85 protein-coding genes and 4 tRNA genes (1 of these 89 running past the window's edge) are annotated in these 115,343 nt (G+C 50.3%); 42 read left to right on the top strand and 47 right to left on the bottom strand.

All coding sequences use genetic code 11. The annotated features are described in order from the left end of the window. The 5 genes from LRP57_RS00445 to LRP57_RS00425 form a co-directional block, all read left to right on the top strand. Nucleotides 1–2,345 carry the 3' portion of a VaFE repeat-containing surface-anchored protein gene (locus LRP57_RS00445; RefSeq protein ID WP_231203984.1) on the top strand. It extends 37 nt beyond the left edge of the window, so only the last 2,345 of its 2,382 coding nucleotides appear in the window; its start codon lies off the left edge, out of view; the stop codon is at nucleotides 2,343–2,345. A 104-nt stretch (nucleotides 2,346–2,449) separates the two neighbouring features. Then, nucleotides 2,450–2,522, top strand: a tRNA-Thr gene (locus LRP57_RS00440). A gap of 525 nt (nucleotides 2,523–3,047) precedes the next feature. Further along, the gene (locus tag LRP57_RS00435) at nucleotides 3,048–3,317 is read left to right on the top strand and encodes an ACT domain-containing protein (protein WP_231203982.1); all 270 of its coding nucleotides are present in this window, start codon (nucleotides 3,048–3,050) and stop codon (nucleotides 3,315–3,317) included. A 9-nt stretch (nucleotides 3,318–3,326) separates the two neighbouring features. Then, complete coding sequence (locus LRP57_RS00430) at nucleotides 3,327–4,685, top strand: PFL family protein (protein ID WP_231203980.1); 1,359 nt, start codon at nucleotides 3,327–3,329, stop codon at nucleotides 4,683–4,685. Nucleotides 4,686–4,992: 307 nt separating this feature from the next. After that, on the top strand, nucleotides 4,993–6,369 hold the full coding sequence (locus tag LRP57_RS00425; RefSeq protein ID WP_231203978.1) for a UTP--glucose-1-phosphate uridylyltransferase: 1,377 nt from the start codon (nucleotides 4,993–4,995) through the stop codon (nucleotides 6,367–6,369). Between the two features lie 78 nt (nucleotides 6,370–6,447). On the opposite strand, the gene LRP57_RS00420 is transcribed toward LRP57_RS00425, so the two are convergent. The 5 genes from LRP57_RS00420 to LRP57_RS00400 form a co-directional block, all read right to left on the bottom strand. After that, nucleotides 6,448–8,100: an alpha/beta hydrolase gene (locus tag LRP57_RS00420; protein WP_231203976.1), complete on the bottom strand. Its 1,653-nt coding sequence runs from the start codon at nucleotides 8,098–8,100 to the stop codon at nucleotides 6,448–6,450. 89 nt (nucleotides 8,101–8,189) lie between these two features. After that, nucleotides 8,190–9,407, bottom strand: coding sequence for a DNA polymerase III subunit delta' (locus LRP57_RS00415; protein ID WP_231203974.1), 1,218 nt, complete (start codon nucleotides 9,405–9,407; stop codon nucleotides 8,190–8,192). Next, complete coding sequence (gene tmk, locus LRP57_RS00410; RefSeq protein ID WP_331274725.1) at nucleotides 9,377–10,150, bottom strand: dTMP kinase; 774 nt, start codon at nucleotides 10,148–10,150, stop codon at nucleotides 9,377–9,379. Before tmk ends, LRP57_RS00415 begins: the two co-directional genes overlap by 31 nt. 69 nt (nucleotides 10,151–10,219) lie before the next feature. Continuing rightward, on the bottom strand, nucleotides 10,220–12,955 hold the full coding sequence (gene topA / locus LRP57_RS00405) for a type I DNA topoisomerase (RefSeq protein ID WP_231203970.1): 2,736 nt from the start codon (nucleotides 12,953–12,955) through the stop codon (nucleotides 10,220–10,222). A gap of 347 nt (nucleotides 12,956–13,302) precedes the next feature. After that, a complete protein-coding gene (locus LRP57_RS00400; protein WP_231203968.1) occupies nucleotides 13,303–15,057 on the bottom strand; it encodes a DUF7059 domain-containing protein in 1,755 nt (584 codons plus the stop codon). Nucleotides 15,058–15,210: 153 nt separating this feature from the next. On the opposite strand from LRP57_RS00400, the gene LRP57_RS00395 reads away from it, so the two are divergent. Continuing rightward, complete coding sequence (locus tag LRP57_RS00395; protein WP_231204566.1) at nucleotides 15,211–16,140, top strand: DUF808 domain-containing protein; 930 nt, start codon at nucleotides 15,211–15,213, stop codon at nucleotides 16,138–16,140. Between the two features lie 113 nt (nucleotides 16,141–16,253). Next, a complete protein-coding gene (locus LRP57_RS00390) occupies nucleotides 16,254–16,874 on the top strand; it encodes a superoxide dismutase (RefSeq protein ID WP_231203966.1) in 621 nt (206 codons plus the stop codon). 85 nt (nucleotides 16,875–16,959) lie between these two features. On the opposite strand, the gene LRP57_RS00385 is transcribed toward LRP57_RS00390, so the two are convergent. Both LRP57_RS00385 and LRP57_RS00380 read right to left on the bottom strand, forming a co-directional pair. Next, on the bottom strand, nucleotides 16,960–17,799 hold the full coding sequence (locus LRP57_RS00385; protein ID WP_231203964.1) for a TPM domain-containing protein: 840 nt from the start codon (nucleotides 17,797–17,799) through the stop codon (nucleotides 16,960–16,962). Nucleotides 17,800–17,884: 85 nt separating this feature from the next. Then, nucleotides 17,885–19,033, bottom strand: a complete 1,149-nt coding sequence (locus tag LRP57_RS00380) for a hypothetical protein (protein ID WP_231203962.1) — start codon at nucleotides 19,031–19,033, stop codon at nucleotides 17,885–17,887. A gap of 382 nt (nucleotides 19,034–19,415) precedes the next feature. Between LRP57_RS00380 and LRP57_RS00375 the strand changes: the two genes are divergently transcribed. The 5 genes from LRP57_RS00375 to LRP57_RS00355 all read left to right on the top strand — a co-directional run bounded on the left by LRP57_RS00375 (nucleotide 19,416) and on the right by LRP57_RS00355 (nucleotide 23,254). Next, nucleotides 19,416–20,579 (top strand): SPFH domain-containing protein, encoded by a 1,164-nt coding sequence (locus LRP57_RS00375; protein WP_231203960.1) that lies wholly within the window; start codon nucleotides 19,416–19,418, stop codon nucleotides 20,577–20,579. 104 nt (nucleotides 20,580–20,683) lie between these two features. After that, nucleotides 20,684–21,961 carry a hypothetical protein gene (locus LRP57_RS00370; protein WP_231203958.1) on the top strand — a complete coding sequence of 426 codons (1,278 nt, stop codon included), beginning with the start codon at nucleotides 20,684–20,686 and terminating at the stop codon, nucleotides 21,959–21,961. A gap of 105 nt (nucleotides 21,962–22,066) precedes the next feature. Further along, entirely contained in the window at nucleotides 22,067–22,525 is a 459-nt protein-coding gene (locus tag LRP57_RS00365; protein WP_231203956.1) for a phage holin family protein, read from the top strand. Next, a complete protein-coding gene (locus LRP57_RS00360) occupies nucleotides 22,522–22,854 on the top strand; it encodes a DUF3618 domain-containing protein (protein ID WP_231203954.1) in 333 nt (110 codons plus the stop codon). The genes LRP57_RS00365 and LRP57_RS00360 overlap by 4 nt, the downstream gene beginning before the upstream one ends. Nucleotides 22,855–23,011: 157 nt before the next feature. Then, nucleotides 23,012–23,254, top strand: coding sequence for a DUF3073 domain-containing protein (locus LRP57_RS00355; RefSeq protein ID WP_231204564.1), 243 nt, complete (start codon nucleotides 23,012–23,014; stop codon nucleotides 23,252–23,254). Between the two features lie 212 nt (nucleotides 23,255–23,466). Here LRP57_RS00355 and LRP57_RS00350 read toward each other — a convergent pair whose 3' ends face one another. The 11 genes from LRP57_RS00350 to LRP57_RS00300 form a co-directional block, all read right to left on the bottom strand. Further along, on the bottom strand, nucleotides 23,467–24,444 hold the full coding sequence (locus tag LRP57_RS00350) for a nucleoside hydrolase (RefSeq protein WP_231203952.1): 978 nt from the start codon (nucleotides 24,442–24,444) through the stop codon (nucleotides 23,467–23,469). Continuing rightward, nucleotides 24,428–25,519 (bottom strand): LacI family DNA-binding transcriptional regulator, encoded by a 1,092-nt coding sequence (locus tag LRP57_RS00345; protein ID WP_231203950.1) that lies wholly within the window; start codon nucleotides 25,517–25,519, stop codon nucleotides 24,428–24,430. Before LRP57_RS00345 ends, LRP57_RS00350 begins: the two co-directional genes overlap by 17 nt. 64 nt (nucleotides 25,520–25,583) lie before the next feature. Beyond that, on the bottom strand, nucleotides 25,584–26,972 hold the full coding sequence (locus LRP57_RS00340; RefSeq protein WP_231203947.1) for an MFS transporter: 1,389 nt from the start codon (nucleotides 26,970–26,972) through the stop codon (nucleotides 25,584–25,586). A 245-nt stretch (nucleotides 26,973–27,217) separates the two neighbouring features. Further along, nucleotides 27,218–28,348 (bottom strand): phosphoribosylformylglycinamidine cyclo-ligase, encoded by a 1,131-nt coding sequence (gene purM, locus LRP57_RS00335; RefSeq protein WP_231203945.1) that lies wholly within the window; start codon nucleotides 28,346–28,348, stop codon nucleotides 27,218–27,220. A gap of 156 nt (nucleotides 28,349–28,504) precedes the next feature. Beyond that, nucleotides 28,505–30,109 carry an amidophosphoribosyltransferase gene (gene purF / locus LRP57_RS00330; protein WP_231204563.1) on the bottom strand — a complete coding sequence of 535 codons (1,605 nt, stop codon included), beginning with the start codon at nucleotides 30,107–30,109 and terminating at the stop codon, nucleotides 28,505–28,507. A gap of 269 nt (nucleotides 30,110–30,378) precedes the next feature. Next, nucleotides 30,379–30,867 carry a cation:proton antiporter gene (locus LRP57_RS00325; RefSeq protein ID WP_231203943.1) on the bottom strand — a complete coding sequence of 163 codons (489 nt, stop codon included), beginning with the start codon at nucleotides 30,865–30,867 and terminating at the stop codon, nucleotides 30,379–30,381. After that, nucleotides 30,864–31,328: a monovalent cation/H+ antiporter complex subunit F gene (locus LRP57_RS00320; protein ID WP_231203942.1), complete on the bottom strand. Its 465-nt coding sequence runs from the start codon at nucleotides 31,326–31,328 to the stop codon at nucleotides 30,864–30,866. Before LRP57_RS00320 ends, LRP57_RS00325 begins: the two co-directional genes overlap by 4 nt. After that, nucleotides 31,325–31,864 (bottom strand): Na+/H+ antiporter subunit E, encoded by a 540-nt coding sequence (locus LRP57_RS00315; protein ID WP_231203939.1) that lies wholly within the window; start codon nucleotides 31,862–31,864, stop codon nucleotides 31,325–31,327. Before LRP57_RS00315 ends, LRP57_RS00320 begins: the two co-directional genes overlap by 4 nt. Then, on the bottom strand, nucleotides 31,861–33,765 hold the full coding sequence (locus LRP57_RS00310) for a Na+/H+ antiporter subunit D (protein ID WP_231203937.1): 1,905 nt from the start codon (nucleotides 33,763–33,765) through the stop codon (nucleotides 31,861–31,863). Before LRP57_RS00310 ends, LRP57_RS00315 begins: the two co-directional genes overlap by 4 nt. Then, nucleotides 33,762–34,214 carry a Na(+)/H(+) antiporter subunit C gene (locus LRP57_RS00305; RefSeq protein ID WP_231203935.1) on the bottom strand — a complete coding sequence of 151 codons (453 nt, stop codon included), beginning with the start codon at nucleotides 34,212–34,214 and terminating at the stop codon, nucleotides 33,762–33,764. The genes LRP57_RS00310 and LRP57_RS00305 overlap by 4 nt, the downstream gene beginning before the upstream one ends. After that, nucleotides 34,211–37,201 carry a Na+/H+ antiporter subunit A gene (locus tag LRP57_RS00300; protein WP_231203934.1) on the bottom strand — a complete coding sequence of 997 codons (2,991 nt, stop codon included), beginning with the start codon at nucleotides 37,199–37,201 and terminating at the stop codon, nucleotides 34,211–34,213. Before LRP57_RS00300 ends, LRP57_RS00305 begins: the two co-directional genes overlap by 4 nt. Nucleotides 37,202–37,586: 385 nt before the next feature. Between LRP57_RS00300 and LRP57_RS00295 the strand changes: the two genes are divergently transcribed. Beyond that, the gene (locus tag LRP57_RS00295; protein ID WP_231203932.1) at nucleotides 37,587–40,064 is read left to right on the top strand and encodes a (Fe-S)-binding protein; all 2,478 of its coding nucleotides are present in this window, start codon (nucleotides 37,587–37,589) and stop codon (nucleotides 40,062–40,064) included. Between the two features lie 24 nt (nucleotides 40,065–40,088). On the opposite strand, the gene LRP57_RS00290 is transcribed toward LRP57_RS00295, so the two are convergent. The 3 genes from LRP57_RS00290 to LRP57_RS00280 all read right to left on the bottom strand — a co-directional run bounded on the left by LRP57_RS00290 (nucleotide 40,089) and on the right by LRP57_RS00280 (nucleotide 42,422). Continuing rightward, the gene (locus tag LRP57_RS00290) at nucleotides 40,089–41,381 is read right to left on the bottom strand and encodes a hypothetical protein (protein ID WP_231203930.1); all 1,293 of its coding nucleotides are present in this window, start codon (nucleotides 41,379–41,381) and stop codon (nucleotides 40,089–40,091) included. Next, on the bottom strand, nucleotides 41,378–41,959 hold the full coding sequence (dcd, locus tag LRP57_RS00285; RefSeq protein WP_231203928.1) for a dCTP deaminase: 582 nt from the start codon (nucleotides 41,957–41,959) through the stop codon (nucleotides 41,378–41,380). Before dcd ends, LRP57_RS00290 begins: the two co-directional genes overlap by 4 nt. 181 nt (nucleotides 41,960–42,140) lie before the next feature. Continuing rightward, nucleotides 42,141–42,422, bottom strand: a complete 282-nt coding sequence (locus tag LRP57_RS00280) for a TM2 domain-containing protein (RefSeq protein WP_231203926.1) — start codon at nucleotides 42,420–42,422, stop codon at nucleotides 42,141–42,143. 194 nt (nucleotides 42,423–42,616) lie between these two features. On the opposite strand from LRP57_RS00280, the gene LRP57_RS00275 reads away from it, so the two are divergent. Further along, complete coding sequence (locus tag LRP57_RS00275; RefSeq protein ID WP_331274724.1) at nucleotides 42,617–43,564, top strand: A/G-specific adenine glycosylase; 948 nt, start codon at nucleotides 42,617–42,619, stop codon at nucleotides 43,562–43,564. Nucleotides 43,565–43,654: 90 nt separating this feature from the next. After that, nucleotides 43,655–45,001 (top strand): M18 family aminopeptidase, encoded by a 1,347-nt coding sequence (locus LRP57_RS00270; protein WP_231203924.1) that lies wholly within the window; start codon nucleotides 43,655–43,657, stop codon nucleotides 44,999–45,001. Between the two features lie 31 nt (nucleotides 45,002–45,032). Here LRP57_RS00270 and LRP57_RS08220 read toward each other — a convergent pair whose 3' ends face one another. Continuing rightward, nucleotides 45,033–45,662: an NUDIX hydrolase gene (locus LRP57_RS08220; RefSeq protein WP_269213783.1), complete on the bottom strand. Its 630-nt coding sequence runs from the start codon at nucleotides 45,660–45,662 to the stop codon at nucleotides 45,033–45,035. 17 nt (nucleotides 45,663–45,679) lie between these two features. Further along, on the bottom strand, nucleotides 45,680–47,251 hold the full coding sequence (locus tag LRP57_RS00260) for an aspartate:alanine exchanger family transporter (RefSeq protein WP_231203922.1): 1,572 nt from the start codon (nucleotides 47,249–47,251) through the stop codon (nucleotides 45,680–45,682). A gap of 181 nt (nucleotides 47,252–47,432) precedes the next feature. Between LRP57_RS00260 and LRP57_RS00255 the strand changes: the two genes are divergently transcribed. The 5 genes from LRP57_RS00255 to LRP57_RS00235 all read left to right on the top strand — a co-directional run bounded on the left by LRP57_RS00255 (nucleotide 47,433) and on the right by LRP57_RS00235 (nucleotide 54,829). Next, entirely contained in the window at nucleotides 47,433–47,951 is a 519-nt protein-coding gene (locus LRP57_RS00255) for a DUF2510 domain-containing protein (RefSeq protein ID WP_231203920.1), read from the top strand. Continuing rightward, on the top strand, nucleotides 47,948–48,802 hold the full coding sequence (locus LRP57_RS00250) for a hypothetical protein (protein WP_231203918.1): 855 nt from the start codon (nucleotides 47,948–47,950) through the stop codon (nucleotides 48,800–48,802). Before LRP57_RS00255 ends, LRP57_RS00250 begins: the two co-directional genes overlap by 4 nt. Before the next feature lie 176 nt (nucleotides 48,803–48,978). After that, nucleotides 48,979–51,942, top strand: a complete 2,964-nt coding sequence (locus tag LRP57_RS00245) for an MMPL family transporter (RefSeq protein WP_231203916.1) — start codon at nucleotides 48,979–48,981, stop codon at nucleotides 51,940–51,942. Further along, nucleotides 51,939–54,173, top strand: coding sequence for a YhgE/Pip domain-containing protein (locus tag LRP57_RS00240; protein ID WP_231203914.1), 2,235 nt, complete (start codon nucleotides 51,939–51,941; stop codon nucleotides 54,171–54,173). The genes LRP57_RS00245 and LRP57_RS00240 overlap by 4 nt, the downstream gene beginning before the upstream one ends. Nucleotides 54,174–54,412: 239 nt before the next feature. Further along, a complete protein-coding gene (locus tag LRP57_RS00235) occupies nucleotides 54,413–54,829 on the top strand; it encodes an RNA-binding S4 domain-containing protein (protein ID WP_231204558.1) in 417 nt (138 codons plus the stop codon). A 17-nt stretch (nucleotides 54,830–54,846) separates the two neighbouring features. Here the strand turns inward: LRP57_RS00235 and LRP57_RS00230 are convergent, their stop codons facing one another. Continuing rightward, nucleotides 54,847–55,515, bottom strand: a complete 669-nt coding sequence (locus LRP57_RS00230; RefSeq protein WP_231203912.1) for a hypothetical protein — start codon at nucleotides 55,513–55,515, stop codon at nucleotides 54,847–54,849. A 210-nt stretch (nucleotides 55,516–55,725) separates the two neighbouring features. On the opposite strand from LRP57_RS00230, the gene LRP57_RS08310 reads away from it, so the two are divergent. The 4 genes from LRP57_RS08310 (at nucleotide 55,726) to LRP57_RS00210 (ending at nucleotide 61,822) form a co-directional block, all read left to right on the top strand. Beyond that, on the top strand, nucleotides 55,726–57,531 hold the full coding sequence (locus LRP57_RS08310; RefSeq protein WP_231203910.1) for an ABC transporter ATP-binding protein: 1,806 nt from the start codon (nucleotides 55,726–55,728) through the stop codon (nucleotides 57,529–57,531). Next, complete coding sequence (locus LRP57_RS00220) at nucleotides 57,531–59,357, top strand: ABC transporter ATP-binding protein (protein WP_231203908.1); 1,827 nt, start codon at nucleotides 57,531–57,533, stop codon at nucleotides 59,355–59,357. The genes LRP57_RS08310 and LRP57_RS00220 overlap by 1 nt, the downstream gene beginning before the upstream one ends. Before the next feature lie 115 nt (nucleotides 59,358–59,472). Beyond that, complete coding sequence (locus tag LRP57_RS00215; RefSeq protein WP_231203906.1) at nucleotides 59,473–60,321, top strand: aldo/keto reductase; 849 nt, start codon at nucleotides 59,473–59,475, stop codon at nucleotides 60,319–60,321. Nucleotides 60,322–60,502: 181 nt separating this feature from the next. Then, nucleotides 60,503–61,822 carry a DUF4921 family protein gene (locus LRP57_RS00210; RefSeq protein WP_231203904.1) on the top strand — a complete coding sequence of 440 codons (1,320 nt, stop codon included), beginning with the start codon at nucleotides 60,503–60,505 and terminating at the stop codon, nucleotides 61,820–61,822. Nucleotides 61,823–61,970: 148 nt separating this feature from the next. Here LRP57_RS00210 and LRP57_RS00205 read toward each other — a convergent pair whose 3' ends face one another. Further along, nucleotides 61,971–63,164, bottom strand: a complete 1,194-nt coding sequence (locus LRP57_RS00205; RefSeq protein WP_231203902.1) for a substrate-binding domain-containing protein — start codon at nucleotides 63,162–63,164, stop codon at nucleotides 61,971–61,973. 298 nt (nucleotides 63,165–63,462) lie between these two features. On the opposite strand from LRP57_RS00205, the gene LRP57_RS00200 reads away from it, so the two are divergent. After that, nucleotides 63,463–63,729, top strand: coding sequence for a DUF4235 domain-containing protein (locus LRP57_RS00200; protein WP_231203900.1), 267 nt, complete (start codon nucleotides 63,463–63,465; stop codon nucleotides 63,727–63,729). 192 nt (nucleotides 63,730–63,921) lie between these two features. Here LRP57_RS00200 and LRP57_RS00195 read toward each other — a convergent pair whose 3' ends face one another. Then, nucleotides 63,922–64,281 (bottom strand): sterol carrier family protein, encoded by a 360-nt coding sequence (locus LRP57_RS00195; protein WP_231203898.1) that lies wholly within the window; start codon nucleotides 64,279–64,281, stop codon nucleotides 63,922–63,924. Nucleotides 64,282–64,453: 172 nt separating this feature from the next. On the opposite strand from LRP57_RS00195, the gene LRP57_RS00190 reads away from it, so the two are divergent. The 3 genes from LRP57_RS00190 to LRP57_RS00180 all read left to right on the top strand — a co-directional run bounded on the left by LRP57_RS00190 (nucleotide 64,454) and on the right by LRP57_RS00180 (nucleotide 67,274). Beyond that, nucleotides 64,454–64,543 (top strand) — tRNA-Ser (locus tag LRP57_RS00190). Nucleotides 64,544–64,761: 218 nt separating this feature from the next. Further along, nucleotides 64,762–66,654: a BCCT family transporter gene (locus tag LRP57_RS00185; protein WP_231203896.1), complete on the top strand. Its 1,893-nt coding sequence runs from the start codon at nucleotides 64,762–64,764 to the stop codon at nucleotides 66,652–66,654. Continuing rightward, nucleotides 66,651–67,274, top strand: coding sequence for a 3'-5' exonuclease (locus LRP57_RS00180; protein ID WP_231203894.1), 624 nt, complete (start codon nucleotides 66,651–66,653; stop codon nucleotides 67,272–67,274). The genes LRP57_RS00185 and LRP57_RS00180 overlap by 4 nt, the downstream gene beginning before the upstream one ends. A gap of 42 nt (nucleotides 67,275–67,316) precedes the next feature. On the opposite strand, the gene LRP57_RS00175 is transcribed toward LRP57_RS00180, so the two are convergent. The 3 genes from LRP57_RS00175 to LRP57_RS00165 all read right to left on the bottom strand — a co-directional run bounded on the left by LRP57_RS00175 (nucleotide 67,317) and on the right by LRP57_RS00165 (nucleotide 81,672). After that, on the bottom strand, nucleotides 67,317–73,382 hold the full coding sequence (locus tag LRP57_RS00175) for an RCC1 domain-containing protein (protein ID WP_231203892.1): 6,066 nt from the start codon (nucleotides 73,380–73,382) through the stop codon (nucleotides 67,317–67,319). A gap of 432 nt (nucleotides 73,383–73,814) precedes the next feature. After that, nucleotides 73,815–79,898 (bottom strand): RCC1 domain-containing protein, encoded by a 6,084-nt coding sequence (locus LRP57_RS00170; protein WP_231203890.1) that lies wholly within the window; start codon nucleotides 79,896–79,898, stop codon nucleotides 73,815–73,817. 412 nt (nucleotides 79,899–80,310) lie between these two features. Beyond that, entirely contained in the window at nucleotides 80,311–81,672 is a 1,362-nt protein-coding gene (locus LRP57_RS00165) for a uracil-xanthine permease family protein (RefSeq protein WP_231203889.1), read from the bottom strand. 376 nt (nucleotides 81,673–82,048) lie between these two features. Between LRP57_RS00165 and LRP57_RS00160 the strand changes: the two genes are divergently transcribed. The 3 genes from LRP57_RS00160 (at nucleotide 82,049) to LRP57_RS00150 (ending at nucleotide 83,800) form a co-directional block, all read left to right on the top strand. Then, nucleotides 82,049–82,537, top strand: a complete 489-nt coding sequence (locus tag LRP57_RS00160; RefSeq protein WP_231203887.1) for a hypothetical protein — start codon at nucleotides 82,049–82,051, stop codon at nucleotides 82,535–82,537. A gap of 63 nt (nucleotides 82,538–82,600) precedes the next feature. Continuing rightward, nucleotides 82,601–83,338, top strand: a complete 738-nt coding sequence (locus LRP57_RS00155) for a glutamine amidotransferase-related protein (RefSeq protein ID WP_231203885.1) — start codon at nucleotides 82,601–82,603, stop codon at nucleotides 83,336–83,338. Nucleotides 83,339–83,715: 377 nt separating this feature from the next. After that, nucleotides 83,716–83,800, top strand: a tRNA-Ser gene (locus LRP57_RS00150). Between the two features lie 207 nt (nucleotides 83,801–84,007). Here LRP57_RS00150 and LRP57_RS00145 read toward each other — a convergent pair. Continuing rightward, a complete protein-coding gene (locus LRP57_RS00145; RefSeq protein ID WP_231203883.1) occupies nucleotides 84,008–84,754 on the bottom strand; it encodes a LytR C-terminal domain-containing protein in 747 nt (248 codons plus the stop codon). 167 nt (nucleotides 84,755–84,921) lie between these two features. Here LRP57_RS00145 and LRP57_RS00140 point away from each other — a divergent pair, with 167 nt between their 5' ends. Beyond that, nucleotides 84,922–86,064, top strand: a complete 1,143-nt coding sequence (locus tag LRP57_RS00140; RefSeq protein ID WP_231203881.1) for an acyl-CoA dehydrogenase family protein — start codon at nucleotides 84,922–84,924, stop codon at nucleotides 86,062–86,064. Nucleotides 86,065–86,275: 211 nt separating this feature from the next. On the opposite strand, the gene LRP57_RS00135 is transcribed toward LRP57_RS00140, so the two are convergent. After that, entirely contained in the window at nucleotides 86,276–87,142 is an 867-nt protein-coding gene (locus LRP57_RS00135) for an anaerobic ribonucleoside-triphosphate reductase activating protein (protein WP_269213781.1), read from the bottom strand. Beyond that, nucleotides 87,132–89,054: a ribonucleoside triphosphate reductase gene (locus tag LRP57_RS00130; RefSeq protein WP_231204554.1), complete on the bottom strand. Its 1,923-nt coding sequence runs from the start codon at nucleotides 89,052–89,054 to the stop codon at nucleotides 87,132–87,134. Before LRP57_RS00130 ends, LRP57_RS00135 begins: the two co-directional genes overlap by 11 nt. A gap of 159 nt (nucleotides 89,055–89,213) precedes the next feature. Here LRP57_RS00130 and LRP57_RS00125 point away from each other — a divergent pair, with 159 nt between their 5' ends. Then, on the top strand, nucleotides 89,214–89,387 hold the full coding sequence (locus LRP57_RS00125) for a hypothetical protein (protein ID WP_231203880.1): 174 nt from the start codon (nucleotides 89,214–89,216) through the stop codon (nucleotides 89,385–89,387). Here LRP57_RS00125 and LRP57_RS08305 read toward each other — a convergent pair. Continuing rightward, on the bottom strand, nucleotides 89,361–90,329 hold the full coding sequence (locus LRP57_RS08305; protein ID WP_231203878.1) for a phosphatase PAP2 family protein: 969 nt from the start codon (nucleotides 90,327–90,329) through the stop codon (nucleotides 89,361–89,363). The two genes, LRP57_RS00125 and LRP57_RS08305, sit on opposite strands and share 27 nt — an antisense overlap. A 342-nt stretch (nucleotides 90,330–90,671) precedes the next feature. Between LRP57_RS08305 and LRP57_RS00115 the strand changes: the two genes are divergently transcribed. Genes LRP57_RS00115 through LRP57_RS00105 form a run of 3 tightly spaced genes read left to right on the top strand, consistent with a single transcriptional unit; the run spans nucleotide 90,672 to nucleotide 94,184 of the window. Beyond that, the gene (locus LRP57_RS00115; RefSeq protein WP_231203876.1) at nucleotides 90,672–91,121 is read left to right on the top strand and encodes a YbjN domain-containing protein; all 450 of its coding nucleotides are present in this window, start codon (nucleotides 90,672–90,674) and stop codon (nucleotides 91,119–91,121) included. After that, nucleotides 91,118–91,621, top strand: coding sequence for a YbjN domain-containing protein (locus LRP57_RS00110; RefSeq protein ID WP_231203874.1), 504 nt, complete (start codon nucleotides 91,118–91,120; stop codon nucleotides 91,619–91,621). The genes LRP57_RS00115 and LRP57_RS00110 overlap by 4 nt, the downstream gene beginning before the upstream one ends. Then, nucleotides 91,614–94,184: a DEAD/DEAH box helicase gene (locus LRP57_RS00105; RefSeq protein ID WP_231203872.1), complete on the top strand. Its 2,571-nt coding sequence runs from the start codon at nucleotides 91,614–91,616 to the stop codon at nucleotides 94,182–94,184. Before LRP57_RS00110 ends, LRP57_RS00105 begins: the two co-directional genes overlap by 8 nt. A gap of 105 nt (nucleotides 94,185–94,289) precedes the next feature. Here LRP57_RS00105 and LRP57_RS00100 read toward each other — a convergent pair whose 3' ends face one another. The 7 genes from LRP57_RS00100 to LRP57_RS00070 form a co-directional block, all read right to left on the bottom strand. Further along, nucleotides 94,290–94,721, bottom strand: coding sequence for an Rv3654c family TadE-like protein (locus LRP57_RS00100; RefSeq protein WP_231203870.1), 432 nt, complete (start codon nucleotides 94,719–94,721; stop codon nucleotides 94,290–94,292). After that, entirely contained in the window at nucleotides 94,718–95,089 is a 372-nt protein-coding gene (locus LRP57_RS00095) for a hypothetical protein (protein ID WP_231203868.1), read from the bottom strand. The genes LRP57_RS00100 and LRP57_RS00095 overlap by 4 nt, the downstream gene beginning before the upstream one ends. Nucleotides 95,090–95,134: 45 nt before the next feature. Then, nucleotides 95,135–95,329, bottom strand: coding sequence for a DUF4244 domain-containing protein (locus tag LRP57_RS00090; protein WP_231203866.1), 195 nt, complete (start codon nucleotides 95,327–95,329; stop codon nucleotides 95,135–95,137). A gap of 179 nt (nucleotides 95,330–95,508) precedes the next feature. Beyond that, a complete protein-coding gene (locus LRP57_RS00085; RefSeq protein WP_231203864.1) occupies nucleotides 95,509–96,876 on the bottom strand; it encodes a hypothetical protein in 1,368 nt (455 codons plus the stop codon). A gap of 78 nt (nucleotides 96,877–96,954) precedes the next feature. Further along, nucleotides 96,955–98,274, bottom strand: a complete 1,320-nt coding sequence (locus LRP57_RS00080; RefSeq protein ID WP_231203862.1) for a TadA family conjugal transfer-associated ATPase — start codon at nucleotides 98,272–98,274, stop codon at nucleotides 96,955–96,957. Continuing rightward, nucleotides 98,271–99,443, bottom strand: coding sequence for a hypothetical protein (locus tag LRP57_RS00075; protein WP_231203860.1), 1,173 nt, complete (start codon nucleotides 99,441–99,443; stop codon nucleotides 98,271–98,273). The genes LRP57_RS00080 and LRP57_RS00075 overlap by 4 nt, the downstream gene beginning before the upstream one ends. A gap of 182 nt (nucleotides 99,444–99,625) precedes the next feature. Then, nucleotides 99,626–100,462, bottom strand: a complete 837-nt coding sequence (locus LRP57_RS00070) for a hypothetical protein (RefSeq protein WP_231203858.1) — start codon at nucleotides 100,460–100,462, stop codon at nucleotides 99,626–99,628. A gap of 413 nt (nucleotides 100,463–100,875) precedes the next feature. On the opposite strand from LRP57_RS00070, the gene LRP57_RS00065 reads away from it, so the two are divergent. From LRP57_RS00065 to LRP57_RS00055, 3 genes are all read left to right on the top strand, one after another. Then, nucleotides 100,876–101,856 carry a hypothetical protein gene (locus LRP57_RS00065; protein ID WP_231203856.1) on the top strand — a complete coding sequence of 327 codons (981 nt, stop codon included), beginning with the start codon at nucleotides 100,876–100,878 and terminating at the stop codon, nucleotides 101,854–101,856. A 98-nt stretch (nucleotides 101,857–101,954) separates the two neighbouring features. Further along, nucleotides 101,955–103,400 carry a Yip1 family protein gene (locus LRP57_RS00060; RefSeq protein WP_231203853.1) on the top strand — a complete coding sequence of 482 codons (1,446 nt, stop codon included), beginning with the start codon at nucleotides 101,955–101,957 and terminating at the stop codon, nucleotides 103,398–103,400. A gap of 153 nt (nucleotides 103,401–103,553) precedes the next feature. Next, entirely contained in the window at nucleotides 103,554–104,237 is a 684-nt protein-coding gene (locus LRP57_RS00055) for a Crp/Fnr family transcriptional regulator (protein WP_231203851.1), read from the top strand. A gap of 116 nt (nucleotides 104,238–104,353) precedes the next feature. On the opposite strand, the gene LRP57_RS00050 is transcribed toward LRP57_RS00055, so the two are convergent. Next, entirely contained in the window at nucleotides 104,354–104,518 is a 165-nt protein-coding gene (locus LRP57_RS00050) for a DUF4177 domain-containing protein (protein WP_231203849.1), read from the bottom strand. A gap of 49 nt (nucleotides 104,519–104,567) precedes the next feature. Then, a complete protein-coding gene (locus LRP57_RS00045) occupies nucleotides 104,568–104,903 on the bottom strand; it encodes a WhiB family transcriptional regulator (RefSeq protein WP_231203848.1) in 336 nt (111 codons plus the stop codon). A gap of 153 nt (nucleotides 104,904–105,056) precedes the next feature. On the opposite strand from LRP57_RS00045, the gene LRP57_RS00040 reads away from it, so the two are divergent. From LRP57_RS00040 to LRP57_RS00030, 3 genes are all read left to right on the top strand, one after another. Further along, nucleotides 105,057–107,189 carry a transglycosylase domain-containing protein gene (locus tag LRP57_RS00040; protein WP_231203846.1) on the top strand — a complete coding sequence of 711 codons (2,133 nt, stop codon included), beginning with the start codon at nucleotides 105,057–105,059 and terminating at the stop codon, nucleotides 107,187–107,189. Nucleotides 107,190–107,193: 4 nt separating this feature from the next. After that, complete coding sequence (locus tag LRP57_RS00035) at nucleotides 107,194–108,333, top strand: metallophosphoesterase (protein ID WP_231203844.1); 1,140 nt, start codon at nucleotides 107,194–107,196, stop codon at nucleotides 108,331–108,333. 98 nt (nucleotides 108,334–108,431) lie between these two features. Continuing rightward, nucleotides 108,432–108,505: transfer RNA gene (locus LRP57_RS00030), tRNA-Pro, on the top strand. Nucleotides 108,506–108,886: 381 nt separating this feature from the next. On the opposite strand, the gene LRP57_RS00025 is transcribed toward LRP57_RS00030, so the two are convergent. The 5 genes from LRP57_RS00025 to LRP57_RS00005 all read right to left on the bottom strand — a co-directional run. Continuing rightward, nucleotides 108,887–109,369 carry a hypothetical protein gene (locus LRP57_RS00025; RefSeq protein ID WP_231203842.1) on the bottom strand — a complete coding sequence of 161 codons (483 nt, stop codon included), beginning with the start codon at nucleotides 109,367–109,369 and terminating at the stop codon, nucleotides 108,887–108,889. Nucleotides 109,370–109,607: 238 nt separating this feature from the next. Continuing rightward, the gene (locus LRP57_RS00020) at nucleotides 109,608–110,288 is read right to left on the bottom strand and encodes an ATP-binding cassette domain-containing protein (protein ID WP_231203840.1); all 681 of its coding nucleotides are present in this window, start codon (nucleotides 110,286–110,288) and stop codon (nucleotides 109,608–109,610) included. A 587-nt stretch (nucleotides 110,289–110,875) separates the two neighbouring features. After that, nucleotides 110,876–112,039 (bottom strand): hypothetical protein, encoded by a 1,164-nt coding sequence (locus LRP57_RS00015; protein WP_231203837.1) that lies wholly within the window; start codon nucleotides 112,037–112,039, stop codon nucleotides 110,876–110,878. 48 nt (nucleotides 112,040–112,087) lie between these two features. Continuing rightward, entirely contained in the window at nucleotides 112,088–113,095 is a 1,008-nt protein-coding gene (locus LRP57_RS00010; protein WP_231203835.1) for a DNA-methyltransferase, read from the bottom strand. Nucleotides 113,096–113,492: 397 nt separating this feature from the next. Then, the coding region (locus LRP57_RS00005) for an MSCRAMM family protein (protein ID WP_269213780.1) at nucleotides 113,493–115,343 on the bottom strand (1,851 nt) is incomplete at its 5' end.

Here is a 115,343-nt window from a genome sequence, read left to right as displayed (position 1 = left end):
GACTGCGTTCTATTATAGCGGCTCTGGTGGCCTCTGTGGTGGTGGGCGGTGCGCTTTTTGCTACTTCTACATTAGCCCCGCCTGCTTCTCAGGCGGCTGAGATGGGTCCTGGCTATGAGATTAAAGGGGCGGGCGGGCTTACTGTTGGTTGGCTTGCTGCTATTACACCGCCTGCTGGTACGGATCAAAAGTATCCGGCGTGGTGTATTCAGCTTGGTGTTCCTGCTCCTGATTCTTCTACTCCTGTCACAACTATTGCCACGCTTGCGGATTCTCACATGGGTGGGCCTGACCAGTTTGATGTGACAACTGCTCAAATGGCTTATCTTTTAGACAAGTATCAGATGATTGAAGAAGCTGATACTCGCGCGGCTCTTGCTTTTCTTATTCATATGAATTTTGAGGTCAACGCGGTCAACACTGTGCTTGTCGCCCTCAAACTCTTATACGAGCGCACACAAGAGCAGCAGCCCCAAGTCTTGACTTTAGCTGAGAAATTCGCGCGCGAAGCCCGCGCCTCTGCTGCCGTCTCCTACCAAAACGGCGAAGTAGAAGGCGATGGGCACCGCGAAGGCACAATCAAAAACATCGGCATCAAAAACGATGACGGCACATATGTAGCAGGTAAGCCTGTGACACTCACTTTATCTGGTCCTGCTGTATTTAAGGATACTGGCACAGACACGTGGAGCGGCACCCTGCAATCCACACCATTTGATTTAGAGTGGGTAGCCACCGGAAACGGTTCTGTAAATTACGTATTGAAATATAAGGTTCCTTACCGTCGTACGTTGACGAAGTATGGGATTGATGGCAAGGTTCAGGACACTCTTTCGTATGGTAACCGACCGGTAGACAGCGATCCTGAGGATGAGACGGTTTCTGGTGGTTCGTGGCGTGTGATTTTTGATTTTCAGCCGCGGGCGGTTTCGGATGTGGCGGGTAGTAAGGTTGTGGATGGGGTAAGTGTCAGTGATACTGTGACGGTTTCGGCTGATACTGCTTATGGTTCGGGTGAGTGGATGGTGTTGGATGGTGAGCCTGTTCCTGTGGTCTTTGAGGGCAGCGCATACCTTGTGGGCCAGACTTTACCGGAGCGGGGCGCGAGTGTCCCTGAGGGTGCGCGTCCGGTTGCTACGGCGAGTTTTACAGCTACGGGACCGGGCACGTATTCTGCTCGCGCGAGCGTGTCTGAGGATGTTTTTGGCGGGTTTGTTACCTGGGTGTGGCGCGTGGTGAAAAACAATCAGACTCACACTGTGACTGCGGGCGGTAAAACGTATCCTGTTTCACTGCTGGTTCATGCGGATTGGGCAGATGATTACGGTATTGACACAGAAACTACTTCGGTGCGTTATCCGTTGAGTGTGGATACCGCGATCAGTCAGAAGATCACAAAAAGCGGCACGTATTTGGTTGATGACGTGTTCGTGAGTGGCTTGCCGGATAATCACCCTGATTTTGCCGGTGGCGCAGGGTTTCAGGCAGATACCAAACAGCTCGATCAGGAATTGTTGTTTTTCCCCAAGGGTCTTGATGTTGTTGAAGCTAATCGTTCCAAAGCCGAGCTTATTGGGAAGGTGAGTATCCCCGCTAAAAACGGGTATTACCCTAGTGTTGGTTCCACTGTTTTTAAGACCAAGAACGGTAATCCTCAAGGCACATACGTGTTTGTTACCTCGTTTGCAGGAGATGACCGAGTAAAAGCGTTAAGCACAAGCGTGGAGGATACAAGCGAGCAGTACACGGTCCAAGCTCCTGACGTTCCTGTGCTGCACACCAGTGCGACGGACGGGGCCGATGGGGACAAAGAGCTTTCTCCTACGGGGCCGGTGATAATTAATGACCAGGTGTGCTACGAGAACCTCACTACCGGTAAAGAGTACGTGCTCACTGGCACGCTCATGGACAAAAGCACCGAGCAAGCAATCACGAACGAGGACGGCCAGATCCTGAGCGCGACACGCGCATTCACACCCCACGAGCCCTCCGGGTGCGAAACTGTGACCTTCACGGTGGACGGGGGCCTCCTTGCCGGGCGCACTACCGTGGTCTTTGAGCGGGCCACACACCAAGGACGCACCATAGCTGTTCACACCGACATCAACGACCAAGACCAAACCATCACAACCCCCAACCCGCCAACACCACCAGCAGAACCAACACCACCAGTAGAACCAACACCACCAACACCACCTACAGAACCTCCGCCACGATCACTCATGCCTCAACCATTAGCGCGAACAGGTAGCGATACCATTGGTTTTCTCAGGATGTCCACTTTGCTCTTGTGTGCAGGTTGCTGCTTCATCCTTTTACATGCACGCAAGGATTTACAGGCATGAGGTGACAAACACCATTTGTTCAAACTAGCGTCAGGTTTGCCCCAAAAGACTAATCCCGCTAGAGTAAACCCTGCTTACTCGTATACATGAGGAGCATAGCCGGCGCCACCTTAGCTCAGTCGGCAGAGCGATTCACTCGTAATGAATAGGTCGTGGGTTCGATTCCCACAGGTGGCTCGAATCGTTGATTTTCTGCGGAAAATCAACGGTCCGCACGGTCCTGCGGGGCCTTGTGCAACACAAGGATAGTCACATAATTAAAACCACTGCACCGCTATATGTTTCTTCCAGCTTATCGCGACTACACGGCGATAGGCAACTAGCAAAATCACTGGTATTCCGGGCTTCAATTTCCCCTAATGAACTAACCTTCTATATTGTTCCCCACCTTTCACGAGCCTACAGGCCAAAACACTCATCCCTCCCCCAACCTAAGGAACGGTGTCATGAGTGGCCGCCCTCACAAATGCACATTTGCCTCCCTCCCCCCTAAGGAACGGTGGCTTTCTTCGCCCGTTTGATCGTGTGAGTGGGTACTCCCCCTAAGGAACGGTGCGATTGTGCGTAGTGTGATGAGGTGTTGGCACCCCACTTCCCCATAAGGAACCAAACAAAACCAACGCCCTTTCGGATACCCACAAACGAATACCACCATGCCATACTGCCCAGCATCGGATCGCTCGCTCATGCCACACTAGAAGAATGCGAGCAATTATGACTGTTACAGGACTTGACCACACGGGAATTATCGCGGCCGTCGCCACGGGGCTGGCCCGTCAAGAAGCGAATATTCTCAACGTGTCCCAAACTTTAATGGGAAACTACTTCACAATGATTCTTCAGATCGAGTTCAATGAGGACAGTATTTCCTTGCCTGATTTGAATACTGCAATGGGTGAAATCGGACGTAATGAAGGACTGGAAATCCGTATCCAGTCGGAAGCAATTTTTGACGCAATGCATAGGCTTTAAGATCCGATCATGACTATGAATACCGCACAAAATATTCTTGAAACCATCCATATGATCGCGGAAGACCGTTTAGACATCCGCACAGTCACGATGGGTATTTCTTTACTTGACTGCGCTGATAGTGACAGCGAACGCGCACGACAACGTTGCTATGACCGCATTACTTCACGCGCAGCCCGCCTTGTTGAAGTTGCCTCAGAAATTGAAGCAGAGCTTGGCATACCGATCATTAATAAACGAATTTCAGTAACACCGATAGCACTGGTCGCTGCCGCATGCGGTGAAACAGATCTGACCTCATGGGCACAGATGCTTGATTCAGCCGGCAAAGCTGTAGGCGTAGACTTTATCGGAGGCTTTTCGGCTCTGGTCGATAAGGGGATGACTCCCGCCGACCGCGCCCTCATCAATTCGATTCCTCAGGCGCTTGCTGGAACTGACATTGTGTGCTCATCAGTCAACATTGGTTCATCTCGCGCTGGCATCAACATGGAAGCCGTTGCACGGATGGGTGAAATCATCGTTGAAACCGCTCAAACCAGTAAGGGTGGGCTTGGCGCAGCAAAACTTGTTGTTTTCGCCAATTCGGTTGGTGATAATCCTTTCATGGCGGGCGCTTTCCATGGTGTTGAGATGCCTGATTGCGTGGTTTCTGTGGGAGTTTCTGGCCCCGGTGTTATTAAACGTGCAATTGATGATGTCGCAGGCCGCCCTTTTGATGATGTCGCTGAAGCTGTGAAGAAGGCGGCTTTTAAGGTGACTCGAATGGGCGAGCTGGTGGGTCGCTTAGCTGCTCAACGTTTGGATGTGGAATTCGGAATCGTTGATCTTTCACTTGCACCTACAGCTGAGGTAGGCGATTCTGTGGCTCGTGCTTTAGAGGCAATGGGCCTTGAACGCGTAGGTGCTCACGGCACTACTGCCGCTCTTGCTTTACTGAATGATGCAGTCAAGAAGGGTGGATTAATGGCTTGTTCACGCGTAGGCGGGCTTTCTGGTTCTTTTATCCCCGTCTCAGAAGATGAAGGGATGATTGAGGCCGCTGCACTTGGCGCAATTTCTTTAGAAAAACTTGAAGCAATGACAGCTATTTGCTCGGTAGGTCTAGATATGGTTGCCGTACCTGGCGATACACCTGCTTCTTCTATTGCCGGAATGATTGCTGACGAAGCTGCAATTGGCGTGATGAATCACAAGACAACTGCTGTACGCATTATTCCTGCACCCGGCACTCACGAGGGCGACATGGTGGAGTTCGGCGGCTTGTTAGGTAAAGCACCGGTTATGGCCGTGAGTCCATATTCGAGCGAAGCTTTTATGAGGCGAGGTGGGATCATTCCTTCACCTGTACACGGTTTCCGAAATTGATACATTGAAGTGGCTGCGGGAGGATACATACTCATCTTCCTCCCGCAGGCAAGAAAAAGCAGTGGGGCCATTGTTGGGGATCACGCGTCAGTCTTCCCCTTCCCGCAAGCAGGAAAAGAGGCAGGCATTTTATACGGGCGCAGTGACAACCAACCCTTCCCCATATAACCAGATAACGGCAAGCCGATGACTAAGGTGACAGATCCAGTCAGAGCACTTCCCAGCATAACCAGACAAAGGACTCTGGGGCGCACTTAGAAAACCCGATAAGCTAGGAGGAAGGCTCGATTCAAACGAAGGAGTAGCCATGTCCCAGGCAGGTTTGCTGGCTGCACAGCAGAAAATGCATGATGCTGGTGTTCCGCAGGCAGCAATTGACGTTTTCACCCACTATTACGGGCAGTTGGAATCAGGTGTGACCGGTATGATTCCTGAAGACTCAATTGATCCCTACGTGAACCCGCCGATGCTAGATGAGCTGGACGTACCAGAGCACATTCAGCAGGAAGCAATCGCAAAAACCGCCATTATTAAACTCAATGGCGGCTTGGGAACTTCCATGGGACTGGACCGCGCAAAAACTCTGCTTGAAGTACGTGACGGGCTGAACTTCCTCGATCTAATCGCCAAACAAGTCCTGTCTATGCGGCAACGCTACAAGGCGGGCCTGCCTCTGCTATTCATGACTTCCTTCCGCACAGATACGGACACTGTGCAGTATTTGCAACGCTACCCGCAACTGGCTGTGGAAGGGCTTCCGCTCACTTTCCAGCAGAACCAAGAACCAAAGCTACGCGCCGATGACCTCACCCCTGTGCAATGGCCGCAGGATCCTTCGCTGGAGTGGTGTCCTCCTGGCCACGGGGACCTGTACACTGCACTTTTAGCTTCAGGTGTTCTGGATGCGCTCTTAACTGGCGGTTACCGTTATGCGTGTATCTCTAATGGGGACAATCTAGGAGCCGTACCAAATGCGCGTATTGCCGGCTGGTTCGCAAGTACGGGGGCTCCTTACGCTGCGGAAGTGTGTCGTCGCACCGTAAACGATAAGAAGGGCGGCCATTTAGCTGTGCGTAAGTCGGATGGTCAATTGATTTTGCGTGATACGGCGCAAACCCCGGACCAGGATATGCACTATTTCACTGACGAGTTCCGTCACCCGTTTTTCCATACGAATAATCTGTGGTTTGACTTGCAAGCGTTACGTGAACGCCTCGCTCAAGGCAATTCAGTGCTGGGGCTTCCTCTGATTCGCAACCAAAAAACCGTTGATCCGACGCGCTCAGATTCGCCAGCGGTTCTTCAAATTGAAACAGCTATGGGTGCGGCTATTGAGGTTTTCCCCGGTGCAACTGCTATTTGCGTGGATCGTTCCCGTTTCCTACCTGTGAAAACCACCAATGAATTACTTCTGTTGCGCTCTGATGTGTACGATTTGGATGAGCAAGGTCAGCTGGTAGCATGCGTTGAAACTACTCCGGAAGTCTCACTGAGCAGCGCATATAAGACCATTTCAGAATTTGATCGTCGTATTCCGCAGGCTCCTTCTTTACGTGAAGCGTCCTCATTCATTGTGAAGGGTGATTGGGAGTTCGGCGCTGAAGTTTCCATCCGAGGTAATGTCACTTTAGGTGAACAAGGTGGCATCGTCGAGCAGGGGCATGTTCTGCAAGGTGAGGGATAACGGATGCGAGTTGGGGACGGTAATCGTTACCGCCCCCCAATGCATTACTTACTGTCTGGATTCCTTAAAGATTCCCCTTTAGTCTGTGCACATCACACCATTTTCAGGGACTGTGCCGTTAGTAAAATACGATTCAACGGCTTGAGCAACGCAACGTGATCCTTTCGCGGAATACGCCGTATGATTCCACCCTTCCCAGCTCACGAGAACACCTGATTCTAGTTGCTGCGCTAATGATTGGGACATGACATACGGTGTCGCCGGATCATGCGTGGTTCCCACGACCACAATTGGAGCAGCCCCCGCTGCACGTACTTCATGGCGTTGCGCATGGGTTGTGGGCCATGCTTCCAAGCCTGCTGAAGCCCATCCAGCAAAAGGCCCCATGACTACAAGTTCTGATTTTAATTTTTCAGCCTCGGCAGCCCATTCTTCAATTGTTCCCACGGGCGTATAGTCCAAATTATTCACCGCATTTAAAGCATCCGATGAGGAGCCATCATATGAGCCATCTGTATGACGGTCGTTCAGTAGATCTGCAACAAACAGTAACGTTGTTCCGTCATTTTCCTGTAAAACTTGGGTCATTCCTTGTGTCAAAATGTCATAAGTATCCGTTGAGTACATCAACCCGATGATTGAAGTTAATGCAAGGTTCTGCGTTAAAGGACGGGCCGGATTTTGGGTGCTTACAGGGCTTTTTTCGAGGCGTTGCAGGAAGCGGGCCATCTGTTGCATGGCCTCATCTATATTTCCTTTCAAAGGGCATGCGGCGCTTGTCAAACAATCTTGCGCCCAGTGACGAATTGATTCCTCAAATCCTCGCATTTGCAGCGAGGATACAGTGTTGACATCAGCTGCAGGATCAACTGCTCCATCGAGGACGAAACGACCTACTTTATCGGCGAAATTATCAGCATATGTTGCTCCAAGGAATGTGCCGTAGGAGTAGCCAAGGTAGTTCAGTTTGTCTTGTTGTAGGAGGGCTCGAACCATGTCGAAATCTTTTGCAACAGAGACTGTATCAACGTATTTGTAAAGATTGCCTGAGTGTGTTTCGCAGCCTTTCGCATAATCGATTGCCTCTTGACGAGCCTTGCTTACGATTTGTTCAGGAGTTTTATCTGCGGAAGTATCTGCTGACGTGTCACCGGCGTTCTTTTTATCCCGTTCTTCATCTGTCAGACATTTCAGTGGTGTTGAATCTCCCACGCCGCGCGGGTCAAGGGCAACAATGTCGTATTTTTCTGTGAGTGCTTTGCCGAGGTTTTCTTCCACTTGGTTCGCAATGGAGCTAACTGCTGCACCGCCTGGTCCACCAAGGTTAAAAAATAAAGCTTCACCAGTTGAGTCTTTTGCTCTGTGAATAGCTAAGGCCAACTGCAGAGTTTCCCCTTCGGGTTCTTCCCAGTTCACAGGGGCTTGTACGCGCGCACATTCGTATTCTGATGGATTTTTAGGCTGCGGCAAGGTTTCTTTTGTAATTTTCTGTGGGTCACATACAGACCATTGCACAGGCTGTGAGTAGAAACTTTCAATACTCCCATCAAGTTTCGGTAGGTCGTGCGACGGGGTAGGCGTTGGGTGCACCGATGCAGAGTTCTCGTCATTCTGTGGCATATAAACAAGCAGAGTGTATGCGATTCCTGTGATGGCGCAGAACTGTATGGCGGCTATGCAGATCGCAATAATTGAGATGACTGCAGGCCATTTGGGAGCTTGATGATTCATACGTCTACCCTACCGGTTGATAAAAAAACGGGTGCTGTGATTTATTTCAGTCAGATAACGCGGGCACATACGGATATGGCTTGTATTTGTCAGTTTTCACTGGCTGGACGCAAAGCCATCATCATATCTTCCAAAAGTAACTGAGGTTGCACATTCGCAGTTAAGCGACGGCGAGCTACTTCAATTGCTGTAATAGCGTTCAGAGTATGACATGGTGTTGTGTGCTGAGCGTTCTGATGAACAAGATCCTCTAAATCCACGTTAATGAGGTCTTGTCCTGTCTTAAGCTGGATCATGAGCACGTCACGATATATGGCAAGTAAATCTACGAGGGCACGGTCTAAAGTGTCGTGTATTGCTCGGGTTGCGCGGCGTTTTTGTTCTTCTTCGAGTTCACGTAGTCGCGCACGGGTTTGCCTGTTGCGAGTATCTGATTCGTCAGCGCCTAGCTGACGTAGTAGTTCAGCCCGTTCAGCACTATTTCTTTCCTCCATGCGCGCACGGGTTTCTTCTTTTGCTACTGTTATTAGTTGTTCCGCAGCTAAAACAGCTTCACCCACTGAACGCACGTGTACAGGGGCTGTCACAATGTCGCGGCGGCGTTGGCGGGCTTGCGGATCACGCGCTAAAGCTCTGGCGAGTCCTATATGTGATTGTGCTGCGCGGGCGGCAGCTAAAGCAATTTCTGGTTCAATCTGATCTCGGCGGACAAGTAGGGAGGCAACCGCTGCAGCTGGGGGGATACGTAAACCAAGATGACGGCAGCGTGAACGAATGGTTGGCAGCATATCTTCCACACTGGGTGCGCAAAGAATCCACACTGTTCGTTCCGGTGGTTCTTCAATAGCTTTCAGGAGGACATTTGAGGTGTGTTCGCTCATGCGATCCGCGTCTTCAATGATGATGACACGCCAACGTCCTTGTGCGGGAGCCAGTTGCGCACGGCCAATCAGGTCGCGTATTTCAGCGACACGTAACTGGGTTCCTTCTGTTGAAACAAATTGCACATCCGCGTGGGAACGTCCCAGTGTTGTCTTACAGCCCGCACATTGGGCGCATCCTGCGTATTGACCGGCACATTGTAAAGCGGCAGCGAAAGCACGTGCAGCTACTGAGCGTCCTGATCCTGGGGGGCCGGTTATCAGCCATGAATGTGTCATTGATCGGGTATCCCCGGCAGGCGTAAGGTCATTTTCAAGAACACGTCGAGCCGCAACAGCAGCTTCCTGTAAGACAGTTACCGCGGCCTCTTGACCAACGAGCTCATCCCACACAGTCACAGTAACGCACCGCTCAGACCGCCCCATAAGGTCGCTTGGGCTTCACATGGTTGCTCGCTATGGTCAGGTGACAGGTCCGTGTCTCTTTCCTGGTGTTGAGTGGTCTTGTCACATTCAGGTGAAGAAAAACCTAATGACTGCGAGCGTTCATGCAGTACGCCACGAATTTCGCGGAATACCTCATCAGGTGTTCCCACTGCGTCTATAACAACGAAACGTTCAGCATTTTCGTCTGCGAGACGCAGGTATTGGTGGCGTACTCTTTCATGAAAATCCATTGATTCACGTTCAAGACGGTCCGGTGCTCCTGTACGACGACGAGCACCTACTTCTGGCGGTAAGTCAAGGAGGAAAGTGAGGTGAGGGACTAAACCGCATGTGGCCCACGTAGAAAGTGTGCGTATTTCATCGACTCCGAGGCTGCGGGCAGCACCTTGATATGCAATAGATGAATCAATATATCGGTCACCGAGGACAACGTCGCCTCGTTCTAAAGCAGGACGAATAACTGTAGCCACATGATAGGCGCGGTCTGCCGCGTACAGTAAAGCCTCAGTACGTGAATCGACATCTTCTGGACCGTTTTGCAATAGGTGGCGCAACTGCACCCCCAGTTCGGTTCCTCCGGGTTCACGGGTAACGATGACACGACGACCGTGTTCTTGACACCATTGTTGTACACGCGCAATCTGGGTGGTTTTACCTGCCCCGTCGCCACCTTCAAAGGTAATAAACAAGCCCTTATGTACCGAGCTGCCCGTCGTACTCACCATATTATTGTTCCGCTGAACCACCACAGCTACGGCACTCCTTTCTGATCTTGGCCTGTTGAATGAAAACTATGCGCTTGGGGAACGCCGCCGACTGGTTGTTTTTGTTGTCTTTTTGGCTGCCGTTTTCTTGGTCCCTGTTTTTGTTTGGCGGGCGCTACGTCGAGGAGCTGGACCTTTGGCACGTTTATCCGCCAAAAGCTCAAAAGCACGAGCCTGAGTAAGGTCCTCAACGGTTTCAGAACGCGGCACAGTCACATTGGTTACACCATCGGTCACATATGGACCGAAACGCCCATCTTTCACAACGACTTTCTTACCAGATACAGGGTCTTCACCAAATTCACGTAACGGAGGTTTAGCTGTCCCTCGTCCGCGCGTCTTTGGTTGCGCATAAATTTGTGAAGCTTCCTGCACAGTGATCGTAAGTAACAGATCTTCAGCGCTGAGTGTGCGTGAATCTTTTCCTTTTTTCAGGTATGGACCATAGGGACCATTATGTGCAGTAATCATTTCACCGTCTGCGGGGTCAACACCCACTTCACGTGGTAAAGACAATAATTTCAGCGCATCATCTAACGTCACAGTAGATAAAGACATGCTAGAGAAAAGCGAAGCTGTTCGCGGTTTCTCTGTGCTCTTTTTCTTTTTCGGTGTCCCCTCTGTATCTGATACTTGCGCCGGTTCAGGCAAAATTTCCGTCACATACGGTCCAAAACGACCATTTTTTGCTACGAGGACATGTCCCGTGCGCGGATCAACACCTAATTCACGGCCATCATCAGCAGCAAGACGGAATAGTTCGCTAATTTTCTCCTCATCGACTTCATCAGGGGCTAAAGTTTCAGGAACATTTGCTCGTGTCCCATCAGCTTTTTCCAAGTAGGGACCGTAACGCCCCACACGTAGGACCACACCTTCAGCTACCTCAATAGAATTCACTGCGCGGGCATCCACATCATCCCCCAGTGATTCCACTTGGAAACGCAAACCATCCGCGTCACCTTTTCCATCTGCGCCCAGATAGAACTGGCTCAGGAATACGCGACCGTCCTCTTGTCCCGCAGCAATACGGTCAAGATCTGCTTCCATACTTGCGGTGAAATCGTAATCTACAAGATTTGCGAGGTTTTCTTCTAAAAGTCGTGTCACTGAGAATGCAAGCCATGTGGGGATCAAATATTGCCCACGGTGAATAACATAGCCGCGGTCACCAATGGTTTGAATGGTGGCAGCATATGTTGACGGACGACCAATACCGAGTTCTTCCATCATTTTTACTAGGGTGGCTTCGGTATAGCGTCCAGGTGGCTGTGTCCGGTGTTCTTCCGCATTCGCCTGCGCGACATCCACACGATCGCCTTCAGATACATCTGGCAGGACTTTTTCAGCTTCTAAAGCCTGTTTCTCAGCATCATAACGTCCCTGATCGTGGCCCTCTTGATATGCCAAACGGAAACCAGGTGACGTAATCACCGTGCCCGAAGCCGAAGAAATCACATCATGACGGCCCTGCGCATCAGACACACCCGTTAGCACACGGATCTTGGCTGTGTAGCCCACAGCATCAGCCATCTGTGATGCCAATGTACGTTTCCAAATGAGGTCATATAACGCTAACTGCTGATTGGAAAGCTGTCCTGCCACCTGTTCAGGGGTACGAAAGTAATCACCAGCAGGACGTATTGCCTCATGCGCTTCTTGTGCGCCTTTTGCAACCTTCCCATATACCCGCGGTTCAGCAGCCACAGCACTTACACCATATAGTTCCTGCGCTTGCTGACGTGCCGCTGTAATCGCTTGGGCGGATAGGGCCGTTGAATCAGTACGCATGTACGTGATGTAACCCGATTCGTACAAAGACTGTGCTGTACGCATCGTAGAAGAAGCATTCCAATGCAGCTTACGTGAAGCTTCCTGCTGCAACGTAGATGTTGTAAAAGGAGCTGCCGGACGGCGACGGTACGGTTTCTGCGTCACGCTTTCCACAGCAGAAGAAGCAGAAGCTGACAGTAAATCAGCAAGACGCTGCGCATCTTCACGTGTGAGATGCACAGTTCCAGCTCGACCCGCTTTATCAGTAAGCTCACCGCGTTCAGTAAAATCTGAACCTGTAGCAACCGAATGAGAATCAATATGAGTGACTCGTGCGGCAAAAGATTCCCCACGCGAAACAATTACGGTGTCAATACCCCAGTATTCAGCCTCAATATGTGCAATACGGTCACGTTCACGATCAACCACTAGACGTGTAGCCACTGATTGAACACGTCCCGCCGACAAAGAAGGACGAATTTTACGCCACAGTAAAGGTGAAACCTCATAACCGTAGAGTCGATCAAGGATACGTCGCGTTTCTTGTGCGTCCACTAAGGAAGTATCAACATCACGAGTCGCATGTAAAGCACGTTCAATAGCTTCACGTGTGATTTCGTGGAAAACCATCCGTTTAACGGGAACTTTCGGCTTAAGCACCTCCAGTAAGTGCCATGCGATCGCTTCCCCTTCACGGTCCTCATCAGTAGCCAGATACAGTTCATCAGCTTCTTTAAGTAAGCGCTTCAGCTCAGTCACTTTTTTCTTTTTATCAGCGGTAACCGTGTAATAGGGCTTAAACCCGCCATCCACATCAACAGCGAAACGACCAAAAGGCCCTTTTTTCATCTCTGTCGGTAAATCTTTTGGCTGCGGTAAATCACGTATATGACCAATAGAGGCCGTGACATGGAAATCAGGACCCAGATATCCCTCAATCGTGGATGCCTTTGCTGGGGATTCCACGATAACCAGTTTTGAGGCGCCCATAGCCGTCCCACCACTTCCGATTCTCTGAACCTTTTCCTGAATTCCACCCTCTGACGCTGCGCATAAGAAAGTGTCACTATTGACGATACATTGTTATACCCACATCTGCGTACTGCCTCATTACGGTGTGTGATGTGATTAATTCACATATTTCCTCTTTCGCTCACCCACCAGCATGAGGATTCCCCACAAAAAAGCACATACACGCAGTTCAGCACCACAAACAGCACATTTCATTTTCATTCTGCTTCATTTTGTGACATACACACACCTGCAATCACCTTCACACAAATTCCCGCATACCCCACTACCTCAACTTTTTGCCACACGTGATACACATGAGACTTTCACAACTGCACACCTTCAGCTATATCCACTATTCCCGCACGTATCAGAGACGGCAACATCGGCATCACATACTCACGTACCTGCGCCACATCCTCATCCAGTAACACAGATAAAGCCACAAGGATTTGCCCTACACTCATTTCCCCTTCACTGGCCCCCACCAGCGCACTTAAAGCTGTGCTCACAGGGAAAGCCCTGCCCATTCCACCGCTTTGCCGAAGTACCAATGCTTGAGGTTCAGCCTGACCAGGCACAAAATGCCGTTCCTCTGTCACATCCGCACGGCGTACCAAGGTAAGATCTTCCAGATTTCCCAGATTCTCCGCAAAACGCAGAGCAGCCAACGCGCATTCCACATCATGGCCCGCAGGAATACGCCCCTCATTGACAGTGTCATATATGTGAACTGATTCCATGCCCACAGGGGTCGGCACACACGCGACAAAACCCATCCCAATAGCCTGAACGTGCGCCGAATGGAAATCTGCAAGCCACGCCGCGTAGGTTTTTTCATATTCACAGTGCTCACGTCTGGCTGCACTATCACGCATCCACAATTCAACATATTGCGCAGGATCCAACACATCACGTTGCACCACCCACGCATCTAAAGGCACTCCTTGACACCAACTGGCTAGGCGCGCAGGCCAGCCGTGATACGGGTCATTAGATTCCACGTCGTCACCGTCATTGATTTCCCAATTCGCGAGTATTTGCAAAACACCCTGCGGCCTCAAATAATCAGGAGCTTCACGTAGGACACATCCGATAATGTCATCCCGCTGCATTCCACCATCTCGGTATTCGAGTGTCCCCTGCGAACGCAACGTGTGCGGCGTGATAACAAATGGTGGGTTAGAAACAATAAGGTCAAATTTTTCACCCTGCACTGGCTCATACAAGGACCCGCACCGCACATCCAATTCAACATTATTTAATGCGGCATTAAAACGTGTTATTGCACAGGCGCGTTCAGACAGATCCGTTGCGACGACATGGCGAGTATGCGTTGTCAGGTAGAGCGCTTGAATACCGCAGCCGCAGCCTAAATCGAGGGCTTTTTCTTGAGGATTCCGTATCGTCATTGTCAGTAATGAGGTTGTGGCACCGCCTATTCCCATCACATGATCGGGGTGAACACTACGGCCTGTGACAGCTTGAGGAAGGTCAGATATCACCCACCAGTTATATGCGCGCACAGTATCTGGCTCTGACCCAGCGGGCATACCCTGTGCGCCCTGCGTTTCGTGCGCACTGCGTGTCCCATACTCATCGTGCTCACTATGCGCTAATTCCCCGTCCGTCGCACTATCGTTTTGAGCGTTTTCTTGCTGCACAGACGTATCTTCTTGACCTGCAGACATATCCCCTACAACTGCGTAGTGGGGACGCATATCGAAACATGCACGATATGTTCCTGCATGGTCGCTGGTAATCAAACCAAGTTTTAACGCGCCAAGGTATCCGAGCCTTGGCAGTGCGCACTCAATATTTTCAGCACTTTCGCTGCTACCCAGCATAAAAAGACGAGTTAACACCGCGGCAGCATCATGTTGATCGGCAAGGCGCATAAGTCCGGGTACTCGTTGTTCACGCGCTAAAGCAGCACTCGCTTGCGGGCCAAGGAGCGTTTCAACGCTCTGTGCTGTCCATACGGCTGAGCGTAAATCTGTTCGCAAGTCCTTCAACGCTACAGCCGAAGCCGATGGAACAGGATATGAAGGCGATGTCTCTGCTGTACTTGTACTCGTCATAGTCCAAGCCTATGCGCATTTTCGTAGCTGCGTAGGCACGGATAACATATGCTGCGAGGATGAGCCGCACATGTCAGTATTTCCCCTCATCATGGATAATTCGACTGTGCATTCTACGCTCACTTATGACGTATATACAGATCGGAGGGCATGATGGCCGGTGGCTTTATGGCACTGATGGATGATATTGCCTCCCTTGCAAAATTAGCAGCCGCAAGTGTGGATGATATTGCTTTAGGCGCAGCGAAAGCATCAGCAAAAACGGCCGGTGTTGTCATTGATGACACCGCTGTCACACCTCAGTATGTTCGTGGTTTAGCTCCCTCACGTGAGCTACCTATTATTGGTCGTATTGCGCGCGGCTCGTTGATAAATAAGCTCCTTATTATTTTGCCTGTGGCGCTGCTCCTGACGTGGCTAGCTCCTTGGTCATTGCCTATTTTCTTGCTGTGTGGCGGGTCTTATCTGTGTTACGAGGGTGCTGAAAAGATTCTCCACATGACTCATCTGTTATCTGCTCATGAGGACGCGTCTTCTGAACGGGACACAGTGGAGTCGGTCGGTCGTGAAAAGAAAATTATTTCCTCTGCTGTTCGCACGGATCTGATTTTGTCAGCAGAAATCATGCTGATTGCCCTTGCTGATTTAAGCGCACATTCTGGCGCTATGCGGGTGGCTATTTTGGTGACTGTGGCTTTCACAATGACATTTTTTGTGTATGGTTTGGTTGCTTTGCTGGTGAAAATGGATGATTTTGGCGCATTGCTTGTACGCCGTGGCAAAAGTTTAGCCACAGTAGGCCGAAGCATCGTCCGTATCATGCCAACAATATTTGATGCGATCAGCGTCATCGGGACACTTGCAATGTTGTGGGTAGGTGGACACCTTGTGTTGTCTTCGGCAGCCGATCTTGGTTTTGCTATCCCACATCATGCGGTAGAAATGTTTGTTCATATGATAGAAGCTGCTGGTTCTTTCGTGATGTGGTGTGTTGAAACACTGCTTTTTGCGCTGTGTGGCTGTGTTGTGGGGAGTATTTTTGTGGGCGCACATCTCTTAACATCGCAGGTGTTGAAGCGTTGAAGATACATCACATACCTATAGCGCGCATTCGTTGAGCTGTAGCGATAAATTGATATGTGTAGAGGACTTTTATCCTATATTGATTGTGTTTCATCGGGACTATGGAGGATCTCATGGCAATCTATTCTTTACCGGAATTACCTTACGACTACGCGGCTTTGGAGCCTCATATTTCCGCTCGTATCATGCAGTTGCACCACAATAAGCATCATGCAGCCTATGTTGCGGGCGCAAATGCTGCTCTTGAGGCTTTAGCCGCAGCCCGTGAAACAGGTGATTTTGCGGCGATCAACCTGCATGAGAAGAACTTGGCTTTCCATTTAGGTGGACACACTAATCATTCAATTTTCTGGCAGAACATGACCCCTGATGGTCAAGAACGTCCCGATGGTGATTTAGCTGCTGCTATTGATGAATTTTTTGGGTCTTTTGAGGCTTTCCAAGGCCAGTTTGCGGCTACTGCTCTTGGTTTGCAAGGCTCTGGCTGGGCAGTTCTTGCCTGGGATGCTCTGAGCCGTCGCCTCGTCACATTCCAGCTCACCGATCAGCAAGGAAATATTCCTGTAGCAACAGTGCCTTTACTGATGCTGGACATGTGGGAACATGCTTTCTACCTTGATTACCTTAATGTCAAGGGCGATTATGTTAAAGCCTGGTGGAATGTAGTGAACTGGGAAGATGTGGCTGCTCGTTTTATGCGTGCGCAAAACTTCCACGGACTAGTTACCGCCTGATAACCAATGATTATGGCGCGCCGCTAATACCGACACGGCACAGTTTTTCGCCTCACGGGGTAGGTATCATAAGGTGCCTGCCCCGTTAAAATTTACCTCCGCCGCCGCCATGAGAAGCTCCAGAGGATGATATATGTGTGGAGCTTCCGCTTTCTGAGCGAATTTTGACCCGTTGCACGTGACTTGACACGAGGCGTTCACTTTCACGGGTGAGGGTGAAAGAACCTGGAACAATATGCGAAAAAGCACGTGGCTCTACACCAATATTGCGCATCTTCCTAACGAAAAGGAAATGCACACTGAGCAGACCAATAATGCCAGCCACAATCACGAAAACACATACACTTCCGATTTTTATGAGGATATCTGTGGAAGTTGAGGACGTGTTTTCACTTTTTTCACCGTTATTCCATGCGCGCATGTAGTTGCGGCTTTGTTCCACAAATACCTGTGCCCCCGCAGCCCATTGTTCCCGCCGCAGTTCTTTTTTCATGAGGTCACCGATATGTTGAATATCTTTATCTGTGAAAGTTGAGATGGAATCACCGCGCGTAGAAATCCACCAGTCACGGCTATCTGGCGCAATCAGCAACAGAACTCCTGAGCGTTTCTGTCCTACGCCGTACCCGTGGTCATCAAAATAGTCATCGGCGTATTCCTTGGGGCTTTTCTGGTTGAGGGAGGCAAAAAGGACCACAATATCTTGGTGGTATTCGCTGATAATTGGCGTAATCAGGGATTCTAAGTCACTTTTTTCTGACGCGGAAAGCGCCTCCACTTCGTCAATGACATGCGTGTTTTCTGCCTGTGCGCCGCGTACCTGCCCAGCGAAAAGCATGACTACCAGCAGGAAAAAGCTCAGGATAACAGCGCTGTGGCGTACACGAACACTGCGAGCACGCTGAGGTGTTTTTGATTTTCCCATGCCTATCCTGCTTCCTTTAAATAGTGTGTGTTCGTTGTCTTTGCTTCCGTTCGCGCAGAATTTTTGTGTTGAAATTCAGTTTCACCTAAATAAAAATCCACGCCATAACACCGGCTAAAAGCATGAGGGGGAGGCACCATAGGGCGCGTAATGCCCACAAGCGACGTGTGCTGATAGGAAATTCTCCAACAACCTCACCTGTCACCCCGTTAATGGCGAAAGGATAATTGACACCCCCATAAGCCACGACAATCAGCCAGATCGGTAACAAAGCGAACCATGTATTCGCGTGCTCCACATGTGTATGCGCTTCAACGACTTGGACTAATTGGTGTCCGTGCACGCTTTCACGAACAAGGTCCTCAAAAGTGCGTGTCACGCGTTCATTGGCCCGCTTTTGTGTTGCTATCGCTTCGATGTCGTATGTGGAGGCTGCGTAGCCTGAAAGGTAGGCGGTCGAAAATTCCCGCGAATCTGCCATATCGTATGGTTCCACGCCTTCTGAACGTTCGCTTTCAAGTTTACTGGTCGCACAGACCGGTATGGCGCGAAAGTCTGCGCTTCCTTCACGTAATACGTCAAATATGAAGGTCTGAGTACACTGATAGTCACCTTCAGTCCATGTCGTAACATCTTGAGCACGTAGATGCAGTGTTCCACTCACACTACCGTCGTGGAACCAGTAGGGCACATATGCGCCTGTTGCTTCTTGCAGAATATGTGAGCGACGAAATGTGGGAGGTAAAAGGTATTTCCCTTCGGTTGCTCGCACGAATGCGTCCTGCATGGCTTTTTTATCTAGCGCAAAGGGGATAATAAAATCCGGTACGCGAGTTTCGCTCAAACGTTCTGTCGCTATGAAAGTGTTATTACAAAAACCGCAGCGAGTGGATACAGTCGTGGGGTCAGCAATGATTTCAGCGCCGCATGAGTCACATATGTATGTGCGCATCCCTTCCAGTGAGTTCAGGTGAACATGTTCTGTTTTCGTGTCTGTAACGTCAGCAGGGTCTGTTCCCATCTCAGTTTCAAAGGACGGACTTCCACCTGTAGCTGCATCTTTTGAAGCATCGTGCCTATTGAGGTCTGTCGCATCATTCAGAACATGGTCAGCGGATTCTTGTATGCGAGGATCAGCGTGTTCTTGCCTTGAATGGGTGGATGCTGTACTCGCGGCTGTTATTTTTTCATGATCGCGGGGCAACGCATCGTCACGGCGGTGAAAGTTTTCCACATATTCAACTGTGAAATGCGAATCGCACCATGCGCAGGACATCATTCCTGTGGAGGCATTAAACTCAATAGGCGCTGCACACGCGGGACATTTGTATTGAATTTCGCTCATACAAATCCGATCACAGACATTTCATTTTTCGCCGTCATATATAACCCTCAGGCCACCTGTACGGCATAGGTATAGGAATGAGTATATGTCCTTTTTTGCGCTACAGGACCACAATGCAGGTATCCCGTTAAAAATACGTATAGTGCGTGTAATTGTTACCACGCACGAGTTTTTGACGTACAGCAAGGAAAATCTATGACAGGATGAGACAAGAAAACGGCTGCACTATCAAGGTGCCGCGTACACGAATTTTGACTCATAGGAGGGCATCATGGGCCTTATTAAAGCAGCAACAGGTGCTATTGGGGGCGCTCTTGCTGACCAGTGGCTTGATGCTATTGAGCCGCAAAATATGGGTGAAGGTGTCGTATTTTGTAAAGGTGACAGGCTGCGTCCTGATGATCCTCGTGCGACTAAGCAGCGTGGTTCCACGGATATTATTTCTGAGGGGTCAGCAATTCACGTGTATGACAGGCAAGCTATGCTGCTTGTCGATAGTGGCCGTATCACTGACTTTACGGCGGAACCTGGTATTTTCACGGTGACGCAGGGTACGCCTTCATTTTTTGCAGGAAGCCTCACTGAATCTGTGAAGGACACATGGAAGCGTTTCACCTATGGTGGTGGCTCTGCGTTAAGGCAACAAGCTTTTTACATTAACTTGCAGGAAATTAAAGGGATTCGTTTCGGCACCCCTAATTCATTGAATTATTTTGATTCTTTCTATAACGCAGAGCTTTTCTTGCGTTGCCACGGGACTTTCTCCATTAAAATCACTGATCCCATTTTGTTTTACCAAGAAGTGATTCCACGCGACGCCACCCACATTCATATTGACCAGATTAAAGAGCAGTACCTGTCAGAATTCCTTGAAGCCTTGCAATCATCCATTAATCAGATGAGCGCCGACGGGATACGTATTTCACAGGTTCCTTCTCGGATACGTGAACTGTCGCATTACATGCGTGACACTCTTGATGAGGATTGGTTGCGTATGCGTGGCATGGAAGTGCTCTCTGTGGGTATTGCCTCGATTTCTTACGATGAGCAATCACGTAAGCTTCTTGATATGCGCAATGAGGGCGCTATGCTTTCTGATCCTCTTGTACGTGAAGGATACGTTCAAGGCGCTGTGGCGCGAGGGATGGAAGCTGCTGGTTCCAATGAGGCTGGGGCGGGCCTTGCCTTTATGGGTATGGGTATGGGCATGAATGCTGGTGGGCAATTCACGCAAGCCGCTTCCCAAGCAAATCATGCGTACTGGGAAGCAGGCCAGACTGCTTCTGCCTCTCAGGTGCCTGCGCAGCCCCCCACGGCTACACCTTCACAGCCTCCTGCATCTGCGGGAACTGCGGCTTTTTGCACAAACTGCGGCACTGCTTTCAGCACGCCAGAACAGAAATTCTGCGGGAAGTGCGGGACCCCTCGCGCCTGAATGCATACTTTTAGACAAAAAGAACGCACCGTACTTTGTGATGTGCAGTATCATCCCGTTTTGATGACACTGCACATGCGTCACTGATGTGAAGGAATGACACTATGCGTAATGCACAGCAGGTACTTACGTATCCTCAACCAAAACCATGGTGGCGCTCTGCTCGAAACTTTTATGCACCCGGACCAGGTCAGCGAGCGCTGCTATGGACACGAGAACTCACCATTGCTTCCGTCCATGCAGATGCTCCACTCATTGACCATCTCAACTTGTCAATACGCGGTGGCTGCCTGACTGCCCTTGTGGACCGTAATAGTAGCCGTTCACGCGCCCTTTTTATGGCGCTTGCAGGGCTATCTGATATTGATGATCGTGCAGTGAGGTATTCTCGCCGTTCACGTGCCCTTTATGGGGGCAGTGCTGGGGTGGCTCTTATTACCGGTCACGTGAGCTATGATTCCACGTTGACTGTGCGTGAAAATGTTATGTTTCCTTTAGCGCAATGCGGAATAAGTATTGACCGTGCGGAACTGGATCGCATCATGTCATTGTGCCAATTAGCTGGTCATGAACTGGCGATGCCCACGCAGCTTGGCCCTGATGGTTCGCTCCGTATCGCAGTTGCTCAGGCACTCCTATGCGGGGCACAGATACTTTTATTGGAAGATCCTACGCGAGGACTTGTTCACGGTATTTCTGAAGCTATCTATGATTTTCTTCGCAAGGTCGCGCACAGTGGTTGTGCGCTCGTATTTTCAACGGCTGATCTGCGTTGGGCAGCTTTAGCTGACCGTGCTGTGCTGATTGCCAACGGCAGTGTCGCATGCGATATGGCTTACCCTGATATGGGTGCTTTATCGCAGGCGTATGCGGCTGATACGGATACGGCGGGTTTACTTGGTCCTGTGCCGCAGGCTTCCTATGACAGCGAGCGTGAAAGCGTTAAGGAAGCGTCCCCCTCATGGTTCCCTGTTTCCTCGGTGGTTCAGGCCGACTCGTTGCTGGCTCCAGCTGATATGGCCTACGACGTGACGGTCCCTCAAGAAGAAGATGCGGATTCTTCGGTCGGTGTGCTAGGAAGCGAACTTCCTGAATTTGATTTCCGTGGAGCAGAGCCTTCTTTCTTTCAGCCATCTCAAAGTCAGAATATTTCTGAGGTTGATAATCAAAGTTCATCTGAAGTAGCGGTTCTCTCCCTTGTGGAGCCAAAATCTGAAGTACCTGCGCCCCAAAAAAAGCGCGCCGATCATCATGTGCTTCACGTAGCTTCGCCGGATTCAGCGATTTCATCTGCAAGTTCGCAGGATGTTGTCGAGCGTGCTCAAAAGATTTTGCAGGAGCTTCCTGGTCCTATTTTTCATGATGAGGCCCTTGAACCGTAAGGTTACCGTGGTTTTGTTCCGTTTTTTACTCATCATCTGGCTCTTTGTGGCTGGGCATGAGAAACTAAAAGTATCCATCTTCCTTATACGAAACGAGCGTAAATCATGTCTACCGGCGTTTTTGATGAGGCACAGCAGCCATCGCCTGCTTTAACAAGTGACGCACCTGAGCAGCCTGAAAGTGTGGGGACTCTTTTTACCTCATTGATTACTCATTTTCGGACTCTTATTGAGGACGAGATACGCCTCGCAAAAATGAAAATCTTTGGCAGCATCCGTAGTTTCGCTGTTGCTGTTGGCCTGCTCGTTGTTGCAGCAGTTTGTGCTCTTTATTTACTGGGCTGGATGCTTCACAGTATTGAATTGGCTTTCGCCTTGCTACTTCCCGCGTGGGCGGCTTCGTTGGTTGTATGCGGTGTGCTCCTTCTGCTTGTTGTGATTTTGTTGTGGGTGGCCGTGGCCTTATTTAAGAAAGGGCATGCCTCTAGCAGTCAGGCGTCGCAGGATATTCAAGGAAATATTGCCGCTGATATTGATGTTTTGAAGAAAGGAATGGGTAAGTGAGTATTCAAAGCAGTGCTCGTTCAGTTGAACAGATTGAAGCAGATTTAGCTGCTACACGGGCCCAGATGGGTCGCACAATCGACGCTTTAGCTGCGCAACTCAGTCCAGCATATCAAGTGGAACAGCTCACACAAAAAGTTTCTGAGAAGGCTCAAAGCTTCCAAGAAAAGATCCGTGAGCGCTGCGATTGCGTTCGTGAGTCTGTGTGTGAAACGGTGGATGCGGCCCGCGCTGGGGATGAAGAAGCCTTGAAAAAAGTAGGTATTGCCATTGCGGGGACCGTCGTTGTGGTTGCCCTTATTGGTTTACGTATTTCCCACCGGCGCTAACCGTGTATGTGGGATGTGCTTATGAGCACTGTTCCACAGCTCAACACCTACGAATGTGTCTTTGAGTAACAGACCGCTATGATAGGTGCTACGACAGATTTTGATAATTCAGGGAACCGCTGTAGCGGACCCGCACGACATGGAGGGGGTCGACCCCATGGGGCGCGGCCGTCAAAAGGCAAAGCAGACAAAAGTTGCACGCAAACTGAAGTATTTCAGTCCTGATACCGACCTTGAAGCTCTCCAAAGGGAATTGTCTTCTCATGGAGCTTCCACGAAAGAGGATCCGTACGCGCAGTACGCACAGGATGAGGATGACGAGTACGTTGATCCTTATGCTCCTGTGGATGATGAGGATGAAGTAGACGTTTACGACGAACGCTTCTGGACTCAGCCTTAGGTTCCTCTGACTGTATCTTTGCGCAATATCTGGCTGCGGTACATGTAATTTTGATATGCGCCCGTAGATCTTTGGTCGCGGGGCATATTGTTGTACGCTCCGGCCAGTACTTATGCGGATGGTACGTGTCCACTCGATCGGTGTTGCGTCTAGGTAGCGCGTCGTATCATGCGCTAATTACCACGGTCCTTTTGGGACGGTAGCCTATGTGTTCAACCGAGTACAGTACTTACCCATAGGTCGATGAGGCGTTCGTTGTCTACCGCAGTAATCAGGTCAACCTCTGTAGCGGAATCATTACGCACAAGTTTCCCATCCTCGCGCACTGCCACATATGCGTGTTCACGTTGGACAAGGCTCGGATCAGCAAGCTGTGCCAACACGACAAGATCATGAATCCACATACCGTCCACCGGCCGTGTAGCTTGTGAGTATGCAAGCCATGGTTTAAGCCACCGTGAGATTAGTTCACAGTCGCGGGCGCGATCTTTTGTAACCTCAGTGCAAATTTGCTCCCAGCGGCGCAGCGATAATTCGGTGGTGCGTGTAACATCCAGTGGCACAATTGTCAGCGGCATACCCGATTCCAATACCACACGCGCAGAAATCGGATCGACAGCAAAATTAGTATCAACAAGCTGTCCCATCCCTAAACATCCACCCATAAGCGCTATACGTTCGATGCCGTCACACACATGTGGATATTCCGTGATGAGGCGGGCAATATTTGTGAGTGGCCCTAAACATGCAAGAGTTACTCCCGTAGGAAACGTCATGAGGTTATCGGCTAGCTGGGCAACAGCATCACCTGTGGACGTATTTTTCGTATCAGGTAAGGACGACAGGTGTTGTTCTCCCCATCCGTCACGATGAGGGGCCATTGTCGCGCCCCAGAGGGAGTAGACCTCGTAAGCCATGCTGGGTGCGTCAAGTTTTTCACGCCACGCGGCCCCGCCAGGGCTCAGTGGCTGAGGGGATCCTGTGATGATACGGGTATGTGGGGCATCAAGATCATTCAGGAGCTGCTGCGCTGCACGTGAGCCTTCGGCTGCTGAGGTATTACCGAAAACTGTCCAAATCGCTTTCAGGTGGAAAGCCTGCGAACGTAAAGCAAAAGCAAGGGCGAGGGCATCATCCACATTTGCGCCGGGGATTCCGTTGCCTGGATCGCAGTCAATCACGATATTCATTGGTGTCCTCATATTTTTCGTTACATCCACAGCTTGCGCGGCCAATCAGATGAGCATGAGCTACAACAGGTGCAACGGTACGTGATTCCTCATTTTCGTTGTTTTTTTGCCCGGTGTTCTCTGTGTTGTTTCCTCCAAGAAGCGCCTCAACAACATCATGAGCTAAATCCTGCGCTGAAAGGTGGATTGCGCTGAGGGAGGGCACAGTAAATTCTGCCCCATCGGTACCATTGAGGGCGATAATCGCAATATCATCAGGAATGGATATTCCGGCGCCTGCTAGTGCGGCGAGTAAGCCGATTGCTTGCATTTCATTACCGACAACTACGCCATCTGGGTTAAATTCACTCAAGGTGGAAGCCGCAGCAAAACCACCTTCACGGCTAAAAGGCGCAGTGCAATGTCCTGCTGGTTCGAGTCCAGCTTGCCTGAGGGCATCACGCCATCCGCGTGAGCGTTCACGTGAATTGAGGCGAGTGTGTGGGCCACCTAAGTGTGCGATACGTGTACACCCATGAGAAATGAGGTGTTCGGTTGCCATCTGCGCGTGGGCGCGTTCATCGGTCGCAACACAGATGAGGCGCCCTGCTTCAGCATTTTTTTGCTGTATCCGCTGGCTTTCTGTGGCGTTAAGAATGACTGCCGGCACATTCGAGGTAGCGATCACGTCGAGAGGTGGGGGCTGGTCCACTGAATACCAGACGAGTCCATCGACTTGCTGACGCAGCATGGTTTCAACAACAGCGATCTCATGTTCAAGATCATCTTGCGAATCACCGACAAGCAGGCAGTATCCGCGTTCAAAAAATTCTCGTTCAAAGCATTGAGCGAGCTGAGCAAGAAAAGGGTTAGCAAGGTCTGGCACAATCAAACCGAGCGCAGCGCTCTTGCCTGAGACAAGAGCGCGCGCAAGGTTATTGGGTCGATAACCTGTGTGCGCAATCGCAGCGAGGACTCGGTTACGTGTTTCTTCAGAAACTGGCCGTGGCCCGTTGTTGAGTACATAGCTCACCACGGCTGTCGATGTGCCAGCTAGTCGCGCAACTTCCGATTGCGTAGGACGACGGTGAGCCATGTTTTCCTCCTTTCGATTGCGCACTTCAAGGTGTCAGCTATTCACAGAGTGCCTACCGTGTTGTTCAGATAGCGTCTCGAAGCGCAGAAAGATCACGTCCACGAGTCTCCGGAGCGAAGAACGTGGTGATAAGACCAATCCCTGCGGTTACAACAAAGTAGACAGCGAGTGGGATCCATGAGCCTGTTGCTGCTAGCAGAGCAGATGCCACCATCGGTGCTGTTCCACCAGAAAGTATAGAGCCAACTTCTTTAGCTACAGCCATTTTTGAGTAGCGGTGCTGCACACCAAAGAGTTCAACACCGTAGGCCGCTTGAACACCGAAAATACCGAGCGAGGCTAAACACATGCCCACAATGATGACTGATGCCACCACAATTGGATCACGTGATTCGAGGAGCATGAAAGCAGGGAAACCGTAAAGCACAAGGAGCAGGCAGTATGCCCTGTAAAGTGGGCGGCGTCCAAAACGGTCAGAGAGCCAACCTGACAGTGGGATGACAGCGAATCCGAGGATCGACGCAATAAGAACGGCCGTTGTCGGTACAGATTTTTCCATATTGAGGGCTTTTGCTACGTACCCGATAAGGAAGCCTTGGGCCATATATGAGGGACCGTTTTCGCCAATGCGCAGGCCAAGCATGATGAAGAAGGCTTTCCACCCTGACCGCGGGGTTGATGCGGATGAGTTATCCTCGGGCATGTGGGAAGCAGCTTTTGTCGCTTGAGCAATTTTTTCAGCTTTTGCACGCTGAAAGGCTTCAAATACCGGGCTTTCTTTCATTGTGCGGCGCAGGATGAGGGCCAGAACTGCGACAAGGATTGAGCAAAGGAACGGAATTCGCCATCCCCATGCGATCACGTCATCTTTTGGCATGAGGAGGACAAGGAGCCACACGGTTGAGGCCAGTAAAGTCCCCGAGTTTGATCCCACGCCTATAAGGGAGGCCACAAGACCACGATGTTTTGTTGGCGCGCATTCAGCCAGCATGACAGCTCCGCCGGATAGTTCAGCACCTGCACCAAATCCTTGACAAATACGTAAGAATACGAGGAGCAGTGGTGCCCAAAATCCAATCGCTGAGTAGCTGGGGATGAGTCCGATGCCTGTGGTAGCTAATCCCATCAATGAAACGGTGATGATGAGGACAAATTTACGGCCGTAAACGTCACCAACTTTACCTAAGATGATGGCGCCAATAGGTCGAGCAATGAATCCTACGGCCCATGTAGCAAAGGAGGACAGTAAGGCAAGGATGGGTGTTTGCTCGGGGAAGAATACGTCACCAAAGACCAGGCCAGCGGCCAAGCCGTAGAGGGCAAAGTCCACATATTCCATTGTTGTGCCGAGCCAAATTGAGATAATCGTGGACCAGAAGTTTTTCCGGCCCTCATGGGTTTCAAAATGGAGGTCCGCTTCCTGAGGGCGAGCGGAATTATCAGTGTTGTTCATCGTTGAAACACTTCCTATGAAGGGGCATAACAGTATGAATCTATACGCTTAGACTATTGAATGCAAGCACTTTTTTACACAGATCTTCCACCAAGAAGCCCGAAAAATACGCACACAGGCAAGCTGGGACAATCGACCCACACTTCACTTCATACGCCTCAGCACGCTACATGTACACGTCAGTATTGCGCAGCAGCGATTCGAGCAAAAATTACGAAAATATCCCTCACATACGATAGGGAAAATCAGCCCACACGGTACTGACCACGCATAGCGACCGCGCCCGCCGTCACACCTTTCGCTCCGCGCACCACACGCGCAGAACTCAACCCTTCATACCCCGACTCAGCATAAACGGAACCCAAAACCCACGTGTGAATACCATGCGCCGCACATATCCGCGCCACATCATCAACGGCCACAGGCGACACAACAGCAACCATACCGACACCCAGATTCAACGAATCCTCCAAAGCATCCCATGTCACCGCGCCACCGCGCCGCACCCAATCAAAAACAGGAGGAACCAGCCAAGTATGACGATTCACCTCACCAATCATCCCTGCTGGTAAAACACGCGACACATTCGCTGCAAGGCCCCCACCTGTCACATGCGAAAGAGCATGAAGGCCACTTTCACTCACTCCAACAGCCTCTATCGCTTCCAAGCAGGGAACAGCATACAAACGTGTCGGCTCAAGCAGTTCCTCACCTAAAGTACGACCAAAATCAGGCACATCCGACTCCAAAGACATACCCACACGCTGCAGCACGGCGCGAACCAAAGAATAGCCATTGGAATGTAAGCCAGACGAAGCCATCCCCAGCAGCACATCACCAGGACGCACCCTATGCGCGCCTAAAACGTTTTCAGCATCCACAACACCTGTGGCCGCACCCGCAATATCGTAATCATCCTCAGCCATCACGCCCGGATGCTCAGCAGTTTCCCCACCAACCAAAGGACATTTCACAACCTCGCAAGCCTGAGCAATACCTCGCACAATATCTGCAATTCGTTCAGGAATAACTTTGCCGCAGGCAATATAGTCCGTCATCAATACGGGACGCGCGCCCACCACCGTAATGTCATCAACAACCATACCAACGAGGTCTTGGCCAATAGTATCGTGAATATCTAAAGCACGAGCCAACGCAATCTTCGTACCCACTCCATCGGTTGAAGTCGCTAAAAGTGGTTTCGACATCCCTAAAAACGCAGAAGCGTCCACCATGCCAGCAAACCCGCCCGTGGCGCCCACAACCGTTGCATCATGAGTACGAGCCACCGCTGCTTTCATGAGATCAACCGCACGATCACCGGCAGCGGTATCAACACCTGCGCAAGCGTAGTCAAGAGGAGCAGAATCAGTCATAAGTTCTCCCGTTATACGTTAAGTGGCATTGATGCCGACACCGTGTGTTTATTGTGGACAGTATTTATTGTGGACACAAATATTCGATTATTCGCTGCGCATATTGCGCACATACAGCCATGACGCAACATGCACGCCGCAGGCTCTCCACCCCAGTTACGTGTGCGCACCTGGTGTTCCTGGAATAGGTGTTCCCTCAGGGACTTCTTCAGGATAATCACCCGTAAAGCAACCCAAGCACAATGATGTCCCCTGAGCGGTCGCCTCAACCATTCCTTCCATTGACAAATACGCCAAAGAATCCGCACCAATAGAACGCCGCACGCCTTCAACATCCAACGAAGACGCAATGAGCTCTGCACGTGTCGGGAAGTCAATCCCGAAAAAACACGGCCATTTCACCGGTGGAGACGAAATACGCACATGCACTTCAGCAGCCCCCGCCTCACGAAGCATACTCACCAAAGCACGCTGAGTATTCCCACGCACAATAGAATCATCAATAACGACCAGACGTTTACCTTCAATTACTTCACGTAAAGGATTCAATTTCAAACGGATACCCAATTGCCGCAAAGACTGTGTCGGCTGAATGAAAGTACGTCCCACGTACGCATTTTTCACCAAACCTTGAGCGAAAGGAATACCGGCTTCTTGCGCGTAACCAATTGCAGCGGGAGTCCCTGATTCAGGGGTAGGAATCACCAAATCCGCTTCCACTGGGTTTTCTTGCGCAAGCAAAGCCCCCATACGGCGACGCGCCGCAACAATTTGCCGATCCCCAATCAACGTATCAGGCCGAGCTAAATACACGTACTCGAATACGCATGTACGTGGCTGAGAAGCGGCAAAACGACGTGAATGCACACCCGAATCATTAATGAAAATTAATTCCCCCGGCTCAATTTCTCGCACAAAAGTGGCACCGCATAAATCCAAAGCAGCCGTTTCAGAGGCCAGCACCCAGCCCATACTTAAACGCCCTAAAACAAGGGGCCGGTACCCATGCGGATCGCGCGCCGCATACAAGGTATTTTCGTCCATAAATACCAGTGAGAAAGCGCCTTTCAGGAGGGGCAGCACTTTCAAAGCAGCAGGAACAAGCTGAGGTTCACCCTGAGAGCGGCCATCCGTTTCAGCGCAGCAGAGCATCTGAGAATCAGTCACAGAAGAATCACACATAGTGTGAGCTTTTGTGCTCATATGAGGGGAAAGCCCCTCAGTCGCGCAGGCTGTACTGTCAGCAGCAGAAGCAGCCCACGGAAGGCGATCAGCCACCCCTAAAAGAGCAGTCACCACAGACGTATCTGTGGTGGCTCCTCGTTCAATATCTTCCCCGTCCTCCGTAACAGAATATGCAAGGTCACGCAGCTGCCTCGTATTTGTGAGGTTTCCGTTATGGCACAGTGCAAGAGTACCTGTGGGAGTGGGACCTAAAGTAGGTTGCGCGTTACGCCATGTATCGGCCCCTGTTGTTGCGTAACGAACATGACCAAGAGCAATATGGCCTTTCAGTCCTTGGAGGGTTTCCTCAGAAAAAACTTGATGCACAAGCCCTTGGTCTTTGTACACAAGGATCGACTGCGAATCGCTGGTTGCAATACCTGCTGATTGTTGCCCTCGGTGTTGCAGTGCGTATAACGCGAAGTAAGCCAAACGAGAAACATCTTCATTTGGCGCCCATACGCCGAAAACACCGCAGTGATCGTGAGGGCGATCATCCTCAAAAGGGTCACACTGTGGTGATATGTGGTCCGTCATATCCGGAAAGGAAGCACGCACAAGTGTCACCCTTTCACACTCGGAACCCTTTGCGCTACTGAGTCCATTCACCGATTGAACTATGAGACACCTATACTCATCAGTCTGCGCAAACACCATGACAGTGCTGGCCGCTGTTCCCTCACAACAATCCCAATAAATACAGGCTAATGCGCCCCTATGCGGGGTGCTCGCATATACATAAGCTCCGTGTTATGCGGAGGCTTTTTACAGGAAATTGTTCAAAATACGGACAATGAGGAGTTCGCTTATCCGCGTACAGTTTCATTCCCATCAGCGGCTTCGTGTAAACGATGTGTCCGATCAAAAGCACGTGCCACCAAATGGGACCCCACAGGAACAGTAATCGCCTGCATAAAAATCACCACCGTACACATCGCTAACCAGTACAGTGACCACGTTTCCACCACTATTCCCGTACACAGGAACAACAAGCCTAAAAACTGGGGTTTAGCAGCCACATGCATACGCTCATATGAATCTTTCCTGATCGCCACACCAATAGCTGCAATCAAAGTGAGCAGGGCACCGCATAAAACAAAGATTGCGCCCGCCCATTGGCTTATCAAAGACCACGGGATGTGATTTAGTGCGGATAGTACCTGCACGTGAAGCACAGGTGGAGCCGCAGTGACCGCTATGCCTAAGACACTCTGGCCGTCATGCGGGAAAAATAGTCCATTCATTGAAAAAGCCGTAGCCACCTCGTCAGCAGTGAAAAGTATCCGTAGGCTCATACGTGAGGCTCCTGCTCTGCCGCGTGAAAATCTTGCCTGCCAGCACTCAACGTGTCCTCATTATCGGCCTCAGCATCGGCTTCAAAGTCATCATCAATATCGTCGTATTCTTCTAACTCGTCTGCCAGCGCTTCTTCATCACGTTGCCGCATTTGTTCTCGTGCTTCTTCTCTGGTCAAAATACGACGCTCCCCCACTACTTCACGTGTAACAAATCGTGCCGCAATGACTGCGCTAATAAAACCTGTCACCGCTAAAAGGAGGAGCAGCAAAGAAATATCGTTACGTGACCACGACAGGGCAAGTATTGCTGAAAAAGCCAGAGCCGTAGCCGTAAGCATGTCGGTGGCAACAATCCTGTCAAGAAGCGTTGGCCCTGATTTCATTCGCGTCAGCGTTAAAAGGAAAGCAAGACCCACACAGAGCAAAGACAGGGTGTGTATAACATCAATCCCACTCATGCTGCTCCTTCCCCCCGTGAGGATTTTCCTGAGCCGCGCCCAGAACCTACAGCTTTCATCAATCGGTACTCAAGGGCGCGTACTTCGCACCGAATATGTTCAGCACCACCTTGCCCTGCGATATCAAGGATGTGCAGATCTAAAGCCGGTTCTTCACTATCAACTTTCACAACCAATGAACCCGGGATTAATGAAGTAAAGGCACCTACAAGGGTTAAATGAACAGGATCACCTGATCGCATAGGAACATGTACGACTCCGTTTTCTACACGCCTCCCACTCAGAACAATCAACGAGACTTGCCAACTGGCCGCCACCAAGTCCACCAGAAAATGCCACCCAAGCGAAACACATGCAAGGGGACGAAAACGCCAGCGAATACCTGAATGAGGTAAGGGCAATACCACCTGCACAGAGAGCGCCACGATGATGCCTGACACAACAATGACAGGAGTCAATGTCCGGAATACTAAAAGCCACACACAAAGCAGCCATAATGTCATTGGCAGTGAGGCGCGTTGATAGTACTTTTTCATGGCTTTTCCTCACCTGATTGAACGGGTGAGCGCTCACTGTCAGAAACACCATTACCCGTATCTGATTGAGGGTATGTCATTTCGGACTGTGACCCACTATCACCGGATTGGAGTGTGTGAGGTGTTTTTTTCTGTGTGTGCTCTGCGCCAGAGTGCGTGGAATCTTCATGCAGAGGAGGCGCTTTCGGGTTCGGTGTTATCAGAACTGGTACACGAGGTGAAGATTCATCGACAGATGCACCCTGACCTCGCCCGTCGATGTCAAGAACTGCCTGCGTGTATGCGCGGCCGCCGATTTGGTCGCGCGCCGCTGATGCCATGTATTCCCACAGTGGCCCTGAAAAGCCTGCCATGAAGATTTGTATGCACACCAGAGCGAAAACAACCACGTACATGGTGCGCGTTGCTTTCTTTTTCCCTGTTTCTTTATGGGTCCTAGATTGGTCTGCTGCTGTTTCTGCTTTTTGGAATGCGGGAACAAGGATCTGACGGGCACGTTCAAATTGGCGTTCGACACGATTATGGAAAGATTTTCGCGCACCTGCCCGAAGGAGCGGTGGCCCCATGAACATACGTTGTTCGTCCGCTGCCTGCCAGAATGCAAGCGCCCACCATTTAATAAAGACATACAGGGTCAGGAAGGAGGTCACTAAACCACCAGCTAAAAGTATCCATGCTGATGTTGTTCCAAGTTCCGCTGAAGCACGTGCCAGCCCGAGTTTCCCAATAAAACCTGTGAAAGGTGGGATACCTACTAAATTGATACCCGAAATAAAGAACATCACCGCAAGTAGTGGTGCTCTGCGGGCCAGCGAATGCATACGCGACAAAGAAGTCGTGCCGTATCGTCTTTCAATGAGTGCTGCGATGAGGAATAGAGTCGTTTGCACCAAAATATGATGTGCCGCATAGTAAATCGTTGCGGCAATACCTATCGGTGAAGCAACCGCAAGGCCCCACAGCATGTACCCGATATGCGATACCAGCACAAATGACAGTAAACGTTTCACATCATCTTGTGCGACTGCGCCGAAAATGCCGACAATCATCGTGGCGATACCGATAAACGTCAGTAGTGGCGAAAGGCTATCGTCAGGAAATAGGAGGATTTCTAAACGAATGAGGGCGTACACACCAATTTTCGTCATTAAACCGGCGAAGATTGCAGTGACTGGACCTGGTGCTGTCGGATATGAGTCTGGAAGCCACGCGTGGAGCGGGAAAATTGCGGCTTTAATACCGAAAGCCACAAAAAGAACAAGGTGGATTATTAAGGCCACGTTCGGGTCAATTTGTGACAGTCGGTAGGCTAATTGCGCGATATTTACTGTTCCTGTCGCAGCGTAGGTGAGGGCGATTCCTCCAAGGAATAGTGCTGACGATAGCAGGGACACTACAACATAGACGGTTCCCGCGCGTACTCTGCCACGAGTTGCCCCAAGTGTGATGAGAACAAATGAAGATGCCAGGAGGATTTCAAAGCCGACAAAAAGGTTGAAAAGATCTCCTGTGATAAAAGCATTCGCAACACCGGCAGACAAAATCAAAAAAGTAGGGAAATAGATTGCGACAGGCGATTGAGGGTCATCGTCAACAATAGATTGTGATGTGGAATAGATAAGAACTGCTATTGTCACGATTTGGCTGACCAGCAGCATAGTTCCTGAAAGCCGATCAACTATCAGAGTAATTCCAATAGGAGCTGCCCACGAGCCGACGTCTAATACTTGTGGACCAATATGGGCGGCGACAGCCAGAATCGCTGACACGCCTGTGGTGATACTTAAAGCACTGACTGCGAGGGTGCGTTGCACTCGTGGTTTACGGTAAAAAACGAGGGTGAGTCCAGCAAAAAGTAAAGGTAAAAGAACAGGGACAGGAAGAAGCCACGTCAATGTCATGAGCCGTCCCTTTCTTTTTCTTCATCGTAGTTCACATCCGCGTCTTCATTTCCTGTGGCTGCTTCCTCACTGATACGTCCGCGTTCTATTTCGAGTCGGCGTGCGACCAAGCGATCTTCCACGTCATCAACGACTTCGTCATGTCCTGTGAGTCGCCATGAACGGTATGCCAAAGCAAGACCGAAAGCAGTTGTCCCTAATGACAGAACAATCGATGTCAGCATCATGGCTTGAGGAAGCGGATCTGACATTGATGCTACGTCCTCTTGTCCGATGAGGGGTGGCCGGCCTGCTGCCCCTCCAGAAGCCAACAAAAGCACGTTGATACCATGAGTCATCAGGCCAAGCCCAATAAAGATACGAGAAAGTGAGCGTTCAAGTATCAGGTACACGCCGCTTCCAACGAGCACTCCGGCTAGCACGAGAAGCGCAACTGAAGGCACGTTCATTGTGTGGCCTCCATTTCAGCGTGACGGTCAATTTCGCTGCCTAGCGTTGAAACGAGGTCAAGAACCACACCAAGAACAAGGACATACACGCCAATATCAAGAAGCATTGCTGTGGTGAAATGGATACTCCCAAGGACACCAAGATCCCAGTCAATTGCCGTGGATTGGAGGACAGAGTTTCCTGTTATAAGTGGCAGTAAGGCACCTAATCCTGCCAGGAAAAGGCCCATTCCGAGTATTCGACCAGGGCTAATAGGCATAGCAGCAGCTAACTCGTAGCGCCCTGCGGCCAGATAGCGCAGGAGGAAAGCGATACCGGCAACTACACCTCCAACGAAACCGCCACCTGGATTGTTGTGTCCAATGAGAAGTAACCATATGGACAAAACAAGGAGGGTCGGGAAAAGAATATGCGTGACAACTTCCATAACTGTGGACCGTTCACGGGCAGTAGTCAAAGTAACGGCCGGTAAGAAACGATTATTGTACGGCAGGCTCAGATCCGTAATGCTTTGAGGCGTACGGCCTCGTGAACGCACGTGAATCAGTGAAGCAACGCCTGTGGCGATAACGAGAAGCACAGAAAGCTCCCCCACCGTATCCCATGCGCGTATATCCACCAAGATCACATTGACAATATTTTTCCCATAACCAAAGTCAAGGGCTTCTGTTGGCATGAGGGTGGATACTGTTTCATGTATCCGCGCCGACGACGCATAAAGACCGGCAAAAACCACTCCTGCACCTGACAGGAAAGCTAAAAGGAGGCGCCACCATCGTGTGCTGTGCGGTCGATCGGAAAAATACGTTGGGAGCCTGCGAAGCACAAGGATAAAAACAACGATTCCGACAGCTTCCACCACAATTTGTGTGACAGCTAAATCCGGTGCCCCTTGACTGGCCCACAGGACAGCAATTCCTAGCCCTACTGCTCCCAGAAGGAGTGCGGCACGCATACGGCCACGTGAACGGACCGTGAGGATTGCAGCCGCAGAAATACACAGCACAAGGATGACTTGAGCAGATGAATCAGCCCAGTTCACAAGGAGTCGTCGCGGAGGATGAGCAATCATTGCCGATCCGACGCACACAATCAAGGTGGTGACGATGGTGGATAATTCCCACGGTAATGAGCCTCGCTGTAGCAGTCGCGTAATACGGGCTGCAATGATTTCGAGTTCGTGGATGCTCCACGCATACATGTCAACGATAGCTATTGGGAAGGCCCAGCGTGATTGAAAGTTTTCCACATGAGTTGCTGCGTAGGCCATGAGAATACTTATGCTCAAAATACCTGCTGTGACAAGGGCTGGGACCCATCCTGACCACCATGCGAGGTGCGCGTGTCCTGGTAGATATCCGGCGGCGTAGCTCGAAAAAATATTTTCCAGCGTGTGCGGAAAGAATCCCAGTAAAGCACCCAAAGAAAGGAAAACGATAACTAGGGTCATCATCCACGGGGTCTGCGCGCATTTGTGGGCGTGTATGTCAGTGTGTGTCTGTGATGTATCAGAAGCATTTTCTTGCACATGTGACGCGGGGGTGGGTGCAGTGGTTTGTGCAGGTACTGGCCCGTTGGATTGCGGAAGTGTCACAGCAGGTGCCGTCTGTTCTTTTTCTAAAGCCTCAGGGATCACGGCTTGTCGCGTCCCAAAAGCCCCCCACCATGCGCGCCATGCATAAGCGCCGGTCAGAATTGATCCGAGTGCGATACATACAAGTAAAAGAGCATCCGCTGTATGCGAGGAGGATTGCCCAAGCCACGTTGAATCGGAACCATGCCATAGCGTTGAAATTATTGCTTCTTTTCCGAGGTATCCGGTCGTAATCGGAACACCAGACATTGAAGCAAGGGCCAGTGCGGATGCTGCTGCAAGGAAGGGTTTGCGTCGGCCAAGTCCGCTCAGCCGCCGCCAATCGCGCCGACCGGTGGCTTGTTCCACAGCTCCCACGGTAAGGAATAGTGAGGACTTAAAAAAGGCATGTGATACCAGCATTGTCAGCCCTGCCACCATTGCGCCGGCACTTCCTTGAGCAATCGTCGCCATCATGAGGCCAAGCTGTGACACGGTTCCGTAGGCAAGGAGCAGTTTCAGATCGTACTGGCGGAGGGCACGTAAAGCACCTACACACATCGTGAGCACGCCAAGTATCACCAGTGTCAATGAAAAACCTGGGATATGAACGAAACCTGGGGTGAGTCTGGCCACCAGGTACACACCGGCTTTCACCATTGCGGCTGCGTGAAGATACGCAGAAACCGGTGTCGGCGCAGTCATAGCGCCAGGCAACCAGAAATGGAATGGGATCTGAGCTGATTTTGATAAAGCTCCAGCAAGTACAAGGAATACCGCCACAATAACTACGGGCGAGGAGGTATCTAGTGTTCCTTGCGCTGCGTTGGTGACAAGTTCACTGATGATATAAGAGCCACCATCAACAGACCCCAAAATAACAAGGCCAGCAAACATCGCTAAAGCGCCTGATGAGGTCACAAGTAAAGCCTGACGAGCAGCCATTCGTGCCAAACGACGATCATAATAGTGGCCGATCAGCAGGAAAGATAAAAGGGAAGTTGCTTCCCACAATGTGTACAACACGATGGTGTGATCCGCTAAAACAAGTCCATACATCACACCAGCAAAAGCGACAAATACTGCACCAAAACGTCGTAAACCAACAGATTTATCTGTGAAATATGCGGATGCGTACAGTAAAACGAGTGCGCCAACGCCTCCGATAATGAATGTCATTACCCACGCTAAGACATCCATACGTAAGTCAAAACTTAACCCCAAAGCAGGAACCCAAGGAATACTCTGTCGTACCACTGTCCCGCTCAGTATCGTCGGCGCGTACCACACGGATAAAGCAACTGACAGCCCCGGAACCACTGCAAGGAAGGCAAGGCCTTTGCGACCCCACAAACGAATACACGGAAAAGCGCAAATCGCGGCACACATATGCGCGACGATCACGGCAAACATTCAAGCTCCACGTCTGTTTATAGGGGATCTACGGGATTTTTTAGAATAATGGAAAGCCTGAAGGCGTGCCGCGCGAATCTTAGTATTTTCCGCATAATGACAATGAAGTGAGCAATCCCTCGTCACAGTATTATCTGCACATTTTCTTGAGAGAAATTTTTTCTTCACTCAAAAGAACGCGGCACTGTGCCTTATGCGGAGCCTAGTACGTCATATGGTTAGCATTCATTTTCATTTTGCACGTCGCATCACGGCTTTTCATATCCCCATGTACGCACCTTAACCCTGTGCGAAGTAAGCTGATCGTGCAACAATAAAGGGCTTTAGGTGAAAACCTGGATCCCTTTCACTTGTCCCACCGCTTAACTCATCAAGGAGCCTCCGCATGGCGACACCGATTTTGTCCGTCGTGAGCTGGGTATTTGCACTATTTGCCTCCCTTTTCGCACTCATGGCGTTCAGTCGTGGGCTTATGCATCTGTGGCGGCAGTTTTCCAGCGGTGGCCCAGAACCTGAACGCACAACACCGGTTTTTCAGCGCCTCGGCACTTTAATGTGGACCATCCTCAGTCACCGTGAATTCCGCGGCCGACCGTGGGTAAAAGTTGCTCACTGGCTTGTGATGTTCTCGTTTCCTTTGCTTTTCCTCACGTTAATTTCCGCCTATGTTCACCTACGTGACCAACTGTGGGCTTTGCCTTTTATCGGCCATTTTGCGCCTTGGGAATGGGTTGTGGAATTTTTCGCGTGGGCTGGCCTCATTGGAATTATTGTGCTCATGCGGAGGCGGCGGCAAGAAGGCTCAGGCTCAATTGCAGAAGCCGCTATGTCAGGGCCACACCCATCACATGAGGACTCATCTGACCTCCTTCTTCGCCGCAGAGGACACAGTGCGTATTTGGCTTCACGTTTTCTTGGCTCAACGCGCTGGCAAGCACTTTTTGTGGAATGGGTTATCCTGATCGTCTGCGCGTGCATTGTGCTTTTACGCATAATGGAATACGCGCTACTGGTAACAGTGGATACTGGTATTTCCGCTGCTATTTGGTGGCATTATCCACTCACTTCGTGGGCAGGGATGATTCTGGGACCCAGTGGTTTTGGCCTGTCCGTCACCGTTTTAGCAAATTGCATCGTCCTAGTCGCTTTGCTCAAAATCTTGACCTCAATGCTGTGGATGATGGTTGTTGGTGTGCAGACTTCTATGGGCGTGGCATGGCACCGTTTCCTTGCTATAGCGAATATTTACGCTCGTCGTAATCCGGATGGGTCACAATCTTTAGGGCCTGCCGCCCCTATGCTTATCAATGGCTCACCTGTCACCAGTCCTGATGATTGTGATGACCTGCCTGATGATGCTGTTTTAGGTACGGGCACGGTTGAGGACCTGTCATGGAAAGATCGTTTAGATTTTTACACCTGTACTGAGTGCGGACGCTGCCAAGAGTTATGCCCCGCTTGGAATACTGCGAAACCTTTATCGCCTAAACTTTTTGTCTTATCTATGCGCGATCATATTCATTCGGTGTCGCGTATGGAATTATCTGAGCAGGAAATCCCTGAGACGGATACTGACATTCAGGCTTTACGTAATGGCGATCAGTCCTATGAGCACTCCGTCAGGCTTTTAGAAAAGGGGCTGGAACCTACTCCTCATTCTTTAGATCTTTTAGATGTGTTGGCAGCTTCAGGCGCTACTGGACCGCTTGGAGTAGCAGATGTACAGGCTCCTTTAGTTCCCAATGTCATCTCTGAGGAAGCCCTGTGGGATTGCACAATGTGTGGGGCTTGCGTGGAGCAATGCCCTGTCGATATTGAGCATATTGACCACATTATCGACCTGCGTCGCCATCAGGTCCTCATGGAAGCTGCTTTCCCTAAGGAACTGGGACGTGCTTTCCGTGGGATGGAATCAAAAGCGAATCCTTACAATCAGCCTGCCCGTAAACGTATGGAATGGGCAAAAAATCTTGATTTTGAGGTTCCTGTCATCGGTATTGATGTGGAGAGCGCTGAAGATGTGGATTGGGTTTTCTGGGTGGGCTGTGCCGGTGCTTTTGATGATCGAGGGCGCGCAACTTCCGCAGCAATTGCGGAGCTTTTACATGTCGCAGGCGTATCTTTTGCCGTATTAGGACAGGCAGAATCCTGTACAGGCGATCCTGCGCGACGAGCAGGAAATGAGCCATTGTTCCAGATGCTTGCTGCGGCTGCTATTGAAACTCTTCACGATGCTCATGTGACAAAAATTGTCGTGTCCTGCGCGCATTGTTTTAACACGATTGCTGGTGAATTTCCGCAGCTTGGTGGACGTTTTGAGGTTGTACACCATACGCAGTTATTGAATCGTTTGGTTCGTGAAGGGCTTTTAGTGCCTGTGGCTCCTACGTCAGATGAAGATGCTTCTTCTGAGCCTGTGCGGGTCACTTATCATGATCCGTGTTTCTTGGGTCGTCATAATCAGATATATGAGGCTCCTCGTGAGCTGGTTTCTTCCTTGCCTGGCGTTGATATGGTTGAAATGCCACGTAATCGTGACCGTGCCATGTGTTGTGGAGCTGGTGGCGCTCATGCGTGGTTTGAGGAAAGTCGTGGAACGCGTATCGCTGACGCACGTATTGTTGAGGCGCAGGAAACAGGCGCAGACATTGTGGCAACGGCTTGTCCGTTCTGTTCACAAATGTTGGGATCTGCGACAGGGGCTTCTGTTGCCGACATTATTCCGCCTGCTATTCGTGCCGATATGGATGGCTCCGCAATGGAGAACACCCGTGTTGGAGGGCAAGAACGTGGGAAAACACCAGAGGTGCGTGATGTTGCGATTATGCTACGTGACGCGGTTCGACGCGGTTTTACGCAATAGGTGGCAGAGCAGTTACCAGCTTATTTATTGGGTAGGTCCACCTGCCGTGTCATCATCAGGAGCATTTTCAATCGCCACAATAAAACCATCCTCATCGAGGATCGTTCCACCGACCATGAGGTTCAGCAGTGCTGCTGCCTTTTCAATATCTGCCGCTGAACGTTTCCGCTCAAAACGCGCTGTTCTGCTTAAAGTTTGCTCCCCTGCAGCAGTAGCGTACATGCTGCGTGTTTTTTCATCGGGAATCCAGCGGATACGGTATTCGACGACAGGCCCATCTGCCCACCTTTCCCAACGCAACGCCTGAGGAACCGTATGAGTGGGACGTACTTCAATCATTGCATGCGACATATTGCCAACAGGAATCATCACCGCATACGCATCCAATGTGGGAGGGCCGGCTGCAGCTTGACGTATATCTGCTTCTATTTTTGCTCGTATTTCAGGTTTCAACGGGTACGCCGTGGTCATCATATTTTTCAGGCGTTGACTTTCTGAAGAAAGTGACGGCGCTGGCTGAGCAATATTCACTGTGCGCGCATCATGCGCCTGCGGAAATTGAGAGCGCAATGCCTCAATACTTTCTTGCGGGTTCAACCATCGTGGCGCATACAAGGCTAGTGTGACAGCACTATCAGGGTCAGGAGTAAAAAGCGCCCCAGAACCAGCGATACGCACAGTTCCTGCAAGTCGTCTGGCTACATTCATCAGTGTACGTAAAACCTTTGCTTCCACACCTTGAGGAAGCCCGTTCGGGAATGCCTGAGCCCACATATCAGGCGTATTATCAATATTTTTTAGAGCCGGTCCTCGCGTAGGAGGACAAACTAATAACCATATTTTTGTCTGCTCATCAGGAATACAGAATTTTTCACGCAGATCTTCAGGTAAATTCCACGGCCCTTCCATACGCACCCCTGCGGTGATATGCAGTATTCCAGGGGAGGCCCATCCTGCACCTTCCCACAGTGACACGATAAGGGCTTCAATTTCGTTATCGTCAATGTCGTCATTCACCGCTAAAAAATGATGACCTGTTGCCGTGTAATGGTCGATATCGCGTATAGGTCGGGTGCGTGTGGCGTACTGGGGAATAGGAATAATGTGTGACTGGGTGAAGGTCCCTGTTTCATCTACACGGAAAGCATGGTTGTTTTCGCTAGCTTTCCCAAGGAAGGCAACACTGGTGTCTGTCAGATGCGTGTGCGTATTTTCTGTTGGCGCGAGTGAAGTAACGGGAAGCTGAGCTAATCCTTCAAATACGGATCGCCTGCGAGGTGCAGGGCCTAAAGATTGCGGCTTTTCATCCTCAGTCATCGGTCAATATGTGTCCGCATGAATCGTTCATGTGAGCGCGACGGGGTAGGTCCTCGTTGGCCTTGATAGTGTGATCCTGCTTCGGTTGAACCGTAAGGATGCTGTGCTGGCGAGGAAAGATCAAAGAAACACAGTTGCCCTATTTTCATGCCCGGATACAGCAAAATAGGCATGGTTGCGGTATTCGACAGTTCAAGGGTGACATGTCCAGAAAAACCTGGGTCAATAAAACCGGCTGTTGAGTGTGTCAGTAAGCCAAGGCGACCTAAGGAAGATTTTCCTTCCAATCGTGCAGCTATGTTATCGGCAAGTGTGACACGTTCGTATGTTGCGCCGAGGACAAATTCACCGGGGTGAAGTACGAAAGGTTCTTCTGGCCCTACTTCCACGCGGTGTGTAAGGTCGGGTTGTTCAGCTGCGGGGTCAATGACCGAGTATTTATGATTATCAAAGAGGCAAAAGAAACGGTCCAAACGCACGTCAATGCTGGCTGGTTGCACTAAGGACCGGTCGAGCGGATCCAATATGATTCGCCCAGCATCAAGGCTCGCATGTATGTCACGATCACTAAGCAGCATGGGCTGATTCTCTCATAAAGACAACGTGTGCGCCTAAAATTCACGCTCTCGCAAAACTCTGTGTGTTTTCTTTTGACACTGTGTCCATGCAGATAAACCGCCGACATGAGTCTTTACCTCTGCCGACGGTTTAACACACAGGTTTTCGCTCTGCTCTTGCAAACAGGAAGCTCTTATACGCTCAGTTAGCTAAAGGAATTCCACGAGCGTCATGCGCATAGGAGCCTGAGCGCAAGAGAATAAGGATAAATTCAACGAAAGCCCAAATTCCTGTAATGACGGCTCCTAATCCGAGTGTCAGGACAGTAATCAAAAGTTGGGCGATGCCTTTACCTGTGTACCCAAGGTAGAAATTATGGATACCAAAAGTTCCAAGAAAGAACGCCAACAACGCGGCGGCGATCATCGACTTAGGTTGCACATATGGCTGTTGGCCGTAAAAAGTTTGAGGTGGCATACTCATCTGCTTTTCCTTTCTTTGAAGTGGTATTAGACCCGTGACACAAAGCCACGTGCATAATTTTGTCCACTATCGGCAGTTTTTCTGCATGTGAGTAATTTTTTATCACACCACACCAAGTGCTTCCACTTGCCTCACATTTATATCCTCGACACAATCGTGACAGCGCATACCATCCGCTCCAAAGGAAAGGCCCTATGACTCGCACATCATCAGCCCTTGCCTTTCCTCACCCGCATCCGCCTACCTTACGTCAGCTCCGCACCGCATTGTATGCGTGGTTTGATGAGGCAGGCCGTGACTTACCTATGCGACGTGACGATGTTACCCCTTGGGGCACCCTAGTTTTTGAGGTGATGAGCCAACAAACACCTATCCCCCGTGTTCAACCGATCTGGCTCAGATGGATGGAGCTATGGCCTACTCCTGCTGACCTTGCTGAAGCTCCACGGGCTTCTGTCCTTGTGGAATGGGATTGTTTAGGCTACCCGTCCCGCGCTTTACGCTTACAGGATTGCGCTCAAGCGATAGCTAGTCGACCAGGTGGGGAAGTTCCCGCCCGCTACGATGATTTACTGGCTTTGCCAGGCATCGGACCTTACACGGCGAGCGCACTGGCTTCATTCCAGTTCTATCAGCGTCTGCCCGTTCTTGATACGAATATTCGACGAGTCCTTACTCGTATTTTCGGTGGGCGAGCGTACGCTCCTTCGGGTGCGCCCACACGTAAAGAAGTAACTTTTGCTCATGCTTTACTGCCGCGCACTGGGAAAGATTGTGCCCGCTGGAACCTCACATTGATGGAATTTGGTGCTTTGGCATGTACTCAACGTTCACCCGCATGTGAGGCATGTCCAGTGCGCAGCCTGTGCGCGTGGGCTGAGAATGGTTTTCCTGCATCCGATGCTCCTGTGCGAACTCAAGCCTGGGTGGGAACAGACAGGCAAGCACGTGGCCGCGTTATCGGGCTGCTTCGTCAGCTTCATCGGCAAGGGAAAACGCCCTTTATTTCCTATGCGCAGGCTTTAGAGGCCGCATCTTTACCGGGTGCTCCAGCCGATCAAGCAGCGCGTGTCATGAAGGATTTACTGCGTGATGGTTTAATTTCTGTTGATTCATCAGGCAAGGTGAGTTTGCCTCAGTAGGAGCTGACTACATGCTGCGGCCCATTGGGAAAGCGAGGATTTCCTGTCGGCCTGTTTCCTTCATGCTCTACACCGTTCTACGATGGGTACATGTCACCTACTGATTCATCAGCTCCTCATGCGCGAGCGTCTGCCGCTCATTTTCTTTCTGTCACTGACCAAGACGTACATACTCGTGACTATATTTCGTTCCTTAATGATTCACCTACTTCATTTCATGCCGCGCAGCTCAGCGCACAACGACTGATTGACGCAGGTTTTAGTCAGCATAATGAAACCGATCCGTGGGATGCTTCCCCAGGTGGGCACCTCATCATTCGTGATGGTGCTGTCGTTGCTTGGTTTGTCCCTCACCGTGTCAGTGATGATACGCATTTCCGTATTGTTGGTGCGCACACAGATTCACCGTGCCTCACCGTGAAACCTTCTCCGACTTCACGCACAGTTGATGGCTGGGAACACATTAATGTGGAAATATATGGCGGTATGCTGTGGAACTCGTGGCTTGACCGTGAGCTGTGTGTCGCAGGACGAGTGATAACCACTGATGGCCGTTGCCTCATTATGCGCACTGGGCCATTGGCGCGTATCCCGCAGCTTGCTATCCATTTAGACCGTGCAGTGAATAATGACGGTTTGAAACTCAATCCGCAAAAACACATGCACCCCGTGTGGAATGTGGGTTCACCAGCGCAACTCATGGACATTGTGGCGCGTGATGCGGGACTTGAAGGCGCCCATATGATTGCCGCATATGATCTGCGATTGCTTCCCTCACAGGCTGCCGCCACTTTTGGCGCAGATAATGTTTTCGTTGCTGCTGGCCGTCAAGATAACCTGTCGTCAGTTCATGCTGGCTTACGCGCATTAGAACGCATAAGCGCAAGTGGTATACCTGATTCTGGTGACATCCTAGTTTTTGCGTGTTTTGACCATGAGGAAATAGGTTCTGCGACACGTTCAGGTGCTGCCGGACCAATTTTGCGTGATGTCCTCTCACGTACTGCATTGGCTGTGGGTCATGATTTTGATGGTGCTGCACGCATGTACGCTGCCTCAACCTGTATCAGCGCTGATGCTGGCCATTCAGTTCACCCCAATTATCCTGAGCATCATGACCCTGCTCATCACCCCATATTAGGTGGTGGCCCTATGTTGAAAGTCAATGCGCAGCAACGGTATGCGACAGATGGCGTGGGAACAGCTTTATGGAATCGTGCTTGTGCTCAAGCTGGAATCAGTTCCCAAGTTTTCGTGTCAAATAACGCTATGCCATGCGGTTCAACGATTGGTTCAATTACTGCCACACAGTTAGGAATCACCACTGTCGATGTGGGTGTTCCTTTGCTTTCAATGCATTCTGCGCGGGAAATGAGCCATGTGGCGGATCTTTATGCGCTTTCACTTGCACTTGAAGCATATTGGGCAGGCGCGTAAAACTTTCGGAGTTGTAAGGGCTGTAAAACTATCAGGTGAGTGAGTAGGTAAATTCTGCCGCAATCTCACCTGATAAAGCTCGTCGCACTGTTTTCGTAAATCGGTTATTCATCGCGGGAAGGCGATCTGCTCGTATGAATTGTGCGCTCGTGTTTTCTGCGTCTGCGGGCCAAGGTTCTCCTGCGTCCCAGCGCAGGAGGAAAGCAAGGTCAAGGTACAGTGCCTGATCTGCATTGTCGTAGGTTACCGGTCCAACTACTTGAGTACTGAGCAGCCGCAGAGGACGCGCACTCACCCCTGTTTCTTCGAGGACTTCACGTACAGCAGCATCTGCAGCTTCTTCACCTGGATCGACGATACCTGTCACGGGGGTTGCCCATCCATTATCGGCACGTTCAACAATCAGGATTTCTACATGTTCAGGTGCAAGAGGAGTCATGAAAAAATCTTCGTCAGCCTTCATGCGTGCGCAGTGCGGATGCGTTGCCTCAAAAGGAGCAGACGTGTTCTGACATACTTTCCCTCTCATTCCGGCCGCGGGGCTTTGGTGAACGGGGTGGGAACAGTAAGGGCGCGCAACTATCGCTGTGCATCCGGGAATCCAGAGCATATCGTGACCAATTTTTTCACGTAATGCGAGGATAAAATCTGGGGTCGCCATATGCTGCTTCTTTACGTTTACAGGGTCCAGATAAGCGGGACGAGGAATATTTTCACGACTATAGCGAAAGCAAAAAGCGTGGCATAAGCGGCTTCTACACGCTCGTCAGCGATCTTGCTGGCGGCAGCTTGGAGAACTGCTGGTTGCCCTAGGAAACCAGCGACCCCTCCGGCTGTGCGGGCTGGGGATAGGCCAATAAAACGTCCCACGCACACTAAAACAATGCAGCATATTGTTACAACGCCCATTGATAAGAGGGTTGCTTTCCACCCTTCTGTTGATACAAGAACACTGACTAAATCAGGTCCCGCTGACAGGCCAAGAGCAGCCAAGAACAGTAATAGTCCGACCTGACGAATCGTGAAATTCGCTGAAACAGGTAAGGTCCACACCAACGGGCCTGTACGACGTAAGGCCCCTAGAATCATGCCGACGATCAGAGGGCCAGCTGCTGAGCCTAATTGGAATGTGGCTCCACCTGGCATGGGGAAAGGAATTGCTCCCAGTAACATTCCAAGGACCATGCCGATACCAAAAGCCATAGCATCGACCTCACTGACGCGACGTTCAGAGTCGCCAAGGAAAGTCTGTACCGCATCTAATTCCTCAATCGGTACAACGACCGCCGCATGGTCACCAAGTTGCAGAGCAAGGTCGTCGCGTGCCAGTAAATCTAAGTCGCCTCGGCGCACACGAGTGATGGCCCCGCCAAAACGTTGCGGCATCGCTAATGAGGCAACTGTGCGTCCGGCAATTTCAGGGTTCGATACGACGATGCGTTCAAAAGCTACGTCACTGCGATCATTGACGAGGTGATAGTCCACAATTGGTTCACCGATTTGTTCGCAGGCTTCTTGTAACGCCACCGTGTCACCGACCACGAGCACATGGTCGTCTTTGCGCAATTCTTCACCGGGAACGATAACGCGGGTACGTCCTTCACGACGTAAATATGACATGCGGATTCTTTGCTGCGCCCAGGCGCTCACTTCACGCATATTCATCGTTTGATTGACGCGAACCGTTAGAGATTCCAAAGCTTTTCCCGCAAGGGAAGGTGTGTCACCTTTTTCATCCCAGACCCGTCCCACCACCACTGACACGACAATAATGCCAACAATCACCCCAATGGGGTAGCCGAATGCGTAGCCTACTGCCGCTATCGGATCACCGGTGACACGTGAGGCTGCATCTAAAGCGGGGGCTGCTGTTAGCGCGCCTGTGAAAAGCCCTGTGACGATTCCTTTGTTGAGTCCGAATATTTCACCAAGCCCCCATGCGACGAAAGCACCAAGGATGCAGGTCAGTGCGCAAGCAAAAAGCAGTGCGCGTTGTTTCATGAGGTCTGCAAAGAAATGAGCGCCAGATGCTACACCCACGGTGTACACAAAGAAAGCAAGGCCGATCTGCTGGACTACGGTCATGCCTTCACCTAGTCCTGGGTAGGCGGCAGAAAGGGCGAGCCCTACAAATAATGCGCCGGCTGCTCCTAGGCGGATGGGACCAAAACGTATTGCACCAAGGACAGCACCGGCACCGACAACAAGAAAGAGAGTAAGTAAATGGTTGGCGCTCAGCAGTGTGGACATGTATTCAAGGGTACTCACCTCACAGGTATGGTCCAGTTTTTGTGAGCAGAAGCTAATACTGAGTGGAGTTCCACATGAGGGCGCATCGGTTCGATCGGCACGAGTAGTTCACAGTGCGTATCCTCGTTCTGTAGCACGATAGGTGCCCGACGTTGAGTAGCACAGTAGAAAGGATAGGCCCGTGAATCTCCCACGCGAGGGTTGGTATCCTGACCCTTCAGGTGATTATGACCTGCGCTGGTGGAACGGCACCACATGGACATCTGACACGCGGACCTTCCACGCAGAAAAACACGCTTTCATATCCGAAGTCTCATCCGAAGTCTCATCCCATTCCAATGAGGGCAGCGCAGAAAGCATCTACTCCACCGATCCTGTTCATACGGGAACAGATGAGTCCTCCAAAACGGACATACCTGTACAGACGGATACTTTCACTGCGCTTCAGGCAGATTCTTCACGTATGCGCACACGGCACGCATATTCACCACGTATGCGCACACTCACAATCATTGCGATAATCTGCGCAATCACCACTCTTGTTTGGGCATGTGGGACTGGAATACTTGCGGCGCACACATCACAGCTTCTTCGTGAAGTCAAACAAAAATCCGAACAACTCCAACGCTCACATCATGCGTTAGATGAACTCACCTCGGAAATTGAAGCATTGCGTGAACAGCTAGGACAAACCCCATGACATACGATCCTTTCAGCACGTGGACGCGCAACGCATCTGACAATTCCCCTGAAGAATCTTCCACGCTCACCTCGCAGACATTCACCTACGGCAGGCACAGCCACGGTGCTGATGCGCACCTGCGCCCACCGCATATGGCAGCGTCCACACCTGGCCACACTCGCGGGCGCTTCACTGTCACCGCCCTGTTCCTCATATGTACGGTGATAACGCTCTGTGCATGTATTGCATACGGAACCCACATTTTTATCGCATGGTCACATGCACAACGTGACCTCATGCGCATTGAAAGTGACATCGCGCATATTTCTGCGCAGATCGAACAAGCTGACCATGAGCGCCGCGATTTACTGTCCCAACTCGCATTACATGAGGCCACAGTGAATGCTCAAAACTGGTGCAGTCGCATAAGCCGCGACAGCGCGCATCAAGCCGATACTTTCCTCAGCGAACTTCAATCAATGAATGATGCAACTTTACGTGTTGCGCAAACGCAGTGCCCCACTGAAATTGCACTGGTGAAAGCCTCTGTACACGCCAGTGCATCTGCACGCTCAGCAAGCACTATCACCTCATGTGTACAACACGTGGGAAGTAACACTGTCACCGTTGAAGGAACTCTTGCGTACACAATGCCACCGGGCCTCGACGATATCATCCCTTACGGAGCTGATATATGGGTGAGCGTCAGCCTTTTGTCAGGCAGAGAAACAGAAAATACGCAAACAGTGCTTGTCTCTCACGTTCCTACTCAGCAAAAAACACCGTGGTCTGCCACGTTACCCAGCAGTAGTTCGGCCACACAATGCCGAATAGATTCAATAGTATGGTGGCCTTCACAAGAATCCTAAGGGCCGGACACCATAAAACACACCATAAAAACACTCGCAAAGTACACATATGCACAATTTCAGGTAAAACGTGCCCATACTGTGCCCTTCTCCAAAGGGCCGCACCTCGCACAATGAAGTATTTTTAGAAGTAAGGGCTGCGCTGCTGCAATCCTTATCGGGAAAGAATACGAATATTGTCTACTTACCTTCATCAACTTGGACGCTGGTGCGCAACACATGCATGGCTCGTTCTATGCCTGTGGCTGATTGTGTCCATTGCATGCGCAGGGAGCCTGAAATTTTTAGGACTGAATCTTAGTAGTTCTTTCCACATTAATGACGCAGAATCTTTACAAGGCATTTCGATCCTGCGTGAACGATTACCTCAAGTGTCCGGAACTGATGAGCCCGTACTTTTTACCGCCCATGACGGGGATATCACCGCCCACGCGGATGCTATTCATGAGTTCATTACACAAGCAGAACACATAAATGGCGTTGCTGCTGTTACTGACCCTTTTGCTGAATTAACACGCAGCATTTCTGCCGACGGCTCACATGCACTTATTCATGTCATGGGCGACGCCTCTGTTGGTTCACACATGACAGGCCCCACCCCTCAAGCTGGGCTCACAGCCAACGCACTGCAAGAACTCACAACCCGCATAATGCAAGCGCACAGTAATTTAACAATCGCGCTGGGTGGAAATATCGGTCATTTTATTTCCGTTCACCTATCCATTGTTGAAATCATCGGCGTTATTTTGGCTGGCATTGTCCTGCTTTTTACTTTCCGTTCACTTGTTACCGCAGGGGCGCCACTGTTGAGTGCCGCTATCGGTGTTGCCATTGGGATATCGTCCATCTTTATCGCAGCCAAATGGCTTGACATTAACTCCACCACCCCTGTTTTAGCGATTATGATTGGCCTGGCCGTTGGGATTGATTACGCTTTATTTATCATCGCTCGGGCACGTGAATACGTCCACACTGGTATTGCCCCTCATGAGGCCGCTGGGCGGGCCGTTGCTACCGCTGGGTCCGCCGTTATTTTTGCCGGCGGAACCGTTATCGTCGCATTATGTGGACTGTCAGTAACCCGCATACCTTTCCTGAGCATTATGGGTTTTGCTTCAGCTTTCGTTGTGGCAATCGCTGTGCTTGTTGCTTTGACAGTGGTGCCAGCGCTGCTGGGCATTATCGGAACACGTGTCTGTGGCCGTAAAAAACACGTGCATCATCGCCTCAAGGCGGAACACCTTGCAGCTACGACAAGTCCCGCTTCCCCTTCTGTTTCTCTCGTACCTGCTGAGGCACAAGCGGCTGCGTCACGTAGTTTCTCATATCGGTGGGTTCGTGCGTTCACACGTTTTCCTGCGCTGACGAGTGTCTTTATTATCGCGCTACTGGGCTGTGCTTCTATCCCAGCGGCCTCACTAAGCACAGGTTTAACAGATAACGGCTCTGAAGCACCAGGAACGCCTCTACGTCAAACCTACGATGCAATTAGTGAAGCTTTTGGTGAAGGATACAATTCGCCAATCATTGTTATTGGAAATATTGTTCACTCATCTGAGCCTGTTGAATTAGTGGATCGCCTCGCTCAAAAAATACGTTCCCTCGCCGGTGTTCACGCTATTGGGACAGCCACTCCAAATCAGGATGCTTCCCTTGCTTTCTTGCAGATAATCCCCACAACAGGGCAATCAGATCCTGCGACGCACACACTGGTTTCCACCATTCGACATTTGGCGCCTCAATGGGAAAAAGAACTCGGTATCACATCAATTATGGTGACAGGTCAAACCGCTGTCGCAATCGATGTCGCTGAGCAACTGCAAGGCGCACTCGTACCTTTTGGTTGTGTCGTTGTCGGTTTTTCATTGGTTCTTTTGCTCATTGTTTTCCGTTCTTTCGCTGTTCCGTTGAGTGCGACTATCGGGTACTTGCTGTCACTGGGAGTGGCATTTGGAACCGTTGGAATGGTGTACGGATACGGTTGGGGATCTGACCTATTACATGTCACAAAAACTGGACCTGTTATTTCTTTCATGCCAGTTATTGTTATGGGTATTCTTTTTGGTTTAGCAATGGATTACCACGTTTTCTTGGTATCACGTATGCGTGAAGAATGGATTCATCACAGGGATGCTACCCGTGCGGTGCAGCGTGGTTTTGTTTCTTCTGCGCCTGTGGTTCTTGCCGCGGCAGTCATTATGACAACAATTTTTGCTGCTTTTGTCCCGGAGGGAAGCGTCCATGTGAAACCTATCGCGTTAGCTTTAAGCGCAGGGATAGCAGCTGATGCTTTCCTGGTTCGTATGACTCTGATTCCCGCTGTCATGGTGTGGCTTGGTCATCGCGCGTGGGCTTTACCTGAATGGTTGGATCGTTTACTTCCGGTCGTTGATATTGAGGGTGAGGGACTGATCCGTTCTCTTGAACATGAAGAATGGGTGCAGCGTCATGGGCCTTCAATGATTCGTATATGTGATATGACAATGCAGCACCGAAATATCACTCTTATTAATTCATTGAATTTTGTCCTTAGGCCAGGTGAGCTTGGGGTTATACGCAGTGATAATCGTGCTGCGCGGAACATATTGACGGCTTTACTTACTGGACGGCTGCGTCATCGTTACGGAAAAGTCATTGTTGGTCATTTCGCTTTGCCGTCACATATGTCTGCTGTACAAGGAATGACAGCGATACTCACGCAACGTGAGGACGTGCTTCCTCCACAGGCTGTATTGGTTATCACCGATGACCCTGGTAGTCACCGGTGGGAACGTATCACAGAACTGCTGGATGCAGGCACAACAGTTCTTGTCACAGGACCGCGCTCATTGACCATTCCACCGGATGTACACGTCAGCGCAGATACGTTACTCTGTGACGATTTTTATCCGCCATTTGAGGATTCCGTGCCAGCTCACCTGATACTAGATACTGCATTGCCGGATGCTTTACCTCATAAAAATCCAGCGGAAACAGATGAGGCCCCTATGGTTCCTCCGGACACTGACACTGACACTGACACTGACACTGACACTGACACTGACACTGACACTGACACTGACACTGACACTGACACTGACACTGACACTGACAGCACACATGCCACGCAGCCCTCCACAATTCAAGAGGACACACCATGAGACACCCCTGGCGACTCATCTTCATTGCACTGCTTTTTCCGTCACTTCTTGCACTCACCGTTATTTTCGGCGCTACCAACACTCAGAGCAACAAAGCAGCAATACCTGCCGCAATCGTCAATGAGGACGAAATCGCCACCTTACCTACAGGCCAAAAACTGCCCGGAGGACGACAAATCATTGCCGCGCTCACCTCTGATACACAAGACGTGAAAGGGTGGGATTGGTCCGTTGTCACCGCCGCTACAGCGGCTAGCGGCCTAGAAGATGGAACCTACGCTGTTGTCGTCACCATACCATCAGATTTTTCACGCACACTTGCAGACCTCGCGCAAGGGAAAACATTAACACGACCCGCACTCACCATCCACACTTCACGCGCCACCAACGAAGCAACCGGTCGTATTGCCACAGCAATCACACGTGCCGGTGCCACACACTTTGGCCAAACCCTCACGCTGTCTTTTATTGACCAGTCTCTGCAAGGCTTAGGGACCCTTTCGCAGGGCCTTAACCAAAGCGCATCTGGAGCACAAAAAATCACCGACGCTCAGATACGCGCGGCACATGGTGCAACACAACTTTCTGAAGGCCTCACACAAGCACAAAAAGGCGGACACACAGTAGCAGATGGAGCTTCTGAGTTATCCAGTGGCATACGCGCACTCCACTCTGGCATTGTTGAGGCTCAGCCTGGGCAGGCGCTCTCCCTTGTCCAAGGCGCTGAAGCATTGGCACAAGGCATTGAGCAATACACCAAAGGTGTGGAACGTGTACATTCTGCGCTCACTGAGACACAACCCGGACAGTCTGTGAGCCTACAAGAAGGCGCGCATCAGCTTGCTGCGGGAAGCAGTGAATTGAAAGCCCTCATCGATAGCTTAAATATCGCGCAGTTACGTTCCACCGTTGAGAAAATCAAAAACCAACGAAGCGAATTTGAAACCCTGATCGCGCCTATTCGCACAGATCTGACCTCCGCATATCAGGCCTGCCAACAAGGAAACCTAGATTCATGCGCGCATGTGCAAGAACTCATCATCACTATAGGTGACGATGTTTCTCACCGAATAGGCACTTTCAGCGAAGATATTGACCACATTATCCGCATCAGCAAAGTCCTTCCTTCGCTTGTGGACAATATTGGTAAAGTCGACCAATTGGCCTCCGCAACCGTGCAACTCTCTGAAGGAATCGACACTCTCAGCGAGAACATACATACTCATCTGCTGGGTGATAATGCTGATCGCCTAAGCGCAGGAGCACGTCAACTATCAGAAGGAATACACGCCCTTTCTAATGGTAGTGACCAGCTTGTTCACGGAGGCTCCGCTTTAGCTTCAGGTGCGCTGAAACTAGCTGATGGTTTGGATCGTTTGAACGACGGCGGACATGATCTGAGCGTTGGGCTGCATGATTTGGCCTCAGGTACGCAGACTTTAACGGATGGTTTGCAATCAGCTGCGGAACGCATCCCCCACTACACTGATGCTCAAGCGCATGATTTGGCCTCAGCTTTAGCGGCTCCTATCAATATCAGGGCAGATACTCACCAGGAAAATCCGCATGAGCGCGCCTATTGGTCCGCCACAGCGATTGCCGTGGCCCTGTGGCTTTCTGCGGCCGTGTGGATTATGGTTTTCGGCGCTGCAACCACTCGAAGAATCCATCAGGCACGTACACCTTTCCAGCTTGTATGGCGCACTGCTTTGCCGCCCATCGCTATTGCTTTGACAGGGACAGCTATCCTCATGGGTAGTATCACCTTGGCTGGTGTCAGCATCACTCATCCTGCTACTTTATTTATCCTTGTAACCGTAGTGACCTTAGCGTGCCTTGCCTTCCATTACGCAAGCATATGCGCACTCGGTGTGCGTCGGGCTTTAGGTTTATCCGTTTTTTTCACTGTCATGCATATTGTCCTTTTGGGCGGAGCATTGCCTTCTCATGCGCATACAGGATTTTTTGGCGCGATCCGTTCTTTCTTGCTTTTACCGGAAGCAAGTGATGTTTTCAGGCGCCTGATCTTAGGCAGTGGGTCAGGTTCCATGCAGTCTGTTCTCTTTATTGCCGTGATATGGATATGCGGGTCATCTTTCGTGGCGATCAGGGCTATCGGGCGCAGGCGGCAAAGATCCGTGCGGCAAATCTTGCGTGACGTGAAAGAAAGAAAGACTCGGGTACGTCAAAACTTTCGTCGCGCCCGCAGCGCACGTCGCAGCACACAGTAATTATCGTGAATCTATCGCTGTATTCCGCCAATTATTCGGCGCATGCCATAGGATAGGTGCCATTATTTACCGCTGCACACAGCGCAGAATCATTTCTGTCAGTGCTGCAGATATCGCAGTGATCGATAGGGTTCGTTACCATCGTGAGCATGTCTGCTTTTCATGATAAGGATTCAGCGACACAGTCAACCCGACCGGCATATGCGCCTGAAAACCTATCGCCCCAACAGGGTGGTCCTATCCCTGTTGGCGTACCCGATCAGGTGTTCGCGCGTACACCACATGTACGTGTCGATACGTGGTTGTGGGCGATTCGGCAGGCAAAATCACGTTCACAAGCAACTGCGGCAGCGCGGGCGGGGCATGTGAAAGTCAATGGCAGCACTGTGAAAGCTGCTGCTCCTGTCCGCGTAGGCGACGAAGTTCGATTACGTGTTGAAGGCTTTGACAAAGTTTTTCGTGTGAAGCAGCTCTTAGTTAAACGTGTCGGCGCTCCGCAGGCACGACTCTGCTACGAGGATTTATCGGTGGAACGTCCGCGTATGGGAATGTACGCGGTCCCTACCCGCGCTCGCGGTACTGGCCGCCCTTCAAAGAAGGAACGTCGTGAACTTGACCGTCTGCGCGGATGGGACTCGCATATTCATAATTCTTAAGCGAGGTAATCCTGCTTTTAGTGGGATAGCCCTGCAGCTTCGAGGGCATGAGGCCAGCGAACGAAACGCTGACGCAGGGTAGCTGATGATGGAACAAGATGCCCAAGTTCACGCTGTTTTTGCGCCCATTCATTGTATTTCATGAATGTGAGGGAAACACCTGGTCCTTGAGCTTGAGCAAATTCTTGAAGCGCGGCTTTGAAATCCGCATCCGTGAATCGGAGGCCACCGCGTTCGCGTCCACGTGAGGACACGGTGAAACCAAGTTTACGCATTGCGTCATTCCAGGCACCATCACCTAAACGCACAGCGATTGTACGAGCTGTTGGGGGCCATAAAATAGCGCCTTTTGTGCTGTGCAAACGCCAATTTCCTAGGACACGGGAACGCACTCGATCAATTTTTGCGCCAGAGGGGGCTACCGGAGGAATTTCACGTGCTGCATGCTGATATTGCATACGTGCAATTATTTCGGCGATCTCTTGACGTTGTTGCGGCTGAACTTTTTGCTCATTAAATGCCGGAGTAAGGTCTTCAAGGTTTTGCTGTACCTGCGCAATAAATTCCGGGGATTCCTCAGAAATTTCAGGAGCTTCTTCCTTAGCGGCAAGGAATGAATACAAGTACCAAAAACCCATTTCAACAAGGGTGTTACCAAAAGCTGCACGACGGGATACAAATGTCATGCTCTGACTTTACTGATACCTCGGCTTCAATGGAAACTTAGTACAAAGAATGGTCATTGTGACTTGCTACTCATGCGCTCTTTTCATCAGGAAATGACACTAACTTCGCAATAGCATTGAGCAGGCTCTGCGATTCTGTGATTTTTCTTTACAGAATAAGCGCATAGAATTATTGTTTCGTCACAACGGTGATATACGCGGGTGATATACGTGCTTTTTCCTCTTGTATGGCAGTATTTACGCACTCGATGGGTGGAAGTGTCTTTCGTTTTCTTCCTCCAAATTGCCGCAACTTTAGCTTCCTTAGAATTACCTGGACTAAACGCGCGCATCATTGATGAAGGTGTTGCTGTTGCCAATACGACTGCCATTTGGAAACTCGGTGCCTTCATGTTTCTTTTAACAGCAGCGCAAGGCATCGCTACCGGTATCGCCGTATTCCTTGGGGCTCGACTGTCCATGTCTTTAGGCGCGTGGTTGCGTGAAAAGTTATACGCTCACGTTCAAACTTTTGCCGCTCAAGATATTCACGTTTTCGGGGCGCCTTCGCTCATTACTCGCGCAACAAATGACGTGCAACAAATACAAACTGTCGTCATGATGTCTTTTGTCATCATGGTTCAAGCTCCTTTGATGGGTATTGGTGCGCTCATTCAGGCATTCAGACAAGACCTTCATCTGTGGCTCATTTTGCTGATTATGGTGCCGATTTTGTCAATAGTCGTGGGTTTCATTATGACGAAACTCGCACCTCAATTTGAGCGTCAACAAAACCGTATTGACACAATGAACACCGTCATACGCGAGGAATTATCCGGTATCCGTGTAATTCGTGCTTTTGTGCGAGAGCCTTTTATTTCCTCACGATATTTGGAAGCAAATAACAATTTACGTGAGATTGCTATACGCATTGGCCTGCTATTTGCTGTGCTCTTTCCATCAGCAGTATTCATTATTTCGCTGACAAATGTCGCAATTGTCTGGTTCGGCGGTCACCTCATCGCCTCGGGGCACACTCAGATCGGTTCACTTTTCGCATTCCTCAGCTATGTGGGTATGCTCCTCGGTTCCGTCATGATGTCTGCTTTTATTATTATGTCCATTCCACGGGCACGTATTTCTGCTCGTCGTATTCGAGAGGTAATAGAGCGTAATAGTTCAGTAGTTTCTGCATCTCAGCCACGTGATATTGCCCCTGTAGAAAACCTATCTGACAAGGCAACGGGCGTGCCTTCGTTGCTCCTGTCAGGCCCATCGGCAGGCCGTAAACCGTGGACTTTCACCCTCGATCATGTGTCCGTGCAGTATCTTGGCGCTGAAAATCCTGTGTTGCGTGACATCACACTTACGTTTGCGCCGGGGACAACAACTGCCATTATCGGTGCTACCGGTTCGGGGAAAACCACATTGATTCAGCTGCTTCCTCGCCTGATTGATCCTACCCGAGGGCAAGTCAAGGTCAATGGGGTCCCAACAACAGATATTGAGCTGACGCTCCTACGTCAACATATTTCTGTTGTTCCTCAACGGGCGTACTTATTTAGTGGCACTATCGCTTCCACTGTTTCGGGAGTGACCCAGCCTGATAATGCACAACGTGAACGTGTGCTCTGGGCGCTTCGCGGTGCCTGTGCTGACGAATTTGTTTCACGTATGGACGAGGGTATTGATGCGATTGTTGAACCGGGTGGTAAGAATTTTTCTGGCGGTCAAAGGCAGAGACTTTCTATTGCGCGGGCACTGTATCGTCAGAGTGACCTGTATATTTTCGATGATTCATCCTCTGCGCTAGATGCGTCAACGGATACTCAGTTACGCGCGTCTTTACCGCAATATACTCACGGCGCAGCCATTGTGCATGTTGCTCAACGTGTGGCTTCTGTGAAAGATGCCGACACAATTGTTGTTCTTGATGCCGGGCGCATTGTGGGCCAGGGAAGGCATGAGGATTTATTACGCACATGTGTGACATATCAAGAAATCGTTGCTTCTCAAAGTGGGCAGGAGGATAAGTGATGGCTCCTCAAAAAGATTCACGCGGTTCTGCTTTGCCCTCTCAGGCAGCTCATCCTTCTGTTGCTTTACGTCGTTTAGGTTCCGAACTTGCTCCAGAAAAATGGCGATTGTACGGAGTCGTGTTCTTCACGTTGGTGTCGGTAATATCTTCAGTTGCTGCTCCCAGTCTCCTCGGTAAAGGAACCGATATCCTTTTTTCAGGGATAGCTGCTGCTACGGATGGCGCTGCACAAAAGAACGAGGCTTTCGCCAGTAGTTTTGATTTCACAGGGCTTGCCTATGTTTTGTTTTTCGTCCTCGTTGTGTACACGCTGTCTGCTTTAAGTAGCTGGTTGGTGCAGGTCATTCTTACTCGCGCTATTCACAATGCTGGATGGCGCTTACGCGACAAGGTGCAAAAGAAAATTGAGGTGCTGTCACTGTCCTATTTAGATCGGACTCCTCGTGGGGATGTGATGTCGCGTGTCTCTAATGATATTGACAATATTACGCAGGTCATGTCACAAACTTTGTCGCAGTTTATTCAGTCTGTCCTGTTAGTAATCGGCATTATCGTCATGATGTTCATTATGTCATGGAAACTCACAGTGGCTTCTCTTGTTGTGTTGCCCGTGGGGATGTTCATTGTGTCGCTCATTATGCGAAGGGCGCAGCCGTATTTCCGTTCTCAATGGAAATCTACCGGTGATTTATCGGGAATTGTTGAAGAAACATTTACCGGACATGAGGTAGCCGTGCTTTACGGTTTAGAGGAACGTTTCGCTGAGGAATTTTCGCAGGCTAATGCGAGTTTGTGTCGTTCCTCTATGCGCGCTCAGTTTGTGTCGAGCCTTGTCATGCCGCTGATGAATCTTATTTCAACGGGCGTGTATGTGGTGATCGCTGTCGGTGGTGGACTGATGGTGACAGCCGGTTCTATGAGTTTAGGTGGAGTGCAGGCTTTCATTCAGTATTCACGCCAGTTCATGCATCCTCTGGGGACTTTGGCGACAATGGCCAGCAGTGTGCAGTCAGGCATTGCCAGTGCTGAGCGCATATTTGAGTTTTTAGACGCAGATGAGATGAGCGCAGATACTCCTCGCGCACATTTACCTCAGCGTGTCCGCGGAAGCATTGTTTTCGATCATGTGTCTTTCAGCTACGTGCCAGGTGAGCCTGTTATTAAAGACCTGTCTTTTAGTGTGGAGCCAGGACATATGGTGGCTATTATTGGCCCCACCGGAGCAGGTAAAACCACGCTCGTGAACTTACTTATGCGTTTTTACGATGTAGATTCTGGTCGCATCACCATTGACGGCGTGGATATCCGTGATATTTCACGTGATGATTTACGTCGCCATGTCGGTATGGTTTTGCAAGATACGTGGCTTTTTGATGGCACGTTGGCTGAAAATATTGCCTTTGGCCGTGCAGGTGCTTCGCATGATGATGTGGTGGAGGCTGCCCGGGCTACCGCTGTCGATCATGTGGTGCGTCACCTACCTGATGGGTATAACACTCACGTCACAGATGAGTCGGATGCCTTGTCATCGGGGGAACGTCAGCTTTTGACGATTGCACGCGCATTTGTTTCTCAGCCGGATTTACTCATTTTGGATGAAGCTACTTCTTCTGTCGATACACGTACAGAGGTTTTAGTGCAACAAGCAATGGACAGGCTTCGTCAAGGGCGGACAGCTTTTGTGATTGCTCACCGTCTGTCCACTATTCGTGATGCTGACATTATTTTGGTGATGCGTGATGGTGACGTGGTAGAAATGGGTCGCCATCAAGAGCTTCTTGACGCTGACGGCACGTATGCTCAGCTGTATCGGGCAAGTCTGTAGGGATACGGTGTGAGGCGGCCTGTCACCTTCCCCGCGGGCCGTCATATGCGACCTGTCAGATTCAGCTGGTAGGGTGCATACGGGTGAATTGTTGCCACCTGCGAAAGGATTTTTCATGCTGGCCTGCCCTATCCCTCACGTGCTTTTACCGACAGGTGCTGCGATGCCTCAGCTCGGCTTTGGGACATATAAAGTGGATCCGGAGGTCACATTCGATGTGGTTTCTCAAGCTATTGAGCTGGGTTATCGTCATATTGATACGGCCCAAATGTATGCGAATGAAGCTCAGGTTGGGCAGGCATGGGAACAGTCAGGCCTGAGCCGAGATCAAGTGTTCCTCACGTCAAAATTAAATAACGGGAATCATCAGCCAGAGCGTGCTCGTGATTCATTTGCGCGGACCCTCGATGATCTGCGGACGGACTATGTGGATCTTTTCCTTATTCACTGGCCCCTTCCCTCGCTGTATGGCGGTGACCTCATGATGCCGTGGCGAGTTTTAGAGGAATTTTTTGACCAGGGTCGGGCGCGAGCTATCGGGGTTTCAAATTTTCAGCCAGATCATCTGAAGGTTCTTTTTAATCATGCGGAGATTCAGCCGATGGTCAGTCAAGTGGAGGCTCATCCTTACTTGCCAAATAATGCTGTTCGGGATATGGCACGTCATGCGGGTATGGTGACGCAAGCATGGTCACCTTTAGCGCGAGGACGTGCTGCTCATGACCCGTTGCTTGCCAGTATCGGTGAAAAGTATGGTGCTTCGGCTTCTCAAGTGGCTTTACGGTGGGCGACGATGCGCGGTGATGTCGTTTTCCCTAAGTCGTTGAGTGTTCAACGTCAACGGGAAAACTTCATGATTTTTGATTACGAGCTTTCTGAGCAGGATATGGAAAGTATCAGCGCATTAGATGAGGGCGAGGCTGGCCGGACCGGTTCACATCCTGACACGATGAATCGTTTATAACCAGTCTTTTTCAGGGTTAATCGCACCGGTACGTTACTGTTTTCACCTGTTTGTGTTTTTATTGTTGCAAGGCGGAAGGGGTACGCCCTGTCATTTCTTGACCTTTTGGCTTCGTGCGTTCCGTGCGTATATTCATGATATTTCTCAGGTAACTTCCAGATTTGGTGGATAAACTAGAGACATGGCAACGCCGCATCCTTCAACCGATTCTGCTATTCAGCGTTTACCTGATGGCACGGTGAAGCAAAGAAACCTTTTAACGGGCACTGAGGTTTGGACTGTTCCAGGACGAGGAAATCGTCCGTTGAGCACCGCCTCATCGAAGCCTGATCCTATCGATCATTCGTCAGATGGGCACCATTGCGCTTTTTGCAGTGAACGCTACCTAGAGACTCCACCAGAAAAATCACGGCGCATCCGCCTTGATGACGGAACGTGGCAAGAACTCGCTGGTCTGCCTGCGGAAGAATTAGCTACAACAACCGCTGAATTTCGACGTATCCCGAATCTTTTTGAGATCGTGTCGTATAACTACTGGCATATGAACTACGGTCATGTTCCTTCAGAGGAGCAGCATCGTCGGATGGCACAGTATTTAGCGTCGTCACGCGGATACGATCATGTGATGCAGGTTGTCGGAGCACGCATGAAAGCAACCGGCATGTCTGATGAGGATTTGGCTCTGCTTACGGATTCAGATTTGCTGCGTCAAGCAAATGGGTTTTTCTCTGGCGGCCACGATTTAATTATTGGTCGGCGGCATTACATTGACGGTGCGGATGACACGTCACAATTGGCTTCTTCGGGGACTCTCACGCCGGAGGAACATTACCAGTACACAGATTTCACAATCCGCGCCATGCAGGATCTGTACCATTTGAACTCGAATGTCCGCTATGTTGCAGCTTTTCAAAACTGGTTGAAACCTGCGGGGGCTTCTTTCGATCATCTGCATAAGCAGCTTGTGGCGATTGACGATCATGCTGTGCAAACCCAAGCAGAGGCTGATCGTTTACGTCACGACCCACTTATTTACGATGAGATTTTGAAAGTCGCTGCTACACGTAAGTTACTGGTTGCTCAAAACGATCATGCGGTCGCAATTGTCGGTTTCGGTCACCGTTTCCCTGGTTTAGCTGTGTGGCCGCTTCACGCGCCACGTAATCCGTGGGAGTGTGATGATGAGGTCATACGCGCTGTTTCGGATCTGTTACATGCCGTACACGCTGCGACAGGGGCTGAGGTTGCCTGCAATGAGGAGTGGTACCATCGGCCTCCAGATGTTGATGTTCCTTTGCGTTGGCGCATACTTTTGAAGTGGCGGCTATCCACTGTAGCCGGTTTTGAGGGTGGGACACGTATTTACTTAAATACGCTTGATCCGTGGACGGTTGCTGACCGTGTTATTCCGCGACTGTTAGAGATGCGTGATTCCGGTGTGATTGCTCCTATGCGTATTGGTGAGGAATGTCGAGTATCACCGGATTTACTGCGCAACTAGGGTTGAGGTCTGGGTTTTAAGGGCGCTTGGCGTTTCCTTGTTCTCTTTCCCTTTGCACGTACCATAGGTGGGCGCGCTTTACCTTCAACACTGTCCTCGTTACTCACCTGCTTAACAGAAACCAGATGAGTAACGGATGCTTGTGTGCTTACCAGTTTTTGACCGTTGCAACCGGGTCAGCCAGTAATTCTTCACTCAGCACTGCGGCATCCTCTTGAATTGGGAAAAACCATTGAGCTGGTGTTGCTTCCACATGGCCTTCTTCAATGGGACGTACCCATCCTGTTTGAGCGATCAGCCGCTGTCCCGCGGGGGAAGTCAGAAAAGCCATGAAAGATTCTGTTCCTTCGGATAATGTTTCCCGCTGATCGGTGACAACACCTAAGGCACGCACGATCCGCTGCACGCATGTTCCTGAAACTACCTGGGCTGCTGTTTGTGTGCCCGTGTTATCGCGGCTCACAGCAGCAACTGACTGCGCAGCAACGATTAACGGCTTCCTATCTGCGTCCTCGGATGAAGTAGCAGGGGCAGCAGCACTGTGTTCTTCTGTTGATTGCGGTTTATTCGCTGTGGAGGAGGATTCTGCAATCACATCTGCTGCGCTCCACGCGGAAAGTACATGCGGCATATCGGATGCAATCGTTACGCCATTCCCTCGGAGTGCTGATATCCATGTGAGGGCATCTGTTCCTTTCATTTGCGCGATCAGTTGAGCAAATGAACGTCCTTCGGCGCTGCTGTGAGGGTCAGGAATTACAAGGCGACCACTGTGTGCAGGATCTGTTAAGGAGTCAATTCCTGAGGGAATGTCGATGCGATTTGCAGAATACCAAGATGTGTCAGCATGAACACACACATCATCACGTCCGTAGGCAAGCGCATCTGGCACGTGAGTATTCGTTGAGTCGGCGGCGATTGTTGCGCTTTGTGCGGAAAATATTTTCACATTCGTGGCAGCGGAAATTTTCTGCGCATCGGTGTCGTCTACGCCCACGATGACATCCACATGTTCTGGTAGGTCCGCAGTGGAATCAGCGTGATGTTGGACTAGTGTAAAACCACTGTTTTCCTCAAAAAATTTCACAAGGGCTTCCGGAAGTGGCTGACCTGACATGTAGGCAACGGTCACGGTACCTGTGCCGTGTCGTAGGAGTGTATTTAAGTCGTCACTGGCATTTCGAGCCTGTGGCATTTGCTCACCGGATTGTGTAGGGGTGGAATATCCGAAAGAGTCAGCGGGAAATGTCAGCCCACCGGTGGCAGATGAACATGCTGCTAAGCTACATGCTGCAAGAATGAGTGTCGCGCAGCTGAGTTGCCGCATATTTTTTCGCATCATCCGACCTTTCACAATGCTGTGTTCCACTGATCGTCACTGTCATTCTACGTCTCATGTTCATTTTATGGGTTCATCGCATGTGAGCTTCGTAGCGCACGGTTGTTTGCATTCAGTGCCACGTGGATCATGATTAGGGAGCGTTTTCCGCGCCTTTGAACTATGTGGTGTTTTGTAGCCTTCGTTGATTTTCGTCACGGCATACGGGATTCCTGCACGCAGCACGTAAGTAAGGCATGATTGTGTCAAAGCGATTTTGCGTTCAGGCGTATTTGGTTATTTCATCGAGTAAGGAGAGCCCGTGGATCTTGGATGGAAACTCATGTCTGCAGGAGCGATGGCGTTAACAGCTATTGCTGCGGGTAAAGTTGCCGAAATAGGGTGGCGTGCGGTTACTGGTTTAGATGTGCCTAGTGATGATGATGAGAACGCGAGTTTGGCCACAGTGGTTGCTTTTGCTGCAGCGTCAGCAGCCGTTGTCGCAATCGCTCAGTACTACACGTCGCAAGGCACACGGAAACTGTACGCTTCGCGTGTGACAGATACGACTGATTCACTGATTCTCTGATTACTTATCGGCTTATTCCCTGTCGTTGAAAGCGAAATGGCGTACCCCTTACTCGCATAGGTAATCATCCCCAAGTCGGATGCGCCTTTGAGGGTTACACGATCTTCGCTGTCACATAGGCGCGTGAGCGCGACTGACTGGTACTTGTTGTGGGTGCGCCCTGCCTAAAATCGCCTCAGCTTTTCGTGAACTTCAGATGAACGGAAGGTAGTTACTTAAGTCTGTACGTTCACCGGAGGCTTGTGCCCGTCCGGTGGCACATGCTTCGTTCCATTCCAGACTTCCAGTGGCTAACCTGAGCCACGTGTGTGGGTCCATTTCTATAACAGATGGCGGAGTTCCACGACGATGCACTGTTCCCTCAAAAGCTTGAACTGCTCCTGCTGGTGGGACTCGAATTTCAACGGCTCGTCCCGGATACAAAAGATTCAATTCTTCAAGTGCCCATCGGACTGCCGTATAAAGATCCTCACGTAAGGTTCCTTCTTGCTCTTGTTTCCATAGGGCAAGGGCGCGCTTGCCAGCATCCTCACTTATTCGTCGTCGTGCCATGTGTTTTATCGTAACGCGCAGCTCAGGTGTCTGTATTCGACAGGTACAACATGATGAAGCGCTTTCGTGGCCTCATGTCACATGACAGGCTTCAGCATGGTCGGGCTGCTTTTTACCAATCTAACAGCTGAATAGCGTGTACACGCGCTCCTCATGTATGATTGCGTGTTGAGGTAGCGTGTCCGAGCGGCCGAAGGTGCAGCACTCGAAATGCTGTGTGGTGTAACAGCCACCCTGGGTTCAAATCCCAGCGCTACCGCCACCAGAATCCCCGAGATTTCAACAAAAGTTAAGTCTCGGGGTTTTGTTTTGTCGTACCCACACCGGCACAACCAGCGCATCGGCTTTTTAGTAACACACCGGCCACATACTTGCTATCCCTGCTTTGAAGAACCAGAGTAGACAAAGTCGAATTGCTACTCGCTTCACGTGAAGCGGCTGCAACAACTGAGTGCCTTGTCCCCAACTTTCGGAGGCGATATGTCCTTCCCTGGTTCCGCATCCACCAGTACCACTCACACCCCCGAACCAGCAGGCCTGCCTCCCACTGTGATACGTAAAAGAAACGAAATCAACCTTCCTGTTTTCCTGATCGCCGCCGCCCTCATCACAGGCATTGCGATCGCTGCAATCTGCGCACCCACACAAGTAAGTAACTTTTTTAACAATGCAGTCACCTGGACAGGCCGTCATTTCGGCAGTTTCTACATTGCTTTAGCAACAGCCGTCCTCGTCCTCGTGATCGCGCTTGCTTGGAGCCGTTTCGGTCGGGTCAGGTTGGGTCCCGATGACTCACGTCCCCAATTTTCCACTTTTTCGTGGGCTTCTATGCTTTTTGCTGCAGGTATCAGCACTGACATCATGTTTTTTGCCGTCGCAGAGCCAATCACGCAGTACATGCATCCTCCTGTCGGGGAAGGTCAAAGCATAGAGGCAGCCCGCCAAGCCGCTGTCCTCACAATTTTCCACTACGGTTTACATGGCTGGGGTTTGTACACAATCCTTGGCCTTGCCTTGGCTTACTTCACGTATCGACGCGGTTTCCCTTTATCTTTACGTGCGACACTACGTCCTTTGCTCGGTAAGCACGTGAACGGCTGGTTAGGTCATATCGTCGATGCTGCGGCACTGGTCGGCGGAATGTTCGGCATTGCAACATCGCTGGGGGTCGGGATTGTCCAACTCAATGTCGGTCTTGAAATGGTTTTCGGTATTCCACGAGGCCTTGGTTTGCAAATTGGCTTACTGGTCTTAGGGGTCACGACTGCGTGCTGGTCTGCGATATCGGGTGTCGATAAAGGCGTGAAATTCCTGTCGATGGCGAATGTGGTTCTTGCTGGTGTTCTTGCTGTTTTCGTGCTGGTCACGGGGCGTTTCACATTCCTCGTTGATGCGGTCATTGGTAATGTTGGTGATTTCTTTTCCTCATTACCTGGCTTGTCGCTGGAAACATATGCGTGGGATCGTCCAGATGAGTGGCTTAATGGGTGGACCTTGTTCTTCTGGGCGTGGTGGATTACTTGGGCGGCATTCGTTGGTTTATTCCTTGCGCGCATTTCCCGAGGCCGTACTTTACGTGAATTTGTTATTGGTACTTTGACGATTCCTTTTACTTATGTCGTCATGTGGGTTGGGATTTTCGGGAATTCTGCTCTTGATTTGGCGCGTAATGGTAGTGAAGCGACCCCTTACGGCACTTTAGGAACCTCTGGCGCGGAATTTGCTCACCAAGTTGTTGCAAGCCCCGAGGAAGGGTTATTCAGCTTATTGTCCAGCCGTCCTTTGGGTGCTGTGGCAGTGATTTTAGCGGTTATTGTGGGCTTACTGTTCTACGTGACCAGCGCTGATTCTGGGGCTTTGGTGATGAGCGAGTTATCAATGCGTCACCCTGTGATTGAACCGCATGTGCGTGTTCGACGTAAAACTGGGGCCTGTGTGGAATCGACAGTCTCTGAAAGTACGGATAGCTGCACAGCAGGTCTTTTGAGTGAGTCTGAGGCCGCAGTAGCGCCTTACCCTGCTCTTTCCCCGGCTCACACTGAAAGCATAGAGGAACAGGTAAAAATGCCGCTTCATACCTGTGTTGAGGCTAATGGAAGCACGGCAGAAACGCATGCCTCTGCTGATGATCCTTCAGATACGGTGGATGGGCCACCGTGGATGCGTGTTTTCTGGGCTGTGGCAACGGGGGCGCTCACTGTTGCTATGTTGCTTGCCGGAGGTATCCCGATTCTGCAAAGTGCAACGGTTGTCATGGCTTTGCCTTTTGCTGTGGTTGTGGTTGCTGTTGCCGTGTGCTTGGTCAAAGAGATTCGCGCGCATGAACCACGGCGTGAGGACCTTCAGTTACGGGCGCAAAGTGAGCGAGGATGAGGAGCAATCCGTTTCACTTTGAGGGCGCGTATCAGCGAAGTTTAGGACGCGCGTCGTCACGGTGGGTACCCTCCGTTGAAGTCCTGTTAGCTTCTTCATTTGTTGCTGTTGACTTTGAAACTGCAAATTCACGAAGTGGAGCTTCTGCTTGTCAAATTGCGCTTGTGAAAGTGGTTGATGGTCAAATTATCGATACTTTTTCGACGTTACTTAAACCGCCTCGTGAATTGAATTATTTTGTGTTCAGCGACATTCACGGAATCACTGGTCATCATGTGCGTCACGCGCCTTCATGGGAGCAGATCGCTCAGGAAGTGTCGGTTTTCGTTGCTGGTTTGCCGGCATATGCGCATAATGCGACCTTTGATTCAAAGGTGTGGCGCGAACTTGATGAGTATTTTGGTGTTCGTACTTATCCCGCCGATTTTTATTGCACGTATAGGACCGCACGCAAAATGGTGAGTGGTTTACAAAATTACAAGCTACCTACCGTCACAAAAGCGCTGGCCCCTGCCTTTCGGTTGAAACATCATGATGCTACGTCAGATGCTCAGGCATGCGCGATGATTGTGCTGGCACTCCAAAACCGTATCCGTACAACTGAGATTCGGTTTTTGTAGACCTTTTCTCCCTGTGTCCTATTGATTCAGCTCAGCTTCCTATCATCCTTCTTTGCGTCGCAGCGCGATCATGATGCCTGCGATTGTCAGTAGTAGTCCTCCACCGATAATGGCGATCATCTGGCCGCGACCTGCTGTAGGAAGTTTCCCTTCTTCCCAGTTTTTCACTGTGACTACAGCACCGTTCACAACGACACCATCTTCACCAAGCGGAGCACTACGAGTAACAATGCCTTCCTTGGTGACGGTGAATTTCCAGGGTGCGGGCAGGCGAGCAAACCCAGCCGGCGCAACCAGTTCACGCAGCTCATAGTCACCGGGAGCGAGGTCAAAAGTCCACTTCGGACCGCCTTTAAGTTCTTTACCTTGCTCAGGCAAACCGGGGCCTTTGAGGTTAAATGTTGCTCCCTCAAGTTCCTTATCGGTATAGCCGTCTTTCTTTTCAAGGTGAATCTCAAAAGCATCAGGCGTAGTTTCAGTGAATGTGTCTTTGTCTTCCACGAGTTTGCCGGACTTCAGGCCCACAGCCCAGACACGAACTTCATCCTCATGGACCGCTGAGCGGCCAAGTGCAGGAAGTGTCGCCGTACACGTAAGAGACTTTCCAACAGGAAGCACATTATGCTCTGTGCCTTCAATTGTGATTTTCTCCCATTCACACGCGATTTCGCCAACGTTCACGTTACCTTGCGTTGTTGTATCTTCCAGTTGAGGGTCCACTAAGTCCTCTGCGCCATTATTTTTAATGGTGAAATTGATGACCGTGGATTCTGTCGGCCCCACTTGGATTTTATTGACTTCTTTTGTATGACCAGGGTTGTCCTCATCGTTTACAGTTGTTGTCTTAGTGACCGATATGTTGGGCACCCACATTTCAATCGCAGTGTTAAAGTTCGGGGCTTCGCCGCCGCTTGGCGCATTTTGGACGCGAGTGTGAGTAATTGACCCGTCAGCACGTGGGGCAACAACATCGACGCTAAAGGATTCTCCTGCCCGAGAAATGAAGGCTGCGCCATAGTCGAGCACTTTGAGGGTAGCACCCGGTTTGTCGGGGTCAGGAACGGTAGTTTGGTCAGAGATCGCGTACTGGATGGAGTAGGTCCCAGGTGCTACACCGTCAAAACGGAAAGTACCATCGGTGGCGGTCACCGTCGTGGCAACAGTATTACCCGTCCCATCTAACAGGTAGACATCAACACCGGAAACGTGACGATCGCTGTTTTGTCGTTCAATCCCTTCACGGTCTTCATCCACCCATACGCGGCCGGATACCGCGGCAGGCTCTATTGCCCTGATATTTGCTGGAATAAGCGTCTCAACTTGATCGCACTGGTCACCTGGCATCTCCCATTTATTCCACGTGACATCCGACGAACAGGTTGTGTTGGTGCGTAGCTTATCCGTCTGGGCAACATCGGGTGAACGTAACTCTGGTGGGGTCACGCCAGTACGCGGGTTCTCTTTGCTGGAAACAATTGCTTGGTTTGCTAACACTTGTTTGACATTGGTGTAAGGGACTTTAGCGGAAACCAGCAGTTGTGTTTCTGTACCTGGCAACATGTCGGGTAAAGAGTAGGACCTGGTAAGGATGTTTCCGTCCTTACGAGTACCTGTCGGAGCAATCACTTGTTCTTTCGCCGCAGGGACACGGAAGTTAATTTCACGGGGAGAAATCTGAATAGCTCCACCGGGATATCCTAATAATCCACTACTCGCGTAGCCAACGCTGTAGATAGTCCCATCAGTATCTTGCATGTAGCCAGTACTCGACATAAAGATGTTGGAAAACTTCTTATCTGGCACAAGGATTTTTGGCGGTTGATGGCCATCTCCATCCACCGTCAGCAATCCACTTCGTTTTTCACCCCAGCCCCACAGGTTTCCTTCGGTATCGAGAGCGTATGTTGCAGCCCACGAACCCCCTGTCACAACTCGTGTGAATTTCATTGATTCTTGAACGCGCCTAGGCACATTACTAGAGTACGGATAATAGGCAGTACCCCAACGACCACCGTTATTCCCCCAGCCCCACAGGTTATTGTTAGAATCAATAGCCATCACTGAGCTGTAATAAGGTGCGAGATCAACGAATTTTATCTCTCCTGTACTTGTAATTTTTGTTGGTGTCGATACGACTCGACCGGAAACTGTATTGCCTAAACCAAGATTACGATATTCGTTTGAGCCCCAGGCCCAAATCTGCCCATTTACGTCGAGGGCAAATGAAACAGCAGCAAGCCCCGGAGTGCCAGACGCGAAGACTCGTGCAATTGGCACTGGTATATCTAGCTTTTGCGGAATTGGATGCGCGTCACGATCTTGGGTGCCGATACCAAGCTCACCGTACCGGTTCTCACCCCAGGTCCAGACATTACCTTCAGCATCCACTGCTAGACTGTGCATAGGACCAGCTGCAATGTGAGTAAAAACAGTATCAGGCTGAATCTTTGTTGGTATCCGCGTATTGATGGTCGATCGATAGTCACAGATTTCAGGCTGCTTTGGAAGGTTTGGGGTATCAGTTGCTGCAAGTCCTAATTGCCCTAAAGCGTTATATCCCCAGACCCAGATATGTCCTTCACGATCCAGCGCTAAACGATGTTTGTGCCCACTGGCTACTTGGTTAAAAAGGACACCGGGGGTAGCTACCAAACTTGGCCTGACATCCTTTATTCGTGGATCATCTGCTGGCAAACCACGTATCCCACATGCTTCGGGACCCCAAGTCCACAACTCGCCGCCTTGATCGACAGAGACGCCCTCAGCGAAAGTGCTCATTGACCTGTTTTGTTCGGGTGTTCCGTAGCTAACGGTCACATCGGTAGCATTACCGGCCAAGACATCGTTGAACTGGACTGCACTTTGGCGGGTATTACCGTCATTCTTAATGGTAACGGCCCACTCCACTGTACATTCAGTGTCACGACAGTTAGCTTCGGCTGGTTTTTTCTGGATATCGACGTGCGGTTCACGCGCATAAAAACCAAAGTTCACATTTTCAAACACCTCGTCAATGCCAAGATTAACCGTATCGGAAACCTTCTGAGAGGCCCCAAAGCGCCTGTACTTGTACGAGTAGGTTTGTGTGACAGATGGATCTGTACTTGCATTGAATTGTGATCTCACCGTTTCCGGCACACCCTCAAGGATTTTTACCTTGTAGTCGCCGTGGATGAAGTCACGCGGGAAAGCATAGTAACCCTCAGCATTCGTCGTTGTTTCAGCAAGCTTCTCATCGCCTCTGAACAAACCGAGGGTCACTCCCTCAATCCCTTTAGAGTTTTTCTGGCGGTCACGACCATTACCGCCTTCATCCCAGTACACGTAGCCCGTGACTTGAGATGCCACAACCTCATTGAAAGCCGGCCACGGGTCTGGGCTGGGATGATCTGTGCCAGGAACGGTTGCACCAGAAATCCATGTCACGTAAGTGTCACCCAGTTCATGATCGGAAGAACGGAGAGTGTACTTAATAGTCGAAATACCTTGCTGTCCGCCGGTAGGCTGAATGATTTTGATTCGTGTTACTTGGTCTGCTTTACCTTCAGGAATGGAGTCCACCCAGGTTCCTTCAGCACCCGCAATCTCAAATTGAATTGTGGTACCAGGCACCGATCTCTTGGGATCAACCGAAACATCACTTAGTGTGTAACCTCCGTGATAAGCAGACTTATCAGCACCTTCATAGTTGGCTGGCAAAGGGTCCTTTGCTCGCGCAGAAGGAAGTTCAATAATGGCTTCGCCGCCCAAACCTTGACCTTGAGATGCGACAGCGACAACTGCGGTGAAACGCATTGGCTGCCCTTTTTCCACCCGAGGATCGTCGGTGGTTATACTGGTGGACTTCACATCCAAAGGTAAGGCAACGGTGCTTGCTGACGCTGGGTAGATGCGTCCCTCTTGCTCATAGTCATTCAGCACCCAGTTAGCCTTCGTACTAATATCACCTAAAGCTAAAGTGGATACCCGAGCATCAAAAGTCAGAGGCGTGACTTCAGATTCTCCACGACTATAGTTTGTGGGCACCCATGACCCGTCCTTTCCTACGAGGAAAGTGGCTTTACCGGGCTTTTTGGTGGCACAATCACCAATTTCAAGAGAGCCTTCCAGTAGGCTCCACCCTTCACCTACGTTAGTTACATCCGTCACGCACGGATCCAAAGTGACGTCGAGGCGTGTTGACACTGACTGTGTGGAGCTAATCAAGCTACGCACAGTAGGTGTGATGGTGTAGGTCAATGTGGGATCATCGAAGTTCAGTGTCTTGTCATCCACTGTCATATTCAACCTACCCGTGGGTATCGCCTTTTCCAGTGGGAAAACGTCCCAGTCGTACGGCGGATCGTCGACAACTCCGTTTACTGCACCAATGAGTCGATCTGTGAAGGAGACGGGCAAGGGTTTCAGTTTGGCAAAGTCATCGGTAATCCGAGCAGGAAAATAAACCTTGTAGTCACCACCAGCATCTTCACCGATAGGCAAATTGGGAACTTTTACGCGCAGTGCACTTGCTCCCGCAGGTGGAGTATCGGAAGTAACCCAACCGGCATCATTTGACGTAGTGATTGATTCGTCTTGGAATTTTCCGCCTCCAGGACGTTCACCTACGTACCATTCAACGGTGCGTTCACCTTCGTATTCCTTACCATTGGGCATAAGGACTTGAATTGGACCGGTTGCTACCTGTTCACGAGGGTTCCACTGGTCAGTGAAAGTAAAATGAGCGGTCGTTGATCCGTCCTGCAGGCTCACCCTATTGGTGTAGGCATACAGGTAGACCTTGAGTTGCGTATCTTCTGTGACGTACTCATTGCCACTGTATTTTGCTCGTGCTGCATAGCCGTGATCGAAGTCTTTCATGCCGGCTTCCCAATAGGTTGCACCATTAGTGGAAGGGCGAAGTACCTCTTTAACGAATTTCTGGTGAAATTTGATCTGCTCGTGATAGAAACGCAACCGGGTGTAGTCGTTATTTTCCGAGTAAAAACCTCGAACTGCCGTGGTATTTCGAGCGCCAGCGGTGCTCACATACTCTTTTTGATCTGAGCCAGGCTGCCAACCATCACCGTTGTTAAGGTAATCAGGCGTGGAAAATGCGTCTTTATCCAGTTCAACATGAAGTGGGTATTCGTAGCTACCCATCTGATCGACGGGAATACCCCAACCGTCATTATTGAAGAAACGCACAGTGAGGCTTCCACTTGTTTTAGGTAACCGGATTTTACCGTTCACGATTGGAACATCTGCGCCGCCGATTTGCGCTGTCGTTCCTTCTGGCAAGCTTGATACGTCTAAATAACCGGACCAGGAAGTAAGAGTAGAAGCGCCCTTGGGGGACCATTGCGTATCCACGACTGGGCGCGGATATACCTCTACCTCAACGAATCTTTCATCGCGAGTATATGGTGCCCGCAAAAAGTAAGGAGCACCATCCTCTGACTTGTCATAGTTAGAGGGGCGCACCATGATGTCAGCGCGCGGAGCAGATACGACTGTGTATCCTTTTGAGGAAAATGATGAGTAGGCGGGATTATCGTCGTTCGCAACTTCAACTTTGACGACCTGATCGCTTTTGGCTTCACCGGCCGTGTCTTTAGCGGTAAGTACAAGTGGAGCGGATAAAGCTACCGGGACACCGCGTTTCGTCCTGTAGGTGACTGTGACAACCCGTGAGGTAGGATCCCATTTTGGCGCGCCTACCTGCGTAATAAAGGTGTTACCTCCACCGGCAAGTGTGGGGTTTGCTTTAGCATCAAAATCAAGCCATTCAGGGATTGTGTATCGCACCTGAATCAGACGCTCAGGCCCTGGTTCGACACGAATATATGAGGTCAGTCCAACGAAGTCACCTGAAGCAACTACACCGTCGTCTTTCGTGTTATCGCCGGGTTCAAAACCGTTTGCGGCGTTAATAAAAGTCTGTGCAGAACCGCCTGATGGGGTCCTCACGTCATGACCGGTGCCATCGTAGTCAGAGGTAAGTGTGGCGGAGGCGTATGGGTTAGGCACTGTGGTAGCAGTTGACGCATCAGTGACAAGCGTGAGGCTAAGCGTTGCCACTGCGAGTGAGCAAACTAAGCGCCGCGCAAAGAAACGTCGAGAGCCCATCGAAAATCCCTCATCTTGATCGTCGATTCACTTGCTCATCGTCGAAGTGCAAGAAAGTACACGGCCCTTACGACAGATGCAAAAACTTGCCGACAATGAGAAACCATAGTAGGTGAATTTAAGGAAACAATCCGCATATATTCAAAATATGAACATAAGCAGATCCATTTCCATCCAATACTCCACGCTACAGGGAATAAACTCAGCGCGCACGATTTTCTCAGGTGAGTAATACCTCGCATGCAGGTCGAATAGCTAATTTTCGCCACTTTAAGCGCCCGCACCACAGCCACCTTGACACTAATCACAGTAACCCGTGGTATCCGCACTAAGCACAGCAAGCCCGCTTTCGCCCCACTCATAGATGGGCTTGAAAAGTATGTGACTCATAGCCAACCGACTATGAGTCACACGTGCTTTCTCGGTACTTCCTCAGCGCAGGGTTTTGCGTCGCAACACGAGCGCAGCACCCACAATCATGAGCAACACGCCCCCACCGATAGTGACGAACATCTGTCCACGGCCCGCCGCTGGAAGTTTGCCTTCCTCCCAGTTCTTCACTGTGACCGTAGCACCACTGACCACGACACCGTCCTCACCAAGCGGAGCGCTACGAGTGACGATACCGCTCTTAGTGACAGTGAACTTCCACGGCGTTGGCAGGCGAGCAAACCCCGCCGGTGCTACCAGTTCACGCAGCTCATAGTCACCGGGAGCAAGGTCAAAAGTCCACTTCGGACCGCCTTTAAGTTCTTTACCTTGCTCAGGTAAACCGGGGCCTTTGAGGTTAAATGTTGCTCCCTCAAGTTCCTTATCGGTATAGCCGTCTTTCTTTTCAAGGTGAATCTCAAAAGCATCAGGCGTGGTTGCAGTGAACGTGTCTTTATCTTCCACGAGTTTGCCAGACTTTGAGCCGACAGCCCACACGCGAACTTCATCCTCATGGACTGCTGATCGCCCAAGTGCAGGAAGTGTCGCCGCACATGTCACTGATTTTCCTGCAGGAAGCACATTATGCTCTGTGCCTTCAATTGTGATTTTCTCCCATTCACACGCGATGTCACCGACATTCACATTGCCTTGCGTTGTCGTGTCTTTCAGTTGAGGGTCCACTAAGTCCTCTGCGCCACCATTTTTAACGGTGAAATTAATGACCGTAGGAACTGTTGGCTTCACCTCAACCTTGTTCACTTCTTTTGTTCGCCCAGGATTGTCCGTATCTTCAACAGTAGTGGTCTTAGTAACCGATATATTAGGCACCCACATTTCAATCGCAGTGTTGAAATTCGCTATTTCAGTACCACTTCTGGCGTATTGGGTGTTAGTCCGACTCAAAGATCCGCTAGTACGTGGGGCAACGGTATCAGTAGTAAAGGAACTCGCCGCCCGAGGAACGAATGCTGCACCATAGTCAAGTGCTTTGAGGGTAGCACCCGGTTTGTCGGGGTCAGGAACGGTAGTTTGGTCAGAGATTGCATACTGGATGGAGTAGCTTCCAGGTGCCATACCCTCAAAACGGAAAGTACCGTCAGCGGCGGTCACCGTCGTGGCGGCAGTGTCGCCTTTCCAGTCCAGCAGGTACACATCGATACCGGACACATTACGGTCACTGTCTTGTCGCTTATTCCCTTGACGGTCTTCATCTACCCATACGCGGCCGGACACTACGACAGGCTCCTGTGCCCTGTCATTCGCAGGAACAAGTGTCTCAACCTGATCACACTGGTCACCCGGCATATTCCATCTGTCCCACGTGACATCTGATGAACAGGTCGCGTTGGTGCGTAGTTTACCCGTCTGAGCGACATCAGGTGAACGTAGTTCTGGCGGGGTCACGCCGGTACGCGGGTTCTCTTTCGTAGAAACAATTGCTTGGTTTGCCAGCACTTGCTTGACCTTAGCGTAGGGAACTTTAGCGGAAACCAGCAGTTGTGTTTCTGTACCTGGCGACATATCAGGTAAGGAATACGACCGAGTGAAGACGTTTCCGTCCTTACGAGTACCTGTCGGAGCAATCACTTGTTCTTTCGCCGCAGGGACATAGAACTCAATGGCACGAGGCATAATTGCGTTTTCGCCATTGTTAACGCGATACCCTAAATTGTAACTATAACGCCAGCCAACACTGTAGATAACCCCATCAGTATCTTGCATATAGCCATCAGTCGATATAAAGATATTGGAAAACTTTTTATCTGGCATGAGGATTTTTGGCTTTTGATTTTCGGTTCCCTCAGACATCAGTAGTCTACTTTGTTGCTGGCCCCATCCCCACAGCTTTCCTTCAGTGTCAATGGCGTAGGTTCCACCGTAATAACCACCGTGCACAATCCGCTTAAACTTCATTGACTTGTGAATACGCACAGGTGTGTAACTATGTTTCGGGTCGGCGACACCCCACTGGTAAGAGTAGTTAGCTCCCCATCCCCACAAGTTATTGTCAGAATCAATAGCCATAGCTGTGTAGCCATTACTTGCAATATCAATAAATTTTGTGTCTCCAGTATCTATCTTCCTCGGCGTTGTTATGTGTTCGCTACGCTGACGCCTAGTTGCTGAACCATCAACATATGTGGCATTTTGACCCCATAGCCAGATCTGCCCATTCACATCAATGGCGAACGAAGTAGAATCAGACGCACTGTAGTTAGTGGCAAAAATCTTCACAATTGGCACTGGAATATTCAGCTTCTGCGGAGTTGGATGCGGGTCACTATCCGTACTACCAATACCAAGCTGCCCACCATTGTTCATACCCCAAGCCCAGACATTGCCCTCAGCATCTAGGGCCAAACTGTGATTTTTACCCGCTGCAATCTGGGTAAAGACTGTGTCGGTCTGAATCTTTGTTGGCACCGGCGCATGAATGACCGTTGCCGGATCACAATATGTAGGAATATTCGGTTTTATCGGAGTGTCAGTTGTTTCGAGGCCTAATTGCCCCTGGGCGTTATACCCCCAAGACCAGATATGTCCTTCACGGTCCAGTGCCAAACGATGTTCAGTACTACCAGATGCTTGGCTAAAGAGGACACCGGGCGTAGCTACCAGACTTGGCCTGACATCCTTTATTCGTGGATCATCTGCTGGCAAACCACGTATCCCACACCAATGTTGGCCCCAAGTCCACAGTCCACCACCTTGATCGACAGCCACACCAGCATCGAAGCTACTCATCACCCTGTCTTCTGCAGGTTTCCCGTAGCTGACGGACACTCCGGTAGCGTTACCAGCTAGAACATCGGTGAACTGAACACCGGTCTGGCGAGTATTACCGTCGTTCTTGATGGTAATACCCCAGTCCACTGTACATTCGTTATCTTTACAGTTGGCCGTGGCCGGTTTTTTCTGGATATCGACATGCGGTTCAGGCACATAAAAACCAAAGTTCACATTTTCAAAAACTTCGTCAATGCCAAGATTAACAGTGTCAGAAACTTTCTGAGAGGCTCCAAAACGTTTATACCTGTACGAGTAGGTTTGTGTGACAGATGGATCCGTATCCGCATTGAACTGCGATCGCACCGTCTCTGGCACACCCTCAAGAATCTTCACCTTGTAGTCACCATGCGTGAAGTCACGTGCGAAAGCGTAGTAACCCTCGGCATTTGTCGTTGCTTCAGCGAGTTTCTCATCACCTCTGAATAAACCAAGGGTCACTCCCTCAATCCCCTTGGAATTTTCCTGCCGATCTCGACCGTTCCCGCCCTCATCCCAGTACACGTAACCTGTGACCTGAGATGCCACGACCTCATTGAAAGTCGGCCACGGGTCTGGGCTGGAGTTATCTGTACCAGGAACAGTTGTGCCAGAAAGCCACGTCACATACGTATCACCCACCGCATTATCGGTAGGACGCAGGGTGTACCTAATGGTAGAGATACCTTGCTGTCCACCGACAGGCTGAATAACCTTGATTCGCCTGACCTGATCGGCTTTACCCTCAGGAATAGAGTCCACCCACGTTCCTTCGGCACCCGCGATCTCAAATTGAATCGTGGTACCAGGTACCGAACTACTCTGGTCAACCACGACATCAGTCAGCGTGTAGCCACCGTGATAAGCAGACTTGTCAGCACCATCATAGTTAGCTGGCAGCGAGTTCTTTACCCGAGCAGAGGGCAGTTCAATAATGGCTTCACCGCCCAAACCTTGCCCCTGCGTCGCAGCGCTTACAACTGCGGTAAAACGCATTGGCTGACCTTTTTCCACCTTAGGGTCAGCGGTAGTTATGTTACTGGAGGTCACGTCCACAGGTAAGGCGGTGGTAGTTGCTGACGCTAAGTAGGCGCGCCCCTCCTGCTCATAGTCGGTCAACACCCAAGTAGCCCACGTAGTCACGTCACCTAAAGCCACAGAGGATACCCGAGCCTCAAAGGTCAGCGGTGTGACTTCAGATCCTCCGCGTTCTCCGCGCACATAGTTTGTGGGCACCCATGACCCGTCTTTGCCGACAAGGAAAGTGGCTTTGCCAGGCTTTTTCTTTATACAATCGCCGGTTTCAAGAGAACCGTCCAGTAGGCTCCACCCTTCGCCTACTTTCGATATCCCTGTTACACACGGATCTAAAGTGACATCTAGACGGGTTGCCACTGGCTCTGTGGTGCTAATTAAGCTACGTACAACGGGTTTGACGGTGTAAGTCAAGGTGGGATTGTCCAAGTTGAGCGTCTCAGCATCCACTTTCATAGTCAGACTACCCGTGGGGATGGTCTTTTCTATCGGGAAGATACTCCAGTCATATGGCGAGCCCTCAGCAACATTGTTCACTGCACCAATGAGTCGATCTGTGAACGATGCTGGTAGTGGCTTCAACTGAGCGAAGTCATCAGTCACCCGAGCAGGGAAATACACTTTGTATTTTCCGCCATTACCTTCACCAATAGGCAAATGGGGAACTTTCACGCGCAGTGCACTTGCTCCCGCAGGTGGAGTATCGGAAGTCACCCACCCAGCATCGTTTGAGGTAATGATTGAGTGGTCTTGGAATTTTCCGCCTCCAGGACGTTCACCCACGTACCATTCGACGGTGCGTTCACCCTCATAATTTTCGCCATTAGGCATGAGGACTTGAATTGGGCCGGCTGCTATTTGTTCACGAGGGTTCCACTGGTCAGTGAAAGTAAAATGAGCGGTCGTGGAGCCATCTTGCGCACTCACCCTATCGGTATCGACGGATAGGTAGACCTTGAGCTGAGTACCCTCTGCAACATATTCATCTCCACTATATCTTGCCCGTACCTCAGGACCGTAGTCAAAGTCTTTCATACCGGCTTCCCAGTAGGTTGCACCCCTAGCGGAAGGACGAAGTACCTCTTTCACGAATTTCTGCTGCGTGACAATCTCATGGTAGAAACGCAACTCGGTGTAGTCGTTATTTTTTGAGTAGAAACCTCGAACTGCCGTGGTCTTTCGCGCACCATCGGTAGTTACGTAATCTTTTTCGCCTTGCCCAGGCTGCCAATCGTCACCGTTATTGAGGTAGTCCGGTGTAGAGAATGCACCCTTATCTAACTCGACGTGAAGTGGGTATTCGTAGCTGCCCATCTTCTCAAGAGGAATACCCCAATTGTTATTACTGAAGAAACGCACAGTGAGGCTGCCGCGTGTCTGAGGTAACCGGATTTTACCGTTCGTGATTGGAACATCTTCGCCACCGATTTGCGCTGTTGTTCCTTCTGGCAAGCCTGATACGTCTAAATAACCTGACCAAGGAGTAAGGGTGGAAGAACCTTTGGAGGACCATTTATTGTCTGAAACTGGGCGAGGGTACACCTCCACATCAATGAATTTTTGGTTGCGAGAATAAAGTGCCCGCGGATACGAAGGAGCGCCGTCCTCTGACTTCACGTAGTTATCTGGGCGCACCATGATGTCAGCGCGCGGAACAGAGACAACCGTGTATCCCTTTGAGGAAAACGACGAGTAAGCGCGTTGATCGCCAGCAGCAACTTCAACTTTGACAACCTGATTGTCTTTGACTTCGCCAGCCGTGTCTTTGGCGGTAAGTACAAACGGAACAGATAGAGCTACCGGAACACCGCGTTTCGTCTTGTAAGTGACGGTTACAACCCGCGAGGCCTCATCCCAGGTCGGCTCCCCGACATGCGTAATTAATGTACTATTTCCAGCGGAAAGTACGGGATTTAATCTGGCATCAAAATCCAGCCACTCAGGAAGTGTGTATCGCACCTGAATCAGACGCTCAGGTCCAGGTTCGACACGAAGATGTGAGATCAGTCCGACAAAGTCACCCGAAGCAACTACGCCATCGTCTTTCGTGTTATCGCCGGGTTCAAAACCGTTCTTGGCGTTAATAAAGGTCTGTGCAGAACCGCCTGATGGGGTCCTCACGTCATGACCGGTGCCATCGTAATCTGAGGAAAGTGTTGCGGAAGCGTATGGATTAGTCGGTGTATCAGCAAGCGTTGGTATAGCGGTGATGAGTGTGAGGCCAAGTGTTGCCGCTGTTAAAGCACAGGCTATGCGACGCGCGTAGATATGCCGAACGGACATCCAAAACCCCACCTTATTCGTTCATTTATTTACTCACCGCCGAAGCACACAAAAGCACAGAGCCTTTACGTAAACGCAAAAACCCACCGACAATAAGAAAACCGCATAATAAGATGCATAGATGCATAGATGCATAGATGCATAGATGCATAGATGCATAGATGAGGATAGCAGAAAATATCCAAAACATGAAGATAAATGACCTCTATTTCCCCTGAGTGCAAGCACTTAGCGCAGCGGTAACAAGGAGGAGAGCAAAACAGCGGAAGCAAAGCCGGGACAACAAGGCAGTGGGCACACAGCGGTGACAAACAGCGACAACAAAACAACAGCAACAAAGCAGTGGCGGCCTCCTTTACTCAAGGAAACCGCCACCATCTCACACGTTACACGTGATACTCATGTCACAAAGTCACTGAGTTTTCATGCGATGCCGTGAAGCATATGCTTCACCTTCAAGTTCCGTACCAGCAGGGGCCGATGCCGGAGAAGCTTGTTCAAGATTCGTCCCACGCACACGTGAAATCATGCGCATCACGTGATACACAATCAGCGCTGTCGCTGTACCCAAAGCAATACCTTCAAACTTCATACCGAAAGGTGACCATGTGAAGTTTGCAATCGCCACAACAAGGGCAACAGCTGCGGTATTCAAGTTCACTGGATTCGAGAAATCAACTCGATTTTGCACCCAGATACGCACACCCAACATACCGATCATGCCGTAAAGAACAGTTCCTGCACCGCCAAGAACACCGGGCGGAATCGTTGCGATAGCAGCACCAAACTTCGGCAGGAGCGACAAACCGAATGCCACACATGCAGCCACAACATAGGCTGCAGTAGAGTACACGCGGGTCGCTGCCATTACACCGATATTTTCCGCATAAGTGGTCGTACCAGAACCACCACCAGAACCTGCCAGAACAGTAGCTAAACCATCGGCAACAAGTGCGCGACCTGTCACACCATCAAGATTTTCACCCGTCATAGCAGCCACAGATTTCACGTGACCAACATTTTCAGCTACGAGAACGAAAACAACCGGAACGAAAAGTCCCAGTGTGGATGGATCAAAAGCAGGAGCTTGGAAAGTCGGTAAACCAAACCATGCGGCTTCGTTAATCGCGTCGAAAACAACCTCACCTTGAATAACAGCGGCGATATAGCCAATGATTACACCAAAGAGAATCGAAAGACGACCAATGATTCCTTTGAAAAGCACCGTAATCAAGCAAATCGAAACGATTGTGATAACAGCCGTCAGCGGGCCGTTTTGCACGTTATTCCATGCGGCGGGAGCCAAGTTCAAGCCAATGAGGGCAACGATTGCGCCGGTCACAATCGGTGGCATTAAAGCGTCAATCCAACGGACACCAGCAAAGTGCACAATAACACCGACAAGAAGCAAAGTAGCACCTGTCGCAATTACGCCGCCTTGCGCGTAACTCATGCCCAACGTTTTTGATACCGCTCCAATGGGGGCAATAAGGGCGAAAGAGGACCCTAAGTAGGAGGGTAATTTACCTGCAGTAATAAGGAAGAAAAGCAACGTACCTATTGCACTGAAGAACAAGGTTGTTGCTGGCGGGAAGCCTGTCAAGAGGGGCACAAGGAATGTAGCACCGAACATCGCAACAACATGCTGCGCACCAATTCCTATAGTGCGTGGCCACGAAAGACGTTCATGTGCGGCAACAACCTCACCAGGAGCAATATTCCTGCCGTTGCCATGTAGTTTCCAACGAAAAAGTCCACTAGATGCGTTACTCATAAGTGAGCGCTCCGATCAGTTGATTGGCATAGCCGTGAAACCGGTCGGAACACCACAATAGCGCGTAGGAGCACCTTCATTGCCTTAGTTTTGCCAGTAAGTGACGAGTTCATCCAGTGCGATCAGTCACGTTCATAAAAGCTTGTGCCACGCGGAAGCAATAATAAGCGGCACCGCATACGCTCCCGACAGAAAGAAAATATGTGCTCCTTGCCAAGGAGTCAGATCTTGCACGGATAAACAGGCTCTACATGCGGTAGGGTCGTCATTAACGCGACATCATGTGCAGATATTCTGAGGGTTTAGCGCCTATCTCGCACATGTGGTACCCAAACAGATATTCACAACATAGATAAAGATAGATAAAGGAGGTTCGATGAGCGAATATGACCCACGCTCACGTGCAGAGCATATGCCTCCACCTCACAGAAGCAAAACGCAGGGTTTTGTTCGCTCTGAAGAAATGCGCCCAAACCCTAGGGGCGGAGCATTAGATCCTGAAGGACAGATCGCCACCTGGCCTGACCTTTCTCACGGACATTTTGGAACCCCTGCGCCTGCTCAAAGTTCAGCCCAGTTACCCATTTTCCCTGAGAATGAGAGAACAGACCCCGCAATCGTTTTCGCTGGCCCTGGGTACACATCTATGCCACTTCCTGCAAATGGTGTGGCAACCGTCGCGTTATGGTTAGCGCCGCCAGCGATTGTACTTTTTCCTTTAGCTGTTATCGTTTTGATTCTTGGGATTGTGGGGGTTATTGTCGCGCAAGGCCAACAAGGTTATGGGAAGAATCGTAGTATTGCCGCGATTATTACTTCTACGCTTACCCTGCTGTTATGGCTACTCTTATTCATTCTTTTCTAAAATTTATGCTTAATATTACAAAGTAAAGATGATTTTTCTTTTTTCTTTGCCTATGCTTGACTCATGCTGCCCTTTCTTTTAGTGTCTACGCGCCCCGAGGATGAAGCCGTTGAAAGCGAGTACCGCTGTTTCATGCGGGTAACAGGTTTAGAAACCGGACAACTTGAACAAGTGCGCTTAGACATGGTGGGCTTGCCAGATATTGATGTACACCAGTACGCAGGAATTATCGTAGCCGGATCACCCTATGGCACTACCACTCCCGATGAGCGGAAAACGCCCACTCAAAAACGCACAGAAACCGAACTCACCCGTATTTTTACTGAAATTTTCACTCATAACATCCCATGCCTTACCACAGGTTTTGGAACAGAAGTGGCCGCTGTCCTTCGCGGTGGGGTTGTAACGAAAAAATGGGGCGAGCACCCGCAGATCACAGATATTTTCTTGACCGAGGCAGGGCAGCATGATCCTTTACTTCAGGGGTTCCCCTGCGAATTTCCCACCTATGTGGACCATCGTGAAGCTGTTGAACACATACCAGAAAATGCGGTAGTCCTAGCAAAATCTTTAGATTGTCCCGTGCAGATGATGCGTTTAGGAGAATTTTTCTGGGCCACACAATTCAACCCTGAACTTGACTCGGATGCCATATCTGCACGCCTGCAAAGTTTCCTCGACGCAGGATACCCCGGAACTGATGACATTGAATCTTTAGTGTGGATAGGGCGTAACGGAACGGGAACTCACCAAGGGGCCGTTCTCATTCGTCGCTTCATTGATTTATGCCGCAAGCGCTAAGTATTAAGTGGTGAGCATTAGTTGGCGCACGGCAAAGTATGTTGATAAGTGTCGCAGGCAGCAAATGTGAATTTACGTTACAAGTCATAAGTGCTGATTTGCGCCGCAAGTAATAGTCACACAATGTCTGCCATTATTGCCTGCTATTTGGGGTTAAATAACAAAAACGCACATGATAGAGCCTTGGCTGCATTTCACGGCAATAAAAGCCGTTGCAAACTCCGTAAAATCCGTAGCGAAATGCCTGAAAAATCAGGCCAGAGCGCGCGCCGTGAGGGATACCACCGCAATAGGTGATAGTTGAGTTCGCATTTTAGGGCTATCAGAGTGTAGGCTAGTTCGGCACGTTACATTTCGTTCAGAAATACGTAACGTATGGAGGATTCGCCTAGTGGCCTATGGCGCACGCTTGGAAAGCGTGTTGGGTGCAAGCCCTCGGGGGTTCGAATCCCCCATCCTCCGCAGCGCACCCCGTGATTTCGTTGAGATCACGGGGTCTTTCGTTTGAGAACCCCAGCTTCGGGGCCAGTTCAACTATGCGACTAGGGGTACGACAAGACACTGTTCTGATTACGCAATGTGACGCAAAAGCCCCCAAAGGATCCTTCACTTACCTTCACAATGCCATCCGACTCACACAACCGCACGCCCTACTCAGCAGGCGATTACTCACTCCCCGGCTTCTGCGCCAGTTTCCCCTTCAGCAGGCTGCCCCTCAGCAGACTCATTTTCACCTGTTTCACCCGACTGAGCGGCACCAGATTCCTGTTCCGATTGCCCAGCTAATTCGCTTTGCGCCTTCTCAATCGCTTTCTTATCTACAGGTAAACACCCTTTAGGGGCTTTCAGTGGACTTTGACTTTCTTTCACCACGGCAAAATCACTTTCACTGAGGCGACCGCTGTAAAAAGTCCCTAACTCGACAAGCACAAGATTATCGGCACGCCCAGAAAGAACCACATGCGCGTCAGTAAAATAGCGAGCCACCGTATACGCAGCTTCAATCCCCCGAGGTCCTGCTGAAATTCGGACTTTTCCAGGGAATTCCACATTAGAGTTCGCTGGATCCTCCGTAGTGTACCCAGCCGACTTCAGCATCTCTGTTGCTTCACCAGCAATACCGGGACGCGCCGTAGTGTTCAGAACTTGAACATACACTTGTTCGGGTGCCAGTGGCTGCACATCCTCAGCAAGACATGGCACATCACCTACGGACGCATACTTCACTTTCGCATGGAAAGACTGTCCAAATGGCAGAGGAATCCACCCTTTAAGCACCAGAAAACTCAGAACCAGCGCCACAGCCATTGAAGCAATAGTGACGGTGTAAATGTAATTTTGGCGACGTTGACGTTCCAAACGGAAACGTTGACGCGGCGTTAAAGCCTGCATTTCATTTGGCATAGGACTAGTCACAAGATAAACCTACAAGACATTTCCCTCAAACGGCACCTCTACGGATTCACATGTACCGTGGAACTCGTCTCCTCATACTATTGCCCACGGCAATATAACGCACATAGCCTGCGTACAGACCTACACCCACAAAGGGCAATACAACCCAACGGAAAGGAAAACCACATATGTCATTCCTGTCTGATGATGTCCTAGAAAGCATCCACAATCGCGCCAGCGATATTGACGCACGCAATGTGTTCCCTGAGCAAGATTATGCCGATCTGAAAGAATCCGGATATTTTTCCGCTTTTGTTCCCAAAGAATACGGGGGCGCTGGGCTGACATTAAAAGAAATCGCCGCCGAACAAACACGCTTATCAAAGGCTGCTCCTGCCACAGCATTAGGTATCAACATGCATCAAATCATCGTGGGTCTTGGCCGATACCTTGTCCGTCACGGAAATGAGCGCGGTGAGCTTATCCTCCGTGAGGCAGCACAAGGAGAACTCTTTGGTTTCGGCATTTCAGAACCGGCAAATGATCTTGTCCTTTTTGGTTCAACAACCACGGCAACCCCCAGCGAAAAAGGCGGCTACACATTTACCGGCACCAAGATTTTCACATCTTTAGCTCCTGCATGGACACGCCTGCTCACTTTCGGACTTGATAGCAGTGGTCCAGATGGCCCTCATTCAGTTTTCGCTGTCCTGACACGTGACGGTGGCGGTTTTTCAATGAAAGATGACTGGGATACGTTAGGGATGCGCGCTACCCAGTCTCAGACAACCCTTTTAGAGGGTGCTTACGCTGAGGAATCACGTATCCTCACTCGCTGCGAACCTGGTCCTTCTGCCGATCCGGTGATTTTTGGCATTTTCGCGCATTTTGAAATTTTGCTTGCAGCTACTTATATGGGCATCGGTGAGCGTGCCATTGAAGTAGCGGTTGAGCACGTGAAAAATCGTCGCTCCGTGAAAAATCAAGCGATGTATTCACAAGATCCTGCTATTCGTTGGCGTTTAGCTGAGGCAGCGCTGACAATGAACGCGGTCGGCCCTCAAATTCGTGAACTGGCTACTGAAGTAGACGAGGACCTTGCCTCGCCTATGCTAGCAATGCCTCGTCTTTCGGCTGTGAAAAATGCTGCTGCTGAGGCTTCTTTACGGGCCACGGAACAATGCGTGCGCGCCTGTGGTGGAGCCTCGTATTTTAATCGTCATGAGTTGTCACGCTTATATCGTGATGTTCTGGCGGGATTATTCCAGCCTTCCGATCAGGAATCTTTGCATGGCGCATGGGCGCAAATGTTATTAGGCCCTATCGAATAGCTCGAATAGTACGGATCTTTCTTTCGCTTTTACCTGCTATGAGGTGCAGCAGTTCTGAGTCTTATTGACTGCAAGTACAGCATGATAAGGCAAGTAGCGAACTGTTATACGCAAGGTTATACGCAAGGTGGGCTTCACTGACCTTGCGTATGTGGCGGGGATGTATGATCGACTACTTCCCCGCCGCGCAATCGAGTACCGCTTACAAAACTCACACCGCTGGTCGGAAAATAAACTGGCGAAAACCTATGTGCTTAATTTCTTGCGCCCAGCGGATAACACGTTCATCCCATCCATCCGTTGTCGCAAGAAAATCACTAGGGGCACCCGTTGATCGAGCTTGTTGCAGCGCAAAGGTATGCACTCCCATATCTCGCACAGCACGCGCGACCTCTAAAACATCACGAGGCCCCTGCGGGTAAACGGTGACACGCACCTCATAATCCACCGCATCCTCATATTGCAAAAGCACTTGCAAAGATTCCCACGCTTTCACACCAGCCTGAGGACGTTGAGCCACTTGTTCATATGCGGAACCCGGCATAGCTTTAATATCCATACCCACCCAGTCAACAAGCCCCGCAGCAAGCAGGTCCTTTAAGCGTGACGGATACGGGCCGGCCGTGTGCAGGCCCACGCTAAAACCCATCTCATGAACCCGTCGCATTGCTGCACCAAGACTGATCTGCCGCGTGGCCTCCCCTCCAGAAAAAACGACTCCATCAAGTAAGTCGTGCCGTTTTTTCAAAAGAGCTTCTACGCGCTCCCAGTCCACGACTCCAGGAATACGTGGATCAATAATGGCGTGATTATGACAGTACGGGCATAGCCACGGGCATCCTTGACAAAAAACAGTGGCAACAAGTTTGCTTGGCCAGTCAACCGCTGACATGGGGACAAGTCCCGCAATCTGTAAGTCACGGGGATTATCAGCGTTGGGACGCACTATGTAAGGCCGCTGCTGTTCACCGTGCTCACATGATTTTATGCGTTCAGGCGATTCTGTGCGCTCAAGCGAAGAAGCCTCTCCTGCGTGAGGAGGGAAAACGCCTCCGCCATACGATTCCTCATCCTTCATATGCTGGGCCTGCCGCTAGCAAAACTTCAGACTCTGCCGGCAGCAGAGCCTCTGAGCTGACCGCAGGAAAAGCACTCACCAACTGACCGTGGGATGCTGCCGCTTTTTCTGAGAACATCTGCCGTTCAGCGTACTCGCCTTTCTTCCCAATATTGAATGACTGAAGCGGGCGGAAATACCCCATCACGCGAGTCCACACTTCACATTTCACAGCTTCACGTTCAGGATGAGCCTGCGCGCACAGATCGCATGTGAAGTGTTCGCCAGACAAATACCCGTGAACCGGACAGATCGAGAATGTCGGCGTGATCGTAATGTAAGGAACCTTAAAAGCAGTCAGCGAGCGCCTGACCATTTCTTTGCAGGCATCTGCGCTGCTCATTGCTTGCCCCATGTACAGGTGGAGCACGGTTCCTCCTGTGTATTTTCCTTGGAGTATTTCCTGTTTTTCAAGGGCTTCAAAAGGGTCATCGGTCCAGCCAACGGGCAATTGTGACGAATTTGTGTAGTAGGGCTGTTCGTCTGTGCCAGCTTGCAGGATGTCTGGGTATCGTCTGCGGTCCTCTTTTGCCATGCGGTAGGTAGCGCCTTCTGCGGGAGTGGCTTCAAGGTTGTACATGTGGCCTGTGTTTTCTTGTAATTGCACCATTCGCTCACGTATGTGGTCCAGCAGATCGTGAGCTATGGCGAAACCGCGCGGGTCGGTGATGTCGTAGGCATCGTTACTGTAGTTACGGATCATTTCGTTTATGCCATTGACACCGATTGTGGAAAAGTGATTATCGAGGTGCCCGAGATAGCGTTGAGAATAGGGGAATAGTCCCGTGTCCATGTGGTGTTGGATGAGTGCGCGTTTGGTTTCGAGTGTGCCGCTTGCGATGTCAATAAGGTGGTCCATTTCAGCGTAGAGTCCGGCCATGTCACCTGTATGTACATATCCCAGTCGTGCCATATTTAAGGTGACTACGCCAATGGAACCTGTCAGTTCAGCGGAACCAAAGAGCCCGTTCCCTCGTTTCAGTAGTTCGCGTAGGTCCAGTTGCAGGCGGCAGCACATAGAGCGGATCATGTGGGGGTCGAGGTCTGAGTTAATGAAGTTCTGGAAGTACGGGAGCCCGTATTTTGCGGTCATTTCAAAGAGGCGGTCCACATTTGGTGCCTCCCAGTTGAAGTCCGGTGTGATGTTGTAGGTAGGGATAGGGAAGGTAAAGACGCGGCCATCTGCATCTCCGGCGCTCATGACTTCAATGAAGGCGCGGTTAATGAGGTCCATTTCTTTTTGCAGGTCCCCGTAAGTAAAGTCCATGACTTCGCCACCGATAAGAGGGTATTCGCTGGCGAGGTCTTGGGGGCATGTCCAGTCGAATGTCAGATTTGTGAATGGGCATTGACTGCCCCAACGACTCGGCACATTCAGGTTGTACACCATTTCTTGCATACATTGAAATACGTCCTCGTAGGTCATATTGTCTAGGCGCACGAATGGTGCCATGTATGTGTCGAATGAGCTGAATGCTTGAGCGCCTGCCCATTCGTTTTGCAGCGTGCCAAGGAAGTTCACAATCTGGCCGCATGCGGATGAGAAGTGTCGGGGCGGGGCCGAGGCAATGGCTCCGGGTACTCCGTTGAATCCTTCGTGTAGGAGTCGTTTCAGGGACCATCCGGCGCAGTATCCTGCGAACATGTCGAGGTCGTGTATGTGGAAGGCTCCGCTGCGGTGTGCGGCTGCGGCTTCTGGCGTGTAAATGCGTTCCATCCAGTAGTTTGCAACGATTTTTCCACTGGTATTAAGGATCATTCCGCCTAGGGAGTAGCCTTGGTTGGCGTTGGCATTGACGCGCCAATCGGAGCGGTCAAGGTATTCGTCAATGGTGCTGATTGCGTCAATATCGTAGCGAGGGTGAGTGTGCATAGGGGTGCGCGATTCCATGTTTTTCTTCACCTTGTGTTTGTTGTGCGTGTTCGCATCTTTGCGTCGATGTTTTCGTGAGGAACAGGGCAGCGTAGGTGCGGTTCATATGCCTAAACAACTACATGTAGTGTCTGAGGCGACCAGATAACACTATATATAGTGTTTTTATTTGTCTTTACGACACGCCACACTCAGCCTCATCGCACAGGAAAAGACCGCATGAACCTCATATATCTACAAGAAAACACTGACAACACTTCCCAGCAGCTTGCCGATTATTCAGCAACACACAAAGACAAGTCGCGCTCACTCACCCGCAAGACGATCAACTGAATAAATCACACTGCCCACCACGGCAACCATCCACAGCAGCGCCGACAAAGCCAACAAATTCGCACGCATAGGCTGAACAGAAAGGAAATCAGCAAAACCAAAACCCGATCCAGGTTGAGCAGCCCCCACAATATCCACATTCCACACGGCAAACACTAGCGAGAACAACGCCAAAACAAGGCACACGCACACAAGCAGCCACATGACTTTCTGCATAAGAACACCATGACGTTTTCGGCTCTCCAACGGGGTAAGCAGCAAAGCCCAAGCCCCTGTCAGCAAAACCGCAACTAAAACATCTGCTAAACGATGCCACGCAGAAAGCATTACAGAAACACCCATCGCACAGGTCCACACCCAACCAAGCCACGCAGAAGGGCCTCGCAACCACTCAGGGGCAACCATAATTAAAGCGATACACAATGACACAGCCACCGTCACATGACCTGATGGCAGCGAATTCACGGTCTCCGTTGTCACACCTAAATGTGGGCGCTCAACCAGCATTTTCAAGATCTGCGTGCTGATATTCGCACCCGCCACCATAACCAACGCGCGTCCCGCTAAAGTCACACGACGACGTAAAAGAGCCACCACTGAAACAAAAATAGCGACACACACAATAACGGGATGAGTCACCATATGCGTGACCACACGATGCGCGCCACCTAAATGCGCTGACCATCGCATCACTGATTCCATCATCACCGTATCAAGGCTTTGCCCCCACACGGTTGCAACAGAAAGAAAAGTAAGAATGACCGCCGCAAGCACATAAACCACGGCAGCGAGAATACGCAAACGTAAACGATACGTGTACGAACGAGCTTTTGGCCGATAGGAACGAGGCTTCACAACAGATGCGACAGATTTACCTTGACGCGCTGCGGAGGCGGGAGGCATTGTTTGCGTTGATTCCATTGAAATCGGCGAAGATTTCACTGCCTCCCCCTTCCTGAGATTCACGGACCCCACCCGGCCTATTCGTCTATTCGTTCGTTATCGTGCGCCATAATTCATACTCGCACAACAGCACACACCCTGAGTTAAACGTGAACACTGAGTTAAACGTGAGTGCTGCTGTATTGAGTTCTTACGATGATCCCACTTTAACGGCTTCATCTCACACTCTCAGAACAAGTCACAGGCAGACCTGTTTCTGTGCATATCATCACTGCTCTGCGCAACGCAGAATGGAACACGCACTGCACAAATTTGCCTGCCCGCGCCACTTTTGATGACCTCCACTACAGTTGATATGTCCATTGACTTGTAGGAGGATCCGTGTCAGCACCGACGCCCGTAAATACGGAGCGCATCGAAAAAATGCTCTCCGGGCGAGAATTACATTTTGGCTCTACCTCTGACACTGAACTCCTTGTCCCTACACACAACGCTGTTTTTCATATCAACACATCAAATCCGCAGATTTTACAACTGCGCGGCCAATGGCGCGGAATCGCCTCCACAGGCCCAGATTTCACAGCCCTTGCAGAGCAAGTAGCTCACTGCAATGCCACACGCACAGGCCCTAAGGCCTACTTAGCTCCCTTTGAAGACGGAGAAACTTTCGGCCTGATCGCAGAAGTCAATGCCGTCACTTCCGCGGGGCTAACTCCCGGACAGCTTGATTCTTTTTTCGAGTCAGCAATGTCCATGATTATGTGCTTTTTTGCTGACCTTGAAGAAACCTGCCCCAATTTTGTGACGTGGACAGAAAAGGAAAACCAATGAGCACAGCTCCTTTTAGTGTGCCCAATGACGACCTCACGCCGTGGCCCGTCGATTTTACGCGACTCATATCCGCCTTACATGACATGGATTATGCCGTAGATATTCTCGTCCCCGACAAGGCAGCGGGGGCAGTATTTGACCGTATCCCTTTCCTTTTCTCTGTTGATACCAGCGGGCGTTTCTTTTCAATCCGCGCCCTCTGGGAAACAGGAATCCGACCGCACGAAGTAGGTCCGTGGGTTTTCGCAGCGTCAGATAGTTGGAATCGGGAAAAATATTTCCCCACAATCTACTGGGTAACTTCCGAAGACGACACTGTTCACATCTGCGCAGATTTCACTGTGAACACGTCCGCTGGATTATCAAATATCCAGTTAAAAGAGAATGTGAATGCGGGACTATCCACAGGAATTAGCGCTATCCAGTACATGCAACATGCTGCTGACCACACCCTGTCACTACCCGACGTAACTGACGATGGTGCATTAACCGGTGAGTAAACGCTCAGAAATCCCACCACATACACACCCTTTACTTGATGTTTTACGGTCTTTATCTGCCACAGATGACCGTTTCGTACATTTTCACACAGTGCCGCAACGTCAGGCACGCTACGCTTCATGGCCACAGTGGGTACATAGCAGTGTCGTGGCAGCGTGGCGGCGCCGCGGCGCCCGCGACATATGGTCGCATCAAAGAGACGCTTTAGACGCCCTCCACGAAGGCCATGATGTTGTCGTAGCCACAGGCACGGGGTCAGGGAAATCTCTGGTTGCGTGGACACCTATCCTCAGCGACCTCATGTATGCGCATCACAGTGGACGTCTTTCAGATATTCACAGTCGCCCTACCTGCTTATATATTGCCCCGACGAAGGCTTTGGCAGCCGATCAGTGTGCTGCACTTGACCGTATTATTCGTGAAATTACTGCTGATGACACTTCTTTCACTGAGGGTTCTCACACCCACCCTCGTTCTTCATCCGACAGGCCAGCGCGTAGATCTGAAGATCTTCCCCGTTTTTCCACAGCCGACGGTGATACGCCTCGTGAAGCAAAAGAGTGGGCACGTGCGCACGCGGATTTACTGCTCACAAATCCGGATTTTCTGCATCACGTCATGTTGCCTCAGCATGAACGGTGGAGACGTTTCTTTGCTTCCTTACGGTATATCGTGATTGACGAGCTGCATTATTGGAGGGGGATTACCGGCAGTCACATTGCGATGGTTATTCGTCGGTTACTGCGAATTGCTCATCGGTTGGGGGTAAATCCTCAGGTCATTATGTTGTCAGCAACGGTTCGTGATCCTCATATTGTTGGGCAAATGATGACTGGCCGCCCTTGCTGTGTATCCGATCAGGATGGTTCGCCCGCCGGTCAGCATCACATTGTTTTATGGCAGGGGCATACTGTCACAGATGATGATGTGGATATTGATGCGTACCTGCGTGCGGTTGAGTCTGCTGAGAATCCGAATATTCCTGCTTCTGTGCCAGCCAGCGTTGAAACGTCTATGCGACGAGTATCCGCCTCTATGGAAGCTGCTGTGGTGACTGCGGCTTTAGTGGAATCAGGGGCGCGTATGCTCACATTTGTGCGTTCTCGTTCAGGGGCGGAAAGTGTGGCCGCGCAGGTGAAAGATCGTCTGCGAGCGCGTCGCCCAGAATATGTTGATCGAGTGGCCGCTTATCGGGGTGGATATTTGCCGAATGAGCGTCGTGCTTTGGAAGTTTCATTGCGTGAGGGGACGTTGCGGGCCTTATCTACGACTTCGGCTTTAGAGCTTGGTTTGGATATTTCAGGGTTGGATGCGACTGTGACTGCCGGGTGGCCGGGAACTCGTGCTTCCCTGTGGCAGCAGATTGGGCGGGCTGGGCGTGCAGGTCATGATGGGGTTTCTGTTCTGATTGCTTCAGAAAACCCGTTGGATTCGTATATTGTTCATCATCCTGAGGAAGTTTTTTCTGAGGTGGAAGCCTCTGTTATTGATCCGTCGAATCCGTGGGTTGTGGCGCCGCATTTATGTGCGGCCGCTGCGGAGTTTCCTCTGTGTGATCCTGCAAGTGATGGGGGCAGGGATCTTTCTTTTTTTGGTGCTGATGTGCTGCCGCTTGTGGATTCTTTAGTGCGTGACGGGTTTTTGCGTCGCCGTAGTGCCGGATGGGTGTGGGATGCGACCAGGCCTGAGCGTCCTACGTCTCTCACTGATTTACGTGGCGCTGGTGGCGATGTGCAGGTGGTGGATATTCGTTCTGGTGCGGTCATTGGCACGGTTGATAATGCTTCGGCAGATACTCAGGTGTTTCCTGATGCGATTTATGTGCATCAGGGACGTACTTTCCATGTGTTGTCTTTGGACCCAGTGTTCGCTGGTGCTGGTGTGCGTGATGGTGATGAGCATGGCCGTGTGGCCGTGGTGGAAGAAGTCAGTACCGCTTTGAGGACTCGCGCTCAACAGCACACGCATGTGGAAATTGAAAGTATCGACAGATCTTGGACGAGTCCTGATGGTGCTCTCACGTGGCATTATGGCCGAGTGATTGTGTCAACACGTGTCACTGATTTTGACCTTTTACGGCTACCTGGCTTGGAGTTTATACGTAATAAAGAGTTGTCGTTGCCTACGCATTATTTGCCAACGCAGGCCGTGTGGTACACCTTGTCTGCGGGCACTTTGAAACGTATCGGCGTGGATGAAGCGGATGCTCCTGGGGCTTTACATGCTGCTGAACATGCGTCGATTGCTCTTTTGCCTCTGTTGGCAACGTGTGACCGTTGGGATTTGGGGGGCTTGTCAACGACATGTCATGATGACACGGGTTTGCCTACTGTTTTTGTTCATGATGCTTATAGGGGTGGAGCTGGTCATGCGCAGTGTGGTTATGATCGCCTTCATGAATGGCTGCGTACCACTGTAGAAACAGTTCGAGCATGTCCGTGTGAGGATGGGTGTCCTCGGTGTGTGCAGTCACCAAAGTGTGGGAATGGGAATGAGCCTCTATCAAAGAGTGGGGCTATTGCTGTTCTTTCTTTTCTTGTCGATCATTGTCCACCTATGTGACACTGAAGCACGGTTTTCAGCGGGTTTTCCTCCCGTTTACCCTCTCCTGCACACGCCCATGCCACTTAACATGAGTCTGTGATATGGAGCGTCCTCATGGCAGTTTCATCGTGGCGGGGCGGGGCCTGCATGCGCCTTCTCTGTAACAACAATCGACCCTAAAAATCCGTATGCTGGAATATTAGTATCTATAGCAACTTGCAGGCGTACATCTGCATCTTTTGTTTCGCAACGCTGAAGAATTGCCATATTTGCACGGACTATTTCTTTAGCCCGATCACATGGTTGGTTTCCCACATCCGTATAAGGTGACATGCTGGCAATATCCGCAGCTGCGAGTGCCGCCAGATCAGCTATTGCACCAGCAAGGACTTTGCGCGTATGCACTGCTGACATGAAAGGAATAATTCCCACAACGATAAAGACAGCGACGCATACTCCAATAATGACAACCGTTGCTGAGCCTTGTTCTGAAAATCTACTGTCAGTAACTTTTCTTTTGACTTTCTCAGTCTCCTCCTTAGGATTACTTTTCATTGGTATCCATCTTCTTTCATAGTTTTCACAGCACATGACACTGTTTTTCCACGGAAAATCAGAAAAGAAACCGGACGCTGCACAGAAACTGTGATCCACTGGTTTTCATATGTCACATGCGTTCCTGGATCATCTATGTGGGCACCGACGGATGCTTCTCTTGCGCTTTCACGGGCTAAACGGCATGTTTCAGCTCGTTCAATAGAAGCGTGAATGACCCCACAGGCAATAGCAACGATGAGGACAAGCACAGCTATACCGATAGATAACTCAACTGTGCTTGATCCTGCTTGTTTGTGGTCGCAAGGCGGGGCATCCTTACCCGTTGTTTGATCGGAGAGCCTTTGTGTGCGCTCATCCTCAATCATGATGCTTTCCTCATGTTCTTTGCGCACGAAATACTCGTATACCAGTTATAGCGTGAGTGCTTTTTCGATGATTCCCTCTAAAAGGTGCTGCACAAAACCTGATTTCAACACCACCATCAGCAGCATGGCGAAACCAGCTGCCGCAAGAGCACCGATTGCATATTCAACAGTTGTTGATCCTGATTCTGAACCATTATCGGTGAGTTCTTCTTTTTGATTGGCCTTAAGGTTTCGACTCATGTCCTTGTTCATTATTTATTCCTTTCATGGTGTCTGTGTAAGTTGTGGATTCATCATGTCCTCTTTCGGCACTGCAACGCGATCCTTCATATGGCGACTGTGGATAACGTGTATGTCATCCGTAAAGTCTGTGGATTCAGAGTTTTTCGCTTCATACGATTTCTCATCATTGAGTGCTGTCACAACGAAAATGAAAGATCTTCAAATCCTGATTTCATCAAGAAAAGCACAATTGGCATAACACCGAGAGCAATAAAAGCAGGTAAAAGTAAAGCGGCCACAGGTACTACCACTCGCACGCCTATACGTTCTGCTTCTAATCGACTATTGACCAAGCGACGCGAACGGATATGTTCTGCACAGCGCTGAACAAGTGATACCGGTGAAGCCCCATCACACCACGCGATCTCTAAAGATTTCCCTAAAGATTGCGCATAAGTGTCAGCCCCTTCCCATGCTTTCCACCAGGGCAGGCCTAAGCGAAGTGATTTTCCGCAGCATCGCAAAGCTTCATCTTCTAAGGCGTATCCCAACGCTTCAAGCACACGCGGCACGCAAGCACCGGATTGTAATCCTGCTACTGCGAGGTCACAAACAATAGGAATATCAATATTTTGTGTGAAGGATTTGTCATTTCGTTTCATAAGGAAATGGAAAAGTTTCCACCCGGCAGCTAAGAAAAATATGCCCGCACATGCGCTTATTGTTCCCGCACCCCCGTCAGCAAAAGATGCCACAGGGTCAGCTCCGATCATGTAGGCCAGGCTCATGCCGATACAAGGTAAGGCCGTCATAATCCGTATAGATGTCGTTGCCCCTGCACATGCTATCGCTCGGGCATCATGTGCCACCTGCGCGTCATCAATTCCTGAGGCAATCATTTCAAGGACTTGGGCGACAGGTGCTCCTACATATGTGGTGTAACGGCATGCTGCTCGAACTGTGCGTGCTGCTGCGCGAATATTTTGGCGGCGACGCAACGGAATACGTAGTGAAATGTCATGAGGCCCCGCACGCGCCGAAGGTAAAAAGCGACCGAAAAACCCTGTGCTCTGCACAGGAAGTAGGTGCTGAAAAATTCTTTTTCTTGCCGGCACGTGCACATCAATACCGGCACAGATATTCATGATTGACGGGACTCCATCCTCATCAATCGTTATTTCTTTCAGCATCGGGTACAAACGTTGCCAAGATAATTTCCATGCATCCACAAGGCAAGCCCCCGAATATAAGCGTGCTGCCACTTCACTGCATAAAAGCGCAATATCGTTTTCGTTAAAAGTGTTTCTTTTCCTCAGAACATGCGCATACAGCACATGTGGATTGTGGGATGCTGTCGCGCTTTTCTTGTTTCTTGCTCCCCTATTTTTCTCAGACAACACAGGCGCATTCTGAATATGCGCACGATAGTGCGCAGAATTTTCCTGTCGATGCTGTGAATCCCTCAACCATTTTCGTATATGCGTACCATGCCAACTGAGATCACCGAGGTATATGATGCTCCCACATATTCCTGCGAGGAAACAGACGATACCGAAAATTCCCATAAATACTCCTTATGTGCTCCTTTGTGAGCACAAATGAATACACCAGTGACATTGAATATGTCGTGTCATGGGTTGTATTTACATGTGTGTCAAATTTTTTATGCGTGTGCGTAGTTCCTCCCATCCTTCACGGTGATATATCTGCCCGTGAGCGCGTATTTCAAGTGCAGGGACACACTGCATAGTTGCTTCATGTCCTGCACGAAAAACACCTATTTGACTGACCCACCTGCGCGGACCTGGACTTTGCGCCCTCACAGATGCCAAATTTTTTGGGCTTTCCCCCGTATGTCTTTGCATATGAATAACCGCATCTAAACCAGCATTTACCTGCGCTGATATCGCTCGCATACTCATATGCGCTAATGCTCCTAAAGCTGATAGGCGCGCGGGGACATCTTCAACAGCATTCGCATGGAGCGTGACCCACCCGCCACTATGTCCCGTATTCAGCGCAGTTAAGACATCACGCACTTCTGGACCTCGACATTCACCTAAAACAATGCGATCAGGACGCATTCGCATGGCTGCTCGCACAAGGTCTGACAGTGTGACTTCGCCGGTTCCTTGAATATTTGCTCGTCGTTCTTGTAATGACACCACATGGGGATGTTGAGGGCGCAGTTCAGAGACTTCTTCAATACAGACAATTCGTTGATTATGTGGAACCAAAGAAAGTAAAGCCCCCAGTAATGTGCTTTTACCTGAACCTGTTGCCCCTGAAATCACCACATTAGCTCGAACGTGAACTAACTTGCGTAAAAGATCCGCCACCTCAGGATGGACGCTCCCGCTTTTTTCCATATCATCGAGGCTTAAAGGAACCGCGCCAAAAGCACGTATTGAAATAGTTGTGCCCCCGGCAGATACGGGTGGAAGAACCGCATGAAGCCTCATCCCATTTGGTAAGGTCCCATCCACAACAGGGCAAGCATCATCTAAACGACGACCACATGCTGCAGCCATCCGGACAGCAAGCGCACGCACAGCATATTCACTTCCAAGCTCCGCATTGCAATCGTGGAGGCCATCCCCACGATCAATCCAAATTTTCCCGCCTACAACCAGTAGGTCTGTCACAGCGGTGTCTGTGAGAAATGGGGCAAGTTCCGGGCCTACCCCTTCTGTGAGAGCGCGAATTTCGCGTTCTGTACTGATGTACTCGGCAATTCCTGCGCCAGGCCTACTTGCAGTGAGAATCGCATGGGTGCGTGATTGTCCTGACGCATATGCTCGTAAGACTTCATGTTGCGATTCACTGTAAGAGGAGATCTGAGCGTACATGCGATTTTTGTGCGAAGGAGTATTTTGTTCAGTCTCAGCCGGTGTTTCAGACTCAGCTCTGTTTAAGCGCCTTACGCCGCCCTCATGCTGCTGCACATCGGAACGTGTTTTCATGAGGGGTCCTTCCGATGCCGCCCACGGTAAGTTCGCGGCATATTGCTATGCGCCACATCTGTATCGCTGTATTCATGAGTGCTCACGGGTGATTCACGGGGAATACACTGAGGTTCCTCTCCTTTGCTGCGTTCATGTGAAACTCGACAAAGACGATGAAGGCTCCAGGCGCGCGCATGGTGGTGCTGTTCTGTTTCTCCTTTATCATTCAGCGGATGATCTGCAAGGTTGTTGCTCATGTGTTTCATCCGTGAAGCGGTCACGGTGGTGAGTATTTCTTGGCTGAGTGCTTTCCATCCGTGTTGTGTGCGTGGATATCGCCGTGGGTGGAGCTGCTGAAAGTCATAAAAGGCGTGGTTTTTTATTTCCGATAATGCCGTATACGTGAGCGCGCTTATTCGTCCGTGGAATAAACATCCGTATGCGCATTGTGGTTCCCATTGACAGATCGCGGCACATAGGTCATGTATATCTGTTATTCGACTACGCCCCACAAAAATCACCATATCTGCATAGCTGCTTGCAATTTGCGCGCGATCATCCCATTGCCCCACATTTACTACAGCTGTTTGTCCTTCCGATAATGCGTCAAGAACCCGTGGTAGTAACGCAGAGTCAGCAAAAACACCGCCTCGGCCGTCGGCTCCTAGAACGCGCGTACGCCCAACGTTGGGAAATTGAGTATCAATCCCACGCGGAAAAGCAGGTTCTTCTGTGCGCAGATCAGCCCATCGAATACCTGATGTTTCAGTGAAAGGCACATGACCTGGGCCGCGTCCACGCATATCTAGCACATGTGCGTGAAGTGAATGTGCCAAGCGACAGGCAGCGTGCTGTTCATCGGCAGAACGATTCCAACGAACAACAAGGAGTCGCACGCCCCTACGCCTGCTACTGACTGTGTGTTGTATAAGTGCCGCAATATTTTCTTGGTCACGGGGCAGGTGAAAGGTTCCATCGTGGGCGAGGTGAATAGTTGCCCTGCCGCGTTTACGCCATTTGTCGTAGGCTGTGTGCGTTCCGGCGAATACAAGGTCAATGTGCTCGTCCTGTATGTCCTCTTGCGTATTATCGAGGCGCATGACATCAAGGAGGTGTTGCAAACCCGCGTAATCGCCGGCTTCTACTTCATCTGCAAAAATGCCTGGGTAAAGGAATTTTCCGCTCACTTTTCACTTCCCGCCGTTTGCCAATGGCTTTATTCCAGCGGTTTATGTTTCGCCTGTCTTTCCGGTAGCTTCAGATTGTGGATGCAGGCTTCTTCATGTTTCTTTTCTGTGGATAAGTCCCTGTGATACCAGAATGCTGCTATGACCTCATGAATACGCTCCCGAGGCGCACGAGCAGCGTTTTATCCTAGCGACCTGCCTTGAATGTGCAATGCTACGTCCTCACCCACGCGGGCGGCGGTCACAATGCTTCGCATGAAATGTTCCACCCAACGTGCTACCCCGTCCTCGTCAGCTTGAACCCATCCGGCGATCGCAGATGAAGCGGCAGCAGGATCATACGCATCATGCGCCGATAAGACAGCCACACCTGTCGGATCTACACCATGTTCAACAAGTATGGAGCGCGCAAAAGCTGCCCCCACACATGCTGACGCTGGCCTCATCACTTCACGGAAACGAAAATGCGCAACAATCGCGGCGGCGTGAATCAAGGTAGGAACTGGGGCTTGGCAATAGTTTTTCACAGTGACAATGTGTTGAGGCTGTACAGGCTTTGCTACAGTTGAGACTTCCTGCCAGCCGCCGGTAACCAGTGCTGAACATATATCCCGATGAATACCGGACAAACGTGCAGGTAGCGGCTCAGGCGCGCGGCGGGAAACAAGAGTGTGGCGACTATTTAACGGTGTGAATGTTCGCGCAACATTCCACTGCGAGCGCCATATTCCCAAGGCGAGGGCTGCCGTTGGGTCTATTTCTGAGGCGCGAGGAGGGTGCATACTCCATGCGCGAATATCATCAACGCTTATTCGTAGCCCTTCACTTACGGCTAACGCTGTTGCTTCACGAACGGATGCTTCTGCTCGTGCTTCTTGCCAGCCGTGTCGAAGTCCCTCATGGAATCGTAATCGTGCCAGTGCTTCATGCGCTTCATTCATGGCAGAGCGCACACTTTCACGTTCAGCGGCCGCGCTTAGGAGTGCGGCAGGCGGGTCCACCAGTTCACAAATTGTCACAGCCCCACCATAATCTGATTCTCGTGTACATGGCGATATGCATTCACACACCTGGTGAGCATGTTTTCGCTTTCGGATGCACTCAGTAAAGCTCGACAAGGCCAATATGTACACACAACATACGCTCAATCGGCCTCAGGGTGCGCTCAGAAGGCGCGCTCAGCAGGGCCCGGATCCTCTACGCATATCAGACACTAATACCAGACACGTGCGCGTAGTACCGCCTGACCTACACGCAGTACCAGTCGCGCCACACGCACCTCAGACTTTCGCCATGATTCATTATTTATTGCGCAATTTATTGCGTAAGTTTCATTATCAGAGCATGTGAATAATCAAACATTCATACAACTCGTCGTTATTTTGCTGGCAGCTATATAGCAATACTCCCAGGTCAGTGCCACACTTAAGGTATGCGGCGTATCGACCTCAACTCATTGACATTCCGTTCAGGCGTATTTGCCTTCATATTCGCACCCCTCGCGCTCATCATCATGAATGTGTCAATGGCTGACATTTATACGCGCACTGCAGTAGGGCTTCCTTTAGCCTCTGTGGAAGGTATGCTCGGCATGGGGCTTGCTGCACTGATTTTTGTCCTCATTGCTTTCAACTGTGATAAATCATCCGCTGGTCTTTTTGTTTCCGCATTCTGGTCAATCCCTATCGGAATTGCTCAACTCACAAACCTGCTGTACTTCCCTAAATTTTTATCTTTTTCAGTTACAAGTACGGAACTTTCTGCGGCAGTGACATGGAATTTTCAGCCGATAGCCGTAACAGCTATCCTTTTCGGTTCTGCATGCGCCGTCTATTCTATCCACCGCACATGCGCCGCACATTTAGGGATAGCGTCGAATCATCAAGGAAAGTATCGTCATAATCGACAGAAAAAACGGATTGCAGTTGCTATAGCCGTTGTTCCTCTCACCATTCTTGCCACGATGCTGCTTATTGAGATCACACCGTTAGATACTGCTCCTTTAGCTTCTGGTCATTTCTTTGACATCACTCATATCACGCTTTATTCCTCAATTGAGGCTCTGATAGCAGCCGCATGTTTAGGCGCTGTGGCGTTAATGAGCCGCTGGTCTTTAGGTGGCCCACAAATATGCGCATGGGTTTTACTTGTCATTCCTGCGTATTTTCTGGAGCCTTTATGGTCCACGCTCACAGGAAATGTGGTAACCCCCGGTTATTTAGGGCTGAATACTCATGGGCATGTGGCTCCCATTATTGCTTCGCTTGGTTTCGTTCTGGGAACAACAACACTTGGAGTTCACTGGGCGCGTATCACGCATTTACGTTCTTTCATGGAAAATGCGAAAACCTCAAAAGGGGCTGACACACCTGCTGAATATGTTGATTATCTGAATGCGGCCGAGGCGCTTTAGTGTTTTGACACAAAATTCTGCGGCAAGCCGTTCTTTGTACACTGATTTTACGGCGGATACAGCTAGTGTGTGGTCTGGGTAGTGTATAAGGAGGCTTTATGTCTGATCGTCAAGACGATGTACTGCCACACGAGGAAACACCTCGTAATGGTAAAGAAGAAATTGAAACGACAGATTCTGCCGTTGAACAGGATATTTCCGCACCTGATTTGCCGCAAACAGAAGAATCTGGCGCTGCATTATCTGAATCCATGTGGGCTTCGGTACGTGACCGTGATGCTGTTTTAACGGGGGAAGAAGTTTCTTTAGAAAATTCAATAGGCGATACTCAAGATATTATCGGCTCTCCTGCCGCTGTCGTGTTGGATTCAGAACCTGTGAGCCATCAGGGTGAGAATACTGATTCTGTTTCTCAGCGTGATGAACCAACCCATACGGATACCTTTACTGCTCAGCGCGACCAGCAGGATACGCATACTTCAACGCACGCGGCTTCCTTAGCTGAAGGCGCAGTACATGAGGGTTCCTCTCAGAGTATGCCTGTTTCATTGGCTGCAGATTCTACGCCTGTTGTATCGACACCAGATTCTACGTCTACGCCCGACTTTTCAGAGCCTCAGGCATCCACTGCTTCTGAAGATTCACCAGAGGTTCACACGACAACGATTCCTGTGATGGCTTCACCCATCACATCAGTGCCAGTTGAACGTAAGGAAATCTCTGATTATTCGCGGGACCTTGACGATGTGAAAGATGTCCTGCAACGCCGTTCACCGGATTCTGGCAGCGTTCCAGAGATTCATGAGGTTGAGGACACTCTGGTACAGCGTCGCTCTCTTGTCACCCCAACCAGTCCGGCACCAGATGCTGCGGAAGCGACTTCTTGGCGTCCTCGTGAATCTGATTCTGAGCGCCTTGTCCCGCAAACAACGCCGGAAAACTTAGATAACGCGCTTTTTGAGGGGGCTTCTCTCATTCCTGAGATGCCTTCACGTACGGGCGCTCACTGGTTGTCTTTGATTCTCATGTTCTTCTTGGCTCCATTGACGTGGTTCTTTGCTGCTGATGCGGGGGCGCGCATGGCTATTGATCCTGCGGGGCCAGCGGTGACAGGGAATTTGAATCTTCTTGCGTTAGGCGAATTAGGTATCAGCATTGTCTTTGGCATTGTCATTTTGGTTTTGACTTTGCGTTCCTCGTTAGGCGCATGGGTGAGCGGTATTTTGCTTATTCTTTTAGGCACACCGTGGGTGATTGTTCCGGGTGTTGTTCATGCTCATACGGCGGGCTTTTTCGCTTGGCTGTCGGGCGCTCATGTGATTGGAGCGAATTTCGTTCATCATGTGCAAGCCTCAGGTTATTCGGGCCGTATTTTGCTGTACGGTCTTGCGCTTGTGATTGTGGGTTTTGTGGCCCATCGTGCTCGTCGTATTGGTCGTCAAGAGGAAGCTTTGCGCGCTGAAGTAGCACTTTTGAATCCGACGGGCGCCTATTTCACTGCTCGTGCTCGTCGTAAGGCCGCAAAAGCTGCGGGTGTACGGTAATAAAATTTTCTTGAGGAAAATTCAAGGAAAAAGGCGACTTGTACAGACAAGTACTACATATGCAATGTAAAGTGTCCTAGGGCACATGTTTATTCCGCTTTCTGTGGGCTTTGTTTCCACAGATCCGACCACTAGAACGGAGATCAGCCACAGATGATTGGCGACGGAAACTTTATCAGTCAAGTTCCTCTATTTGGACGCTTGGACGAGACACAACAAGTTTCACTTCAGCAAAAAATGGGTCATACCACTTTGCGTCGCGGTGAAACCCTTTTTGACGAAGGCGAGCTTGGTGATCGCCTGTACATTGTGACCGAAGGGAAAGTAAAACTCGGTCACACTTCTTCTGACGGACGTGAATCTTTGCTGGCCGTACTTGGTCCAGGCGAAATCATCGGTGAACTCACCCTTTTTGATCCGGGGCCGCGTTCAACAACTGCTACTGCAGTGTCACCAGCTTCTTTGCTGTTCCTTGAACACGAAGATCTCATGGAGATTCTTGACACGAACCCTGCTTTAGCGAAGCACATGCTCCGTGCATTGGCTCAGCGTCTACGTCGTACCAATGAGTCCTTGTCTGATTTGGTATTTTCTGACGTTCCTGGCCGTGTTGCTAAAGCATTACTTGATCTTGCTGACCGTTTTGGTAACCCCACTGATAAGGGCGTGCATGTACCTCACGATCTCACTCAGGAAGAACTTGCTCAGCTTGTGGGTGCTTCACGTGAAACCGTGAATAAGTCTCTTGCAGACTTTGTTTCTCGCGGGTGGATTCGTTTAGAAGGCCGCGCGGTCACACTGTTGGATGTTGACCGTCTGGCTCGTCGCGCACGCTGACGAAGTTTCTCTTAAAACTTCATACAGAGCATATATAAAGGGTGGTTTCAACGCTTACACGTTGGAGCCACCCTTTATGCAGTGAAACTGTCTCTACAGTGAATCGTCACATCATGTTATTTTTCGCCTGTGGGACGTTTCAGGTAAGCGACAAGGTTTTCTGAGCCTGTAGGTCCTGGAACCACTTGAACGAGTTCCCAGCCATCAGCCCCCCACTGATCTAAAATCGCTTTCGTTGCGTGTGTCAGCAACGGAATGGTTGCGTATTCCCAAGTAGTCATAGTACGAATCCTACGCGCCTGACAGGTCTGACACCACGTGACACAGACCCTAGTGCCTCACATGCGCTAAAACTCGTGGGACTTGTGGTGAACGAATTTCTTCAGCTAACGGGTCGTCTGATTCGTTGATCCATTCGGCCCAGTTTGTAATGTCAGAGTAGTGTCGCAGGATTGCTCGGCGTTCGCGTTCCGTTAATCCGCCCCACACTCCGTAGTTTGCCTCTGACTGTAAAGCGTCAGCTAAGCACTCTAAGCGCACTTCACATTCCATGCACCGCAAGCGCACTTGTCTTTGGCTTGCTCCTTGTACGAAAAGAGTGTCAGGCTCGTACTGTGCGCATAAGGCTCGTGATACCCAGCTTTGATCGTCCGTATGTATCGGCATGATTTTGACTCCTTGCGATGGTCACCTTTGACCTTTCATCTGCGACCTTACACACTTTCGACCATTTTCATCAAACTCATCCCATTTTGGATGTGACACACACAAATATCCATCACAAGATGCATTAATCCTCATGCCACGTATCCTTAGATTATGGCGAACTCTGGTACACGCTCAGTCACACCGCTGCAACTCGTGACGTTGCTCTTGACTTTCCTTGGAATCTCAGTACTTTTAGGGGTTCTTGGAGCAGGTTTACTGGTTCCTGCTGCCGGTTCAGCAGCAGTGGTTGCAAAAACTATTCCGTCGATCATTGATGACCTTCCCGGTGATTTACACATGGTGACACCGGCTCAGGGGTCCATCATGTATGACTCTGCCGGTAATGTCCTAGCGCGTTTCTACGACAAGCAACGAATTGTTGTGCCTTCTGATCAGATTGCCGACACGATGAAAAAAGCTATTGTCGCCATTGAAGATCGTCGTTTCTATGAGCATCATGGTGTGGATGCGACCGGTATTGGTCGAGCAATTGCCAAGAACCTTATCGGCAGTGCCACTCAGGGTGCGTCAACTATTACCCAGCAGTTTGTCCGAAATAGCCTACAAGAACGCGGTTACCTTGAAGGTGATGTTGAGCTGATTTCGACCGCAACTGAACAAACACCGGAACGAAAATTGCGTGAAATGAAGTACGCGATTGCTCTGGAAAAGCGTATGTCGAAAGACGAAATTCTTACCGGGTATTTGAATATCGCGCCTTTTGGTCCCATCACTTACGGTATTGAAGCGGCGGCGCAACGTTATTTCTCAAAGTCGGCTTCCGAATTGGATTGGAATGAGGCTGCTTTGCTGGCGGGCCTTGTTCAATCGCCTGTCACATATGATCCTTTACGTTACCCGGAAGCTGCACAGGAGCGTCGTGACACGGTCCTTGGTGTGCTTTTCACAGAGGAACTGATTGGTCGTGAAGAATACGATCAATTTATTGAAACCCCTGTGGCAGATCAGCTTAATCCAACGGTTTTACGTGAGGGTTGCGCAGGGGCCAGTGATTCTGCGTCGTATTTTTGCACCTACGCTGTACAACAGTTCCTGGCTGATGAATCTTTTGGTGAAAATACGGCGGCACGTGAACACCTCTTAAAAACGGGTGGTTTAAGTATTTACACAACTCTTGATCCGAATAAGCAATCCTATGCTGATGAGGCTGTAAATACTGCTGTCCCTGACGATGATCCTTCCGGGTTGGATGCGGCTTTGGCTTCTGTTGTTCCTGCGACGGGTCAAATAGTTGCTATGGCACAAAATACGTCCTATGGCATCGAAGATGCTCAGACGACAAATAATTATGCTGCAAATGGGCATTTCCAGTTAGGCTCTACATTCAAAGTTTTCACACTGTTGCAATGGTTCAAAGAAGGTCACAATGCTTATGAACTGGTTGGCCGAAATGACATCAACTATCCGAATGGTTCTTTCCGTTGTAACGGACAGCCTATTCAAACCGATGATTACAAAGTGAATGACCTTTTCGGCAGCCTCAAATTAGGTCAGATGGATTCCATTCGCGCCGTCGGGATCTCAGGTAACCAGGCTTTTGTGAATATGGCGTCGCGTGTGGATTTCTGTCAGATTTTCCAGACCGCCGCTGATCTGGGAATCACAGAAAATGGGCAGACCATTCCGCCCTACCCCGCTAATATCATCGGTGCTGCTACCGTGTCTCCTCTGCAAATGGCAGCAGGTTTCGCAGCGTTGGGAAATAACGGAAAGTATTGTGTTCCTCAGGCAATGACTTCTGTTAAAGATAGCGCTGAGAATGTGCTCAAAGAGTTCCAACCGGATTGTAAGGAAGTGATTCCTGCAGAGGTTGCCCGTAAAGTTACGACCGTTCTGAATAAGGCAACTAGCCAGTATTACTCTATTCGTATTGCTGATGGCCGGGGCTATGCTGGAAAAACAGGGACATCTGATGACAGCGCGAATACGTGGATGACTGGCTACACGCCTGACTTGTCTGCTTCCGTTTGGGTTGGACATGCGAAAGCGTCATCGACACCGAATCTTGGTGTGACGGTCAATGGTAAGTACCATAAAGAGCTTTATGGTGATTCTTTGGCAGGTCCGGATATTTGGGCACCGTATATGAGTAAGTCTTTGGCAGGTACTCAGGGAACGCCTCTGCCGAATGTTTATATTGGGACACCGGCACCTCAGCCTAAGGAAAAGTCTGAAGATTCTGACGAAAGTTCGTCCTCAGATGATGATGGTGACGCGGAGTGAGTCTGTGAGGCGCGCTTTACCGCGTGTCGCACGTTATGCCGCAGGAACTGTGTTCACTGGGGCTGCTTTAGCCGCTGGGTCGTTGGCTTGGGGCGCGTGTGAGCGGCGTTTCCCTGTTCTTCGTCGCTATGACGTTCCTGTGCCGGCTTATCGTGGGATACGGCCTTTTACGTTACTCCACATATCGGATTTGCATATGTATCCTGGGCAGGATTTTCTTGCGCATTTCCTTGAGGCTGTGGCGGAGCGTGAAAATGTGGATCTGGTGATTTCAACCGGCGATAATTTTGGCTCTGCGCAGGGGTTAGAACTGGCTTTTGCTGCTCACAGGCCGTTTTTTGATCTGCCGGGTGCTTTCGTGTTGGGTTCGAATGATTATTTTTCTGCACGCCGTAAGAGCTGGTCACGTTATCTGCGTTCTGATGCGCGTACATGTGATACTTCTGGCCGCACACCTGATTTGCCGTGGCAGGATTTGGTTCACGCATTCACTAATGCGGGTTGGCATGATTTATCAAATGCGTCTGCATTATGCGATCTTCGTTTAGATGCTGATAAGGGGGGTAGGCCGCCGGTGGCGCAGGTGTTTTCACCAGAAACTCCTAGGGGCCTATCGTCTCAAATGCATGGTGGCACTGAAAACTGCGCGACGTCCGCAAATCATCATACGTTTGCAGGTGTTGAGTCCCGACCTTGGCAGACCCACGAGGATAGTGTTACTCGTTATGCGGCTTATGCGGCTTATTCTGGAGTGCAACGGGTTGCTTTGATTGGGGTTGATGACCCTCATATGAATCGTGACCAGATTCCGCTTGCTCCCAAGGAGTGGCATAGGGATGATGTTTTCCGTGTTGCTGTGGCTCATGCTCCGTATCGTCGGGTCCTTGATGCTTTCACTGATATGGGTGCTGACTTGATCCTGGCTGGGCACACGCATGGGGGCCAATTTGGTTTACCCGGCGTGGGAGCATTGGTGACGAATTGTGATGTGCCGCGCCAGTGGGCTAAAGGGCTTCATGAGTGGGTGTCACCGAAAGCGCGTTCACTGTTACATGTGTCAGCCGGTTTAGGGACTTCACCTTTTGTTCCTTTCCGGATTGCTACGCGCCCAGAAGCCTCGTTGTTACGGATTTATCCTCAGTAAATAGGGGTACAAATAGGGTGTGTGACGAATCCGTCATGCCAGAAAGAGTCGTCGTATTTGGTGACTGTTCTCAAGCTGGTTATACTCGTGGAGTTGCACGGGGTGTGGCGCAGCTTGGTAGCGCGCTTCGTTCGGGACGAAGAGGCCGCAGGTTCAAATCCTGTCACCCCGACCGTTACCTTCTCCTCACAAGCAGTCCCGGCTTTTCCGAGGGTTTTTTGCCTCTTTGGAATTTAGTAGGCTTCGTGACTTTTAGACGTGAAGTATCGACACAGCCATTCACATTTTAGATATATACTTGGCTTAGCTTTTCAGGTAATGCTCTCAAGGAGCTTTCTGACGATAGGCACAATACTCGGTAGCAGAACACCCATTCTGGCATTTACGGCCTGTGGCCCACTCGTCGGTAAGGTTTATCATGTGCTATTCGTTGACAGGATTTATCTCTCACACAAATTTGTCACATTGATTACTCGCACAAAAACTCGTGCTTACAGACTAAAAGTAATGTCCTTACCTAGCAGGTAGCACAGAACATATCTCACACAGCATACTAGCTGTTATAAAATCTGCGGTCGTGTACGGCCTCGATTATTAGGGAAATAAGAACAACAGCAACGTTAAGGCCAATTGTTGTTGCTGTGGCGATTGTTGGAGCTTTGTCGATAAGGACAGGGATAGCGGTGACGTATAGCGGTAAGCCACTGTAGTTGTCACTCACCCCAATGAACCAAGAATCCATACTTGTATTTGCGGCGATAATAAGGGCTATACAAAGTACTGTGATGGAAACAATCCACCCTAAGCCATAGAGGGTGAGCTGAGCAGCAAAGGAACGGATAGGTCTGACACATCGTGCCAGTATCCAACTCCAAGCAATGAGCGCTGCTACGGAAAGGACTTTCAAACCTAAGGCACCTAAGATTTGGGAAAGGGTAAGGTAGGTGTCGCGTTCAGATCCCCACAGGTAACCAGATATTGTGCCAACACCAACCAGCGCAAAACCGGTTACCAAGGGCATAGTCTTGAGGAGCATTTTCTTTAGAGGCTTCTGAGTTGACAGATGCAACAGCATGTCACTGCCACGGGTTACATAGGAAAATACGTGACCACAGGCGTATATAGCCCAAGCGCTTGAGAGCAAGATGACGGCGAAAATCCATATGATTCCTGCAATTGACCCATGAATACACAAGTGCATGAGTAGCGCGATAGCCGTGAGAAGTAAGGTTGTCACTATAAACGCCGTATGTTTTCGGAATTCTACACCCCATTCAACCACCAAGAATCGCCTCCTTCACGATGCTTTCAAGATTCTCACGCTCGTGAGCAGTGCTAATTTGTTCAGTGCGCACGAGAGCACCATCATGGATGACCATGTAGGAATCAAATAGATCCTGAAGTCCAAAAATAAGATGAGTGCTCAGCAGTGCAACAGCATTGGGCGGTATATTTGCCCGAATGATTTGTACAAGCACATCGCGTGTGACTGGGTCAACCGCAGCCAGTGGTTCATCAAAGAGATAGACATCATTATCACGGGCCAGCATGAGGGCAATGGATAATTGTTCACCCATACCTTTAGACAGCGCATTCACAGGTTTACGTTTGTCCAGCTCAAGCTCATCGATAAGGGTGATAGCGCGCTGGCGAGAAAAGTCAGAAAAATACCGTGCCATGAGATCAACACATTCCTGGACACGTAAAAACCCGTACAGGTACGGGGAATCCGGAAGAAATACCGGTCGTCGCGCTTGAGTGTGTCGCCGTCGTACCGTACCCGACGTTATAGGAGCTAACCCTGCCAAAGCTCGTAGTAACGTTGTTTTACCTGCACCGTTTTGGCCGAATAGTCCTACAATGCCGCTGTTTTCATCTAAGGAGAAAGAGATCGGTGTCAGCGAAAAAGAGCCACGCCGTACCACAAGACCCGAGGCGCCCAATACTTCAGTCATGCATGAACCTCCACATATAACGACAGCACCATGTATACGCTATACGTCACAACTAGTATCCAACTCAGTATGCGAACAATCTGGATCCACCGTGGATTTTGCATATGCTTACGAAATTCATTCGTCTTTCGTAAAGCTAATAGTACGCGAAAGCCGTCAGAACTTAAGGCTGGCATAGCATTCGCCGCTAAGGTAATCACAGCAAATTCTAATGATGCATTAATATCAGATGCTCGCCAGAAAACACCGTTTCCTTCCCATTATGCTCAGCGCAGGTACACTGCAACCATGCAGTCAAGTCAAGACAGTTTTATTCTAACAGAACAAAAATAAAATATTATAATTTCTGACTGAGATCTTCGTTCTGATCTCAAACAGGATCACATGCTACTTAAATCTGACCATTTTAAGTGACATCAGATCAGACCCTCATAATTCATGATAGCAACAATATCTAGCCCAAGCAGATACGCAGGTTCAAATCCTGTCACCCCGACCGTTATCTTCTCCTCAGAAGTAGTCCCGGTTTTTCCGAGGGTTTTCTCGCAGCGCGAGATGTGGCGATGAAATTCCCCACCAAAGAGCCACTAAAGTTCTAGCCAATTCTTCAAAGCAGCAATTGAATCGCCTACCGATATTTCAATACTTGCGCTGTCTAGGATTTTATCGAGTGTTACACCTGATACTTGTGTGACTCCACGAGAATTTCTTCCCGCCCAATGGTGTTGAACTCTTAACTCTGGTAACAGGTCGGACTGAAAAATAGAGACTAACCTCGTTTTTATTTTTCCTTGTTCGCCTATTCCAATCAAAAAGAACAAGTACACGCTCTCAGGCACGGCTAAAAACTTGAGTAATTTATCGATATTGAATGCTTTCGGAGCGCTTTGTAGGAATAGTACTTTTGTTTTAATGTCGGTCGCCGTATTGTAGCCATCAAAAAATCGAACGTAATCACCTAGATCCTGATTAGTATTGAGAGTAAGAATCTTGCCCTTATTCAGGTCATGGGTTATGGCTTGAATGAGCTGTGGATCATCCGAAGTTACTAATTCCTCGACAATCCGCCCCCTCAAATTCACATTTTCAATTAATGAGGCAATCGCAATCGCACCAGCAACTCTCGCAGTTCGATTATTCAAATCTGATTCAAGTACCTCAAAGAACTCAGAATGAACAAAACCCACGGTACGTTCTGGCGCGTGAAGAATATTCGCTTCTTGCTCCGCTGAAGGCATAAACTTGCGGCGGTTTGACGTTATTCCATTTGTCGCTTCTACAAGTCGTTCAATATTTTCACTTTGAGTAAATGCTTGATGCATTGCGTATAAGACAGCAAAATTATCTGGATGATTCACAACTCCATCAAGTTTAAGCAAGATATCAGACCCATTGAAAGAGCCTCGAATATTATCTTCCCGAAGTTGCCGAGAAGAATGGCTTACTTTCTGTAAAAAAGTGGAATTTATCAGTCTGAGTTCCACTGCGTCTGAACGTACTATCGCAACAAAGCAAGGCCGGTCGTCGAACTTTAAGAGGGAAGAAAGCGAAAGAACAGTATTTGAAAAGCTCTTACCTGCAGCACTGGAAAACCTTATTGCGAAATCATCACAATAGTAGATTGATCGGTCTTTCACCAGATTGAACTGGCCCGTCACTATCGCCGTTAAAACACGCTTATCTTGACCGACAGGAACCGCATTGATTGTGCTTATAAGCGAATTAATAAGTTCACTGTTAAAGAGTCTCATTTCCCCACCTAAAACAGTTTTTCTTGCACAGTTGCAGAGCGAGAAATCTTATGTGAATGATTCACGTCTTTGTCTTTGAAGCATGTTTCTTTCCCAGAACACCCCATCTGAATAGCCTTGAATACTGGTGTCAGTCGAAGCTAATTCAAGCCTTTTAGCTGCCCAAACGCAATATGTGGGGTTCCATTCGATGCCGATAAACCTTCGCCCTAATTTCTTTGCAACCACTGATGTTGTTCCAGAACCTAAGAAAGGATCAAGAATAACTGCCTCAGGATCACTACTTGCGAGAATGAGTTTCGCAATGAGCTTCTCGGGTTTTTGTGTCGGGTGATCTGTGTTCTCAGGCATACTCCAAAAAGGAATCGTAATGTCATCCCAGAAATTAGAGGGCCGAGTATTTCTAAAGTTTCCCTCTGGGGTCTGCTCCCAGTCTTTCGGTTTCCCATCGACTGTGTAGGGGGCAATTACTTTTCGTCGCATCATAACGCTGTCAAGATTGAATACATGTTTTTTCTTGTGAACCGTCGCGTACCAGATATCTTCCAGCGCATTTTTCCAGTTTGAATTTGCTCCGCGCCCTTTTTCTCTTTGCCATGTTATTCGGTTTCTTACATGGAAATATTCAGACAATACTTTTCCGATAATTAGGCTGCTATTCCAGTCACAACAAACATAAATTGATGCTTCTGGTTTGAGTAGTGGAATACAAAGTTCAATCCATCTTCGTGTGAATAGCTCATATTCTTCATTTGATCGGGCCTTAAAAGCGGTGCCGTGGAAATCTTTTGAAAGATTGTACGGTGGATCAACGATGAGTAAATCGACTGATTCGCGCGGCAGATGTGGGAGAGTCTCAAAAGTGTCACCGTGAATTGTCTGATTACAGACATCATCGAAAGACATTGGGGTATTGACGTGTATCAGTGTCTGCTGTAATGCTATTTCTTCGGAGGGTGAAATGGTGAGAGTGCGGTTGCGCGTTGATCGTTGTTTCGGTGTCGGCCTGTCAGAAGAATCATGCTGAACCGTTTCAAGCGCTCGGGAAATACTCATGCAATTCATCCTAATTCACTGTTGGGGTATTAATAATTCGTCGCACGTCACTCAAGCTGTCCTCTCACACATTCACAGTTTGATTATTGTAAAATCTGCGTTTTTGATACGTGAGGCTAATCCTAGAGCTGGTGAACACTATGCATGGTGAGATTAGATGAGGTAAAGGACAGTAGGTGGTGGAGGGTCACTAGGCGTTGGACGGTGGGTATGTGTGGGCGGTAGCCAGAGCTTGTCTGGGTCGCCCAGCCACCACGCAGACAGTGGGTGTATGCGTAGGTATCGTGTGCGGGAAGCAAAAAGCAGGAGGGTGTTCTTCTCGTTTGTGGTTGAGAAGAACACCCTCTACTTTTGCATGGCACTTAGGCCCTGTGAGGCCTTAGTGCTCTTGCGTATGTTACGAGCGTGTGCGTCGTGTGCGGGTGGTGGTTATGAGTGTCAGGCCAGCTAGTGCTGTGCTTGCGGCTAGTACCCAGATGAGCGGCATAGCGCCGGTCATAGCCAGGGCGCTCTTACCGATCTTGACCGGGACAGGCTCATTGACTATCACGCCGGCATCTACTGTCACATCCTGCTCGCTCACGTTGACTGTGCGTGTTTCCTGGTTTAACAGGTAGCCGTGCGGGGCGTGAACCTCACGCACCACCCACTGCCCGTACAGGGCAGCAGAAAAACGCACAACACCATCCGAGCCGCTGGTCGCGCTCAGCCTTTGCCCGCTTTCTTGGTGGACAGCTTCAAAAACAGCGCCAGCAAGACCATGACCCGCCTTGTCTTGTTTACGCAGGACAATATCAGCACGTATCGGAGTATTTTCCACGTCTTCTACCTGCACAACCTGCCCGTCTTTTTGAAGAACCGCCATACGCGTCAGGCTGGAAGCACGATTGTACCCGGGCGCAGCAACCAGCTCACGCACCACATACGATCCCATACGCAAACCAGCAAAAACCACATCACCATTCACATCAGACACACCCACAGCAACAAGCTCGCCCTCAGCAGGGCTTGCCTCACCCGCAGGAGTCGTGTTGCCCGCAGGAACGCTCAACGCGCCCCCAACAGCAGGGTTTGTGTCGCCCGCGGGGTTTGTGTTGGCTGGGTTTGTGTCGGTGTTGGTGGTGGGTGTGTGGGCGCCATTTTGTGGCTGCTCACCCGCGCCAGCCATGCCCGCGTTATCTGTGTTGTGGGCAGGAAGGTTCATGTTTTCTGGCTGCTGATACACACCAAACTTCACGCCTTGTAAAGGCTGGCCTGTTTCAGCGTCAATCTTATGCACCCGAATACTGCCACGCATCGCGGTATTCACATACTCGCCCAAAGCAACAACCTGCTCATTACGAGTAATACTCGCCTTCAGTGTCACACTACTGGGCAAGAACGATGCAGGCGCGCTCTTTTCACGCACCACATACTCACCGTACGGCACGCCCTCAAACGAGACCACACCATCAGTCCTGCTGGTTTGCTCACCAACCACGCCGCCTTGAGCATTCACAAGCTCAAAGACCGCGCCAGCAAGCCGAGCACGCGTTTCAGCGTCCACCTTGGTCAGCGTGATACTGCCGCGGATCAACTGATTAGCTACCTTACCAACTGAAACACGTTGCCCGTCATCATCTATACGCACACTACGCGCACTCGTGTCAGGCAAATAGCCCTCAGGAGCTTGCACTTCACGCAGCACGTACTCACCATACGGGACACGCTCAAACGAGACCGAACCATCAGGGGCGCTCGTTCGAGTATCAAAAGCACTCTCCGAAACCCTATCCCCGGTCTTAGCGAACAGGGAGAACACCGCGCCAGCAAGAGGAGCGCCAGTTTCAGCGTCCACCTTACTCAGCGTGATAGTGCCGCGCTTGATCGGGTTTTCTACCATGCCCGCATCAACCCTAGCGCCATGCTCACGCACAGCAACATCAGCCGCATAATCAGCACGCAACACGTGAGAAACCAAGGTCGCGGACTCCACAAGCACATAATCCCCGTACGCCACCGAGGTGAAAGTCGCCATGCCAGAAGAATCAGTCACAGCCTCATACTTGACCACGCCCTCTTGCTTCAACTGGAAAGTCACACCAGCCAAAGGCAAGCCACTGTCAGCATCCACCTTGCTCACCGTCACGGTGCCGCGGATCAACTGATTCGTCACAGGAACAGAACGCAAATCAACGTCCTGCCCATCCTCACGAACAGACACATCCTGCTTCCACGCAGCATTCAACACGTAATTCACCAGACTCGC

Source organism: Schaalia sp. lx-260, assembly GCF_021083645.1.
GTDB lineage: Bacteria > Actinomycetota > Actinomycetes > Actinomycetales > Actinomycetaceae > Pauljensenia.
The sequence above is the reverse complement of the archived record's forward strand: the minus strand, read 5'-3'. Positions and strand labels throughout refer to the sequence as shown.

Bases quoted from the DNA above. Each gene is read 5' to 3' on its own strand.
- LRP57_RS00065 (WP_231203856.1), top strand. From the start codon at position 100,876: ATGCGGCGTATCGACCTCAACTCATTGACATTCCGTTCAGGCGTATTT.
- LRP57_RS00400 (WP_231203968.1), bottom strand. From the start codon at position 15,057: ATGACGAGTACAAGTACAGCAGAGACATCGCCTTCATATCCTGTTCCA.
- LRP57_RS00355 (WP_231204564.1), top strand. From the start codon at position 23,012: ATGGGGCGCGGCCGTCAAAAGGCAAAGCAGACAAAAGTTGCACGCAAA.
- LRP57_RS00095 (WP_231203868.1), bottom strand. From the start codon at position 95,089: ATGATTGAGGATGAGCGCACACAAAGGCTCTCCGATCAAACAACGGGT.
- LRP57_RS00020 (WP_231203840.1), bottom strand. From the start codon at position 110,288: ATGACTGAAGTATTGGGCGCCTCGGGTCTTGTGGTACGGCGTGGCTCT.
- LRP57_RS00185 (WP_231203896.1), top strand. From the start codon at position 64,762: ATGTCCTTCCCTGGTTCCGCATCCACCAGTACCACTCACACCCCCGAA.
- LRP57_RS00395 (WP_231204566.1), top strand. From the start codon at position 15,211: ATGGCCGGTGGCTTTATGGCACTGATGGATGATATTGCCTCCCTTGCA.
- LRP57_RS00240 (WP_231203914.1), top strand. From the start codon at position 51,939: ATGAGACACCCCTGGCGACTCATCTTCATTGCACTGCTTTTTCCGTCA.
- purF (WP_231204563.1), bottom strand. From the start codon at position 30,109: ATGACGGACCACATATCACCACAGTGTGACCCTTTTGAGGATGATCGC.
- LRP57_RS00110 (WP_231203874.1), top strand. From the start codon at position 91,118: ATGAGCACAGCTCCTTTTAGTGTGCCCAATGACGACCTCACGCCGTGG.
- LRP57_RS00290 (WP_231203930.1), bottom strand. From the start codon at position 41,381: ATGACTGAGGATGAAAAGCCGCAATCTTTAGGCCCTGCACCTCGCAGG.
- LRP57_RS00010 (WP_231203835.1), bottom strand. From the start codon at position 113,095: ATGAGTATTTCCCGAGCGCTTGAAACGGTTCAGCATGATTCTTCTGAC.
- LRP57_RS00425 (WP_231203978.1), top strand. From the start codon at position 4,993: ATGTCCCAGGCAGGTTTGCTGGCTGCACAGCAGAAAATGCATGATGCT.
- LRP57_RS00280 (WP_231203926.1), bottom strand. From the start codon at position 42,422: ATGAGTATGCCACCTCAAACTTTTTACGGCCAACAGCCATATGTGCAA.
- LRP57_RS00040 (WP_231203846.1), top strand. From the start codon at position 105,057: ATGGCGAACTCTGGTACACGCTCAGTCACACCGCTGCAACTCGTGACG.
- LRP57_RS00135 (WP_269213781.1), bottom strand. From the start codon at position 87,142: ATGAAGGATGAGGAATCGTATGGCGGAGGCGTTTTCCCTCCTCACGCA.
- LRP57_RS00170 (WP_231203890.1), bottom strand. From the start codon at position 79,898: ATGTCCGTTCGGCATATCTACGCGCGTCGCATAGCCTGTGCTTTAACA.
- LRP57_RS00180 (WP_231203894.1), top strand. From the start codon at position 66,651: ATGAGGAGCAATCCGTTTCACTTTGAGGGCGCGTATCAGCGAAGTTTA.
- LRP57_RS00270 (WP_231203924.1), top strand. From the start codon at position 43,655: ATGTCACCTACTGATTCATCAGCTCCTCATGCGCGAGCGTCTGCCGCT.
- LRP57_RS00215 (WP_231203906.1), top strand. From the start codon at position 59,473: ATGCTGGCCTGCCCTATCCCTCACGTGCTTTTACCGACAGGTGCTGCG.
- LRP57_RS00195 (WP_231203898.1), bottom strand. From the start codon at position 64,281: ATGGCACGACGACGAATAAGTGAGGATGCTGGCAAGCGCGCCCTTGCC.
- LRP57_RS00310 (WP_231203937.1), bottom strand. From the start codon at position 33,765: ATGACATTGACGTGGCTTCTTCCTGTCCCTGTTCTTTTACCTTTACTT.
- LRP57_RS00045 (WP_231203848.1), bottom strand. From the start codon at position 104,903: ATGCCGATACATACGGACGATCAAAGCTGGGTATCACGAGCCTTATGC.
- LRP57_RS00140 (WP_231203881.1), top strand. From the start codon at position 84,922: ATGTCATTCCTGTCTGATGATGTCCTAGAAAGCATCCACAATCGCGCC.
- LRP57_RS00305 (WP_231203935.1), bottom strand. From the start codon at position 34,214: ATGAACGTGCCTTCAGTTGCGCTTCTCGTGCTAGCCGGAGTGCTCGTT.
- dcd (WP_231203928.1), bottom strand. From the start codon at position 41,959: ATGCTGCTTAGTGATCGTGACATACATGCGAGCCTTGATGCTGGGCGA.
- LRP57_RS00165 (WP_231203889.1), bottom strand. From the start codon at position 81,672: ATGAGTAACGCATCTAGTGGACTTTTTCGTTGGAAACTACATGGCAAC.
- LRP57_RS00210 (WP_231203904.1), top strand. From the start codon at position 60,503: ATGGCAACGCCGCATCCTTCAACCGATTCTGCTATTCAGCGTTTACCT.
- LRP57_RS00375 (WP_231203960.1), top strand. From the start codon at position 19,416: ATGGGCCTTATTAAAGCAGCAACAGGTGCTATTGGGGGCGCTCTTGCT.
- LRP57_RS00295 (WP_231203932.1), top strand. From the start codon at position 37,587: ATGGCGACACCGATTTTGTCCGTCGTGAGCTGGGTATTTGCACTATTT.
- LRP57_RS00370 (WP_231203958.1), top strand. From the start codon at position 20,684: ATGCGTAATGCACAGCAGGTACTTACGTATCCTCAACCAAAACCATGG.
- LRP57_RS00050 (WP_231203849.1), bottom strand. From the start codon at position 104,518: ATGACTACTTGGGAATACGCAACCATTCCGTTGCTGACACACGCAACG.
- LRP57_RS00250 (WP_231203918.1), top strand. From the start codon at position 47,948: ATGACATACGATCCTTTCAGCACGTGGACGCGCAACGCATCTGACAAT.
- LRP57_RS00365 (WP_231203956.1), top strand. From the start codon at position 22,067: ATGTCTACCGGCGTTTTTGATGAGGCACAGCAGCCATCGCCTGCTTTA.
- LRP57_RS00300 (WP_231203934.1), bottom strand. From the start codon at position 37,201: ATGTTTGCCGTGATCGTCGCGCATATGTGTGCCGCGATTTGCGCTTTT.
- LRP57_RS00320 (WP_231203942.1), bottom strand. From the start codon at position 31,328: ATGAGTGGGATTGATGTTATACACACCCTGTCTTTGCTCTGTGTGGGT.
- LRP57_RS00060 (WP_231203853.1), top strand. From the start codon at position 101,955: ATGTCTGATCGTCAAGACGATGTACTGCCACACGAGGAAACACCTCGT.
- LRP57_RS00260 (WP_231203922.1), bottom strand. From the start codon at position 47,251: ATGTCCACACTGCTGAGCGCCAACCATTTACTTACTCTCTTTCTTGTT.
- LRP57_RS00080 (WP_231203862.1), bottom strand. From the start codon at position 98,274: ATGAAAACACGTTCCGATGTGCAGCAGCATGAGGGCGGCGTAAGGCGC.
- LRP57_RS00025 (WP_231203842.1), bottom strand. From the start codon at position 109,369: ATGCTCCTCAAGACTATGCCCTTGGTAACCGGTTTTGCGCTGGTTGGT.
- LRP57_RS00220 (WP_231203908.1), top strand. From the start codon at position 57,531: ATGGCTCCTCAAAAAGATTCACGCGGTTCTGCTTTGCCCTCTCAGGCA.
- LRP57_RS00175 (WP_231203892.1), bottom strand. From the start codon at position 73,382: ATGGGCTCTCGACGTTTCTTTGCGCGGCGCTTAGTTTGCTCACTCGCA.
- LRP57_RS00085 (WP_231203864.1), bottom strand. From the start codon at position 96,876: ATGGGAATTTTCGGTATCGTCTGTTTCCTCGCAGGAATATGTGGGAGC.
- LRP57_RS00230 (WP_231203912.1), bottom strand. From the start codon at position 55,515: ATGACATTTGTATCCCGTCGTGCAGCTTTTGGTAACACCCTTGTTGAA.
- LRP57_RS00015 (WP_231203837.1), bottom strand. From the start codon at position 112,039: ATGAGACTCTTTAACAGTGAACTTATTAATTCGCTTATAAGCACAATC.
- LRP57_RS00205 (WP_231203902.1), bottom strand. From the start codon at position 63,164: ATGATGCGAAAAAATATGCGGCAACTCAGCTGCGCGACACTCATTCTT.
- LRP57_RS08220 (WP_269213783.1), bottom strand. From the start codon at position 45,662: ATGGCGACCCCAGATTTTATCCTCGCATTACGTGAAAAAATTGGTCAC.
- LRP57_RS00430 (WP_231203980.1), top strand. From the start codon at position 3,327: ATGACTATGAATACCGCACAAAATATTCTTGAAACCATCCATATGATC.
- LRP57_RS00090 (WP_231203866.1), bottom strand. From the start codon at position 95,329: ATGAGTCGAAACCTTAAGGCCAATCAAAAAGAAGAACTCACCGATAAT.
- topA (WP_231203970.1), bottom strand. From the start codon at position 12,955: ATGGGCGCCTCAAAACTGGTTATCGTGGAATCCCCAGCAAAGGCATCC.
- LRP57_RS00350 (WP_231203952.1), bottom strand. From the start codon at position 24,444: ATGAATATCGTGATTGACTGCGATCCAGGCAACGGAATCCCCGGCGCA.
- LRP57_RS00435 (WP_231203982.1), top strand. From the start codon at position 3,048: ATGCGAGCAATTATGACTGTTACAGGACTTGACCACACGGGAATTATC.
- LRP57_RS00055 (WP_231203851.1), top strand. From the start codon at position 103,554: ATGATTGGCGACGGAAACTTTATCAGTCAAGTTCCTCTATTTGGACGC.
- LRP57_RS00420 (WP_231203976.1), bottom strand. From the start codon at position 8,100: ATGAATCATCAAGCTCCCAAATGGCCTGCAGTCATCTCAATTATTGCG.
- LRP57_RS00100 (WP_231203870.1), bottom strand. From the start codon at position 94,721: ATGAAAAGTAATCCTAAGGAGGAGACTGAGAAAGTCAAAAGAAAAGTT.
- LRP57_RS00345 (WP_231203950.1), bottom strand. From the start codon at position 25,519: ATGGCTCACCGTCGTCCTACGCAATCGGAAGTTGCGCGACTAGCTGGC.
- LRP57_RS00390 (WP_231203966.1), top strand. From the start codon at position 16,254: ATGGCAATCTATTCTTTACCGGAATTACCTTACGACTACGCGGCTTTG.
- LRP57_RS00130 (WP_231204554.1), bottom strand. From the start codon at position 89,054: ATGCACACTCACCCTCGCTACGATATTGACGCAATCAGCACCATTGAC.
- LRP57_RS00155 (WP_231203885.1), top strand. From the start codon at position 82,601: ATGCTGCCCTTTCTTTTAGTGTCTACGCGCCCCGAGGATGAAGCCGTT.
- LRP57_RS00275 (WP_331274724.1), top strand. From the start codon at position 42,617: ATGACTCGCACATCATCAGCCCTTGCCTTTCCTCACCCGCATCCGCCT.
- LRP57_RS00385 (WP_231203964.1), bottom strand. From the start codon at position 17,799: ATGGGAAAATCAAAAACACCTCAGCGTGCTCGCAGTGTTCGTGTACGC.
- LRP57_RS00160 (WP_231203887.1), top strand. From the start codon at position 82,049: ATGAGCGAATATGACCCACGCTCACGTGCAGAGCATATGCCTCCACCT.
- LRP57_RS00415 (WP_231203974.1), bottom strand. From the start codon at position 9,407: ATGGGGCGGTCTGAGCGGTGCGTTACTGTGACTGTGTGGGATGAGCTC.
- LRP57_RS00340 (WP_231203947.1), bottom strand. From the start codon at position 26,972: ATGAACAACACTGATAATTCCGCTCGCCCTCAGGAAGCGGACCTCCAT.
- purM (WP_231203945.1), bottom strand. From the start codon at position 28,348: ATGACTGATTCTGCTCCTCTTGACTACGCTTGCGCAGGTGTTGATACC.
- LRP57_RS00315 (WP_231203939.1), bottom strand. From the start codon at position 31,864: ATGAAAAAGTACTATCAACGCGCCTCACTGCCAATGACATTATGGCTG.
- LRP57_RS00325 (WP_231203943.1), bottom strand. From the start codon at position 30,867: ATGAGCCTACGGATACTTTTCACTGCTGACGAGGTGGCTACGGCTTTT.